The organism is Citrobacter sedlakii NBRC 105722 (assembly GCF_000759835.1).
Taxonomy (GTDB): Bacteria; Pseudomonadota; Gammaproteobacteria; order Enterobacterales; family Enterobacteriaceae; genus Citrobacter_A; species Citrobacter_A sedlakii.
In genome coordinates this window covers 1-114,489 of the sequence record NZ_BBNB01000015.1, presented here as the reverse complement: position 1 = coordinate 114,489, position 114,489 = coordinate 1, and the positions used below count along the sequence as shown (strand labels likewise).

Sequence of the window (114,489 nt, the reverse complement as noted above, 5' to 3'; positions counted from 1 at the left end):
AAGGCGCGCGTCTGACCACCGACATCACCCTGCCTTCCCGTTATCTGGTCTTTATGCCCGGCGCGTCACACGTTGGGGTGTCTCAGCGTATTGAAAGCGAAGCCGAACGCGAAAGACTGAAAAAGGTGGTGGCGGAATATTGCGACGAGCAGGGTGGATTTATCATTCGCACCGCGGCAGAAGGCGTATGTGAAGACGATCTGGCTTCCGATGCCGCCTACCTCAAGCGTGTCTGGACGAAAGTCATGGAGCGCAAAAAGCGCCCGCAGACGCGGTATCAGATGTACGGCGAACTGGCGCTGGCGCAGCGCGTATTGCGTGATTTTGCCGATGCGCAGTTGGATCGCATTCGCGTGGATTCCCGTCTGACCTACGAGGCGCTGCTGGAGTTTACCGCCGAGTACATTCCGGAAATGACCAGCAAGCTGGAGCATTACAGCGGGCGTCAGCCGATTTTTGATCTCTTTGATGTGGAAAATGAGATCCAGCGGGCGCTGGAGCGCAAGGTTGAGCTGAAGTCCGGCGGCTATCTGATTATCGATCAGACCGAAGCGATGACGACCGTTGATATCAATACCGGCGCTTTTGTCGGCCATCGCAATCTCGACGACACCATTTTTAACACCAATATCGAAGCCACGCAGGCCATTGCCCGCCAGCTTCGCCTGCGCAATCTGGGCGGCATTATTATCATCGACTTTATCGATATGAATAATGACGATCACCGCCGTCGGGTTCTGCATTCTCTGGAGCAGGCGCTGAGCAAAGACCGTGTGAAAACCAGCATCAATGGCTTTTCACAGTTGGGACTGGTGGAAATGACGCGCAAACGCACGCGGGAAAGCGTGGAACATGTGCTCTGCAACGAGTGTCCAACCTGTCACGGTCGCGGTACGGTGAAAACGGTGGAAACCGTGTGTTATGAAATTATGCGTGAGATCGTACGCGTGCATCATGCATACGATTCCGACCGTTTCCTGGTTTATGCTTCTCCGGCGGTCGCGGAGGCCCTGAAAGGGGAGGAGTCGCACGCGCTGGCGGAAGTGGAAATTTTTGTTGGCAAACAGGTTAAAGTGCAAATCGAACCGCTCTATAACCAGGAGCAGTTCGACGTCGTAATGATGTAATCATTTACGTAGGCCAGATCACGCGTTCACGCCGCCATCTGGCACCCTTTGCTTGCAGTTTGCGAGCCACTTTCAGGCAGACAAGGAGAGACGCGTGAGGCGATTGCCGGGGATATTACTGCTCACTGGAGCCGCGCTCGTCGTCATCGTAGCGCTGCTGGTCAGTGGCCTGCGCCTGGCCCTGCCGCATCTCAACAGCTGGCGTCCTGCCATCCTCGCCAAGATCGAATCCGAGACCGGTTTGCCGACGGAGGCCAGCCAGCTTACCGCCAGTTGGCAAAATTTTGGTCCGACGCTGGAAGCGCGGGACATCCGCGTGCAGCTAACTGACGGCGGCGAGTTTGCGGTGAAGCGCGTCACCCTGGCGCTGGATGTCTGGCAAAGTTTGCTGCATATGCGCTGGCAGTTTCGCGATCTGACGTTCTGGCAACTGAACCTACGCACCAATACCCCCATTCAGCGCAGCGGAGACGCGGATACCCCTGAAGCGGGACGCATCAGCGATCTTTTTCTGCGTCAGTTCGATCACTTCGATCTCCGCGACAGCCAGATTAGCTTTCTGACCCTTTCAGGCCAGCGCGCCCAGTTGGCTATCCCCCAGTTGACCTGGCTTAACAGCCGAAACCGTCACCGCGCGGAGGGGCAGGTCAGCCTGTCGAGCCTGACCGGTCAACATGGCGTAATGCAGGTCCGTATGGACCTGCGCGACGATGATGGACTGCTGAATAACGGCCGCGTCTGGTTGCAGGCGGACGACATTGACGTCAAGCCGTGGTTGGGGCGATGGATGCAGGACAACGTGGCGCTGGAAACCGCGCGCTTTAGTCTTGAGGGCTGGATGAACATCAGCAAGGGAGAGATCGCTGGCGGCGACGTCTGGCTGAAAAAGGGCGGCGCGAGCTGGAAAGGCGAAAACACGACCCACACGCTTGCAGTCGATAACCTGACGGCGCATATCAGTCGCGAACAGCCCGGTTGGCAGTTCGCCATTCCAGATACCCGCATCACCATGGACGGCAAGCGCTGGCCGAGCGGCGCACTGCAGCTTGCCTGGATCCCTGAGCAGGACGTGGGCGGCGCGGACGGTAAACGTAGCGACGAGCTACGCATTCGCGCCAGCCATCTTGATTTAGCCGGCCTTGATGGGCTGCGCCCCGTCGCGGCGAAGCTCTCGCCTGCGCTTGGTGAAGTCTGGCAGGCGACGCAGCCGAGCGGAACGATTGACACGCTGGCGCTGGATATCCCCCTTGATGCGACCGAAAAGACCCGTTTTCAGGCTGCATGGCGCGATCTGGCGTGGAAGCAGTGGAAGCTGTTGCCGGGAGCAGAGCATTTTTCCGGGACCCTTTCAGGAAGCGTTGAGGATGGTCGGCTAACCGCCGCCATGAAGCAGGCGAAAATGCCGTATGAAACGGTTTTCCGCGCGCCGTTAGAAATTGAAGATGGCGTAGCGACCCTGAACTGGCTGAAGAATGAGAAAGGTTTTCAACTGGATGGGCGCGATATTGACGTTAAAGCCAAAGCGGTACATGCCCGCGGCGGTTTCCGCTATCTGCAACCCGCAGGCGACGAGCCGTGGCTGGGCATTCTGGCGGGTATCAGCACCGACGACGGCTCCCAGGCCTGGCGGTATTTTCCGGAAAACCTGATGGGCAAAGCGCTGGTGGACTATCTCAGCGGGGCGATTCAGGGCGGTGAAGCGAATAACGCGACGCTGGTCTATGGCGGAAACCCCCATCTGTTCCCTTATAAACATAACGAAGGCCAGTTTGAAGTGCTGGTGCCGCTGCGTAACGCCAAATTCGCTTTCCAGCCGGACTGGCCTGCGCTGACCAATCTGGATATCGAGCTGGATTTCCTTAACGACGGCTTGTGGATGAAAACCGACGGTGTCGATTTGGGTGGTGTAAAAGCCTCCAATCTGACAGCGGTCATCCCCGACTATTCGAAAGAAAAACTGTTGATTGATGCCGATATCACTGGGCCTGGCGACGCAGTGGGGCCGTATTTTGACGGTACGCCGCTTAAAGAGTCGCTCGGCGCCGCTCTTGAGCAGTTGCAAATTGGCGGCGATGTGAATGCTCGCTTACATCTGGATATTCCCCTCGACGGCGAGCTGGTAACGGCGAAAGGCGACGTCACGTTGCGCGACAACAGTCTGTTGATAAAACCGATCGACAGCACCCTGAAAAACCTTAGCGGTAAATTCAGCTTTACCAATGGCGATCTCAACAGTGGGCCGATGACGGCGAACTGGTTTAATCAACCGTTAAACGTCGATTTCTCCACGACCCAGGGAGCAAAAGCGTATCAGGTCGCGGTGAACCTCAACGGTAACTGGCAGCCCACCCGTACTGGTGTATTGCCTGCTCAGGTGAATGACGCGCTCGGTGGCAGCGTGGCGTGGAAGGGAAAGGTGGGGATTGACCTGCCGTATCGTTCAGGCGCGCATTACCACGTTGAGTTGAACGGCGATCTTAAAAATGTAAGTAGTCGCTTACCAGCGCCGCTGAATAAAAAAGCCGGTGAACCGTTACCCGTTAACATTACCGCTAACGGCGACCTGCGTAGCTTTGCCCTCACCGGCAACGCAGACAAAGAGAACCATTTCAACAGCCGCTGGCTGCTGGGTCAGAAGCTTACCCTGGACCGCGCCATCTGGACGGCGGAAAGTCGAACCACACCGCCACTGCCCGAACAGGAAGGTATCGAACTTAATCTGCCCGCGTTGGATGGCGCCGAATGGCTGGCGTTATTCCAGAAAGGTGCGGCGGATAACGTGACCAGCAGCGCGAAGTTTCCTCAGCGCATTACCCTGCGTACGCCAGCGCTGACGCTGGGCGGTCAACAGTGGAACAACATGAGCATTGTTTCGCAGCCAGCGCTGAACGGAACGACCGTTGAAGCGCAGGGGCGAGAGATCAATGCGACGCTGGCGATGCGCAATAACGCGCCGTGGCTGGCGAATATCAAATACCTTTATTACAACCCGTCCACAGCGAAACCTGCAGAAAAAAACGACGCTCCCGCGACGCCGTTTGCCACTGTAGATCGCGTCAGTTTCCGCGGCTGGCCTGACATGCAGCTGCGCTGTAGCGAATGCTGGTTATGGGGGCAGAAGTATGGGCGCATCGATGCCGATCTGGCGATCAACGGCGATACGCTGAACCTGAGCAACGGGTTGCTGGACACCGGCTTTGCCCGGCTCACCGCGGACGGCCAGTGGGTCAACGCGCCTGGCCGCGAACGCACTTCGATTAAAGGTAAACTGCGCGGCAACAAGATTGATGCGGCGGCAGGCTTCTTTGGCGTGACCACGCCGATGCGCAACGCGTCGTTTAATGTCGATTACGATCTGCACTGGCGCAATCCGCCGTGGCAACCAGATGAAGCCTCACTCAACGGGATTATTCGTACCCGTCTGGGCAAAGGGGAAATCACCGACTTAAGCACCGGCCACGCCGGGCAGCTCCTGCGCTTGCTCAGCGTAGACGCGCTGCTGCGTAAACTGCGTTTTGATTTTAGCGACACCTTTAGCGAAGGGTTCTACTTTGATTCGATCCGCAGTACCGCGTGGATTAAAGACGGCGTGTTGCATACCGATGATACGCTGGTGGACGGCCTGGAAGCGGATATCGCTATGAAAGGGTCGGTTAATCTGGTGCGACGCGAACTGGACATTGAAGCGGTCGTGGCGCCGGAAATCTCTGCCACGGTGGGCGTGGCTGCCGCGTTTGCGGTCAACCCGATCGTCGGCGCGGCGGTATTTGCCGCCAGTAAGGTGCTTGGGCCGCTGTGGAACAAAGTGTCGATTCTGCGCTATCGCATCACCGGTCCGGTCGATCAACCGCAGATCAACGAAGTTCTGCGCCAGCCGCGGAAAGAAAAAACGCAATGATTTGACGGCGACGCGGAATTACCCCACTCTCAGTACATAGTCTTGCCGGAGGGTAACGTAGCGACCTACATTATGACGTTTCCGTAGGCCGCATAAACGCAGCGCCATCCGGCGTAAATTTTTTAGCATAGCGCTCTCCTACGCAGCAACTAACGAGTAGCAAAACGATGAGTCTGAACCTGGTAAGTGAACAATTGCTGGCAGCAAACGGCCTGAAACATCAGGATCTGTTTGCCATTTTGGGCCAACTGGCCGAACGCCGTCTCGATTACGGCGATCTCTATTTTCAGTCGAGCTATCACGAATCCTGGGTTTTAGAAGATCGCATCATTAAGGATGGTTCTTACAATATTGACCAGGGCGTGGGCGTACGGGCGATCAGCGGCGAAAAAACCGGGTTTGCGTATGCAGACCAGATCAGCCTGCAGGCGCTGAGCCAGAGCGCACAGGCTGCGCGCACCATTGTCAGAGACAGCGGCGACGGAAAAGTGAAAACGCTGGGCGCTGTGGAACACTCCGCGCTTTATACCTCAGTGGACCCGCTCCAGAGCATGACCCGTGAGGAGAAGCTCGATATCCTGCGTCGTGTCGATAGCGTGGCGCGAGACGCTGATACGCGCGTGCAGGAAGTCACCGCGAGCCTGACCGGCGTCTATGAACTGATCCTTGTGGCGGCAACGGACGGAACGCTGGCGGCGGATGTGCGTCCGCTGGTGCGTCTTTCCGTTAGCGTACAGGTGGAAGAAGACGGTAAACGCGAGCGCGGCGCCAGCGGCGGCGGCGGTCGTTTCGGCTATGACTGGTTCCTTGCGGATCTGGACGGGGAGGTTCGCGCAGACGCATGGGCGAAAGAAGCGGTACGTATGGCGCTGGTTAATCTCTCCGCCGTCGCCGCGCCGGCAGGCACGTTGCCGGTGGTGCTTGGCGCGGGCTGGCCGGGCGTGCTGCTCCATGAAGCGGTAGGCCACGGACTGGAAGGCGACTTTAACCGTCGTGGTACGTCGGTGTTCAGTGGACAGGTCGGCGAGCTGGTCGCTTCTGAACTCTGTACGGTGGTGGATGACGGCACGATGGTCGATCGTCGTGGTTCTGTCGCGATTGACGACGAAGGCACGCCGGGCCAGTACAACGTGCTCATCGAAAACGGCATTCTGAAAGGTTACATGCAGGATAAGCTGAATGCGCGCTTAATGGGCGTTGCGCCAACCGGAAACGGTCGTCGTGAGTCTTACGCACATCTGCCGATGCCGCGCATGACCAACACCTATATGTTGCCGGGAAAATCCACCCCGCAGGAGATCATTGAATCCGTCGAATATGGCATCTACGCGCCAAACTTTGGCGGCGGTCAGGTGGATATCACTTCTGGTAAGTTCGTCTTCTCGACTTCGGAAGCCTATCTCATTGAAAACGGTAAAGTGACCAAACCGGTAAAAGGCGCAACGCTGATTGGTTCCGGGATCGAAGCGATGCAGCAGATCTCTATGGTGGGTAATGACCTGAAGCTGGACAACGGCGTCGGCGTCTGCGGCAAAGAAGGACAGAGCCTGCCGGTGGGCGTCGGTCAGCCGACGTTGAAGGTGGATAACCTGACCGTGGGCGGCACCGCGTAAGTTGCGGGTCTGCCGTGCCGGATGGCCGCACGTTGCGAGTTATCCGGCCTGGCGTGTTGTGTTCCTGCGTGCCCGATAAGCGACTGCGCCATCGGGCAATTTAGCCTTTCTCTTTTCCCCGACCGTACATTCCCTGAAATAGCTGCGATACATCGACAAAATAATCGGTCAGGTAGTTAATCACGACCTGCACTTTCAGCGGCAGCTTATCTTTTTCGGTATACAAGGCATAAACCGGACGCGGATCGGACTGATAACGCGGTAATAAGATCTCCAGCTCTCCGCGGTTAATCTCGTTGATCACCCACATCAACGGGACGTAGGCGACGCCCGCGCCGGCGGTCAGCCAGCGGCTCAGGGTCATCGGATCGTTGGTGATAAAGCGTCCCTGCGGGATCAGACGGGTTGAAATCCCTTCTGGCGCGATCAGCTCAAACTCATTGTCCGGACGGACGCTGTACTCCAGCCATGAGTGGTTTGCGAGGTCGGCTGGCTTCTCCGGTATGCCATACTGCGCGAGATAGCGTTTGGCGGCGCAAACCACCATTGGCATCGCCCCCAGGCGGCGGGAAAACAGACTGGAATCCTGTAACGCGCCCACGCGGATCACCACGTCCAGGCCGTCAGCAATCAGGTCGGGTGCGGGAATACCGGTGACCAGATTCACCGTCAGGCCGGGGTACTCTTTCAGCATTTTTGCGGTCAGTCCGGCGAGGACATTTTGTGCCATCGTTGAAGAACAGCCGATCCGCAACGTGCCGATAGGGGTATTGTTAAACGCGTAAAGCTGCTCGTGAACATCCTGCACTTCATGGAGCATTCGACGGCAGCCCTGGTAGTAAATTTTACCGGCTTCAGTCAGCCCAATGCTGCGCGTACTGCGGTTGAGCAGTTTAACCTGCAGTTCATCTTCCAGTTTTGCAACCGTCTGGCTGATGGATGAAACGCTCATTTGTAGCTGTCTGGCCGCGGCGGTGAAGGAGCCAAATTCCACGACTTTGGCAAACACCGACATCCGTTTTAATCGTTCCATTATTCACTCTGGCTTAAAAGTGATTTAGATCACATATTATAGATAACAGCATAACAGTTACGTTAATATATTATTATTCAAATAACGGCTGCGTCGCTCTCGCCTGGCTTTCCTTGCCCTTCTCCGCGGCGACACGGCTAAAAACTGTATCGCCTGCACTCTCTAAAAAATCAAGGTCAACATGAGTCTGTTTCCCGTTATCGTGGTGTTTGGTCTGTCCTTCCCACCGATATTTTTCGAATTGCTTCTGTCACTGGCGATTTTCTGGCTGGTGCGCCGGGTGCTTGTGCCCACGGGCATCTATGATTTTGTCTGGCATCCGGCTCTGTTCAATACCGCGCTGTATTGCTGTCTCTTTTACTTAATATCGCGCCTGTTCGTTTGAGGTTGAAGTGAAAACACTAACAAGAAAACTCTCCCGTACGGCCATTACCCTCGTTCTGGTCATCCTGGCGTTCATCGCTATTTTTCGCGCCTGGGTCTATTACACCGAATCACCGTGGACGCGTGACGCGCGCTTCAGCGCCGACGTGGTCGCCATTGCGCCCGATGTTTCCGGGCTGATCACTAACGTGAATGTGCATGATAACCAGCTGGTAAAGAAAGATCAGGTGCTGTTTACCATTGACCAGCCGCGCTACAAGAAAGCGCTTGAAGAAGCAGAAGCCGACGTCGCCTATTACCGGGTGCTGTCGCAGGAAAAACGTCAGGAGGCCAGCCGCCGTAACCGTCTTGGCGTACAGGCGATGTCACGAGAGGAAATCGACCAGGCCAATAACGTTCTGCAAACCGTCTTACATCAGCTTGCGAAAGCGCAGGCGACCCGCGACCTGGCAAAATTAGATCTTGAGCGTACCGTGATCCGCGCTCCGGCCGACGGCTGGGTCACTAACCTTAACGTTTATACTGGCGAATTTATTACCCGGGGCTCCACCGCTGTGGCGCTGGTGAAGCAAAACTCGTTCTACGTGCTGGCCTATATGGAAGAGACCAAACTGGAAGGCGTGCGTCCGGGTTACCGCGCCGAGATCACCCCGCTGGGCAGCAACACGGTGCTGAAAGGTACGGTGGACAGCGTGGCGGCGGGGGTGACCAACGCCAGCAGCACGCGTGACGACAAAGGTATGGCCACTATCGATTCTAACCTTGAATGGGTCCGTCTGGCGCAGCGCGTGCCGGTGCGTATTCGTCTTGACGATCAGCAGGAGAACCTGTGGCCTGCCGGGACGACCGCCACCGTGGTTGTCACCGGTACGCAGGATCGCGACGCCAACAACGACTCGTTCTTCCGTAAAATGGCGCACCGTCTGCGCGAGTTTGGTTAATCGCGATGGGTATTTTTTCCATTGCCAACCAGCACATCCGCTTTGCGGTTAAACTGGCATGCGCCATCGTACTGGCGCTGTTTGTTGGCTTTCATTTTCAGCTTGAGACGCCGCGCTGGGCCGTTCTGACCGCGGCTATCGTCGCGGCGGGACCGGCTTTCGCCGCTGGCGGCGAACCCTATTCCGGCGCTATCCGCTATCGCGGGATGCTGCGTATTATTGGGACTTTCATCGGTTGTATTGCCGCCCTGGTGATCATCACGACGATGATCCGCGCGCCGCTGCTGATGATTATGGTGTGCTGTATCTGGGCGGGGTTTTGTACCTGGGTATCGTCGCTGGTGCGTATCGAAAACTCCTATGCCTGGGGATTGTCGGGCTATACCGCCCTGATTATCGTTATCACCATTCAGCCGGAACCGCTGTTGACGCCGCAGTTCGCCGTTGAACGATGTAGCGAAATCGTCATCGGGATTGTCTGCGCCATCATGGCGGATCTTCTGTTTTCTCCGCGATCCATCAAACAGGAAGTGGATCGCGAACTGGACAGCCTGCTGGTCGCGCAGTACCAATTGATGCAGCTGTGTATCAAACATGGCGACAGCGAAGAAGTGGATCAGGCCTGGGGCGATCTGGTGCGGCGAACCGCCGCGCTGGAGGGAATGCGCAGTAACCTGAACATGGAATCATCGCGTTGGGCGCTTGCCAACCGCCGTCTGAAGGCGATTAACACGCTTTCGCTGACCATGGTGACTCAGTCCTGCGAAACCTATTTGATTCAGAATACGCGACCGGAAGCGATCACCGATACGTTCCGGGAGTTCTTCGATATGCCCGTTGAAACGGCGCAGGACGTGCATAAACAGCTTAAACGCCTGCGTCGGGTGATTGCGTGGACCGGCGAGCGCGAAACGCCGGTGACCTTGTACACCTGGGCCGGGGCGGCGACGCGCTATCTTCTGCTTAAACGGGGAGTAATCGGTAATACCAAAATTAGCGGTACCGAGGAGGAGATCCTGGAGGGCGAGCCGGTGGTGAAAGTGGAATCCGCCGAGCGTCATCATGCGATGGTCAACTTCTGGCGTACCACGATTTCCTGCGTACTGGGCAGCCTGTTCTGGCTGTGGACCGGCTGGACCTCCGGCAACGGGGCAATGGTCATGATCGCGGTGGTGACCTCGCTCGCCATGCGGTTGCCGAATCCGCGGATGGTGGGGATCGATTTTATCTACGGGACGCTCGCGGCGCTGCCGTTGGGGGCGTTTTACTTTCTGGTGATCCTGCCTAATACCCAGCAAAGCATGTTGCTGCTGTGTCTGAGTCTTGCGGTGTTGGGGTTCTTTCTCGGGATCGAAGTACAGAAGCGGCGGCTGGGATCGATGGGGGCGCTTGCCAGTACCATTAACATTATCGTACTGGACAACCCGATGACCTTCCATTTCAGCCAGTTTCTCGACAGCGCGTTAGGACAAATTGTCGGCTGCGTGCTGGCGTTCCTGGTTATCCTGTTGGTGCGTGATAACTCCCGCGCCCGTACCGGGCGTGTGCTGCTGAACCAGTTTGTCTCTGCGGCGGTCTCGGCGATGACCACCAACGTGGTGCGTCGTAAAGAGAATCATCTTCCGGCGCTTTATCAGCAGTTGTTTTTGTTGATGAACAAATTTCCTGGCGACCTGCCGAAATTCCGTCTTGCCCTGACGATGATCATTGCGCATCAGCGCCTGCGCGACGCGCCTGTTCCAGTCAACGAGGATCTGTCAGCGTTTCACCGCCAGCTGCGCCGTACAGCGGATCACGTAATATCGGCCAGCAATGACGATAAGCGTCGACGCTACTTCGCGCAATTGCTGGAGGAGCTGAACGTCTATCAGGAAAAACTGCGAGTCTGGGAAGCGCCGCCGCAGGTGACCGAGCCGGTAAAACGTCTGACCGGCATGCTACACAAGTATCAACATGCGCTCACCGATAGCTGACCTGAAACCGACGCCAAAAGCGTCGGTTTTTTTATGGCTATACTTATTCGATGTGCGCAAAACCATGACATCGAAAGGAGAAACACCATGCAAACGCTCCAGGAGAACGAACTTTTCCAGACGGGATATCTGGTTGATGGATTGTGGAAAACGCTGGATACCACCTTTGATGTCCTGAACCCGGCCACCGGCGAGATAATCGCGAAGGTCGCCAAAGCGGGTAAACAGCAGACCGAGGAGGCGATTGCCGCCGCCAGCAAAGCGTTTCCCGCCTGGCGAGCGAAAACGGCGAAAGCGCGCTCGGCTATTTTGTACCGTTGGTACGAATTGATTATTGAGAATAAACGTTGGCTGGCCCAGTTAATGACCACCGAACAGGGGAAACCGCTGAAAGAAGCGGAAGGCGAAGTGGAGTACGCCGCCAGCTTTATCCAGTGGTTTGCGGAGCAGGCTAAACGCGCTAACGGTGAAATTATTCCGCCGGTCAAACCCGGATCGCGCATTCTGGCGACCCGTGAACCGGTGGGGGTGGTGGCGGCCATAACCCCGTGGAACTTCCCGATGGCGATGCTGACGCGAAAACTTGGCCCGGCGCTGGCCGCTGGCTGCACCGGCGTGATTAAACCCGCCAATAACACACCGCTAAGCGCCTTTGCGCTGCTTACCCTGGCGAAGAAAGCGGGCGTACCGGATGGCGTCCTCAACGCCGTGGCGGGCAATACGCAGGAGATCAGCGACGCGATTATGGCCAGCCATGAAGTGCGCAAAATCTCCTTTACCGGTTCCACTGCCGTCGGGAAAACGCTGGTGCGAAACGCGGCGGAAACGATGAAAAAGGTCTCGATGGAGCTGGGCGGCAACGCGCCTTATATCGTATTTGACGATGCCGATATCAATGCCGCCGTGCAGGGTGCGATCGCCAATAAATTCCGTAATGCCGGTCAGGTATGCGTGAGCGTCAACCGTTTCTATATTCAGGAGAACGTCTATGACGAATTTACCCGCAGGCTGGCGGACGCAGTACAGGCGCTGAAGGTCGGCAACGGACTGGACGAAGGCGTAGTGGTCGGGCCGCTCATAGAGCCGTCTGCGGTCGACAAAGTGCGTGAGCACGTCGACGATGCAGTGGCGAAAGGCGCGAAGGTGTTGGCGGGCGGCAAGGCGCATCCGTCTGGCGGTAACTTCTGGCTACCGACGGTGCTGGGGGAGTGCAGTGATGGCATGAAGCTGGCCAGCGAGGAGACTTTTGGGCCGGTTGCCGCCTGCTTCCGTTTTACCAGCGAAGACGAAGTCATTCAGCGAGCGAATAACACGCCGTTTGGTCTCGCCGCCTACTTCTATACGCAAAACCTGCAGCGGGTTTTCCGCGTCTCGCAGGCCATTGAAAGCGGCATGATCGGCATTAACGAATGTGCGGTTTCCACCGAGCTGGGGCCGTTTGGCGGCGTGAAAGAGTCAGGGTTGGGACGTGAAGGATCGGTGCTGGGGCTGGACGAATTCCTGGAAGTGAAAACCCTGCACATTGGCGGCCTGTAAGTGAGGTGGCGTCGGGAAGGTGGCGATAAATGAACATCTATACATTTGATTTTGATGAAATTGAGGATCAGAACGATTTTTATCGTGAATTTACCCGGATGTTTGGCCTCGCCAGCGAAAACGTGAACGATCTCGATGCGCTGTGGGATATCGTTATGAGCGAAAAGCTGCCGCTGCCGCTGGAGATCGAGTTTGTGCATCTCCCCGACAAGCTGCGCAGACGCTATGGCGCGCTGATTCTGCTGTTTGATGAAGCGGAAGAAGAGCTGGAAGGGCAGTTGCGCTTCAACGTCCGTCATTAAGGCATAAAAAAGCCCCCGACAGTCGGGGGCAAGGTCGTCGGACTAGACGACGAGGGTTTATTTGTACAGTTCGGCAGTGGCATGCCAGTTGTCACCGCTGCGGGCTTCAGTGATCTGATACGCTGATGCGCCTTTTTCTTCGGCTTTTTTGTTCAGCATTTCATGCATGTCCATCGGGTTTGAGCCGATCGCGCTTACGGAGATAGAACCCATTGCTTCGCGATTTTGTGCTTGTTCTGCGGTAATCGAATCTGCGGCGAAAGCGCCGAAAGAAAGAACAGAGAGAACGCTTAATGCTGCAACAGTCGTTTTGATTTTCATGATAAGTACCTCGTCGAATTTTATTATTGGGGGTCTTCGTTTCGTGACCCTCATCACAGAACTGAGTATACACTAATAACGCGATAAATTAATACCACGCTAACTGTTTCGCTGCTTTGTCAGTGATTAAAAACGACATTTTTATAACAATGCGTCATTAAAAATGCAGGCATTTAGTGTCTTTTTCAATAAAATCAAAATGTTATACAATTTAGCGATTTGTGCGTTTTAGAGAAGATGTATTCACTATGTGAATGTCTTTAGGCAGTAAAAGGCACTAACTGTTAAATCAGATGCAGCAGAAAAGCGGGTGAATTGAGGTGCGGGCCGGGTTTTCCCCGCCGCGGAACGCAGCGGGGTGAAGGGGATTAAAGCTCTTGCTCGAACAGCTCCAGAATGGCTTCGTACAGATCTTTCACCGTAAAGCCGTTCGCCGGCGTGGTGAAGATAGTGTCATCACCGGCGATGGTGCCAAGGATACCTTCGGCTTTACCGAGCGAGTCCAGCAGGCGCGCGATCAGCTGCGCGGCGCCAGGGCTGGTGTGGATCACCACCACCGCATCGTTATAGTCGATGTCCAGCACCAGATTCTTCAGCGGACTGGAGGTCGTGGGGACGCCGAGTTCAGCCGGCAGGCAGTAAACCATCTCCATTTTCGCGTTGCGGGTGCGTACCGCGCCGAACTTGGTCAACATGCGGGATACTTTGGACTGGTTGATATTATCAAAGCCCTGATCCTGCAACGCGAGGACGATTTCGCCCTGGGAACTGAATTTTTCTTCTTTGAGCAGCGCTTTAAACGCTTTAACTAACTCTTCTTGCTTAGCGGAGCTTCGCATAAGTCACCCGTAGTATGAGGATGGAAACAACATTATTATGCATACAGATGAATTTTTATGCAAACAGTCTGCCTTAGTGAAGGCTGAAATAATGTTATGAAAGAGCGGAATTTTATCAAATTTCGTTATCAAGAAACATGCCTGTGTCACGCCTCGCAAATAAGCTTAAAAGTAAATTAATTGTTATCAAAATGATGTTGTTTTGGTCGGGCAGTAGGGTATATTGTCACCACCTGTTGGAAAGTTGCTCGACTGCGCTGGCGTCCTCGTATTACGTAAATTAAATGCATAAAAGCTAAATTCGCGTGACTACACATAATTGAGTATGAGTGATTGTATTCATCGTATTTGTGGATTATGGTCGCCGCCGCGGAGCAACAAACACTTAGTTTATCAATATAATAAGGAGTTTAGGATGAAAGTCGCAGTCCTCGGCGCAGCTGGCGGCATCGGCCAGGCGCTTGCACTACTGTTAAAAACCCAACTGCCTTCAGGTTCAGAACTCTCCCTGTACGACATCGCTCCAGTGACTCCCGGTGTGGCCGTTGATCTGAGCCATATCCCAACTGCTGTGAAAATCAAAGGCTTCTCCGGTGAAGACGCGACCCCGGCGCTCGAAGGCGCTGACGTGGTGCTGATCTCCGCAGGCGTTGCACGTAAGCCGGGCATGGACCGTTCCGACCTGTTTAACGTTAACGCAGGTATCGTTAAGAACCTGGTTCAGCAGATCGCGACCACCTGTCCGAAAGCCTGCATCGGTATCATCACCAACCCGGTGAACACCACCGTGGCTATCGCCGCTGAAGTGCTGAAAAAAGCGGGCGTTTACGATAAGAACAAACTGTTTGGCGTCACCACGCTGGACATCATCCGCTCCAACACCTTTGTCGCGGAATTGAAAGGTAAGCTGCCAACCGACGTTGAAGTTCCGGTAATTGGCGGACACTCTGGCGTGACGATTCTGCCGCTGCTGTCGCAGATCCCGGGCGTGAGCTTTACCGAGCAGGAAGTGGCTGACCTGACCAAACGTATCCAGAACGCGGGTACTGAAGTGGTTGAAGCAAAAGCCGGTGGCGGTTCCGCAACCCTGTCGATGGGCCAGGCGGCGGCACGTTTTGGCCTGTCTCTGGTTCGCGCGTTGCAGGGCGAAAAAGGCGTGGTGGAATGTGCCTACGTTGAAGGTGACGGCCAGTATGCGCGTTTCTTCTCTCAGCCGCTGCTGCTGGGTAAAAACGGCGTGGAAGAACGTCAGTCTATCGGCAAACTGAGCGCATTCGAACAGAATGCGCTGGAAGGCATGCTGGACACGCTGAAGAAAGACATTCAGCTTGGCGAAGAGTTCGTTAACAAGTAAGCGAACCGTAGCCAGAAAAGACAAAACCGGAGCGCAGACTCCGGTTTTTTTGTGATTGGGTTTGGCGGATATTCTCTGTACCCCGAATCATTTACGTAGCGTCGGGGCAGCAAGTCAGTGAAACCCCAGAAGCGTACGAACAGTACGAGACTGGGGAGAATGACCATAGCCAACAAAGCGGCAGCGTGACGGATGCAGCGTATTAATTGGTCGCCGGGTATTCCTGAATGGTGACCTGCAACGTCAGTTGCTTGTCATCACGCATGACCACCACAGGGATCACCGACCCCGGTCGGATCTCCGCCACCTGATCCATCGTTTCCAGCGCGGACACTGCCGGCTTATTGTTCACCGAGATAATCAGATCGTTAACCTGAATTCCCGCCTGCGCCGCCGGGCCATCCGGGGCGACTTCATTTACGACGATCCCCTGGATCTGATCCATCCCGCTGCCTTGTGCGTGCAGTGGCGCAATCTCGCGACCGCCAATGCCAATGTAGCCGCGGATCACGCGCCCGTCGCGGATCAGCTTATCCATAATTTTGGTCGCCAGCTGGAACGGGATGGCAAAGCCGATCCCCTCCGGGGTTTCACCATCGTTGCTCTTGTCAAACGACAGCGTGTTGATTCCCATCAGTTCGCCCAACGAATTCACCAGCGCGCCGCCGGAGTTTCCGTGGTTGATCGAGGCGTCCGTTTGCAGGAAGTTCTGCCGTCCCGTCGGGTTCAGGCCGATGCGCCCCGTCGCGCTGATAATCCCCTGGGTAATGGTCTGCCCGAGGTTGTACGGGTTACCAATAGCCAGCACGACGTCGCCAATGTGTGGCGTGCGACGGGTGTTGATCGGAATGGTTGGCAGGCCGCCGGTGGCGTTGATTTTCAGGACCGCCAGATCAGTCAGCGTGTCGGAGCCGACCAGCAGCGCTTCGAACACCCGACCATCCTGAAGGGCGACGATGATTTGGTCGGCATCGTTGATCACGTGCTTGTTGGTAATGATATAGCCGCGTTGATCCATAATGACGCCCGAACCGAGCGTACGGATCTCCAGCTGGTTATGCGCGGTGCTGTTCATGCTGCGGTTATAGACGTTGACCACCGCAGGCGCCGCGCGACGTACCGCAGAGTTGTAGCTCGCCGGCGTCTCGTCGGCGCTGTCGTATTGCGGTACGGAAAGGGTGTTGATTTTGCGTAGCGAAGGCATGGCGGCCAGAAGAATGGCGCCGACAATCAAACCAATTGCGACCGAACGTAAGAGCTTCACAAACATGATGGAGGCGTCATTAATAAAGGAAACGGCAGCAGCATACCACGAGTTAACCGGACATCACACGCGGGGCTGATGTCCGGTTAAGTCGCATTAGCGCAGGAGCAGGTAAATACTCTCGTTACCGCGAACCACCTGTAGCGCGATGATTGACGGTTTCGCTTCCAGCACTTTGCGCATTTCGGCGATGGAATGGACGCGATCGCGGTTGACCCCGATAATCACATCATCTTTCTGCAAACCAGCCTGGGCGGCCGGGCTGCTTTTTTCCACGCTGTCAATTTTGATGCCTTTGCTGCCGTCTTTCAGCTGACCGTCGCTCAGCGTCGCGCCCTGAAGCGCCGGGGCGATCATTTCCGCACTCGCAGAGGCGGAAGTACTGGTGTCGAGCGTGACTTCCACGTCCAACGGCTTACCATTACGCAGCAGGCCCAGTTTCACTTTTGTGCCCGGTTCAGTGGTGGCGATACGCGATCGCAGTTCGGCAAAGCTATTGAGCGGCTTACCGTTGAGGCTGGTGATGACGTCGCCGGATTTCACGCCTGCCTTCGCGGAACCGGAGTTCGGCAGCACTTCGCTGACAAACGCGCCGCGCTGAACGTCAAGTTTGAACGCTTTGGCGATGTCAGCGGTCATTTCGGTGCCCTTGATACCGAGCAGGCCGCGTTTGATTTCGCCAAACTGAATCAACTGCTGCGCCAGAATGCGCGCCATATTACTGGGGATGGCAAAGCCAATGCCCACGCTGCCGCCCCCGGGCGCGAGGATGGCGGTGTTGATGCCAATAAGCTCGCCGTTCAGGTTAAGCAGCGCGCCGCCGGAATTCCCGCGGTTAATCGAGGCGTCGGTCTGAATAAAGTTTTCCAGTCCTTCCAGATTCAACCCGCTGCGTCCCAGCGCGGAGACGATACCCGAGGTGGCGGTCTGTCCCAGACCGAACGGGTTGCCTACGGCCACCGCAAAATCGCCGACGCGCAGTTTGTCGGAGTCGGCGATAGCGATTTGCGTCAGCTTGCTGGCGTTCTGAATTTGCAGCAGGGCGATGTCGCTCTGGTCGTCGCTGCCAATCAGCTTCGCGTCAAACTCGCGACCGTCGTTAAGCTGTACGCTGATTTTTTGCGCCTGGTTAATGACGTGATTGTTGGTCAGCACATAACCTTTCGCGGCGTCGATGATCACCCCGGAGCCAAGACCTTCGAACGGCTGTGAGGGCTGATCCGGCAGTTCGTCACCGAAGAACTTTTTGAACTCTTCCGGTACTTTCTGGCTTTGGGTGGCGGTGCCTTCAACCTTCACGCTCACCACGGCAGGCAGCACCTTTTCGAGCATCGGCGCCAGGCTCGGCAACGCGGGCTGGCCCGGAACCTGACCGGGAATCGAGGCGACGGCCTGAAACGGTGCCGAGAGAGTTAACCCGACACTTAACGCTAAAGCACTCAACAGCTGGGTGTGTTTTTTCATGGATCCTGCTCTCGTACCTTGAGTGAAAGGAAAGTCGATTCAAAACAGGTTGATGTTATTGAATTTTCAGTCAGCTAACAATGCGGATAATGATTAAATGATAGTCGGGACGGGAGAGAAGAGGCGGGCGCAATGAGCGCGCCCGGAAAATTTCGTGCCGATGTGCGATCAGTCGCGCTTTGCGCCGCTACGCAGCAGGCCGGATGCGCCTTCAGAGTAGTCACGCGGCATTTGCACCGGCGCTTGATCGTTGCTGGCTTCAGACTCCGCCAGGCGGTTACGGAACGGATTCGACTCTGCAGACAGTTCCGGCAGCAGGCTGCTGGAGCTTTTCGCCATGTGCTGATACAGCTGGCGGTAATCGTGGGCCATGGTGTCCAGCAGTTCGGCGCTGCGGGCAAAGTGGCTCACCAGCTCTTCACGGTACTCTTCCAGCTCAGCTTTGTTCTTTTCCAGTTCGTACTGCAACGCCTGTTGCTGACGTAATTTGCGATTACCAAAACGCATGGCTACGGCGCCGATGATGATGCCGACGACTAAACCAATTAGCGCATATTCCCAGGTCATGAACATCTCCCGTTGTCTTTTGTTTCCGTAGGGTGTTGGCTTTAGGCTCCATGCCCGCGCCTGATATAGCCACTATAACCGCTAATCCCGCAGAAGTGGAATCCCACGTGTATATCGCGTAGTGTAGAACGGCCTTTTTTTCGACAACCGTGAACGACGGCACACCGATTTTCAAGGAATAACAATAACATCATGCAAAGCATTTCCCCCACATCGCGTTATCTGAAAGCCATTAACGACGGCACCCACCAACCCGACGACGTACAAAAAGAGGCGGTTAACCGCCTGGAGGCGATCTATCAGGCGCTAACGGTGAAGACGCCGCCAGCCGCCCCGGTGAAAGGCTTTATGGCCCGCGTCGGCCAGCTGTTGGGAAAACGAGAAGTGACGCAGCGCGTCCCGGTGCGCGGCTTATATATGTGGGGCGGCGTCGGGCGTGGGAAAACCTGGCTGATGGATCTTTTCTACCATAGTCTGCCGGGCGAACGTAAACAGCGTCTGCACTTTCATCGTTTTATGCTGCGCGTCCATGAAGAACTGACGGCGCTCCAGGGGCAGAGCGATCCGCTGGAAACGATCGCTGACCGTTTTCAGGCCGAAACGGACGTGCTGTGCTTTGACGAATTTTTTGTTTCCGACATTACCGACGCGATGCTGCTCGGCGGGCTGATGAAAGCGCTGTTTGCCCGCGGTATCACGCTGGTGGCGACCTCGAATATTCCGCCTGACGAGCTGTACCGTAATGGCCTGCAGCGCGCACGCTTTCTTCCCGCCATTGATGCCATTAAGCAACATTGCGACGTCATGAACGTGGACGCGGGCGTTGATTATCGCCTGCGAACCCTGACCCAGGCGCACCTGTGGCTTTCACCGCTTAACGATGAAACGCGGCAACAGATGGATACGCTGTGGCTGGCGCTGGCAGGGGTGAAGCGCGAGCAGGGGCCGACGCTGGAAATCAATCACCGTCCGCTGCCGACGCTGGGCGCCGAAAACCAAACGCTGGCGGTGTCGTTCGACACGCTGTGCGTCGACGCCCGCAGCCAGCATGACTACATTGCCCTGTCGCGCCTTTACCATACGGTAATGCTGTTCGATGTGCCGGTGATGACGCCGCTGATGGAGAGCGAAGCGCGGCGCTTTATCGCGCTGGTGGATGAGTTTTACGAACGCCATGTCAAGCTGGTGATCAGCGCGGCGGTGCCTTTATATGATATTTATCAGGGGGAGCGGCTGAAGTTCGAGTTCCAGCGCTGCTTGTCGCGGTTGCAGGAGATGCAGAGCGAGGAGTACCTCAAGCGGGAGCATATGCCCTGAACGCTCGCCCTCCGGCGCGGATGACCGTTACACAAATCACAAAAAGGGGTCGATCTTTGACCCCGACTTCTCTATAATCCTGCGACCCCACGTTACAAGAAAGTTTTTTTCCCGAAACTTTTTGTGTGCTGGCATTGGCTATTCGAAGGGGTAGGTTTGCCGGACTTTGTCGTGTGAACCTCAACTGACTAAACGTTTGGGTGTTCACCAACGTGTAACTTATTTATTGGGTAAGCTTTTAATGAAAACTTTTACAGCTAAACCAGAAACCGTAAAACGCGACTGGTACGTTGTTGACGCGACCGGTAAAACTCTGGGCCGTCTGGCTACTGAACTGGCTCTTCGCCTGCGCGGTAAGCACAAAGCGGAATACACTCCGCACGTAGATACCGGTGATTACATCATCGTTCTGAACGCTGACAAAGTTGCTGTAACCGGCAACAAGCGTACTGACAAAGTGTACTATCATCACACCGGCCACATCGGTGGTATCAAACAAGCGACCTTTGAAGAGATGATTGCTCGCCGTCCTGAGCGTGTGATTGAAATCGCGGTTAAAGGCATGCTGCCAAAAGGCCCGCTGGGTCGTGCGATGTTCCGTAAACTGAAAGTTTACGCTGGCAACGAGCACAACCACGCGGCACAGCAACCGCAAGTTCTTGACATCTAATCGGGATTATAGGCAATGGCTGAAAATCAATACTACGGCACTGGTCGCCGCAAAAGTTCCGCAGCTCGTGTGTTCATCAAACCGGGCAATGGCAAAATCGTAATCAACCAACGTTCTCTGGAACAGTACTTCGGTCGTGAAACTGCTCGCATGGTAGTTCGTCAGCCGCTGGAACTGGTCGACATGGTTGAGAAACTGGATCTGTACATCACTGTTAAAGGTGGTGGTATCTCTGGTCAGGCTGGTGCGATCCGTCACGGTATCACCCGCGCTCTGATGGAGTACGACGAGTCTCTGCGTTCTGAACTGCGTAAAGCTGGCTTCGTTACTCGTGACGCTCGTCAGGTTGAACGTAAGAAAGTCGGTCTGCGTAAAGCACGTCGTCGTCCGCAGTTCTCCAAACGTTAATGGTTCTCTGCCTCAGGCAGAAGACTCTTGGCGAAAAAACCCGCTTCGGCGGGTTTTTTTATGGATAAATCGGGCGTAATCCCCTGACAACTCCCTCTTTTTCCCCATTTCCGGAATCGACTCACCACAAAGGTCACAAAATCTGGTAAACTATCATCCAATTTTCTGCCCAAATATCGGGTATTGCTCATTTTTTGTTTGCTTTTTGAACGATGATGACCTTTCCGATGTGGGTGACATCACTTCTGGCTGGCCACGCGGTGGCTGGTAGCAGTAAAAATTCTGAATATACCTGGAGGTTTTCATGGCTGTCGCTGCCAACAAACGTTCGGTAATGACGCTGTTTTCTGGTCCTACTGACATCTATAGCCATCAGGTCCGCATTGTGCTGGCTGAGAAAGGTGTGAGTTTTGAGATCGAGCACGTGGAGAAGGACAATCCACCTCAGGATCTGATTGACCTCAACCCGAATCAGAGCGTCCCGACACTGGTGGATCGTGAGCTGACCCTGTGGGAATCTCGCATCATTATGGAATACCTGGATGAGCGTTTCCCTCATCCGCCGCTGATGCCGGTTTACCCGGTCGCACGTGGCGAAAGCCGCCTGTACATGCACCGTATCGAAAAAGACTGGTACACCCTGATGAACGTCATCGTCAACGGGTCTGCCTCGGAAGCGGACGTCGCGCGTAAGCAACTGCGTGAAGAACTGCAGGCGATTGCGCCGGTCTTCGGTCAGAAGCCGTACTTCCTGAGCGATGAATTCAGTCTGGTCGATTGCTACCTGGCGCCGCTGCTGTGGCGTTTACCGATCCTGGGCATTGAGTTCAGCGGTGCGGGCGCGAAAGAGCTGAAAGGCTATATGACCCGCGTCTTTGAACGTGACTCTTTCCTGGCTTCTTTAACCGAAGCTGAACGTGAAATGCGCCTCGGCCGGGGTTAATGCCTATGGATTTGTCACAGCTGACACCACGTCGTCCTTATCTGCTGCGTGCTTTCTATGAGTGGTTGCTCGACAACCAGCTCACGCCGCATCTGGTGGTGGATGTGACGTTGCCTGGCGTGCATGTTCCAATGGAGTATGCGCGCGACGGTCAGATCGTCCTGAATATCGCCCCGCGCGCGGTGGGGAATCTGGAACTGGCCAACGACGAAGTGCGTTTTAATGCGCGTTTTGGCGGCGTACCGCGCCAGGTTTCCGTCCCGCTGGCGGCAGTGCTGGCGATTTATGCGCGTGAAAACGGCGCCGGAACGATGTTTGAACCGGAAGCGGCGTACGACGAAGACGTTGCCAGCCTGAATGATGATGACGCGGCGTCTGGCGCTGAGAGCGAAACCGTCATGTCGGTTATCGACGGCGATAAGCCGGATCGTGATGACGACGACAATCCGGATAACGATCCGCCGCCGCGCGGTGGACGACCAGCGCTTCGCGTGGTGAAGTGATGTCAAACAGGCTCGTCAGAGCCTGTTTTTTTATGCCTGCCGCCCTGTTTCCCCCTTATTTCGATCCTGTGTTAGGATGAAGCTGCTATACATTCCCGTAACGTGCTGATCAGGTCTTATGAAAACATTTGATTCACAAGCTGAAAATTCGTCTGCCCTTATCGGTCGTAGTCTGCGAAAACGTCCGCTGGCGCGGAAAAAGCTCTCTGAGATGGTGGAAGAAGAACTGGAACAAATGATTCGTCGTCGGGAATTTGGCGAGGGCGAACAGCTTCCGTCTGAGCGTGAGCTGATGGCATTCTTCAACGTGGGACGCCCCTCGGTGCGTGAAGCGCTGGCGGCGCTCAAGCGTAAAGGGCTGGTGCAGATCAATAATGGTGAACGCGCCCGTGTCTCCCGTCCTTCCGCCGACACGATCATCAGCGAATTGTCCGGCATGGCGAAAGATTTCCTCGCCCATCCCGGAGGCATTGCCCACTTCGAACAACTGCGGCTGTTTTTTGAATCGAGTCTGGTGCGCTACGCCGCGGAGCACGCCACTGACGCGCAGATCGATCTACTGGCGAAAGCGCTGGAACTCAACAGCCAGTCGCTGGATGACAACGCGCTGTTTATCCGGTCCGACGTGGATTTTCACCGCGTGCTGGCGGAGATCCCCGGTAATCCGATTTTCATGGCGATCCATGTCGCTTTGCTCGACTGGCTGATCGCCGCGCGTCCAACGGTACCTGATCGCGAGCTTCATGAGCATAATAGCGTTAGCTATCAGCAGCATATCGCGATCGTCGAAGCGATTCGTCAGCGCGATCCTGACGAAGCCGATCGTGCGTTACAAACCCATCTCAATAGCGTCTCCGCCACCTGGCACGCCCTCGGACAACAGTCTCGATCTAAAAAATAACGATCCTTTAGTGAAGCAGATCGCAATATAAGCACGCTGTATTGCACTGCTGCTTATTTGATCTGGTATAACAGGTATAAAGGTATGCAATCAGATAACACTAACAGTGACAGAGGTCGGTATGGCAAAAGAGTTACGAGGCGTAATGCCAGCGTTATTAACCCCTTTCGATTCGCAACAGCAGCTGGATATCGACAGTCTGCGCCGTCTGGTGCGCTTTACTGTCTCGCAGGGCATCGATGGGCTTTATGTGGGTGGGTCGACCGGGGAAGCCTTCGTTCAGAGCGTCGCGGAGAGAGAGCGGGTACTGGAAGTTGTCGCGGAAGAAGCGAAGGGCGACGTCACGCTGATTGCCCATGTGGGAACGGTGAGTACCGCGGAAAGCCAACAGCTCGCCCGGGCGGCGCATCGCTATGGTTTTGACGCTGTCTCCGCGGTGACGCCGTTTTACTATCCGTTTAGTTTTGAGGAGCATTGCGACCACTATCGGGCAATCATTGATTCGGCAGAGGGATTACCCATGGTGGTTTATAACATCCCGGCGCTCAGCGGCGTGAAGCTCAGCCTGGATCAGATCAACACGTTGGTGACGCTACCGGGCGTCGGCGCGCTGAAGCAAACTTCTGGCGATCTGTATCAGATGGAGCAAATCCGTCGCGCGCATCCGGATCTGGTGCTGTACAACGGCTACGATGAGATTTTTGCTTCCGGCCTGCTGGCGGGGGCGGATGGTGGGATCGGCAGCACCTATAACATTATGGGCTGGCGCTACCAGGGCATTGTAAAGGCGCTTAAGGCCGGTGACATTCAGGCTGCGCAACAACTGCAAACCGAGTGTAATCAGGTTATCGATCTGCTGATAAAAACCGGGGTATTCCGTGGGCTGAAAACGGTACTGCACTACATGGACGTGCTGTCCGTCCCGCTGTGCCGTAAGCCGTTTGCCCCGGTAGACGAACGCTATCTACCGGAACTGAAGGCGCTGGCTCAGCAATTGTTGGCAGAGAAGGCGTAACCGTGAAAAGCCGGGGGCGCTTCGCTTGCCCGGCCTGCAAAACATACTCTGTAGGCCGGATAAGGCAACGCCGCCATCCGGCATAACAGCAAAAATTATCGGGAGAGTGTTATGAGTAAGTGTACCCAAAGCATCCCGTGGTATCGCCATCTCAATCGCGCCCAATGGCGGGCGTTTTCTGCCGCATGGCTGGGATATTTGTTGGATGGTTTTGACTTTGTGTTAATTGCCCTTGTCCTGACCGAAGTACAGAGCGAATTTGGGCTGACGACGGTACAGGCGGCAAGCCTGATTTCGGCGGCCTTTATTTCCCGCTGGTTTGGCGGGCTGATGCTGGGGGCGATGGGCGATCGCTACGGGCGTCGTCTGGCGATGGTCACCAGCATCATTATGTTCTCTGTGGGAACCCTGGCCTGCGGTTTTGCGCCGGGATACACCACCATGTTTATCGCCCGACTGGTGATCGGCATGGGCATGGCGGGGGAATACGGCTCCAGCGCCACGTACGTCATTGAAAGCTGGCCGAAACATCTGCGTAACAAAGCCAGCGGCTTTCTGATTTCCGGTTTCTCCGTCGGTGCGGTGGTTGCCGCACAGGTTTATAGCCTTGTCGTTCCTGTCTGGGGATGGCGTGCACTGTTTTTTATCGGCATTTTGCCAATCGTCTTTGCCCTTTGGCTGCGTAAAAACATTCCGGAAGCCGAAGACTGGAAAGAGAAGCATGAAGGTAAAGCGCCGGTGCGCACGATGGTCGATATTCTCTATCGGGGCGAGCATCGTGTCGTCAACGTATTGATGACGATCGCGGCGGCAACAGCGCTGTGGTTCTGCTTTGCCGGCAACCTGCAAAATGCGGCGATCGTTGCCGTGCTTGGCCTGCTGTGCGCGGTTATCTTTATCAGCTTCATGGTGCAAAGCAGCGGCAAGCGCTGGCCGACAGGGGTGATGCTGATGGTCGTCGTGCTGTTTGCGTTCCTCTATTCATGGCCTATCCAGGCGCTGTTGCCAACGTATCTGAAAACCGAACTGGCGTACGATCCGTCAACCGTTGCGCGCGTGCTGTTCTTTAGCGGTTTTGGCGCGGCGGTCGGCTGCTGCGTGGGCGGTTTCCTCGGCGACTGGCTTGGCACGCGCAAAGCCTACGTTTGCAGTCTGCTGGCCTCGCAAGTATTGATCATTCCGGTGTTTGCGATTGGCGGCACAAACGTCTGGGTGCTCGGTTTGCTACTGTTTTTCCAGCAGATGTTAGGGCAGGGGATCTCCGGGATCTTACCGAAGCTGATCGGCGGTTATTTTGACACCGATCAGCGTGCGGCGGGCCTGGGCTTCACCTATAACGTGGGGGCATTGGGCGGCGCGTTGGCCCCCATCCTCGGCGCGCTTATCGCCCAGCGTCTGGATCTGGGTACCGCGCTGGGATCGCTCTCGTTTAGCCTGACCTTTGTGGTGATCCTGCTGATTGGCCTGGATATGCCGTCCCGCGTGCAGCGTTGGCTGCGCCCGGAAGCATTACGTACGCACGACGCCATTGATGGTAAACCGTTCAGCGGCGCCGTACCGCTCGGCGGCGATAAAAGCGCGTTAGCGAAAGGTAAAAGTTAAGCCATTTACCCGGTCTCGTACCGGGTAACACTCGGAAGGGAAGAAGTATGTCGTTACTTGCTCAACTGGATAAAAGTATCGCCGCAAACGGCGGCCTGATTGTCTCCTGTCAGCCGGTTCCCGGCAGTCCGCTGGATAAGCCGGACATCGTTGCGGCGATGGCGCTGGCGGCGGAGCAGGCGGGGGCGGTCGCCCTGCGTATTGAAGGCATCGACAATGTACGGGCAACGCGCGCTGTGGTGAACGTGCCGATTATCGGCATCCTCAAGCGCGATCTGGACGACTCTCCTGTGCGCATCACCGCGTTTCTGGACGATGTCGATGCGCTGGCGCAGGCCGGGGCGGATATTATTGCGTTTGATGGTACCGATCGCGTGCGACCGGTTCCTGTGGACGCGCTGCTGGCGAGGATCCATCATCATCAGCGTCTGGCGATGGCGGACTGCGCGTCGCGTGAGGACGGACTGGCCTGCCATCAGCGGGGCGCGGATATGATTGGCACCACGCTTTCCGGTTACACGACGCCGGAAACGCCAGAAGAGCCCGATCTGGCGCTGGTCAAAACCCTGAGCGACGCCGGGTGTCGGGTGATTGCCGAAGGGCGCTACAACACGCCAGCACAGGCCGCGGAGGCGATGCGTCACGGCGCCTGGGCGGTGACGGTGGGGTCTGCGATTACGCGTCTGGAACACATCTGCGGGTGGTACAACGCGGCGCTGAAAAAGGCGGTGCTATGACGACGCTGGCGATTGATATTGGCGGCACCAAACTCGCCGCCGCCCGGGTGGATGAGGATTTACAGATCCGCGAACGAATTGAACGTCCAACGCCCGCCAGTAAAACGCCAGATGCCCTGCGCGAAGCGCTCGCGGAACTGATTGCGCCGCTGCAGGCGCAGGCGCAGCGGGTTGCTGTTGCGTCAACCGGGATAATTCGCGACGGTAGCCTGCTGGCGATTAACCCGCAAAATCTCGGCGGGTTGCTACACTTTCCGCTAGTTGAAACAGTAAAAGCGATCACCGGGTTACCGACCCTGGCGGTCAACGATGCGCAGGCAGCGGCCTGGGCGGAATACCAGGCGCTGGCCGATGCGACCCGCGATATGGTGTTTATCACCGTGTCGACCGGTGTGGGCGGCGGGGTGGTGAGCGGCGGCAAACTGCTGACCGGTAGCGGGGGGCTGGCCGGGCATCTCGGACACACCCTGGCGGATCCGAACGGCCCACGGTGCGGCTGCGGTCGGATTGGCTGCGTGGAGGCGATTGCCTCGGGACGCGGCATTGCCGCCGCCGCGCAAGGCGATCTTGCTGGTTGCGACGCCAGAACCCTTTTTGCACGCGCGGCGGAAGGGGATGCGCAGGCGGCACAGCTGGTTACGCGCTCGGCGAAAGTACTGGCGCGGCTGATCGCCGATGTCAAAGCGATCACCGACTGCCAGCGGGTAGTGGTGGGCGGCAGCGTCGGACTGGCGGAAGGTTATCTGACGCAGGTCGGCGATTTTCTGGCCCAACAACCGCCGGTCTATCACGTTGCATTATCCGCCGCGCACTACCGACACGATGCAGGGTTACTGGGCGCAGCGCTGCTGGCTCAAGGAGAACGTCTATGATATTGGGTGAAGTTCGTTCGTTACCGTCCGCAGGTTTGCATCCTGTGCTTCTGGATGCGCTGACGCTTGCGCTGGCGGCAAGGCCGCAGGAAAAAGCGCCTGGTCGCTATGCGCTGCAGAGCGACAATATTTTTATGAATGTGATGGAATTTTTCACGCAGTTGCCGACGGAAAAGAAAGCGGAGCTGCACGAGCAGTATATCGATATCCAATTGCTGTTAGCGGGGAAAGAGCGCATTCACTTTGGCGTGAACGGCGCGGCGCGACGTTGCGAAGAGATGCATGAAGAAGAGGATTACCAGTTGTGTAGTGAGATCGCAGACGAACAGTCTGTCACCCTGCAACCGGGGATGTTCGCCGTGTTTATGCCGGGAGAGCCGCATAAGCCAGGATGCGTATTTCGGGAGCCAGGCGAAATTAAGAAAGTGGTGGTGAAGGTACGAGCCAGTTTGCTGGCCGTTTAGACCAGATGCATTTACAGGCCGGACAGGGATGACTCCGCTATCCGGCTATATTCTTCAGCACATTACCGCTTAAACGTGACCGCTTCTGGCTGCGTCAGATGCAGCGTTGTCTGGCTGGGAACCGTCTCGGCAATGATCTTTCCGTGGCGGATGGAATAGCGCGCAGGCGTCTGGCGACGAACCGCATCAAAACCATTCTCAGCCGGTAAAATCACCAGGTTCGCCGAATTTCCTACCTTCACGCCGTAATCCTGGAGGTGGAGCGTTTTCGCACTGTGGCTGGTGATCAGATTTAGCCCATCGTTAATCTGTCCGTACCCCATCAGTTGGCAGACGTGTAATCCCATATGCAGCACCTGCAACATGTTTGCGGTGCCCAGCGGATACCACGGATCGAAAACGTCATCATGACCAAAGCAAACGTTGATTTCCGCTTCCAGCATTTCTTTCACCCGCGTCACGCCGCGACGCTTAGGATAGGTGTCGAAACGGCCCTGCAGGTGAATGTTCACCAGCGGATTAGCGACGAAGTTAATGCCCGACATTTTCAGTAAACGGAACAGGCGGGACGCGTACGCGCCGTTATAAGAGTGCATCGCCGTGGTATGACTGGCCGTGACGCGTGGGCCCATCCCGTCACGATGCGCCAGCGCGGCGACGGTTTCAACGAAGCGCGACTGCTCATCATCGATTTCGTCACAGTGCACGTCGATCAGCCTGTCGTACTTCTGCGCCAGCGCGAACGTTTTATGCAACGACTCAACGCCATACTCGCGGGTAAATTCAAAGTGGGGGATCGCGCCAATTACGTCCGCGCCCATCCTCACCGCTTCTTCCAGCAATGCCTCGCCGTTGGGGTAAGAAAGAATGCCCTCCTGCGGGAACGCCACGATTTGCAGATCGACCCATGGGGCAACATCCTGCTTCACTTCCAGCATCGCTTTAAGCGCCGTCAGCGTGGGATCGGAGACGTCAACGTGAGTACGGACATGCTGGATACCGTTGGCCATTTGCCACTTCAGCGTCTGCATTGCGCGAGTCTTAACGTCTTCGTGGGTGAGGAGCGCCTTACGCTCTGCCCAGCGTTCAATACCTTCGAATAACGTACCCGACTGGTTCCAGCTTGGTTCACCTGCTGTTTGCGTTGTATCCAGGTGAATATGCGGCTCGACGAAAGGCGGAATCACCAACCCGCCTTCGGCGTCAAGTTGTTGACCTGCAGGCGCTGAGGCGGTTTCCTGCTGTTCAATACGGCTGAATCGTCCGTTTTCAATCGCGATCTGCCATAGCCCTTCTTGCCCCTGCAAGCGGGCCTGACGAATCGTGAGCGTATTATTCTGCATGGGTGGCCTCCGGGGCGTTAGCAAAGGTTCGTCTGGCGAATGGGGTTAACAGGATGTAGCTGAATACGCCGCCGAGGACCGCATTCACCGGCACAATACCGGGGAGATAGTGCCCGGCTGCCACGCCGAGCGCGACTGACAAGATGGCGACCCAGTTGACCGTCACAAAAGTTGCGTTGTGGAAGTTGGCGTAGCGGCGGCGGTTGATCAGATAATCGGCGATAATCACCCCGCCAACGGGGGGAATCGCTGCCGACAGAAAGGTCAGCCAGCCGACAAAGTTATTGTACAGCCACAGCGCGCAGAGCGTACCGATAATCCCATTTACTACTGACAGCGTGCGGCTGGAGAGCCCGGTAATGTTGGCAAAGCCCAGACCCGATGCGTAGAGCGCGTTGTCATTGGTCGTCCAGATGTTCAGGCCAAGAACGATAATGGCGGGCAGTAGCAGGCCCTGAGCAATCATAACGTCAGAGATATCAGCCTGGCCCACCGCGGCGGCGCCTGCGGCACCGAAAATAAACATCAGCGAGTTGCCAAGGAAAAACGCCACCATCGCGACCAGTACGGCGCCTTTCGCGTTGCGGCCAAAGCGGACGAAATCGGCGGTGAGCGTCCCGGCGCTGATGAACGAGCCGACGACCAGCGCCAGCGCGCCTGAAAAATTGAGCGGTGTCTGCGGCACGATCGCTTTTAAGTGATCCAGACCGCCCACGCCGTCCACTGCCAGCCACACGGAGTAGCTGCCGAGGATGACAATCGCCGGAACGGCGATGATCGATAACACCGTCAGCGCCGAGATGCCAAAGAAAATGGTCATGGTCATCAGCAGGCCGGAAACCGCGATGAGGATATTGACGTCAATTCCCGTTGCTTTACTTACCGGGATTGCGAACATGGCCACGCCAACCCCAAACCAGCCTACCTGCGTCCCGCCTAATAGCAGGGAGGGAAGCCATGAGCCTTTCACACCAAATGAGTAGCGGGCTAGGAGGTGGGTCGAAAGGCCAGTTTTGGCGCCAATGTAACCGAGAAAAGCGGTGTAAATACCGAGGAGAAGATTACCGAAGAGAACTGCCAGGAAGAAATCATGATAGGAAAGACCGGTGCCGAGCGTGCCGCCGGTCCACATACTGGCGGAAAAAAACGTCAATCCCAACATTACAAACGTTAATGGAATGACACCTTTCCGCGCCGTCAGTGGGACGGGTCCCTGGCTATAATTGTTATCTTGCGACACAACGCCTCCTTGAATTTTGGCCAAAAAATCCGCCGCATGATATACATTTTTCTGGTGAATGCAAACGTTTCCGTAGGGCTGGATTCAGCATTGAAAAGAAGAAGGCATCGTCAGGTCAGGGGTGGGGCATTTTAAAGTTCTGCGGATGTTGTTTGCGGGATTTCCAAATGCTGCAAAACAGGTCTGGCGCAAATTTTTCGTTGGAAATGGACTCCCCGGCTATCAGCGCTGGTGCGATAGCCGGGAAGCCTGAACGGTTTATACTTCGAGGTAGTTCATGATCCCGTCAGCCGCTTTACGGCCTTCGGCAATGGCGGTGACCACCAGATCAGAACCGCGTACGATGTCGCCACCGGCGAAGATTTTCGGATTGCTGGTCTGGAACGCGTTATCGCTGCTTTCCGGAGCGATAATACGGCCCTGTGAGTCCAGCTCGACGCTGTGCGCTTTCAACCATTCCATGCTGTGCGGACGGAAACCAAACGCCATCACGATGGCGTCAGCCGGGACCACGTGTTCTGAACCGGCGACGATCTCCGCGCGACGACGGCCTTTCGCATCCGGCGCGCCCATTTCGGTGCGCGCCATTTTCACGCCGCACACCTTGCCGTTGGCGTTGACTTCAATACCCAGCGGCTGCACGTTGAACTGAAACTCGACGCCTTCTTCACGCGCGTTTTTCACTTCGCGTTTTGAACCCGGCATGTTTTCTTCGTCGCGGCGATAGGCGCAGGTGACGTGCGTCGCGCCCTGACGAACAGAGGTACGCACACAGTCCATCGCCGTATCGCCACCGCCCAGCACGACCACGCGCTTGCCTTCCATACTGATGAACGGCGCGTCGGTGGTTTCGCCAAAGCCCATGACCTGCCTGGTGTTGGCGATCAGGAACGGCAGCGCGTCAAACACGCCATCGGCGTCTTCGTTTTCCAGCCCGCCGCGCATGGACTGATAAGTGCCGACGCCGAGGAATACCGCATCGTAATCCTTCAGCAGGTCGTCGAGCTGTATGTCACGACCCACTTCCACGTTGAGTTTGAACTCAATGCCCATGCCGGTGAAGATTTCGCGGCGACGGGTCATCACCTCTTTTTCCAGCTTAAACGCCGGGATGCCGAAGGTCAGCAGGCCGCCGATTTCCGGATGACGATCAAAGACCACCGCCTTTACGCCGTTGCGGGTCAGCACGTCGGCGCAGGCCAGCCCGGCAGGACCGGCGCCGATAATCGCCACGCGTTTGTCGGTCTGACGTACCCCGGTCATATCCGGACGCCAGCCCATCTCGAACGCTTTGTCGTTGATATAGCGCTCGATATTGCCGATAGTCACCGCGCCAAACTCGTCGTTCAGCGTACAGGATCCTTCGCACAGGCGATCCTGAGGGCAGACGCGACCGCACACTTCCGGCAGGGTGTTGGTCTGGTGAGACAGCTCGGCGGCCTCGAAAATACGCCCTTCGTTGGCCAGTTTCAGCCAGTTCGGGATGTAGTTATGTACCGGACACTTCCACTCGCAGTACGGGTTGCCGCAGGACAGGCAGCGGTCTGCCTGTGCTTTGGCCTGACCTTCAGAAAACGGCTCGTAGATTTCGACGAACTCGATTTTGCGAATTTTCAGCGGCTTCTTCGGCGGATCAACGCGCTGCAGGTCGATAAATTGATATACGTTTTGACTCATGACCAGACCCTCTTACTGCGCCTGCACGCGCAGCTCGGCTGCGCTACGACTACGGTGACCCAACAGGGCTTTCACATCACTGGATTTCGGCTTCACCAGCGCGAACTTCGTGGCAAAAGCTGACCAGTTCGCCAGAATTTCTTCGCCACGCTGCGATCCGGTATGCTGCACATGTTCGGTAATCAATCCACGCAAATGCTCCTCGTGAATCGCCAAATCGTCAACGCTCAGCACTTCCACTAATTCCGGATTCACGCGTTTGCGGAACTCGCCGTCTTCATCCAGCACGTAAGCAAAACCGCCCGTCATGCCTGCACCGAAGTTCACGCCGGTTTTGCCGAGAATGCAGACAATACCGCCGGTCATGTATTCACAGCCGTTGTCGCCAATGCCTTCCACGACGGTGATTGCCCCGGAGTTACGCACCGCAAAACGTTCACCTGCGCGGCCTGCGGCGTACAGGCGACCGCCGGTCGCGCCGTACAGGCAGGTGTTACCAATAATGCTCGCCTCATGACTGCGGAAAGCTGAACCGACCGGTGGACGTACCGCCAGCAGCCCCCCCGCCATGCCTTTACCGACATAGTCGTTAGCATCGCCGGTCAGGTATAACTCAACGCCGCCGGCGTTCCAGACGCCGAAGCTCTGGCCCGCGGTGCCGTTAAAGTGCGCTTTGATCGGGTCAGACGCCAGCCCCTGATCGCCATGCGTCTGGGCGATATAGCCCGACAGCGACGCGCCAACGGAACGATCGGTATTGCGAATGTCAAACCAGAAGGTTTTGCTCTGACGTTCGTCAACGTACGGTTTCGCCTGTTGTAACAATTGCGCGTTCAGCACGCCGTTATCGAACGGCGGGTTGTTTTCCGTGCAGTACAGCGCTTTGCCTGGATGAGGCTCGGCGGTTTCCAGCAGACGGGACAGGGCCAGTTTCTGCTGTTTGGCGGTAAAGCCTTCCAGCTCTTTCAGCAGGTCGGTACGGCCAATCAGATCCACCAGGCGGGTGACGCCCAACTGCGCCATCAGCTCGCGGGTTTCACGGGCGATAAACTCAAAGTAGTTGGTCACTTTGAACGGCAGCCCGTGATAGTGATTCTTACGCAGTTTGTCATCCTGCGTTGCGACGCCCGTCGCGCAGTTATTCAGGTGACAAATACGCAGGTATTTACAGCCCAGCGCCACCATCGGGCCGGTACCGAAACCGAAGCTTTCCGCGCCCAGAATCGCGGCTTTGATAATATCAACGCCGGTTTTCAGGCCACCGTCCACCTGCAAGCGGATCTTATGACGCAAACCGTTTGCCACCAGCGCCTGCTGGGTTTCCACCAGACCCAGCTCCCACGGACAGCCCGCGTATTTCACCGAGGAGAGCGGGCTGGCGCCAGTACCACCGTCGTAGCCAGCGATGGTGATCAGATCGGCATAGGCTTTCGCCACGCCGGTCGCAATGGTGCCGACGCCCGGCTCGGAAACCAGCTTCACGGAGATCATCGCTTTCGGGTTCACCTGCTTCAGGTCGAAAATCAGCTGCGCTAAATCCTCGATAGAGTAAATATCGTGGTGCGGCGGCGGGGAGATCAGCGTCACGCCCGGTACCGAGTAGCGCAGTTTGGCGATGTATGGGGTGACTTTATCACCCGGCAACTGGCCACCTTCGCCCGGCTTCGCGCCCTGCGCGACCTTGATCTGGATAACATCGGCATTGACCAGATACGCTGGCGTTACGCCAAAGCGACCGGATGCCACCTGCTTGATACGCGACACTTTATTGGTGCCGTAGCGTGCCGGGTCTTCACCGCCTTCGCCGGAGTTGGAGTTCCCGCCGAGGCTGTTCATGGCTTCCGCCAGCGCTTCGTGGGCTTCGGGGCTCAGCGCGCCGATGGACATTGCCGCCGTGTCGAAACGCTTGAACAGTTCGCTGGCCGGTTCAACGTCGTCAATACTCACGGCGTCGTCACCCGGTGTGATAGCCAGCAGATCGCGCAGCGTCGTGGCGGGACGTTCGTTGACCAGCTTCGCGTATTCCTGATAGTCGCTGTACTCGCCGCTTTGTACCGCCTGTTGCAGGGTACGCACCACGTCCGGGTTATAGGCGTGGTATTCGCCGCCGTGCACGTACTTCAGCAGGCCGCCCTGGGCGATTGGCTTGCGCGCCAGCCAGGCGCGTTTGGAGAGATTCAGCAGATCCTGCTGGAAGTCGGCGAAGCCTGCCCCGCCGATGCGACTCACCACGCCCTGGAAGCACAGGTTCACCACGTCGTCATGCAGGCCGACCGCTTCAAACAGCTTCGAGCAGCGGTAAGAGGCGATGGTTGATATGCCCATTTTGGACATGATCTTGTACAGCCCTTTGTTGATGCCGTTACGGTAGTTCAGCATCACGGTGCGGTAGTCTTTGGCAATCGCCTGGGTGTCGATCAGACGGCCCAGCGTTTCGTAAGCCAGATAGGGATAGATGGCGGTCGCGCCGAAGCCGAGCAGCACCGCAAAATGATGCGGGTCACGGGCGCTGGCGGTTTCGACGATAATGTTCGCGTCGCAGCGCAGGCTTTGTTCCACCAGACGCGTCTGTACCGCGCCCACGGCCATCGGCGCGGGCACCGGCAGACGGTTCTTGCCAATGTTGCGGTCGGAAAGCACCAGCAGGACGGTACCATTACGCACCATCTGTTCGGCGGTGTCGCAGAGCGTTTTCACGGTCTCTTCCAGCGTGGTCTGCGTGGCGTCGAAGGTGATATCAAGCCAGTCGGCGCGATAATGCTCCTCTTTCATCGTCGTCAACTGTTTAAAGTCAGAGTACAACAGGATCGGCGATTTAAAGCTCAGACGATGCGCCTGGCCTTCCGCTTCGCAGAAGACGTTCATTTCGCGACCAATGCTGGTGGCCAGCGACATGACGTGAGCTTCGCGCAGCGGATCGATTGGCGGGTTGGTTACCTGCGCAAACTGTTGGCGGAAGTAGTCGTAAATAATGCGCGGCTGGCTGGAGAGCACGGCAAACGGGGTGTCATCCCCCATAGAGCCGACCGCTTCCTGGCCGTTTTCGCCCAGCACTCGGATGACGGAGTCCAGCTCTTCCGCGCTGTAGTTAAATTGTTTCTGGTAGCTGGCGAGCGCGTCGTCGTCCAGTTCGCGGCTTCCCACCTGATCGTCAGCCAGCTCTTCAAACGGTACCAGGCGGCGAACGTTTTTCTCCATCCACTCTTTATACGGGTGGCGGCTTTTCAGATCGTCGTCGGTTTCGGCGGAATGCAGAATACGGCCGCCGCGGGTGTCGATCACCATCAGTTCGCCAGGCCCAACGCGGCCTTTTTCCACCACTTCGTCAGGCTGGTAATCCCAGATGCCGACTTCCGAGGCGCAGGTGATCAGTTTGTCTTTGGTGATGACGTAGCGCGCCGGACGCAGACCATTACGATCGAGGTTACAGGCAGCGAAGCGACCGTCGGACATGACGATCCCCGCCGGACCGTCCCACGGCTCCATGTGCATGGAGTTAAAGTCGAAGAACGCGCGCAGCTCCGGATCCATGTCGGGGTTGTTCTGCCAGGCTGGCGGCACCAGCAGGCGCATCGCGCGCACGATGTCCATCCCGCCTGCCAGCAGCAGCTCCAGCATGTTATCCATGGAGCTGGAGTCGGAGCCGGTTTCGTTAACAAACGGCGCGGCGTCGTGCAGGTCCGGGATCAGCGGCGTCTGGAATTTATAGGTACGGGCGCGCGCCCACTGACGGTTACCGGTGATGGTGTTGATCTCGCCGTTATGCGCCAGATAGCGGAACGGCTGCGCCAGCGGCCAGCGCGGTACGGTGTTGGTGGAGAAACGCTGATGGAACAGGCAGATGGCCGATTCCAGACGCAGGTCCGCCAGGTCCAGGTAAAAGCGCGGCAGATCCGCCGGCATACACAGGCCTTTATAGATGTTGACCAGGTTCGACAGGCTACAGACGTAGAAGTCTTTGTCGTCCTGGAGGCGCTTTTCAATGCGGCGGCGGGCGATGAACAGGCGGCGTTCCATATCGCGCGGACGCCAGCCTGCAGGGGCGTTGACAAAAATTTGCTCAATGCGCGGCAGAGAGGAGAGGGCAATTTCACCGAGAACGCCTTCGTTGGTTGGCACATCACGCCAGCCGACAATCGACAGGGTTTCCTGCTGCAGCTCTTCTTCAACAATACGGCGAGAGGCGGCGGCCAGATCCGGATCTTTATTTAAAAAGATCATCCCGACGGCGTAGTTTTTGGCTAAGCGCCAGCCGCGCTCTTCGGCAACGATACGAAAAAAGCGGTCCGGTTTTTGTAACAGCAAGCCGCAACCGTCGCCGGTTTTACCATCGGCGAGGATCGCGCCACGGTGCTGCATTCGGGCCAGTGCGTGGATTGCGGTACGCACTACCTTGTGGCTAGGTTCGCCTTCTATGTGGGCGATCAGGCCAAAACCACAGTTATCCTTCTCAAGGGATTTATCGTACAACATATCAGTGAACCTCCCCAGGCTCTGCGGGATCCCCTTCCGACACCGTTTGCGCGCGGGCACACCAAGAGCATGGCGACGGGGTTTGCGCATCTTACGCTTACCTCGCATTCGCCCTCTTTATCCTTATCGCGTAGGTCAAACAAGTTTGAGGACTTGCTGTCAGAGGGAATCTCAATTACTGCATAAATATGATGAGCGCAGCGCTCATCCAGAAAGCTTCCAGCGGATTTCCAACTTATCGGGAATCCACACACAGGTCAAATGGCAAGCTTATTTATGCCAAAATGTGCTACGCAGCATGTATCATAATGAAATTACTGGAATTATTGACATTTTTACATTGCTTTAACGTGGGAGAGACGGGATGCGGAGTGTGATCTGTCTCACTGTCATATCCCTCTGTGAACCCTTATCTCAGCTTGATTCCCCGTGAGATGCAGTGTTTTGTGCTGGTTGTCGCTGTGAAGGCAATTCATTATACTGTTTTTGCGCAATCGGCGTCAGAAGATAAAAAAAATGGAAGGAGATAAGGAAAAATAATTGAACAGCTTATGAATGAAATAGCGTTTATTTTGACTGGATATGCAATTGATAAAAGCCCGCCGTGGCGATTGATCCAGGTCATCGCCGAACGGGGCTAAAAATGGCAGGCTTTGGCCTCTTTTTAAGAGGCGGTCTATCAGATTATGCAGTTACAGAAATTAGTCAATATGTTTGGTGGGGATCTTTCGCGTCGTTATGGACAAAAGGTTCATAAACTGACGCTGCACGGCGGGTTTAGCTGCCCTAACCGTGACGGCACCATCGGTCGTGGCGGCTGCACTTTCTGTAACGTCGCCTCTTTTGCCGATGAAGCCCAGCAGCATCGATCAATCGCCGAACAGCTTGCCCATCAGGCGCATCGGGTCAATCGCGCCAAACGCTATCTGGCTTATTTCCAGGCTTATACCAGCACCTTCGCCGAAGTGCAGGTGCTGCGCGCGATGTATCAGCAGGCGATAAGCCAGGCCAACATGGTCGGCCTGTGCGTCGGCACGCGTCCCGACTGCGTGCCGGATGCGGTGCTCGATCTGCTCTGTGAGTATAAAGACCAGGGCTACGAAGTGTGGCTGGAGCTTGGGTTACAGACCGCGCATGATAAAACCCTGCATCGTATTAATCGGGGTCACGATTTCGCCTGCTACCAGCGCACCACCCGGCTGGCGCGCGAGCGCGGACTGAAGGTGTGCGCGCATCTTATCGTCGGCTTGCCGGGCGAAGGCCAGCGTGAGTGTCTGCAAACGCTGGCGCGGGTGGTGGAGACGGGGGTGGATGGCATTAAGCTGCACCCGCTGCATATTGTCACGGGTAGCATTATGGCGAAGGCCTGGGAAGCGGGGCGGCTGACCGGCATTGCGCTGGACGATTATACCTTGACGGCAGGAGAGATGATCCGCCATACGCCGCCGGAAGTGATTTACCATCGTATCTCCGCCAGCGCCCGCCGTCCGACGCTGTTGGCGCCACTGTGGTGTGAAAATCGCTGGACCGGAATGGTCGAGTTGGATCGCTATCTTAACGAACACGGCGTTCAGGGGGCGGCGCTTGGACGCCCCTGGATTTCGCCCGACGCCTGATCTATGACGGGCGCTCGCATTTCTTGCACATTCTTCAACGTCACGCCCAGAATTGAGTATTATTGTGCCAGGTTGTCGTAAAGGAAATTCCTGATGAAGCAAATTCGTATGCTGGCGCAGTACTATGTTGATCTAATGATGAAATTGGGTCTGGTGCGCTTTTCGCTGCTTTTGGCGTTAGCGCTCGTTGTGCTGGCAATTGTCGTGCAGATGGCGGTCACTATGGTGCTGCATGGCCGGGTCGAACAGATCGACGTCATCCGCTCCATCTTCTTTGGTTTATTAATCACTCCCTGGGCCGTCTATTTTCTGTCGGTGGTGGTCGAGCAACTGGAGGAGTCACGCCAGCGGCTTTCCCGGCTGGTGCAAAAGCTGGAGGAGATGCGCGAGCGCGACCTGAAGCTCAACGTTCAGTTAAAAGATAATATCGCGCAGTTGAATCAGGAGATCGCCGATCGCGAAAAGGCGGAAGCTGAACGTCAGTCGACCTTTGAACAGCTGAAAGTGGAGATCAAAGAGCGCGAGGAAGCGCAAATTCAGCTTGAGCAACAGTCTTCTTTTCTGCGGTCATTCCTTGATGCATCTCCGGACCTGGTTTTTTATCGCAACGAAGATAAAGAATTTTCCGGCTGTAACCGGGCGATGGAGTTGCTGACCGGCAAAAGTGAAAAGCAATTGGTGCACTTAAAGCCTGCTGATGTTTATTCGCCGGAAGCGGCAGAAAAAGTCATTGAAACCGATGAAAAAGTGTTCCGCCATAACGTGTCGTTGACCTACGAACAGTGGCTGGACTACCCGGACGGACGGAAAGCCTGTTTTGAAATCCGCAAAGTGCCGTACTACGACCGCGTGGGTAAACGCCACGGTCTGATGGGCTTTGGCCGTGATATTACCGAGCGGAAGCGTTACCAGGATGCCCTTGAGCGCGCCAGCCGCGACAAAACCACCTTTATCTCCACTATTAGCCATGAGCTTCGTACGCCGCTGAACGGCATCGTCGGCCTGAGCCGCATTCTGCTCGACACCGACCTGACCGCCGAGCAGGAAAAATACCTGAAAACGATCCATGTTTCCGCCGTGACGCTTGGGAATATTTTCAACGATATCATTGACATGGATAAGATGGAGCGGCGAAAAGTCCAGCTCGATAATCAGCCGGTGGATTTCACCAGCTTTATGGCCGACCTGGAAAACCTCTCCGGTCTGCAGGCGCAGCAGAAAGGGCTGCGTTTTGTGCTGGAGCCGACGCTGCCGCTGCCGCATAAGGTGGTGACCGACGGTACGCGTCTGCGCCAGATTCTGTGGAATCTGATCAGCAACGCGGTGAAATTTACCCAGCAGGGTCAGGTGACGGTGCGGGTTCGCTATGACGAAGGCGATATCTTGCATTTTGAGGTGCAGGACTCCGGCATCGGTATTCCGCAGGATGAGCAGGATAAAATCTTCGCCATGTATTATCAGGTGAAAGACAGCCACGGCGGTAAACCGGCCACCGGCACCGGGATTGGTCTGGCGGTTTCCCGTCGTCTGGCGAAGAACATGGGCGGCGATATCACCGTGTCCAGCCAGCCGGGGAAAGGTTCCACCTTTACGCTGACCGTGCATGCGCCCGCCGTCGCGGAAGAAGTGGAAGACGCGTTTGAAGAGGACGATCTGCCGCTGCCGGCGCTGCATGTGCTGCTGGTGGAAGATATCGAACTCAATGTCATTGTGGCGCGTTCGGTGCTGGAAAAACTCGGTAATAGCGTAGACGTGGCAATGACGGGCAAAGCGGCGCTGGAGATGTTCACGCCGGGCGAGTATGACCTGGTGCTGCTTGACATCCAACTGCCGGACATGACCGGTCTTGATATCTCCCGTGAGCTGACCAAACGCTATTCGCGTGAAGATCTGCCGCCGCTGGTGGCGCTGACCGCGAACGTTCTGAAAGATAAACAAGAGTATCTGGATGCCGGAATGGATGACGTGTTGAGCAAGCCGCTGTCGGTTCCGGCATTAACCGCGATGATCAAGAAGTACTGGGACACGCAAAACGAGGAGGAGAGCACGGTGACACCTGAAGAAAGCAGTAAATCACAAGCGCTGTTAGATATTCCGATGCTGGAACAGTATATCGAGCTGGTGGGGCCGAAGCTGATTACCGATGGCCTCGCCGTGTTTGAAAAGATGATGCCGGGCTATTTGAGCGTGCTGGAGTCCAATCTGACGGCGCGCGACAAAAAAGGCGTGGTGGAAGAAGGACATAAAATCAAAGGCGCCGCTGGCTCTGTCGGTTTGCGTCATTTGCAACAGTTGGGGCAGCAGATCCAGTCTCCGGATCTCCCGGCCTGGGAGGATAACGTCGGCGAATGGATAGAAGAGATGAAGCAGGAGTGGCAGCACGACGTGGCGGTGCTGAAAGCCTGGGTGGCGGCGAACGGCGGAAAAAAATGACCCCGGCTTGACCGGGGTGCGCGAATACTGCGCCAACACCAGGGAAATCGTGGCTGCGCCGTAAGTTATACTCATTATCTCAAAAGGCGCAGCGCTCATTTTCAGGCCGCACGCAGATAAGATAGCAAATCTTAAATGTTTTGTTACATGAATCAGTTAAATGTGTGAAGCGCGGCAGTGTAATCACAATTATTAATGCGCTTCATACGAAGGGAAAAGGACATTTTGCATGAAGAAAATTGGCGTAGTGCTCAGCGGATGCGGCGTCTATGACGGCGCGGAAATTCATGAAGCGGTGCTGACTTTGCTGGCGATTGCCCGTAGCGGCGCGCAGGCCGTTTGCTTTGCGCCGGATAAGCCCCAGGCCGATGTGGTTAACCATGTGACGGGAGAGTCGATGGCGGAAACCCGCAATGTGCTGATCGAGGCGGCCCGCATTACGCGTGGTGAGATACGCCCGCTTTCGCAAGCCGTTTCTGCTGAACTGGATGCGCTGATCGTTCCTGGCGGCTTTGGCGCGGCTAAAAATTTGAGCACCTTCGCCAGCCAGGGCCGTGAATGTCAGGTTGACGCAGATCTTGCGGCGCTGGCTGTCGCCATGCATCAGTCGGGGAAACCGCTCGGCTTTATGTGTATCGCCCCGGCGATGCTGCCGAAAATCTTCGGCTTCCCGCTGCGGTTGACCATTGGTACCGACATTGATACCGCAGAAGTACTGGAAGATATGGGCGCAGAGCATGTGCCATGCCCGGTTGATGATATTGTCGTCGATGAAGACCATAAAATTGTCACTACACCGGCGTATATGCTGGCGCAGAATATTGCCGAGGCAGCGTCTGGCATTGAAAAACTGGTGTCGCGCGTGCTGGTTCTGACGGAATGAAAAAAGGCATCACCGCGTTTCTGCGGCGTCTGGTTCTGCGCATTATTCTGGTGCTCGCGGTGTTCTGGGGCGGCGGCATTGCGCTGTTCAGCGTGGCGCCGGTGCCGTTTTCCGCGGTTATGGCGGAGCGCCAGATTAGCGCGTGGCTACAGGGGGATTTCGGCTATGTCGCCCATTCCGACTGGGTGAATATGAATGAAATCTCCCCCTGGATGGGACTGGCGGTGATTGCCGCTGAAGATCAGCACTTCCCGGCGCACTGGGGGTTTGACGTCGCCGCGATTGAAAAAGCGCTGTCGCACAATGAGCGCAACGAGAACCGCATACGCGGCGCCTCTACGCTGTCACAGCAAACGGTCAAGAATCTCTTTTTATGGGACGGGCGAAGCTGGCTGCGTAAAGGTCTGGAGGCGGGTCTGACGCTGGGTGTCGAGACCGTCTGGAGCAAGAAGCGGATCCTGACGGTGTATCTGAATATCGCCGAATTCGGCGAGGGAATTTTTGGCGTGGAGGCCGCGGCACAGCGCTATTTCGGCAAGCCCGCCAGCCGGTTGACGCAGTCGGAAGCGGCGCTGCTCGCGGCTGTGTTGCCTAATCCGCTGCGCTATAATGCCGCCGCGCCGTCCGGGTATGTCCGTAGCCGTCAGGCATGGATACTGCGTCAGATGCGGCAGTTGGGTGGCGAGTCGTTTATGACCCGCAACGCGTTGTATTAAACGTTTTAAGCCTCGCGGGAAGAGAGCGCCAGACCTGCGGACTCTTTTGGCGCCGCGCTTCTTTCCAGCGCCAGTGCCAATGCCGGTTGGGCAATAAACCGCTGCCACAAACGTTCCTGCTTGCGCTGGCAAAACCATTTCGACCAGCTGGCCAGCGGGATCAGCGTTCCTTCACCAATGTTATCGCACACGACGGGCACCACTTCGGATTCACTGATGCGATGGCAGAGGATATTCTGCGGCTTCAGCGTCATGGTCACGATATGGTTGTCACGCAGATAGCGCTTCAGCTTCTTCAGTAATTGACGCAAAACGGCAACGTCATCCTCGTAACGACACTGTTTAGCAAATTCAGTGAGCGTCACAGACGGTTTGCCATCGTAATCGGCAATCACATCGTATACATATCCTGTACCGCAGTCGGTCTCCACCGTGCCGTAATAGCGCGGGATCCCGCTCCAGTCCTGCAAATAGCGAGAGAGACGCGCGTAGTATTTCAGTTCGCGCTGTGTCTCTTTATCGCCGCCGTGGCCGCCGTTATAGACAATCTTGATACAGCGCCGGGCATCATCCGGATGCGCATAACATTTACGATGTCGTCCGGTGCCCAGGGGTGTCTGATCGGATAGACGAATCATGAGGGTATCCTGGAAATATTTACTGACAATAATCCAGTATGGACAACCAAAGTAAATGAAACCTAAACGAGCGGCCTTAAGGTTTTCTTAAGGTTATTCTTAGAGAAAAAAGCGCACAAAATGTACAAACGGAGAGCGTGAGAATAAAAAAACGCCGGGCGGCGTTTTCTGTGAAGATCTTAATTGCGGTCAACCGGAGACTTAGTCTTCGTCGAATCCTGAATTGAACAAGGCGATCACCGCAGCCAGCGCCTCGACTTCCTGCGGGCCTGAGGCTTCAATTTCAATCTGGCGGCCTTTCGCCGAGTCCAGCATCAGCAGCGCAATGACGCTGTTGGCTTCGGCTTCGGTGCCTTCATCGTTACGTAACAGAACTTCGGCGTCAAACCCCTGCATTAATTCGAAAAGCTTCATCGCAGGCCGGGCATGCATGCCCAGCTTGTTGGTGACTTCCACAGTTTGCTTCACGGTCATGTTTTGCGTTTTTCCAGCGTACGATGGCGCGACTGAACGTTTTTACCGCGCGAGCGGAAGTAGTCTGCCAGCTGTTCTGCAATATACACCGAACGGTGCTTCCCGCCGGTACAGCCGATGGCTACGGTCAGATAGCTACGGTTGTTGGTTTCCAGCATCGGTAACCATAGCTCAAGATAGCTGCGCGTCTGGTAAATAAAATTGTGTACTTCTGTGTGCCTGTCGAGAAAAGCGGCAACGGGTTTGTCGAGACCGGTCATGGGCCGTAGCTTCGGGTCCCAGTGCGGGTTTGGCAGAAAGCGCACGTCGAAAACATAGTCGGCATCAATCGGGATGCCGTGCTTAAAGCCAAAGGACTCAAACACCATCGTCAGTTCGCGCTCGCGTTTCCCCAGTAATCGGGTGCGTAGCATTTCCGCCAGCTCATGTACCGACATTTCTGAAGTATCGACAATCAGGTCGGCGCGGGAGCGTAGCGGCTCCAGCAGGTCGCTTTCCTGATCGATCGCGCTTTCCAGGGAGAGGTTTTTACTGGAAAGAGGATGCAGACGACGTGTATCGCTGTAACGGCGAATCAGAGTGTTGCGATCGGCGTCAAGGAACAGCAACTGCGGTGAGAACGCATCGGGCAGGTTGTTCATCGCCTGCTCGAAGATCTCCGGGGATTCAGGCATGTTGCGCACGTCAATACTGACGGCTGCCGAGATCTGGCGTTCGGCAAGCGTGCGAGCCAGATCGGGCAACAGCACCACGGGAAGGTTATCCACGCAGTAAAAACCCATATCTTCCAGCGCCCGCAGGGCGACAGATTTACCTGACCCTGAACGACCGCTGACGATCATCAGTACCATGTACTGTTTCTCCTCACCACGTCAAAAGGGGAGTGTTTTACGCGCTTACTCATCATCCTGGCGACCTTCTGTGTCAGTGATGATTTGATACAGCTCTTCATCGCTTTGCGCAGCGCGAAGCCGGCGACAAATGGTTTTATCCGCCAGACGCTTGGCGACTAAAGACAGCGTGTGCAGATGCGTTTTGGTTTGATCCGCGGGCACCAGCAGGGCAAAGAGCAGATCCACCGGTTGATTATCGATCGCGTCGAAAGCAATCGGCGTTTCCAGTTGCACAAACACGCCTACGGCCCGCAAGGTATCTTCTTCCACTTTACCGTGTGGGATGGCGATGCCGTTGCCGATGCCAGTACTGCCCATCTTTTCCCGCGTCAGGATCGCTTCAAAAACGATCTGTGGAGGCAAACTTAGCTGCTTTGCCGCCAGTTCACTGATAATCTCCAGCGCGCGTTTTTTGCTCTGGCAATGCACGCCGCTGCGTGTACATTCCTGGTTAAGTACACTGCTCAGTTGTAGAGTTGTATCGTTATTTATCATAATTTCACCTAAGAACCTGCCCCTTCAAGTGAGAAAACAGGTTCGGAGCGCTAACTGTACAAATGGCCCGTTGTTGTACACAACAGGCCGTCCTGCACCCGCTAACTGCCCGGACAATTAGTGTTGTTTCAGTTTATCTTTATGTTTGGTCAGCTGTCTTGCCAGCTTATCGATTAAGCCGTCAATGGCGGCATACATGTCCTGACCTTCCGCACTGGCGTGAATTTCGCCACCGTTGACGTGCAGGGTTGCATCCGAGATGTGGGTGACCTTCTCCACTTTCAACACAATGTAGACCTGATTGATTCTGTCGAAATACTGTTCGAGCTTCGCGAACTTGGTATTGACGAAGTCGCGCAGGGCTTCAGTGATCTCGACGTTGTTTCCAGTGATGTTGAGCTGCATAGTGTCTTCCTTATCGGTTGGGTCAAACCAGCTGTTTACGCTGATTCGACGGCGGAATGGATAAAGACTCTCGGTACTTCGCAACGGTGCGGCGCGCCACCATGATACCCTGTTCCGACAGCAAAGATGTTAACTTGCTGTCGCTCAGCGGTTTCGCGGGGTTTTCGGCCGCAATCAGCTTTTTCACCAGCGCGCGGATAGCCGTGGAGGACGCTTCGCCACCGCCTTCGGTGTTCACATGGCTGGAGAAAAAATACTTCAGTTCAAAAATGCCGCGCGGACTGTGCAGGTATTTCTGCGTGGTCACACGGGAAATGGTTGATTCGTGCATTTCGACGGCCTGGGCGATATCCGCCAGCACCATCGGTTTCATAAATTCTTCGCCCTGCTCAAAGAAGGCCTGCTGTTGCTCGACGATACAGCGGCTGACGCGCAGGAGCGTATCGTTACGGCTCTCCAGGCTTTTAATCAGCCATTTCGCGTCCTGCAAATTGCTGCGAATGTACTGACTGTCGGCATCGTTACGCCCGCCGCTACACATTGCCGCATAGTGCTGATTGATCTGCAGCCGGGGGATGCTGTCGCCGTTCAGTTCGACCGTCCAGCGGCCATTGTGCTTACGCACCAGTACATCCGGAATGACGTATTCAGGTTCACTGGTCTGGATCGACTGGCCGGGCCTGGGATCGAGCGACTGGATAAAATTGACCGCCTCTTTCAGCACGTCTTCTTTCAGGCGCGTCACGCGCATCAGGGTGCGGAAGTCATGATTCGCCAGCAGATCAAGGTGATCGCTGACGATCAGCCGGGCTTCGTCGAGAAACGGGGTGGCCTTATCAAACTGGGACAGTTGGATCAGCAGACAGTCGCGCAGATCTTTCGCCGCCACGCCAACCGGATCAAAGCGCTGGATGCGTTTCAGGACCGCTTCGACCTCATCAATGTCCACCTCCTCGTCGCCCATGCTGTCGAGAATGTCTTCCAGAGAGACGGTGAGATATCCGGTGTCATCCACGGCATCAACGATGGAAGTGGCTATCGCGCGGTCTGTATCGGAGAAGGGCGTCAGCTCCACCTGCCACATCAGGTAATCCTGAAGGGACTGGGTGGTCTCGCCCTGATAAACGGGAAGCTCGTCGTCGATGTAATCTCCGCTGGTGCCGGATGGCGTACCGGCGGTATAGATCTCATCCCAACTGGCGTCGAGCGGCAGCTCTTCCGGCATCTCTTTTTGCTCGAGCGCGTCGGCGGCGTCCAGCGTTTCGCTGTCCTGCGTTTCGCGGGTTTCCACTTCATCATGAACGTCGGTTTGCTCAAGCAGCGGATTGCTTTCCAGCGCCTGTTGCAGCTCCTGCTGAAGTTCCAGCGTGGACAGCTGCAGCAGACGGATAGCCTGCTGAAGTTGCGGCGTCATCGCCAATTGTTGGCTGAGCCTGAGTTGCAAACCTTGCTTCATGTTCAGAGTCGTTTTCCCCCGCTATAACGTCGCGAACTTCTACCCTATCAGAGTCTGAAGTCTTCCCCAAGGTATACGCGCTTAACGTGTTCATCCTGGAGAATTTCCGTTGGCGTGCCGTGGGCGATCAGATGTCCCTGGCTGACGATATAGGCGCGTTCACATACTGCCAGCGTTTCACGGACGTTATGGTCGGTGATCAGAACGCCCAGGCCGCTGTCGCGCAGGTGCTCAATGATACGTTTGATGTCGATGACGGAGATCGGGTCAACGCCCGCAAACGGTTCATCAAGCAGGATAAATTTCGGGTTTGCGGCCAGCGCGCGGGCGATCTCGACACGGCGGCGTTCGCCCCCGGAAAGCGACTGTCCCATGCTGTCGCGCAGGTGCTCAATGTGAAATTCTTCCATCAGCTCGTTGGCGCGATCTTCGCGTTGCTCGCTGGTAAGATCGTCGCGAATTTGCAGTACCGCCATCAGGTTATCGAACACGCTCAGGCGGCGGAAGATCGATGCTTCCTGCGGCAGATAGCCAATACCGCGGCGCGCGCGGGCGTGCAGCGGCAGCAAACTGATGTCTTCATCATCAATGATGATGTTACCGGCGTCGCGCGGCACAATGCCGACCACCATATAGAACGTGGTGGTTTTACCCGCGCCGTTAGGCCCGAGCAGACCGACAATTTCGCCTGAGTTAACGGTCAGACTGACATCTTCCACGACGCGGCGGCCTTTGTAGGCCTTCGCCAGATTCTTTGCAGTTAATGTTGCCATAACGAATTAGTTACTCTTTTTCTGAGCCGGAGCCTGGTCTTTATTTTTGTCCTGCAACTGGGACGGTACCAGAACGGTGGTCACGCGCTTGCCTTTCTCGCTGAACGCCTGCATTTTTTGCTCTTTCACCAGATAGGTAATCTTATCGCCGGTGATGTTGCTGTCGAGCTGTTCCAGGTAAGCATTGCCGGTAAGCACGACGAAGTCTTTCGCCAGCTCGTAGTGCATCTTCGAGGCGTGGCCTTTGACCGGCTTCCCGTTGTCCTGCATTTGATAGAAAGTGGCCGGGTTGCCGAAGCCGTCAATGACCTCTTTGCCTTCTTCGCCGCCCGGGCGGGTCACGACAACTTTATCGGCGTTGATTTTAATGGTGCCCTGGGTCACGACGACATTGCCGGTGAAGGTGACGACGTTACCTTGCATATCCAGAGACTGCTGGTCCGACTCGATATGGATCGGCTGCTCGGTATCGCCGGTGACGGCGAACGCTGGAATGCTGGCGGCCAGAAGGGCGCTGGCAAGCACAAGATTAAGGCTGAGTTTGTTTGTTTTGAATTTCATAGGAGGTTCTAACCTTTTCAATCAGCTCGGCGTTCTTGCTGCGTAAGTTGCCGCGCATTTTCAGTCCGCTGGAGTTAAATGTTGTTCCGTATAACGTGACAAGATCCTCAGACGTGACATCCTGCGTCACGAGGTTGATCTGCGCGTTATCGGTGGTAATTTTGCGAAGTTGAGCGTCAGGCACCAGCGCGTTGACTTCAACGTGACCATACAGATACAGCATCCGATCGTCGGTCAGCTTGGCTTTATCCGCCTTGATTGACCACGTAGGGACCTTGTCCTTATCAAAGGTGGTTAATACCGGTTGAGTAAACCACGAAATGGCTTCATCCGAGAAATACTCAACGTTCTGCGCAATTAAACGATAGCTCAGCGCGCCTTCCGGGCTGTACACGACGGTATCGGTATGCTCGCTCTTATAAGTGGGATCGCTCGTGTTCACCACCACCTGCGCGGTATCGTCTTTATCGGCCAGATTAATACCAATCAGCACCAGCACGGCCAACGACAGTAGAATGATAACCCAACGTCTGGCTTTACTCATATCGATTGCCCTTTGGCCTCATCAAGCTTACCCTGCGCCAGCAGGAGTAAATCGCACACTTCCCGTACCGCACCGCGTCCGCCAGCGATTTTCGTGACGTAATCCGCGCGCGGAATCAGTAACGGATGCGCATCCGCGACCGCGACGCTCAGGCCGATTTTTTCCATCACTGGCCAGTCGATCAGGTCATCGCCGACGTACGCCACGTTTTCCGGAGCAATCGCCAGCTTATCCAGCAGATCGTGAAACGCCAGCAGCTTGTCAGACTGGCCCTGATACAGATGGGTGATCCCCAGGGTGGCGCAGCGATCTTCTACCAGTTTAGCCTTTCGCCCGGTAATAATGGCAACGTCGATATCAGACGTCAGCGCACAGCGGATGCCGTAACCGTCGCGTACGTTAAAGGCTTTTAGCTCTTCACCGTTGTTACCCATGTAAATCAGTCCATCCGACAGCACGCCGTCGACGTCAAGAATCAGCAGCCGAATGTTCTCTGCTTTGGCGATGACTTCAGCGCTAACGGGGCCATAACAGGTCGCAAGCGACGCACCTGCTTTACTCATTTCTTTTATCCTTGAATTGCTACACAACGCCTGCACGCAGGAGATCATGCATATGTAACACACCGAGTAACTGGTCGCCATCGGCAACCATTACTGAGGTGATATGGCGGGACTGCATTAAGTTCAGCGCATCGACCGCCAGAATCCCGGGACGCACGCGGATACCGCCCGGCGTCATCACGTCGGCGATACCTAACTGGCGTACGTCAACGCCCATATCAAAGACGCGACGTAAATCGCCGTCGGTGAAGATACCGTCGATCTTCATCGCATCGTCGCAAATCACGGTCATACCGAGATTTTTACGGGTGATTTCCAGCAACGCCTCGCGCAGGCTGGCGTCTTTGCGTACATGGGGGATTTCATCCCCGGTATGCATAATATCGTTAACGCGCAGTAAAAGTTTACGCCCCAGCGCGCCGCCCGGATGAGACAACGCGAAATCCTCGGCGGTAAACCCGCGCGCTTTTAACAATGCCACCGCCAGCGCATCGCCCATGACTAATGTGGCCGTGGTGCTGCTGGTCGGCGCCAGCCCCAACGGGCAGGCCTCTTTCGGTACTTTAACACACAGATGCACATCCGCGGCACGCGCCATGCTGCTTTCTGGCCGGCCAGTGATACAGATAAGCTGCACCTGGAGGCGTTTGAGTACAGGAATTAACGCGGCAATCTCGCTGGATTCGCCGGAGTTGGAGATGGCAATCACCACATCCTGCGAGGTTACCATGCCGAGATCGCCATGGGCGGCTTCACCCGGATGCACAAAAAAGGAGGACGTGCCGGTGCTGGCGAACGTCGCGGCCATTTTGCGTCCGATATGCCCCGATTTTCCCATGCCCATGACTACCACTTTGCCAGTGCAGTTGAACATCTTCTCACAGGCGAGGGTGAAGTCCTGATTGATGTACTGATCAAGCTCCGCCAGGCCTTCACGTTCAATCGCCAGGACCTCTTTACCGGCCTGCTGAAAGTCAAAACCCGGTTGTAACGCTAAGTGCGACATAATCTGTTTCCAGTTATCCAACAAGGAGCGGCGACAGCCAATACAACATCGCCAGCCATATGATAAAACCGCCGGTCAGCAGTACGCCCGCGCCGCGACCGGACTGGCGGGGGCGCCGCCAGCAGAGTAATGCAAAAATGACGCTTACCAGTAGCATCACGCTGTAATCGCGGCTAAACGCCAGCGGGTTGACCTCGCCGGGCGTCAGCAGCGCGGGCAGGCCAAGGACCAGAGCGAGATTAAAAATGTTCGCCCCAATAATATTGCCTACCGCGATATCGTTCTCACCTTTACGCACGCCGGCAATCGCGGTCGCCAACTCCGGCAGGCTGGTGCCGATAGCGATAACCGTCAGGCCGATGGTCAGTTCGCTCATCGCAAAGTAATTGGCAATAACGGTGGCGTTATCAACCACCATGCGGGTGGCCATCGGCATTATGATAAGCGCGATGCCCAGCCATAAAAACGCCACCGGCAGCCCGCCTTCGCGCGGTAGCTCCGCCAGTTGTTCGCGGGTGAGGCTGTCATTGCCCTGGCGTTCGGCCAGACGGGCGATTTTAACAATGAACAGCAGCCATAACACCGCTAACAACAGCAAAAATATGCCATCGCTACGGCTTAGCTGGCCGTCGTAAAGTACGGAACCGGCCACTACGCTGACCAGCAACATTAACGGTAATTCGCGACGCAGAATATCGGAATGCACGGTAAAGGGGTGGATCAGCGCGGCAAGCCCCAGGATCAACAGGATATTGGTGATATTGGATCCGATCGCGGTGCCAACGGCGAGATCCAGTTGCCCGTGCAGGGAGGCGGCGAGCGAAACGATGATCTCTGGCAACGACGTGCCGATACTGACCACCGTCATGCCGATGATCAGCGGCGGGACCCCCAACGTTCGGCATAAAATAGACGCGGCGAACACCAGACGGTCGGCGCCGTAGACGACCAGAAGTAAACCAATAATTAACAGCGCCGTTGCTAAAAGCATCTAAAGTCCTTTCTTCAGGTATACTCGCCGGTCACCGGGATCCTCTGGAAACCGTAACGAAGTCTTAATTTTGACTTTATGCGGCTAAAAAGTAAAACAAATGCCAGCTTTAGCTAACCAGGGCAGGTAATATTCTGTAAATATGTTGGGTTCATGGCGCCATTCAACGCCATGCTTTGATCAACACGTAATACAAAGGATGAATGAATGGGTGAGTCTGCGGCGAATTTAGTCGATATGCGCGACGTCAGCTTTACGCGTGGCGACCGCTGCATCTTCGATAATATCTCCCTGACGGTGCCGCGTGGAAAGATCACCGCGATCATGGGACCATCGGGCATCGGTAAAACGACGCTCCTGCGCCTGATCGGCGGTCAAATTTCCCCAGACAAGGGCGAAATCCTGTTTGATGGCGAGAATATTCCCGCCATGTCGCGTTCGCGGCTCTACACGGTGCGTAAACGGATGAGTATGCTGTTTCAGTCGGGCGCGCTCTTTACCGACATGAACGTTTTCGATAACGTCGCCTATCCGCTGCGCGAACATACCACGCTGCCCGCGCCGTTACTGAAAAGTACAGTCATGATGAAGCTCGAAGCGGTCGGTCTGCGCGGGGCGGCCAGACTGATGCCGTCCGAACTCTCCGGCGGAATGGCCCGGCGCGCCGCGCTGGCGCGCGCTATCGCGCTGGAACCGGACCTTATCATGTTCGATGAACCGTTCGTGGGGCAGGACCCCATCACGATGGGCGTACTGGTTAAATTGATCTCTGAATTAAACAGCGCGCTGGGCGTCACCTGCGTGGTGGTTTCTCACGATGTGCCTGAAGTCCTGAGCATTGCCGATCACGCCTGGATCATGGCGGACAAGAAAATTGTCGCCCACGGTAGCGCGCAAGGACTGCAGGAGAACGCCGATCCGCGCGTCCGTCAATTCCTGGACGGTATTGCCGACGGGCCGGTCCCGTTCCGCTATCCGGCGGGCGATTATCATTCTGATCTACTCGGAACAGGGAGTTAAGCCACACATGCTGTTAAATGCACTGGCGACGCTGGGACACAAAGGTATCAAAACCGTCAGCTCGTTTGGGCGCGCCGGGTTAATGTTATTCAATGCGCTGGTCGGCAAACCGGAATTTCGTAAACATGCGCCGCTGTTGGTGCGCCAACTCTATAATGTCGGCGTCCTGTCGATGCTTATCATTCTGGTGTCGGGCGTGTTTATCGGCATGGTGCTGGGGCTACAGGGGTATCTGGTGCTCACCACCTACAGCGCGGAAACCAGCCTTGGCATGCTGGTGGCGCTGTCGCTGCTGCGTGAGCTTGGCCCGGTTGTCGCGGCGCTGTTGTTTGCCGGACGCGCGGGTTCCGCGTTAACCGCGGAAATCGGTCTGATGCGCGCCACCGAGCAACTGTCCAGTATGGAAATGATGGCCGTTGATCCGCTACGCCGGGTGATTTCGCCGCGCTTCTGGGCTGGCGTGATTTCGCTGCCGCTGCTAACCATTCTGTTTGTCGCGGTCGGTATCTGGGGCGGCTCCCTGGTCGGCGTAAGCTGGAAAGGGATCGACCCGGGATTCTTCTGGTCGGCGATGCAAAACGCCGTCGACTGGCGTCTCGACCTGGTGAACTGTTTGATTAAAAGCGTGGTGTTCGCCATCACCGTAACATGGATTGCATTATTCAATGGATATGATGCGATCCCGACCTCGGCAGGGATCAGCCGGGCTACCACACGCACCGTTGTGCACTCGTCGCTGGCCGTTCTGGGCCTGGATTTTGTGCTGACCGCTTTGATGTTTGGGAATTGAGTTCATGCAAACGAAAAAAAATGAAATTTGGGTGGGGATTTTCTTATTAGCGGCGCTGCTGGCGGCGCTGTTTGTCTGCCTGAAAGCGGCAAACGTAACGTCGATGCGCACAGAGCCGACCTACACGATTTATGCGACCTTCGATAATATCGGCGGCCTGAAAGTGCGCTCGCCGGTGCGCATTGGCGGGGTGGTCGTGGGACGCGTCGCGGATATTTCGTTAGATCCGAAAACTTATTTACCGCGCGTCACGCTGGATATCGAAGAACGTTATAACCACATTCCTGACACCAGCTCGTTGAGCATCCGGACCTCCGGTTTGCTGGGCGAACAATATCTGGCGCTGAACGTCGGTTTTGAGGACCCGGAGCTGGGAACGTCTATCCTCAAAGATGGCGGCACGATTCAGGACACTAAATCCGCGATGGTGCTGGAAGATATGATTGGTCAGTTCCTTTACAACAGTAAGGGGGATGACAATAAGAATTCTGGCGATGCGCCAGCGCCGGCCGAAGGCAATAATGACGCTAACGGGCCTGCGGGCACAACGAATTAATCTCAGGAGATTCGACATATGTTTAAACGATTGATGATGGTGGCTCTGCTGGTGATTGCACCACTGACCGCCGCCACTGCAGCCGATCAAACTAACCCGTACAAGCTGATGAACGAAGCGGCGCAGAAAACGTTCGACAGACTGAAAAATGAACAGCCGAAAATCCGTTCGAATCCGGACTACCTGCGCGACGTCGTCGATCAGGAACTGCTGCCGTATGTGCAGGTGAAATATGCGGGCGCGCTGGTGCTGGGCCGTTACTACAAAGAAGCGACCCCCGCGCAGCGCGAAGCCTATTTCGCCGCGTTCCGTGAATACCTGAAGCAGGCTTACGGACAGGCGCTGGCGATGTACCACGGTCAGACTTACCAGATTGCGCCTGAACAACCGCTGGGCGATGCGACGATCGTGCCGATCCGCGTCACCATTATCGATCCTAACGGTCGCCCGCCGGTGCGCCTCGACTTTCAGTGGCGTAAAAACACCCAGACGGGCAACTGGCAGGCCTATGACATGATCGCCGAAGGCGTCAGCATGATCACCACTAAACAAAACGAGTGGAGCGACCTGCTGCGAACCAAAGGGATCGACGGCCTGACCGCGCAACTGAAATCTATCGCACAGCAGAAAATCACGCTGGATGAGAAGAAGTAATGACGCAGTCACTCAGTTGGACGCGTAAAGGCGATACGCTGGCGCTGATGGGAGAGCTGGATCAGGACGTGGTAAATCCGCTATGGGATGCGCGCGTTGAGGCAATGCAAGGCGTCACCTGTATCGACCTGAGCCAGATTTCCCGCGTCGATACCGGTGGGCTGGCGCTGCTGCTCCATCTTATCGATCAGGCAAAAAAGCAGGGCACCCGTGTTTCGTTGCAGGGGGTGAACGATAAAGTTTACACCCTGGCGCAGCTGTATAATCTGCCTGAGGACGTTCTTCCTCGCCTGTAATTTGCGCCGGGTAGCTTACTGGCTATCCGGTCTTTTCCTGTCGTTCTGATCAACGCGTTAGCGTCACCATCAGGCAACTTTACGTTGATCGCCCTTTTGCTTATTTATGACAGCGCAACTTTGCTCTAAGATGTTGGGCTGTTTTCACTATCTGACGAATATAGAGCCCATGGAAAATAATGAAATCCAGAGCGTGCTGATGAACGCACTCTCCCTCCAGGAAGTCCACGTCTCCGGCGATGGCAGTCACTTTCAGGTTATTGCCGTGGGTGAGATGTTTGACGGTATGAGCCGGGTGAAGAAACAGCAGACCATCTATGCCCCGCTGATGGAGTATATTGCGGACAACCGCATTCATGCTCTGTCCATCAAAGCGTATACCCCCGCAGAGTGGGCGCGCGATCGCAAACTTAACGGTTTTTGAGCTACGGGAGAAATACCGGTAGCGACGATGAATTTTAACTGAGAACAACATCATGGATAAATTTCGTGTACAGGGGCCAACGAAGCTCCAGGGCGAAGTCACCATTTCAGGTGCAAAAAACGCCGCACTGCCGATCCTCTTTGCGGCGCTGCTGGCGGAAGAACCGGTCGAGATCCAGAACGTCCCGAAACTGAAAGATGTGGATACGTCCATGAAGCTGCTGAGCCAGCTTGGTGCCAAAGTGACGCGTAACGGCTCTGTGCACATTGATGCGCGCGACGTCAACGTATTCTGCGCGCCGTATGATTTGGTGAAAACCATGCGCGCGTCGATCTGGGCGCTGGGTCCGCTGGTCGCCCGTTTTGGTCAGGGCCAGGTTTCACTGCCGGGCGGCTGTACTATCGGCGCACGTCCGGTTGACCTGCATATCACCGGTCTTGAGCAACTGGGTGCGACCATTAAGCTGGAAGAAGGTTATGTGAAGGCCTCTGTCGACGGACGACTGAAAGGCGCGCATATCGTGATGGATAAAGTCAGCGTTGGCGCGACGGTCACCATCATGTGCGCAGCGACCCTTGCGGAAGGCACCACCATTATTGAAAACGCCGCGCGTGAGCCGGAAATTGTCGATACGGCGAATTTCCTGGTGACGCTGGGGGCGAAGATCTCCGGTCAGGGGACCGATCGGATTACGATCGAAGGCGTTGAACGTCTGGGCGGCGGCGTGTACCGTGTACTGCCGGACCGTATCGAAACCGGCACCTTCCTGGTCGCGGCGGCTATCTCCCGCGGTAAGATCATCTGCCGTAACGCGCAGCCGGATACGCTGGACGCCGTGTTGGCGAAGCTGCGCGACGCCGGTGCGGATATCGAAGTGGGCGAAGACTGGATCAGCCTCGACATGCATGGCAAACGCCCGAAAGCGGTAAACGTGCGTACGGCGCCGCATCCGGCGTTCCCGACCGATATGCAGGCGCAGTTTACGCTGCTGAACCTGGTGGCGGAAGGCACGGGCTTCATTACTGAAACCGTGTTTGAAAACCGTTTTATGCATGTGCCGGAGCTGAGTCGCATGGGCGCGCATGCGGAAATCGAAAGCAATACCGTGATTTGCCACGGCGTCGATAAACTTTCCGGCGCCCAGGTGATGGCAACCGACCTGCGTGCTTCTGCAAGCCTCGTGCTGGCAGGATGTATTGCAGAAGGAACCACAGTGGTCGATCGTATTTATCATATCGATCGCGGTTACGAGCGCATTGAAGATAAACTGCGTGCGCTGGGCGCGAACATCGAGCGCGTAAAAGGCGAGTAATTCGGACGCATTCGTCACGAATAAACAGGTAGCCCCATCGCGAAAGGGGCTACCGTTCTGCCGTGTCACTCGGTGCCTGGCTTCTCCCGACGCGACGCTCTCATCAGGCGCGTTCTGTCGATGAATTCATGCGTTTTGGCGTCGTGATAGCGCGACGGCCAGATCACCCACGGTTCCGTTCCCAGCGCTTTGGCAATAATCAGTTCGCCTTTCGGCCACGGTCGGGTTAAGGCATTGGCCAGCGTCGAAGAACTTAATCCGTTTCTGCGCGATTCAGCCGCCATTGATGTCCCTCTTTTGCGTAATCCCGCGATGATATCAGCGGGATGCCAGTCGATCAGTTTGCTCTCCATTTTTCCCTCGCTCCTTAACTTGTTCATGGGAATTTTGAACAATAAACCTGAGAAACACACTATACGCCGCAAGAACAAATGTTCTAAAAAGTTCATGTAAAGAGAGCGAATATTCAGAATATGCCAGGAGTTATTACAGCTATTGCAAGGGGTTTATGGATGAGCAAAATAATTAAAGAAATTTACTGGAATTTATATGAATCCATCCCGCGCGATACGGGATGGAGAGGATGTGTTTAACGGTCGCGCTGGACGGCGATATGCGCGAGGCCAATCAGCGCGTCGCGCCACGGCGTGTCCGGTAGGATCTGCAGGGCGGCGATGGCCTTATCCGCTTCTTCTTCCGCGCGCTGGCGTGTCCATTCCAGCGAGCCGCAGGCGTTCATCGCATCCAGAACCGGTTCCAGAAGATGTCGGCCGTTTCCTTGTTCAATGGCGGTGCGAATCATTTGCGCTTGTTCAGGCGTACCGTGACGCATCGCATGCAGCAGGGGAAGGGTTGGCTTGCCTTCGTTCAGATCATCACCCACGTTTTTACCAAGTTGCTCGCCGTCGGCGCTGTAATCCAGCAAATCGTCAATCAACTGGAAAGCGGTGCCGAGGTAACGGCCATAGTCCTGTAACCCTTTTTCCTGCGCGCCAGTACAGCCCGCAAGGATACCGGAGCATTGCGCCGCCGCTTCAAACAGGCGCGCGGTCTTGCTGTAGATGACGCGCATGTAGTTTTCTTCGGTGATGTCCGGGTCGTTAACGTTCATCAACTGCAGCACTTCGCCTTCTGCGATGACGTTAACGGCTTCGGACATCACTTCCAGTACCTTCAGCGAGCCAAGGCTGGTCATCATCTGAAACGCGCGGGTATAGATAAAGTCGCCGACCAGAACGCTGGCGGCGTTACCAAACGCGGCGTTGGCGGTGGCTTTGCCACGACGCATGTCGGATTCGTCCACCACATCGTCGTGAAGCAGGGTGGCGGTGTGGATAAACTCGATCAGCGCCGCGATAGTGACATGGGCATTTCCCTGATAACCCACGGCGCGCGCCGCGAGTACCGCAATCATCGGACGGATACGTTTTCCGCCGCCGCTCACAATGTAATAGCCCAACTGGTTGATCAACTGGACGTCGGAATTAAGCTGTTCAAGGATTGTCGCATTGACACCCGCCATATCTTGCGCGGTTAACTCGTTGATTTTTTCTAAATTCATCGCAAAAGCCGGGCTTTTCGCCCTGTTTACCTGACGGTACATCAAGGTAACTTAGGGTTTAGGGTTAGAAATAAATGCTGATTGTACTGAAAAAACGCCGCAGATAAACGTTACCATACACGTTGTGTTTTTTTTCTTCATGTATTGACTGTAGCACTTGTCAAAGGCTCACGTTTTGCGTAATATTCGCGCCCTATTGTGAATATTTATAGCGCACTCTGAATCATTCAAAAGGTGTGCGCGGAAGCGGAGTTTTTTATGTACGCGGTTTTCCAAAGTGGTGGTAAACAACACCGAGTAAGCGAAGGTCAGACCGTTCGCCTGGAAAAGCTGGACATCGCAACTGGCGAAACTGTTGAGTTCGCTGAAGTTCTGATGATCGCAAACGGTGAAGAAGTCAAAATCGGCGTTCCTTTCGTTGATGGCGGCGTAATCAAAGCTGAAGTTGTTGCTCACGGTCGTGGCGAGAAAGTTAAAATCGTTAAGTTTCGTCGTCGTAAACACTATCGTAAGCAGCAGGGCCATCGTCAGTGGTTCACTGATGTGAAAATTACTGGCATCAGCGCCTAAGACCTGAGGAGAGATTTAAATGGCACATAAAAAGGCTGGCGGCTCCACTCGTAACGGTCGCGATTCAGAAGCTAAACGCCTGGGCGTTAAGCGTTTCGGTGGCGAAACCGTTCTGGCGGGTAGCATCATCGTTCGTCAACGTGGTACCAAATTCCACGCTGGTGCTAACGTAGGTTGCGGTCGTGACCACACTCTGTTTGCTAAAGCAGACGGTAAAGTGAAATTTGAGGTTAAAGGCCCGAACAACCGTAAATACATCAGCATCGTTGCTGAGTAAGTTTTTCGTGGTCCGGTAACGGATTAAAGCCCCGCACCTGTTGCGGGGCTTTTTACATTCGACGACCGGTAAATATGCTCGTGAAACCGTTCCTTTTCGGCTCACGAGCCCTTGCAGGGAAACGGGCATGAAGCAGCAGGCTGGCATTGGCATTCTTTTGGCGCTCACCACCGCGATGTGTTGGGGGGCTTTGCCAATTGCGATGAAGCAGGTGCTGGAGGTGATGGAACCTCCTACCGTCGTGTTTTACCGTTTTTTAATGGCCAGCGTTGGTCTGGGGGCGATCCTGGCGGTGAAGCGCAGGCTGCCGCCGCTGCGAATTTTCCGTAAGCCGCGCTGGTTGGTGCTGTTGGCGATTGCCACCGGCGGGCTTTTTGGTAATTTCATTCTGTTCAGCTCTTCCCTGCAATATCTTAGCCCGACAGCCTCGCAGGTTATTGGGCAACTGTCGCCGGTTGGTATGATGGTTGCCAGCGTATTTATTCTCAAAGAGAAAATGCGCGGCACGCAGATCATCGGCGCAATGATGCTGCTGAGTGGGCTGGTGATGTTCTTCAACACCAGCCTGGTCGAAATCTTTACCAAACTGACCGATTACACCTGGGGCGTCATTTTTGGCGTTGGAGCGGCGATGGTCTGGGTGAGTTATGGCGTTGCGCAAAAAGTATTATTGCGGCGTCTGGCGTCACCGCAGATCCTGTTTTTACTGTACACTTTATGTACGATAGCGCTATTGCCGCTGGCGAAGCCAGGGGTGATCGCGCAGCTCAGCGACTGGCAGCTTGCCTGTTTGATTTTCTGCGGGCTGAATACGCTGGTAGGATATGGCGCCCTGGCGGAAGCGATGGCGCGCTGGCAAGCGGCGCAGGTGAGCGCGTTAATCACGCTTACCCCGCTGTTTACCTTGTTATTTTCAGATCTTTTATCTGTGGCCTGGCCCGATTTCTTCGCCAGACCGATGTTAAACCTTTTAGGTTATCTCGGTGCGTTTGTCGTGGTTGCGGGCGCGATGTACTCCGCCATTGGTCATCGAATTTGGGGCGGATTACGCAAGCATGAACCGGTGGTATCGCAACCCCGCTCAGGCGAATGATTTACGGAGAGTAAAATGAAGTTTGTTGATGAAGCAACGATTCTGGTCGTTGCAGGCGATGGTGGTAACGGTTGTGTCAGCTTCCGTCGCGAAAAATACATCCCGAAAGGCGGCCCGGACGGCGGCGATGGCGGTGACGGCGGTGACGTCTGGCTGGAAGCGGACGAAAACCTTAACACCCTGATCGACTACCGTTTTGAGAAATCCTTCCGCGCGGAGCGTGGTCAGAATGGCGCCAGCCGTGACTGCACCGGTAAACGCGGTAAAGATGTCACCATTAAAGTGCCGGTCGGCACACGCGTGATCGATCAGGGCACTGGCGAAACCATGGGCGATATGACCAAACACGGTCAGCGTCTGATGGTGGCGAAAGGCGGCTGGCACGGTCTGGGGAATACCCGTTTTAAATCTTCCGTAAACCGTACCCCGCGTCAGAAGACCATGGGGACGCCGGGTGATAAGCGCGATCTGTTACTGGAGCTGATGCTGCTGGCTGACGTCGGTATGCTCGGTATGCCAAACGCCGGTAAATCGACCTTTATTCGCGCAGTGTCGGCGGCGAAACCAAAAGTGGCGGATTATCCGTTTACCACGCTGGTGCCGAGCCTTGGCGTGGTGCGTATGGATAATGAGAAGAGCTTTGTGGTCGCGGATATCCCGGGGCTGATTGAAGGCGCTTCTGAAGGCGCAGGGTTGGGGATTCGCTTCCTGAAGCATCTTGAGCGCTGCCGTGTTCTGCTGCATCTCATCGACATCGATCCGATCGACGGTTCCGATCCGGTGGAAAACGCCCGTATCATCATTGGCGAACTGGAGAAGTACAGCCAGGATCTGGCGTCCAAGCCGCGCTGGTTAGTGTTCAACAAGATCGATCTGCTGGATAAAGCCGAAGCGGAAGAGAAAGCGAAAGCGATCGCCGATGCGTTGGGCTGGGAAGGTAAATATTATCTCATCTCTGCCGCCAGCCAACTGGGCGTGAAAGATCTCTGTTGGGATGTGATGACCTTTATCATCGAGAACCCAATCGTTCAGGCTGAAGAAGCGAAGCAGCCGGAAAAAGTCGAATTCATGTGGGATGACTACCACCGCCAGCAGCTCGCGGAAGTCGAAGACGAAGCGGAAGATGACTGGGATGACGACTGGGACGAAGACGACGAAGAAGGCGTTGAGTTCATTTATAAGCGTTAACCTGTGTAATGCGAAGCGCCGGATGGCGCTTCGCTTCTCCGGCATTACCGCCCGCCTAGTTGTTCTGATAAATATCCTTGTACAACCGGCTTTCGAAACGCACCAGCGGAATTCGGCGGTTACGCTGCTCGGCTGGCGCAACCGCATAGCCTGACAGATACTGTACGAATGCCATACGCTGCCCGCTTGCGGTAGTGATGAACCCTGCCAGGTTATAAACGCCCTGAAGCGAACCGGTTTTCGCCGACACCTTACCATCCACTCCCGCCTGATGCAGACCCGCCCGGTATTGCAGAGATCCGTCATAACCCGCCAGCGGAAGCATAGAGATGAAGTTCAGCTCGTTGTCGTGCTGTGCGATATATTGCAGCACCTGCATCATGGTCGCAGGGGCTATCAGGTTGTGGCGAGAAAGACCGGAACCATCGGCGATAATGGTATTGCCAATATCTACGCCCGCCTGCTGACGAAGGATCTGGCGTACCGCATCGGATCCGGCGCGCCAGGTGCCCGGCACGTTGAAACGGGCATGGCCAATCATGCGAAAGACGGTATCGGCAATCATGTTGTCCGACTTTTTCAGCATAATCTTAAGCAGATCGTGCAACGGGGCGGACTGTTTGCTGGCAACAATGGTTCCCGGTTCATTGACCTGCGTCTGGCGTAATAACGTTCCGCCATAACTGATACCGGCTTGTTTTAACTCGGCTTTTAAAATTGCCCCGGCATAGCTGGCGCCATCCTGGATGGCGAAGGCTAATGGCAGCGGTTCGGCACGCTGCGGCAGGCAGCCGGTTAATGTGAAGCGGTTTAAATCTCCAGGCACCACGTCCAGTTCACAGTATTGCGCCTCAGCGGAGCCGCGAGCGAGCGTACGCACCTGGCTAAAGAAGGTGACAGGATAGTAAGACGCTACGCGAATATACGCCAAATCGTTGGGTTTCTGGGCGCTATAAAGCGAAATGGAGAAGCAGTTTCGGTCCACAATCGCAGCCGCAGGCGGGGCGCTAAAGCATTGAGTCATGTCATTCCACGGCCATCCCGGCGCTTTGTCATGACTGGCAAAAATCGAGGTATCAATGAGGATATTTCCGGTAATCTGCGTGACACCTGATTTTTTCAGGTTCGCGACCATATTCCGAATATCCTGACGTTTTAACGTCGGATCGGCACCGAATCGCGCCACTAAGTCACCCTTCAAAACGCCGCCATCGACCTGGCCTTTGGTCTCCAGCGTTGTCGTAAAACGGAAGTCCGGGCCAAGCTGTATCAGCGCCGCCAGCGCGGTGATGACTTTCTGCGTGCTGGCAGGTAGGGCCATTTGCTGACTATGATAATCAATCGCGGGGGCCGGCGCGCCAACCTTCTGCACCATGAGGGCAAGATTGGCTCCGGCAGGAAGCTGGTTGATGTACTCATCAACGTTCGCGGCCTGGACGCTGAACGCTATACTGGTGGTCAATCCGATGATAAATCTGGAAAATCGCATAATCTCGCGCTAACAACCTGGAAACAAGCCGTCATACTACGGCGCAATGCCCTGGAAAGTAAACGATGACCCATAGGGAACTCCAGGGTAAAATGAGTATCAAATTGAGAATTGTAGCTGACCTGGGTTTTTGCCCGGGTCGGTATTTTTTTGCTTCTGGCTCGGGTATGACGCCATACCGGGGCAGGCTTAACAGCCGGGGTGGACCATTGCCCCCTACAGGAATGTTTAAGAGGTATAACAAATGCAAGCTATTCCGATGACCTTACGCGGCGCAGAAAAACTGCGCGAAGAGCTGGATTTTCTGAAATCTGTACGCCGCCCTGAAATTATCGCCGCTATCGCTGAAGCGCGTGAACACGGCGATCTCAAAGAGAATGCGGAATATCACGCCGCGCGTGAGCAGCAAGGGTTTTGCGAAGGCCGCATCAAAGATATCGAAGCGAAACTGTCGAATGCGCAGGTGATCGACGTTACAAAAATGCCTAACAACGGTCGCGTTGTTTTCGGTGCGACGGTCACCGTGCTGAATCTTGATAACGATGAAGAGCAGACCTGGCGCATCGTGGGCGATGATGAGGCCGACTTTAAACAAAACCTGATTTCGGTGAATTCGCCGATTGCCCGCGGTCTGATTGGCAAAGAGCAGGATGACGTTGTGGTCATCAAAACGCCGGGCGGCGAAGTGGAGTATGAGATCACCAGGGTCGAATACCTGTAAGAATTTCCCAATACTCAAGATGTTGATGTATTGTAAAGAAAGGAAAAAGGCCGCATAGCGGCCTTTTATCAACGAACAGAGCGTGGCATTTTGCTCTCCTGCCAGCGGAAAATCCCTCGTTTTACACAGAATTTGTGTTCAACGTCAGGATATTCTTAGCGCGGCAGCGAGATTTTACGTTCTTTACTTGGGCGATAAAGCACCAGCATTTTACCGATGACCTGTACGTTACAGGCGCCGGTTTCGCGCACGATAGCGTCCACGATCAAGGTTTTGGTTTCGCGATCTTCTGATGCGATTTTCACCTTGATAAGTTCATGGTGCTCTAACGCTTGTTCAATCTCGGCCAGTACCCCTTCGGTCAAACCATTATTGCCAAGCATAACGACCGGCTTGAGCGGATGTGCCAGACCTTTCAGGTGCTGTTTTTGTTTAGTACTCAGATTCATCGTATATTTTTGCTTACGTTGGGATTGAAAACGGGTCATTCTACCGCCATCTCCCATATATCACCAAATAGTGCGTTGAAATTTACGCCGTATGGCAACGATGTTCTGCCCGGATGGGAAAGTTAAATGACAGGTAAAAAGCGTTCTGCCAGCTCGAGTCGCTGGCTTCAGGAACACTTTAGCGATAAATATGTTCAAGAGGCACAGAAAAAGGGGTTACGTTCCCGTGCCTGGTTTAAACTTGATGAAATACAGCAAAGTGACAAACTCTTTAAGCCGGGAATGACGGTTGTCGATCTCGGTGCCGCGCCAGGAGGCTGGTCACAGTATGTGGTCTCGCAAATTGGCGGCAAAGGCCGCATCATCGCTTGCGATCTTTTACCTATGGATCCTATTGTTGGTGTGGACTTTCTTCAGGGCGACTTTCGTGATGAACTAGTGATGAAAGCGCTGCTGGAACGCGTGGGTGACAGTAAAGTACAAGTTGTCATGTCAGATATGGCACCAAACATGAGCGGAACACCGGCGGTGGACATCCCCCGCGCCATGTACCTGGTGGAACTGGCGTTAGAAATGTGTCGTGATGTGCTAGCGCCGGGTGGAAGTTTTGTAGTGAAGGTGTTCCAGGGCGAAGGTTTCGATGAGTACCTAAGGGAAATTCGCTCCCTGTTTACGAAGGTGAAAGTTCGTAAGCCGGACTCTTCTCGCGCACGTTCGCGTGAAGTGTATATTGTAGCGACCGGGCGTAAACCATAACTGGTCGATTTCAGACGAAAGTTTGAAAGACGCTGGATATAGAGTATCCTGACGCTGTTTTTAACACAGTTGTAATAAGAGGTTAATCCCTTGAGTGACATGGCGAAAAACCTAATACTCTGGCTGGTCATTGCCGTTGTGCTGATGTCAGTATTCCAGAGCTTTGGGCCCAGCGAGTCTAATGGCCGTAAGGTGGATTACTCTACCTTCCTGCAAGAGGTCAACAACGACCAGGTTCGTGAAGCACGTATTAACGGACGTGAGATCAACGTTACCAAGAAAGATAGTAACCGTTACACGACCTACATTCCGGTTAACGATCCGAAGCTGCTTGATAACCTGCTGACGAAAAACGTCAAGGTTGTGGGTGAACCACCGGAAGAGCCGAGCCTGCTGGCTTCCATCTTTATTTCCTGGTTCCCGATGCTGCTGTTGATCGGTGTCTGGATCTTCTTCATGCGTCAGATGCAGGGCGGCGGTGGCAAAGGCGCCATGTCGTTTGGTAAGAGCAAAGCGCGCATGCTGACGGAAGATCAGATCAAAACCACCTTTGCCGACGTAGCAGGTTGTGACGAAGCGAAAGAAGAAGTCGGTGAACTGGTTGAATACCTGCGCGAGCCGAGCCGTTTCCAGAAACTGGGCGGTAAAATCCCGAAAGGCGTTCTGATGGTAGGGCCGCCGGGTACCGGTAAAACCCTGCTGGCGAAAGCCATCGCCGGTGAAGCGAAGGTACCGTTCTTTACCATTTCCGGTTCTGACTTCGTGGAAATGTTTGTTGGTGTCGGTGCGTCTCGCGTACGTGACATGTTCGAACAGGCCAAGAAGGCGGCGCCGTGCATTATCTTCATCGATGAAATCGACGCCGTAGGCCGCCAGCGTGGCGCAGGTCTGGGTGGCGGTCACGATGAACGTGAACAGACGCTGAACCAGATGCTGGTTGAGATGGACGGCTTCGAAGGTAACGAAGGTATTATCGTTATCGCGGCGACAAACCGTCCGGACGTTCTTGACCCGGCGCTGCTGCGTCCAGGCCGTTTTGACCGTCAGGTCGTGGTGGGGCTGCCGGATGTGCGCGGTCGTGAACAGATCCTGAAAGTCCATATGCGTCGCGTGCCGTTGGCGCCGGATATCGATGCGGCCATCATTGCCCGCGGTACGCCTGGCTTCTCCGGTGCGGACCTGGCGAACCTGGTGAACGAAGCGGCCCTGTTTGCTGCGCGTGGCAACAAGCGCGTGGTCTCCATGGTTGAATTCGAAAAAGCGAAAGACAAAATCATGATGGGTGCGGAACGTCGCTCCATGGTGATGACGGAAGCGCAGAAAGAATCGACCGCTTACCACGAAGCTGGCCATGCGATCATTGGTCGTCTGGTGCCGGAGCACGATCCGGTGCATAAAGTGACGATTATTCCGCGCGGTCGTGCGCTGGGGGTGACCTTCTTCCTGCCTGAGGGCGACGCGATTAGCGCCAGCCGCCAGAAACTGGAAAGCCAGATTTCGACGCTTTACGGTGGTCGTCTGGCAGAAGAGATCATCTACGGTGTGGAACACGTTTCTACCGGCGCGTCAAACGACATCAAAGTGGCGACCAACCTGGCGCGTAACATGGTGACCCAATGGGGCTTCTCGGAAAAACTCGGTCCGTTGCTGTATGCGGAAGAAGAGGGTGAAGTGTTCCTTGGTCGAAGCGTCGCGAAAGCCAAACACATGTCCGATGAAACCGCGCGTATCATCGACCAGGAAGTGAAAGCGCTGATTGAACGTAACTACAATCGTGCGCGTCAGCTTCTGAACGATAACATGGACATCCTGCACGCAATGAAAGATGCGCTCATGAAATACGAGACCATCGATGCGCCGCAGATTGATGACCTGATGGCACGCCGTGACGTTCGCCCGCCAGCTGGCTGGGAAGAACCCGGCTCTAACAATTCTGACAACAATGGCACCCCGCGTGCGCCGCGTCCGGTTGATGAACCCCGTACGCCGAACCCGGGCAATACCATGTCAGAGCAGTTAGGCGACAAATAAGTCATACCATTGTTGATGACTGCGCGTTAATGAAAACCCTGGGGCTTGCTCCGGGGTTTTTTATGATTTCATACCAGGGATAACATTATGCAACTCTTCGCCCAGGGCACTTCACTTGATCTTCGCCATCCGCATGTGATGGGCATTCTCAATGTCACCCCAGACTCCTTCTCTGACGGTGGAACGCATAACACGCTGATCGAGGCCGTGAAGCATGCGAATCTGATGATTAACGCCGGTGCAACTATCATTGATGTTGGTGGCGAATCAACGCGTCCTGGCGCGGCTGATGTCAGTGTGGAAGAGGAATTGCAGCGGGTGATTCCGGTTGTTGAGGCGATTGCGCAGCGTTTTGAAGTCTGGATTTCCGTGGATACATCAAAGCCGGAGGTGATCCGCGAATCAGCCAGAGTGGGCGCTCACATCATTAACGATATCCGCTCGCTTTCTGAACCCGGCGCGCTGGAAGCCGCAGCGGAAACCGGTTTGCCCGTTTGCTTAATGCACATGCAGGGGCAACCGAAAACCATGCAGCAGGCGCCGAAATATGACGACGTGTTCGCTGAAGTTAATCGCTACTTTATTGAGCAGATAGCACGTTGTGAAAGGGCGGGTATCGCAAAAGAGAAATTGTTACTCGACCCGGGATTCGGTTTCGGTAAAAATCTCTCCCACAACTATACATTACTGGCGCGTTTATCTGAGTTTCATCATTTTAATCTGCCGCTGTTGGTGGGAATGTCGCGCAAATCGATGGTGGGCCAGTTGCTCAACGTCGGGCCTTCAGAGCGACTGAGCGGCAGCCTGGCCTGCGCGGTAATTGCGGCCATGCAGGGAGCGCAGATCATTCGTGTCCATGACGTCAAAGAAACCGTAGAAGCGATGCGTGTGGTCGAAGCCACATTGTCCGCAAAGGAAAACAAACGCTATGAGTAACCGTAAATATTTTGGTACCGATGGAATCCGTGGTCGCGTTGGCGACGCCCCGATCACCCCTGATTTCGTGCTTAAACTGGGATGGGCGGCCGGTAAAGTGCTCGCGCGCCACGGCTCCCGTAAAATCATCATCGGTAAAGATACGCGTATTTCCGGTTACATGCTGGAGTCGGCCCTGGAAGCGGGACTGGCGGCGGCGGGCTTATCCGCCTCATTTACCGGCCCGATGCCGACACCCGCCGTGGCATACCTGACGCGCACTTTCCGCGCAGAGGCTGGCATTGTGATATCAGCGTCGCACAATCCGTTCTATGACAACGGTATTAAGTTCTTTTCTATTGATGGCACCAAACTGCCGGATGCGGTGGAAGAAGCCATTGAAGCAGAAATGGAAAAGGAGATCACCTGCGTGGACTCCGCTGAACTGGGTAAAGCCAGCCGTATTGTGGACGCCGCAGGACGCTATATTGAGTTCTGCAAAGGCACATTTCCAAATGAACTGAGCCTGAATGAGTTAAAAATTGTTGTCGATTGCGCGAACGGCGCGACCTACCACATCGCGCCCAACGTGTTGCGCGAGCTGGGCGCGAAGGTCATTGCGATTGGCTGTGAACCGAACGGCGTCAATATTAACGAAGAAGTGGGCGCGACGGATGTGCGTGCTCTGCAGGCGCGCGTTGTCGCGGAAAAAGCCGACCTGGGGATTGCTCTGGACGGTGACGGTGACCGCGTGATCATGGTTGACCATGAAGGCAACAAAGTCGATGGCGATCAGATCATGTATATCATCGCCCGTGAAGCGTTGCGTCAGGGACAATTACGCGGCGGCGCCGTCGGTACGCTGATGAGCAACATGGGGCTGGAGCTGGCGCTCAAGCAACTGGGCATTCCGTTTACCCGTGCCAAAGTAGGCGACCGCTACGTGCTGGAAAAAATGCAGGAAAAAGGCTGGCGTATCGGTGCGGAAAACTCCGGGCACGTCATTCTGTTGGATAAGACCACCACGGGCGACGGCATTGTGGCGGGACTGCAGGTATTAGCGGCAATGGTGCGTAACCATATGAGTCTTCACGATCTCTGCAGCGGCATGAAAATGTTCCCGCAGATTCTGGTTAACGTGCGCTATACCGCCGGCAGCGGCGATCCGCTGGAAAACGAAACCGTGAAGGCGATAACGGCGGATGTGGAAGCGGCGTTGGGCAACCGCGGTCGCGTGCTGTTACGTAAGTCAGGCACCGAGCCGTTAATCCGCGTGATGGTGGAAGGCGAGGACGAAGCCCAGGTCACTGAATTCGCTCACCGTATCGCAGAGGCTGTAAAGGCGGTGTAAAGGTCCTTTTTACTGCATAAAAAGGCGGCAAATGCCGCCTGTTGCAGGTAGAAATGGCATGCTTTTGCTGTTTTTTTCCGCAGTTGATACAATGGCCTAAAATTGCCCTTGCGAAGGACATTCGCTTTGGTTAGTATTCACACCCGCTTCAGTGGGAAACAGTAGCTTATCCCGCTTTATTGGTTTGAAGCATTGGTATGCGGCAACTCCGCAAGGAACAGGTTGATTATGTACGAAGCTCTTTTGGTAGTTTTCCTTATTGTGGCAATTGGCCTTGTCGGTCTGATCATGCTGCAGCAAGGTAAAGGCGCTGATATGGGAGCCTCCTTCGGAGCAGGCGCTTCCGCTACGCTGTTTGGTTCAAGTGGTTCTGGTAACTTCATGACCCGAATGACGGCTGTGCTGGCGACGTTGTTCTTCATCATCAGTCTGGTGCTGGGCAATATCAACAGCAATAAGACCAATAAAGGAAGTGAGTGGGAAAATCTGAGCGCGCCGGCGAAAACCGAGCAAACTCAGCCTGCGGCTCCGGCTAAGCCGACCAGCGATATCCCACAATAAGATTTTCGTGCCGAGGTGGTGGAATTGGTAGACACGCTACCTTGAGGTGGTAGTGCCCAATAGGGCTTACGGGTTCAAGTCCCGTCCTCGGTACCAATATTCCGAAAGAAAGACGCTGAAAAGCGTCTTTTTTTTCGTCTTTTATTTATGACCCTTGCCGTCTGTGGTCATTTGCCTGCCGAATAGTGGTTGCGCCGATATTCAACATTATTCACGAAGCCTGATGGCGCCACGCTTATCCGGTATACAGGGTGACGCCACGTATAAAAAAGGCCGCAAACGCGGCCTGGTGAAAAGCATCTATTCCGATCACTTCGCTTTATTTTCCAGATTCTCTACCTGCGGCAGACCGGTCGCGGAAGAGGCGGTGAGCAAGCCAGACTGCGCATAGCCAAACAGCTTCTCACGGGTGTCGGTGATATCCAGATTACGCATAGTCAACTGACCGATACGATCGTCCGGTGAGAATACAGAGTCACCTTTTTCCATCGTCAGGCGTTCCGGTTTGTAGGTCAGATTCTCTGAAACGGTATTGAGGATGGAATAATCATTACCGCGGCGCAGTTCCAGCGTGACTTCACCGGTGATCTGGCTGGCGACCCAGCGTTGCAGACCGTCACGCAGCATCAGCGCCTGTGAGTCAAACCAGCGGCCCTGATACAGCAGGCGGCCCAACTGACGCCCGTGCGCATGATATTGCTCAATAGTGTCTTCATTATGAATGCCAGTCAGCAAACGTTCGTAGGCGATATGCAGCAGCGCCATCCCCGGGGCTTCATAAATACCGCGACTTTTCGCTTCAATGATACGGTTTTCAATCTGATCGCTCATGCCCAGACCATGACGGCCGCCGATACGGTTCGCTTCCAGCATCATCTCCACATCGTCGCTAAACGTTTTGCCGTTCAGCGCCACCGGATGCCCCTGTTCGAAACGTACGGTGACTTCTTCCGCCGGGATTTTCACGTTTTCGTCCCAGAACTTCACGCCCATGATCGGATTAACGATCTTCACGCTGGAGTTCAGAAACTCGAGGTCTTTGGCTTCGTGCGTCGCGCCGAGCATATTAGAGTCCGTGGAATACGCCTTTTCGACAGACATTTTGTAGTCGAAGCCGCAGGCGATCATAAATTCAGACATCTCGTGACGACCACCCAGCTCATCAATAAAGTCGGTATCCAGCCACGGTTTGTAAATCTGTAGCTCAGCGTTGGTCAGCAGACCGTAGCGGTAAAAACGCTCAATATCGTTTCCTTTATAGGTGCTGCCGTCACCCCAGATGTTCACGCCGTCTTCTTTCATCGCGGCAACCAGCATGGTGCCGGTTACTGCGCGGCCCAGTGGCGTGGTATTAAAATAGGTCAGGCCGCCAGTGGTGTTATGAAATGCGCCACACTGAATCGCCGCGATACCTTCGGCAACCAGCTGTTTACGGCAGTCAATCAGGCGAGCGTTCTCTGCACCGTATTCCATTGCGCGACGAGGAATCGCATCGTAATCGTCCTCATCTGGCTGACCCAGATTCGCAGTATATGCATATGGGACAGCCCCTTTTTGTCGCATCCACAGCAGTGCTGCGCTGGTGTCCAGTCCGCCGGAAAAAGCGATACCAATACGTTGACCTGCCGGAAGATGCTTGAGAATCGTCGTCATAAAATAAAACCCTGCTTGATAGACTGATGGTGAGATCGGCTTTCTGCTCTTATTGCATTTTTATGCAAAATAAATGAGTTTTCATTTAAACATCTTTTTCGCAAGACAGGAAGTGTTTCATGCGTTTTTCCACCATTCGCGGCGATGGCGTGTCGCGAGAGGATGCTGTTAACAAGGTTGACACAATGGGGGAGTAATCAATATAATAGCCGCAGATTTTACGTCCCGTCCTCGGTACCAAGTCCCAGCAGTATTTGCATCTTTTACCCAAAACGAGTAAAATTTGCCACGTTTCAGGCGCGGGGTGGAGCAGCCTGGTAGCTCGTCGGGCTCATAACCCGAAGGTCGTCGGTTCAAATCCGGCCCCCGCAACCACTTTCCCTTAGAGTTCTTTTTCAAATATACTGTGAAGACTTAGGCCTTCGTAGCTGGATTTGAAAAAAATTCTTTCGGAAGGTTCTCCAGACCGCAGTTGCGGTTATAGGGTTCAGTTATCTAAAGCCCCGATTTATCGGGGTTTTTTGTTATCTGACTACAGAATAACTGGGCTTTAGGCCCTTTTTTTATGTCTTGGGGGTGGGCTTGTCCACATTAGAGCAAAAATTAACAGAGATGATTACAGCGCCAGTTGAAGCCTTAGGTTACGAGCTGGTCGGCATCGAATTTATTCGCGGTCGCACATCCACACTGCGCATCTATATTGATAGTGAAGATGGCATCAATGTTGATGATTGTGCTGATGTGAGCCATCAGGTGAGCGCTGTACTGGACGTAGAAGATCCGATCACGGTGGCGTATAACCTGGAAGTCTCCTCACCGGGGCTCGACCGTCCGATGTTCACTGCTGAACACTACGCGCGTTTCCTGGGTGAAGACGTTTCGCTGGTACTCCGCATGGCGGTACAGAACCGCCGTAAATGGCAGGGCGTGATTAAAGCGGTGGATGGTGAAATGATTACCGTCACAGTCGAAGGAAAAGATGAAGTGTTCGCGCTGAGTAATATCCAGAAGGCGAACCTGGTTCCCCACTTTTAACAGTCTGGATTGAGGTGAAAAGCCCGCGATGAACAAAGAAATTTTGGCTGTTGTTGAAGCCGTATCCAACGAAAAGGCGCTGCCACGCGAGAAGATTTTTGAAGCGCTGGAAAGTGCGCTGGCTACAGCAACTAAGAAAAAATATGAACAAGAGATCGACGTTCGCGTAGAAATCGATCGTAAAAGCGGTGATTTCGATACCTTCCGTCGCTGGCTGATTGTTGAAGAAGTAACCCAGCCGACGAAAGAGATTACGCTCGAAGCGGCGCGTTTTGAAGACGAAAGCCTGAACCTGGGCGACTACGTTGAAGATCAGATCGAATCTGTCACCTTTGACCGTATCACCACCCAGACGGCAAAACAGGTTATCGTACAGAAAGTACGTGAAGCCGAACGCGCGATGGTTGTCGATCAGTTCCGTGAACACGAAGGTGAAATCATCACCGGCGTAGTGAAGAAAGTGAACCGCGACAACATCTCACTGGATCTCGGAAATAATGCTGAAGCCGTGATCCTGCGTGAAGATATGCTGCCGCGTGAAAACTTCCGTCCGGGCGACCGTATCCGCGGCGTACTGTATGCAGTCCGTCCGGAAGCGCGCGGTGCGCAACTGTTCGTTACCCGCTCCAAACCGGAAATGCTGGTCGAATTGTTCCGCATTGAAGTGCCGGAAATTGGCGAAGAAGTGATCGAAATTAAAGCGGCGGCTCGCGATCCGGGTTCCCGTGCGAAAATCGCGGTGAAAACCAACGACAAGCGTATCGACCCGGTCGGCGCCTGCGTAGGTATGCGTGGCGCGCGCGTTCAGGCGGTGTCGACCGAACTGGGCGGCGAGCGTATTGATATCGTTCTGTGGGACGATAATCCGGCGCAGTTCGTCATTAACGCAATGGCGCCTGCTGACGTCGCGTCTATCGTGGTGGATGAAGACAAACACACCATGGATATCGCCGTCGAAGCGGGTAATCTGGCGCAAGCGATTGGACGTAACGGTCAGAACGTCCGTCTGGCTTCGCAACTGAGCGGCTGGGAACTCAACGTAATGACCGTTGATGACCTGCAGGCAAAACATCAGGCTGAAGCCCACGCCGCCATCGATACCTTCACCAAATATCTCGATATTGATGAAGAGTTCGCAACAGTTCTGGTTGAAGAAGGTTTCGCAACCCTGGAAGAGCTGGCCTACGTGCCAATGAAAGAACTGCTGGAAATCGACGGCCTTGACGAGCCGACCGTTGAAGCGCTGCGCGAGCGCGCTAAAAACGCACTGACCACTCTGGCACTGGCCCAGGAAGAAAGCCTCGGTGATAACAAACCGACTGACGATCTGCTGAATCTCGACGGTATGGATCGTGAACTGGCCTTCAAACTGGCTGCCCGTGGTGTTTGTACGCTGGAAGATCTCGCCGAACAGGGCATTGATGATCTGGCTGATATCGAAGGGTTGACCGACGAAAAAGCCGGAGAGCTGATTATGGCTGCCCGTAATATTTGCTGGTTCGGTGACGAAGCGTAATAAACTGTAGCAGGAAGGAACAGCATGACAGATGTAACCGTAAAAACGTTGGCCGCAGAGATACAGACCTCCGTGGAACGCCTGGTACAGCAATTTGCTGATGCCGGTATCCCGAAGTCTGCTGATGACTCTGTGTCCGCACAAGAAAAACAGACCTTACTGGCGCACCTGAACCGTGAAAACGGTTCAGGTCCGGATAAGCTGACGCTGCAACGTAAAACGCGTAGCACCCTGAACATTCCTGGTACCGGTGGAAAAAGCAAATCGGTACAAATCGAAGTCCGCAAGAAGCGCACATTTGTGAAACGCGACCCGCAAGAGGCTGAACGTCTCGCCGCGGAGGAGCAAGCGCAGCGTGAAGCGGAAGAGCAAGCCCGTCGTGAGGCAGAAGAAGCAGCCAAACGCGAGGCGCAACAAAAAGCTGAACGTGAGGCCGCAGAACAAGCTAAGCGTGACGCCGCTGAAAAAGCGAAACGTGAAGCTGCGGAAAAAGACAAAGTGAGCAATCAACAGACTGACGATATGACCAAAACCGCCCAGGCCGAAAAAGCCCGCCGTGAAAATGAAGCTGCTGAGCTGAAGCGTAAAGCGGAAGAAGAAGCGCGCCGCAAGCTTGAAGAAGAAGCGCGTCGCGTAGCGGAAGAAGCTCGCCGTATGGCGGAAGAAAATAAATGGACGGATAACACTGAGCCAACTGAAGACACCAGTGATTATCACGTCACCACTTCTCAGCATGCCCGCCAGGCTGAAGACGAGAACGATCGTGAAGTTGAAGGCGGCCGTGGCCGCGGTCGCAACACGAAAGCGGCCCGTCCGGCGAAGAAAGGCAACAAGCACGCTGAGTCTAAAGCCGATCGCGAAGAAGCGCGCGCAGCGGTTCGTGGCGGTAAAGGCGGCAAGCGTAAAGGTTCCGCGCTGCAGCAGAGCTTCCAGAAGCCAGCGCAAGCCGTTAACCGTGACGTTGTGATTGGCGAAACCATCACCGTTGGCGAACTGGCGAACAAGATGGCGGTGAAAGGCTCTCAGGTCATCAAAGCGATGATGAAACTGGGCGCAATGGCCACCATTAACCAGGTCATCGACCAGGAAACCGCGCAGCTGGTTGCCGAAGAGATGGGCCACAAAGTGATCCTGCGTCGTGAAAACGAGCTGGAAGAAGCGGTAATGAGCGACCGTGACACCGGCGCAGCGGCTGAACCGCGCGCACCGGTAGTGACCATCATGGGTCACGTTGACCACGGTAAAACCTCTCTGCTGGACTACATCCGTTCCACGAAAGTGGCCTCTGGCGAAGCGGGCGGCATTACCCAGCACATCGGTGCGTACCACGTTGAAACCGACAACGGCATGATCACCTTCCTGGATACCCCGGGTCACGCCGCGTTTACCTCCATGCGTGCGCGTGGCGCCCAGGCAACGGATATCGTGGTTCTGGTTGTTGCCGCAGACGACGGCGTGATGCCGCAGACCATTGAAGCTATCCAGCACGCGAAAGCGGCGGGTGTGCCGGTGGTGGTTGCAGTGAACAAAATCGATAAGCCGGAAGCGGATCCGGATCGCGTGAAGAATGAACTGTCCCAGTACGGCATTCTGCCGGAAGAGTGGGGCGGTGAAAGCCAGTTCGTCCACGTATCGGCAAAAGCCGGTACGGGCATCGACGAGCTGCTGGATGCGATTCTGCTGCAAGCCGAAGTACTTGAGCTGAAAGCGGTACGTAAAGGCATGGCGAGCGGCGCGGTCATCGAATCCTTCCTGGATAAAGGACGTGGCCCGGTTGCTACCGTTCTGGTTCGCGAAGGTACCCTGCATAAAGGCGATATTGTGCTGTGTGGCTTCGAATATGGCCGCGTTCGTGCGATGCGTAACGAACTGGGTCAGGAAGTGCTGGAAGCGGGTCCGTCGATTCCGGTGGAAATCCTCGGTCTGTCCGGCGTACCGGCTGCGGGTGATGAAGTGACCGTGGTGCGTGACGAGAAGAAAGCGCGTGAAGTTGCACTGTACCGTCAGGGCAAATTCCGTGAAGTCAAACTGGCGCGTCAGCAGAAATCGAAACTCGAGAACATGTTCGCCAACATGACCGAAGGCGAAGTTCACGAAGTGAATATCGTGCTGAAGGCCGACGTACAGGGCTCTGTGGAAGCGATCTCCGACTCCTTGCTGAAACTGTCTACGGACGAAGTGAAAGTGAAGATCATCGGTTCCGGCGTGGGCGGTATCACCGAAACCGACGCGACCCTGGCGGCAGCATCCAACGCAATTCTGGTTGGCTTCAACGTACGTGCCGATGCGTCTGCGCGCAAAGTGATTGAAGCGGAAAACCTGGATCTGCGTTACTACTCCGTCATCTATAACCTGATCGACGAAGTGAAAGCGGCGATGAGCGGTATGCTGTCTCCGGAACTGAAACAGCAGATTATTGGTCTGGCTGAAGTGCGTGATGTGTTCAAATCACCGAAATTCGGTGCGATCGCGGGTTGTATGGTTACCGAAGGGACCATCAAACGTCACAACCCGATCCGCGTTCTGCGCGACAACGTGGTTATCTACGAAGGCGAGCTGGAATCCCTGCGCCGCTTCAAAGATGACGTCAACGAAGTCCGTAACGGTATGGAATGTGGCATCGGCGTGAAGAACTACAATGACGTTCGCGTCGGCGATATGATCGAAGTGTTCGAGATTATCGAGATCCAACGTACCATCGCATAATCTTCGTCGTCTTTCGGGCCGCAACTGCGTTGGCTACGAGTGTTCACCCCGGTCACATAGTTATCTATGCTCCCGGGGATTCACACTCTTGCCGCCTTGTTGCAACCCAAAATACTTAGAAGATAATTTTGCGTAGGCCGGGTAAGCGAAGCGCCACCCGGCATGAATTTCAAAAGGGGGCTGATTGCTCCCTTTTTTGTCTGGAGAATTGATTATGGCGAAAGAATTTGGTCGCCCGCAGCGCGTGGCGCAGGAAATGCAAAAAGAGATCGCAATTATCCTGCAACGCGAAATTAAAGATCCGCGCCTGGGCATGATGACGACCGTTTCCGGTGTCGAAATGTCCCGCGATCTGGCGTATGCCAAAGTGTACGTCACTTTCCTGAACGACAAAGATGAAGACGCAGTGAAAGCGGGCATCAAAGCGTTGCAGGAAGCCTCCGGTTTTATCCGTTCCCTGCTGGGTAAGGCAATGCGCCTGCGGATCGTGCCGGAACTGACCTTCTTCTACGACAACTCGCTGGTCGAAGGGATGCGCATGTCTAACCTGGTGACCAACGTGGTAAAACATGACGAAGAGCGTCGTGTGAACCCGGACGACAGCAAGGAGGACTAATGAGTCGTCCTCGTCGTCGTGGTCGCGACATTCACGGTGTCCTGCTGCTGGACAAGCCGCAGGGCATGTCCAGCAATGATGTCCTGCAGAAAGTAAAGCGCATTTATAACGCCAACCGCGCCGGACACACCGGTGCGCTGGATCCGCTGGCGACCGGTATGCTGCCGATTTGCCTCGGAGAAGCGACAAAGTTTTCGCAATATCTGCTGGATTCTGACAAGCGCTATCGTGTGATTGCCCGTCTCGGGCAGCGAACGGACACCTCCGATGCCGACGGGCAAATCGTGCAGGAGCGTCCGGTAACGTTTACCCCTGAGCAGCTTGCCGCCGCGCTGGATACCTTTCGTGGCGACATTGAACAGATCCCATCGATGTACTCGGCGCTCAAGTATCAGGGCAAAAAGCTCTACGAATACGCGCGTCAGGGGATAGAAGTACCGCGGGAAGCCCGACCGATAACGGTTTACGAACTGCTGTTTATTCGCCAGGAAGGCAATGAACTGGAGCTGGAAGTGCACTGCTCGAAAGGCACCTACATCCGCACCATCATCGACGATCTTGGCGAAGCGCTGGGCTGCGGGGCGCATGTCACCTATCTGCGCCGCCTGACGGTAAGCAACTATCCGGTTGATCGGATGGTGACGCTGGAACAACTGCGTGAGCGAGTGGCGCAAGCCGAGCAGCAGGGCATTCCGGCGGCGCAACTGCTGGATCCGCTGCTGATGCCAATGGACAGTCCGGCCTCGGACTACCCGGTCGTTAATCTGCCGTTAACCTCCTCGGTTTACTTTAAAAATGGTAATCCGGTACGCACCGCGGGCGCGCCGCTGGACGGGCTGGTCCGCGTGACGGAAGGGGATGACGGTAAGTTTATTGGCATGGGCGAGATCGACGACGAAGGCCGCGTGGCGCCTCGTCGGTTAGTGGTGGAATACCCAGCCTGATGCGGGTTCGTCTTGCGATAAGCAGGCGCTACGAGTAGAATACTGGCGCTTAACGTCGCGTAAATTTTTTAACAGTTTACGCGATGTACACTGGGACTGCTGAATTAGAGATCGGCGTCCTTTCATTCTTAATACTTTGGAGTTTTAAAATGTCTCTAAGTACTGAAGCTACAGCTAAAATCGTTTCTGAGTTCGGTCGTGACGCAAACGACACCGGTTCTACCGATGTTCAGGTTGCTCTGTTGACTGCACAGATTAACCACCTGCAGGGTCACTTTGCAGAGCACAAAAAAGATCACCACAGCCGTCGTGGTCTGCTGCGCATGGTTTCTCAGCGTCGTAAACTGCTCGACTACCTGAAACGTAAAGATGTTGCACGCTACACCGCGCTGATCGAGCGTCTGGGTCTGCGTCGCTAATTCTTGCGAGTTTCAAAAAAGGGGGCCTTCATGGCCCCTTTTTTCAAGCAGATGGCAGCAATTCACGGGAAACTATTGTATTGTTGCTATGAATGATCTTCCGTTGCAGAGGTTCGCGCGGCTAATGAGAGGCTTTACCCAATATCATGCGGGTTAGGGTTGTCATTAGTCGCGAGGATGCGCAGAAGATCGGGTCTTAACGGCGACTCAGCATAGGGTCGCCAGAATCAGGAAAGGATATTATTTTGCTTAATCCGATCGTTCGTAAATTCCAGTACGGTCAACATACCGTTACGCTGGAAACTGGCATGATGGCGCGTCAGGCCACTGCCGCTGTTATGGTTAGCATGGATGACACTGCGGTATTCGTTACCGTTGTGGGCCAGAAAAAAGCCAAACCAGGTCAGGACTTCTTCCCGCTGACCGTCAACTATCAGGAGCGTACCTACGCTGCTGGTCGTATTCCGGGTAGCTTCTTCCGTCGTGAAGGCCGCCCGAGCGAAGGTGAAACCCTGATCGCGCGTCTGATTGACCGCCCGGTTCGCCCGCTGTTCCCGGAAGGCTTTGTCAACGAAGTCCAGGTTATCGCGACCGTGGTTTCCGTTAACCCGCAGGTTAACCCGGATATCGTTGCGATGATCGGCGCCTCTGCCGCGCTGTCCCTGTCCGGCATTCCGTTCAACGGCCCGATTGGCGCCGCGCGTGTAGGCTACATTAATGACCAGTACGTACTGAACCCGACGCAGGACGAACTGAAAGAGAGCAAGCTGGATCTGGTTGTTGCCGGTACTGAAGCGGCTGTGCTGATGGTTGAATCCGAAGCGGAACTGCTGAGCGAAGACCAGATGCTGGGCGCGGTGGTGTTCGGTCACGAACAGCAGCAGGTGGTTATCCAGGCGATCAACGATCTGGTGAAAGAAGCCGGTAAACCGCGCTGGGACTGGCAGCCGGAAGCCGTAAACGAAGCGCTGAACGCGCGCGTTGCTGCTCTGGCCGAGTCTCGTCTGAGCGACGCTTACCGCATCACCGACAAGCAGGAGCGTTACGCTCAGGTAGACGTGATCAAATCTGAAACCATCGATGCGTTGCTGGCGGAAGACGACACTCTGGACGCTAACGAGCTGGGTGAAATTCTGCACGCCATCGAGAAAAACGTTGTCCGTAGCCGCGTGCTGGCAGGCGAACCGCGTATCGATGGTCGTGAAAAAGATATGATTCGTGGTCTGGACGTGCGCACTGGCGTACTGCCGCGTACTCACGGTTCCGCACTGTTCACCCGTGGTGAAACTCAGGCGCTGGTTACCGCGACGCTGGGGACTGCCCGCGACGCGCAGGTGCTTGATGAACTGATGGGCGAGCGCACCGACAGCTTCCTGTTCCACTACAACTTCCCTCCGTACTCCGTCGGCGAAACCGGCATGGTCGGTTCTCCGAAACGTCGTGAAATCGGCCACGGTCGTCTGGCGAAGCGCGGCGTGCTGGCGGTTATGCCGGACATGGATAAATTCCCGTACACCGTGCGTGTGGTATCGGAAATCACGGAGTCCAACGGTTCTTCCTCCATGGCTTCCGTGTGTGGCGCGTCTCTGGCGCTGATGGACGCAGGCGTGCCGATCAAAGCCGCCGTAGCGGGTATCGCGATGGGTCTGGTGAAAGAAGGCGACAACTTTGTTGTCCTGTCTGACATTTTGGGCGACGAAGATCACCTGGGCGATATGGACTTCAAAGTAGCGGGTTCCCGCGACGGTATCTCTGCGCTGCAGATGGATATCAAAATTGAAGGTATCACCAAAGAGATCATGCAGGTTGCGCTGAACCAGGCTAAGGGTGCGCGTCTGCACATCCTCGGCGTGATGGAACAGGCGATCAACGCGCCGCGCGGCGACATCTCAGAATTCGCTCCGCGTATCCACACCATCAAGATCAACCCGGACAAGATCAAAGATGTGATCGGTAAGGGCGGTTCTGTGATCCGTGCGCTGACCGAAGAGACCGGCACCACCATCGAAATCGAAGACGACGGTACAGTGAAGATCGCCGCGACTGACGGTGACAAAGCGAAACACGCGATTCGCCGCATCGAAGAGATCACCGCTGAAATCGAAGTGGGTCGTATCTACAATGGTAAAGTGACCCGTATCGTTGACTTTGGCGCGTTTGTTGCCATCGGCGGCGGTAAAGAAGGTCTGGTCCACATCTCTCAGATCGCTGATAAGCGCGTTGAGAAAGTGACCGATTACCTGCAGATGGGACAGGAAGTACCGGTTAAAGTTCTGGAAGTTGACCGCCAGGGCCGCGTACGTCTGAGCATCAAAGAAGCCACTGAGCAGTCCCAGCCAGCTGCTGCGCCGGAAGCGCCAGCCAGCGAACAGGGCGAGTAAGGTTGTTTTTGCCCTCCGCTTTGCGGAGGGCGTTTAACCTGGCAGGACGCCTTGTTGAGCCGCCGGTGGACAGGACGTTCAGTTAATCGTTGTCTTCGGGAGTGGGAAATGAAGCCTTTTTTGCGCTGGTGTTTCGTAGCGACAGCACTCACGCTGGCAGGATGCAGTAACTCCGCCTGGCGTAAGAGTGAAGTCCTCGCAGTACCATTGCAACCGACTTTGCAGCAGGAAGTGATTCTGGCACGCATGGAACAAATCCTTGCCAGTCGGGCTTTAACCGATGACGAACGCGCGCAGCTTTTATATGAGCGCGGAGTGTTGTATGATAGTCTCGGTCTGAGGGCATTAGCGCGAAATGATTTTTCACAAGCGCTGGCAATCCGACCGGATATGCCTGAAGTATTCAATTACTTAGGTATATATTTAACGCAGGCAGGCAATTTTGATGCTGCCTATGAAGCGTTTGATTCTGTACTTGAGCTTGATCCAACTTACAACTACGCGCACTTAAATCGCGGTATCGCATTGTATTACGGCGGTCGCGACAAGTTAGCGCAAGATGATCTGCTGGCGTTTTATCAAGACGATCCCAATGATCCTTTCCGCAGCCTGTGGCTTTATCTCGCTGAGCAGAAGCTCGATGAGAAGCAGGCGAAAGAAGCGTTAAAACAGCGCTTCGAGAAATCGGATAAAGAACAATGGGGATGGAACATTGTCGAGTTCTACCTGGGCGACATTAGCGAATCCACGCTAATGGAAAAGCTTAAGGCAGACGCAACGGATAACACCTCGCTCGCTGAGCATCTCAGTGAAACCAACTTCTATTTAGGTAAGTACTACCTAAGTCTGGGGGATTTGGACAGCGCTACGGCTCTGTTCAAACTGGCGGTGGCTAACAACGTTCATAACTTTGTTGAGCACCGATATGCATTGTTGGAATTATCGCTCCTGGGCCAGGACCAAGATGACCTGGCAGAATCGGACCAGCAATAGCTGACGTACACATCAGCCCGTAATCTTATTGATTGCCATCACCTTCACGGGTGAGGGCGTTGTTGTTCGTTAATACACCTACTTTGAGCCGGTTCACACTTTTCAATGAAAATTGCAGATCAATTTCATGATGAGTTATGTAGACTGGCCGCCATTAATTTTGAGGCACACGTACTACATGGCTGAATTCGAAACCACTTTTGCAGATCTGGGCCTGAAGGCTCCTATCCTTGAAGCCCTTAACGATCTGGGTTACGAAAAACCATCTCCAATCCAGGCAGAGTGCATTCCGCATCTGCTGGGTGGTCGCGATGTTCTGGGTATGGCCCAGACCGGTAGCGGCAAAACCGCAGCGTTCTCTTTACCGCTGCTCAACAATCTTGATCCTGAGCTGAAGGCACCTCAGATTCTGGTGCTGGCACCGACCCGCGAACTGGCGGTTCAGGTTGCTGAAGCCATGACAGATTTCTCTAAACATATGCGCGGCGTAAACGTGGTAGCCCTGTACGGCGGCCAGCGTTATGACGTGCAGTTACGCGCCCTGCGTCAGGGGCCGCAGATCGTCGTCGGTACGCCGGGTCGTCTGCTTGATCACTTAAAACGCGGTACCCTTGACCTGTCTCGCCTGAGCGGTCTGGTACTGGACGAAGCCGATGAGATGCTGCGTATGGGCTTCATCGAGGACGTCGAAACTATCATGGCGCAGATCCCGGAAGGTCATCAGACCGCGCTGTTCTCGGCCACCATGCCGGAAGCGATTCGTCGCATTACCCGCCGCTTTATGAAAGAGCCGCAGGAAGTGCGCATTCAATCCAGCGTGACAACCCGTCCTGACATCAGCCAGAGTTACTGGACCGTCTGGGGCATGCGTAAAAACGAAGCGCTGGTGCGTTTCCTGGAAGCAGAAGATTTTGATGCGGCGATTATCTTCGTTCGTACCAAAAACGCGACCCTGGAAGTGGCGGAAGCGCTGGAGCGTAACGGCTATAACAGTGCCGCGCTGAACGGTGACATGAACCAGGCGCTGCGTGAGCAGACGCTGGAACGCCTGAAAGATGGTCGTCTGGACATCCTGATCGCGACCGACGTTGCCGCCCGTGGCCTGGACGTTGAGCGTATCAGCCTGGTCGTCAACTACGACATCCCGATGGATTCCGAGTCTTACGTTCACCGTATCGGCCGTACGGGCCGCGCCGGTCGTGCGGGTCGCGCGCTGCTGTTCGTTGAGAACCGCGAGCGTCGTCTGCTGCGTAACATCGAACGCACCATGAAGCTGACCATTCCGGAAGTGGAACTGCCGAACGCAGAGCTGCTGGGCAAACGCCGTCTGGAAAAATTCGCCGCGAAAGTACAGCAACAGCTGGAAAGCAGCGACCTGGATCAGTACCGTGCGCTGCTGGCGAAAATCCAGCCGACCGAAGAAGGCGAAGAGCTGGATCTCGAAACGCTGGCCGCTGCGCTGCTGAAAATGGCGCAGGGTGAACGTACCCTGATCGTTCCGCCGGATGCGCCAATGCGTCCTAAGCGTGAGTTCCGCGACCGCGATGACCGTGGTCCGCGTGACCGCAACGATCGTGGTCCGCGTGGCGACCGAGAAGATCGTCCGCGTCGTGAACGTCGCGACGTAGGTGATATGCAGCTGTACCGCATTGAAGTGGGCCGTGATGATGGCGTGGAAGTGCGTCATATCGTGGGTGCGATTGCCAACGAAGGTGATATCAGCAGCCGTTACATTGGTAACATCAAGCTGTTCGCTTCTCACTCCACCATTGAACTGCCGAAAGGCATGCCGGGAGAAGTGCTGCAGCACTTTACGCGTACCCGCATCCTGAACAAGCCGATGAACATGCAGCTGCTGGGCGATGCACAGCCGCACACTGAACGTCGTGGCGGTGGTCGTGGCTTCGGTGGCGAACGCCGTGAAGGCGGTCGTGGCGAAGGTCGCGGTTTCGGCGGCGAGCGTCGCGAAGGCGGTCGCGGTGATGGACGTCGCTTCAGCGGCGAGCGTCGCGAAGGTCGTGCTCCACGTCGTGAAGAGGGTTCAAGCCGTCGCCGTTTTGGTGACGCGTAAATCCCGCGCTGACTAACGTAAAGTAAAAGATACAGGCCCCGATAAAATTATCGGGGCTTTTTTTATTCCCTTTGTACTATTGTACTGGTACAGTGCAGCGTATTAAAATTCAGTCGCAAAAGAATTCACTGGAGATCGGGCTGTATGGCAACACTAACCACCACCCAAACGTCACCGTCGCTGCTTGGCGGCGTGGTGATCATCGGCGGCACTATTATTGGCGCAGGGATGTTCTCTCTGCCGGTGGTTATGGCAGGTAGCTGGTTTTTCTGGTCCATGGCAGCGCTGGTCTTTACCTGGTTTTGCATGCTGCATTCCGGGCTGATGATCCTTGAAGCCAACCTGAACTACCGTATTGGCGCCAGCTTTGACACCATCACCAAAGACCTGCTGGGTAAAGGCTGGAACGTGGTCAACGGCATTTCGATAGCCTTTGTGCTTTATATTCTGACCTATGCCTACATTTCGGCGAGCGGCTCGATTCTGCATCACACCTTCGCTGAAATGTCGCTGAATGTGCCAGCTCGGGCGGCAGGCTTCGGCTTTGCGCTGTTGGTGGCGTTTGTGGTGTGGATGAGTACAAAAGCAGTAAGCCGGATGACGGCAATTGTACTGGGCGCGAAGGTGATCACCTTCTTCCTGACTTTCGGCAGCCTGCTTGGGCACGTCAACCCAACCACGCTGTTTAACGTCGCGGAAAGCAACGCCACCTATACGCCGTACCTGCTGATGACGCTGCCGTTTTGTCTGGCGTCATTTGGCTACCACGGTAACGTGCCGAGCCTGATGAAGTACTACGGCAAAGATCCGCGCACGATTGTGAAGTGTCTGGTCTACGGTACGCTGCTGGCGTTGGTGCTGTACAGCGTCTGGCTGCTGGGGACGATGGGCAATATCCCACGTCCGGAATTTATCGGCATTGCGCAGAAGGGCGGCAATATTGATGTGCTGGTGCAGGCGCTGAGCGGCGTACTGAACAGCCGCAGTCTGGATCTGCTGCTGGTAGTCTTCTCCAACTTCGCGGTGGCGAGTTCGTTCCTCGGCGTCACGCTTGGTCTGTTTGATTATCTTGCGGATCTGTTTGGCTTTGACGACTCAGCGATGGGGCGTTTCAAAACCGCGCTGCTGACCTTTGTTCCGCCGGTGGTGGGCGGCCTGCTGTGGCCGAACGGATTCCTGTACGCGATTGGCTACGCAGGTCTGGCGGCGACGATCTGGGCGGCGATTGTCCCGGCGCTGCTGGCGCGTAAATCACGTGAACGCTTCGGTAGCCCAACATTCCGCGTCTGGGGCGGCAAACCGATGATTGCGCTGATCCTGGTGTTCGGCGTGGGCAACGCGCTGGTGCATATCCTGTCGAGCTTTAATTTATTGCCGGTGTATCAATAGCGATAATGCCCGGCAGGCGTAGCGCCACCGGGCAAACCCCTGTTTACCCCACCAGTTCTTCTTTCACCTGCATGGCAAGATCGAAGGAGTGCAGACGCGCCTGATGATCGAAAATCTGGCCATTAACCATAATCTCATCGGCCTGCGTTTCCCGCAGAATGGATTCCAGACCGTGGCGGACTTTCGCTTTATCCCCCACCAGCGACATGCTCAGCGCCTGTTGTACGCCGTACTGTTCTGACGGCGACCAGAACTGATCCATATTCTGAATGGGCGGCGGAAGCTGGCCCGTTTCGCCACGGCGAAGTTTCACAAACGCCTGCTGCATTGAGGTAAACAGATATTCCGCATCACGGGTGCTGTCGGCGGCGATGATATTAATGCACACCATCGCGTACGGTTTTTCCAGTCGCGCGGAGGGTTTGAACTGAGTACGGTACAGATGTAGCGCCTGGAATAGCATATCCGGCGCGAAGTGCGAGGCGAACGCAAACGGCAGACCAAGCTGCGCCGCCAGCTGCGCGCTGTACAGGCTGGAACCCAACAGCCACACCGGGATCTGTTCGCCGTAGCCGGGCACCGGACGTACTTGCGGGTTGGGGTGGCAGGCGTCAAACCACTCCACCAGCTCCGCCACGTCGCGCGGGAAGTTATCGATATCGCCGCCCATATGACGACGCAGCGCGCGCATCGTGGGCTGATCGCTACCCGGTGCGCGGCCGAGACCCAAATCAATGCGCCCCGGATACAGGGTGTTGAGCGTGCCGAACTGCTCGGCAATCACCAGCGGTGAATGGTTGGGTAGCATCACGCCGCCGGACCCCAGATGCAACGTGCTGGTATTCGCCGCCAGGTAACCAATCAGCACCGAGGTTGCCGCACTGGCGATGCCGGTCATGTTGTGGTGTTCCGCCAGCCAGTAGCGATGATAGCCGCGCTTTTCCGCCAGACGCGCGAGGTCCAGCGAGTGTGAGAATGCCTCTTTGGCCGAGGCCCCTTCAGGGATCGGCGCCAGATCCAGCACCGAGAATGGAATGGTTTTGTCAGTCATAACGGCTCACTTTGTTCCGGTTAATCTTGTCATACTGCATTAAAGATTAGCGAATGTTGTTAACAAAGTGAGCTGTTTTATCAGGCTTCCAGCGTCAGCCCGGCGAGCCGCTTCCAGTAGCCGTTGCAATCGCTGTGCGCAGCGAGCGGCAGCGGCGACGCGCCGTTTTCGTTGGCGCGGAAGGCGTCCAGCATGGCGAACGTCCCGGTGTCGAGCGGCGACAAACGAACGATATCCACCAGTCCCTGCATCGACGTCAGTTCGTTACCAAGGTTATAGACATAGCCGCTCATGGTCTGAATGCCATTCAGTACAAACACCTGCTGATTCTCCTGGGAGAGCACGTCGCGGCCATTCGGATAGTTGATGCAGCAGGTTTCACACTCATCTTTCGGGCGATCTTCCGAACGGGCGGTAAAGCAGCGAGCGGAATAAGCCAGCGGCAAATGGCCGTAGCTCAGCACCTCGACTTCAAACTGGTTGCGAATGCCCAGCTCATCGCACTGTTCCAGCAGGTTAGCTAGCCAGTCGCGGGAAAGCTCCACCGGCATACACCAGCGTACCATTCCCTGTTTGAGCAGCAGACGCAGCGTTACCGCGTTATAGCAGTTCAGCGCATGTCCGGCGACAAACGGCAGCTTGCGCTCGGCGCACATGTTTACCACGCCGAGATCGCTCGCTTCCAGCAAAAACTCGCCGTTTTCCACGTAGCGTTTCAGTTCGTTCAGCTCAGACGAGGCCTGCACCAGCGCCAGCGTCGAAAGCACCACCTGCTTGCCGCTGCCGGCGAGCGATTTCGCCATCTCCAGCCAGTCGCCCACTTTAGTGGCGCGGCGTTTGCTGCACACCGCTTCACCCAGATAAATCACGTCAGCGCTGCTTTGCGCCGCCTGTTGATAAAAATCTTCCAGTGTTTCTTTCGGCCAGTAATAAAGCACCGGCCCCAGGGAATATTTCATTGCTTCTCTCACTGCCATTTCCGGTGATACGCGCCAAGCGTGGTCTGGGTGCCTTCGGACATCGCGCCGAGCGTCTCCATCCATGCGCTTTGCGGCACAAAGTTTTGCGGGTCGGCCAGACAGCGGTCGATCGCCTGACGCCACACTTTCGCCACCTGGCTTACGTATGCCGGGCTGCGCTGGCGTCCTTCGATTTTCACCGACGCAATGTTCGCCGCCAGCAGTTCCGGCAGCAGTTCCAGCGTATTCAGGCTGGTGGGTTCTTCCAGCGCGTGATAGCGCTCGCCGCCGACGAGATAGCGGCCTTTACACAGTGTCGGATACCCGGCGTTTTCGCCGTCCTGGTAGCGGTCTATCAGCACATCGTTCAGGCGGGATTCCAGTCCCTGCCCGGTTTGCTGCCAGCGAACAAAACGGGCGGGGGAGCAGGCTCCTACCGTATTCGGCGATTCGCCGGTTAAATACGACGACAGGTAGCAGCGACCCTCCGCCATAATGCACAGGCTACCGAACGCAAAGACCTCGAGTGGTACTGGCGTGGCGCGGGCAAGTTGCTTCACCTGGTGAATGGACAGCACGCGGGGCAGCACCACACGTGCGACGTCGAAGTTGCGATGGTAGAAATTCACCGCTTCTTCGTTGGTCGCCGATGCCTGAACGGAGACATGGCGCTCAATATGCGGATAACGTTCTGCGGCATACTCAAGCATGGCCAGGTCGGCGAGGATCAGCGCGTCGGCGCCCAGTTGCGCCGCCATATCGACAGCGCGCTGCCAGCGGGCATAGCCGTCCGGATGCGCAAAGGTGTTGATGGCGATATGCAGCTTGCGGCGATGTTGATGGACAAAACTCACCGCTTCCTGCAGTTTCTTCTCGGTAAAGTTAAGGCCGGCGAAGTGACGGGCATTGGTATCATCTTTCATCCCGATATAGACGGCGTCAGCGCCGTTTTCGATGGCCGCCTTAAGCGCCGGGAGATTTCCGGCAGGGCAGAGCAGCTCCATAATTTATCCTGAAGATAGCGCCGCCTGGGACGCATAATTGTTAACGAACTGGGATTTTAGTTAACCTTGCTGCGACAATTTTTGATTTAAGGCAGTTAAAGTCGTATTGATATCAGCAATAAAGAGGTACGGTTAACGCATACAATTGTTGATTTACGCCGCTATGTCGTTTATCTGATATGGCAAAATGGCAGGACTACGGAAACAGGGAGTAAAGCTCGTGTTAGATAAACTGCGTTCACGCTTAGTGCATTTTGGTCCGTCTCTGATGAGCGTGCCGGTTAAACTGACGCCCTTTGCGCTGAAGCGCCAGGTTCTGGAACAGGTCCTGAGCTGGCAGTTTCGCCAGGCGCTGGCAGACGGGGAGCTGGCGTTCCTCGAAGGCCGTTGGTTAAGCATTACGGTTAGCGATATTGGCCTTCAATGGTATACCTCTGTTGAAAATGACAAGCTGATCGTCAGTCAGCACGCGCAGGCCGACGTCAGTTTTCGCGCCGAAGCCAGCGATCTGCTGATGATCGCCGCGCGTAAGCAGGATCCGGATACGCTCTTTTTCCAGCGTCGGCTGGTCATTGAAGGGGATACGGAGTTAGGGTTGTATGTGAAAAACCTGATGGACGCCATTGAGCTGGAGCAGATGCCAAAAGCCTTACGCGTGCTGCTGCTACAGGTGGCGGATTTTGTTGAGGCGGGACTGAAGCACTCGCCGGAAACCAAACAGACATCGGTAGGTGAACCATGCTGATTCGAGTAGAAATTCCAATTGACGCGCCGGGGATTGATGCCCTGTTGCGTCGTTCATTCGAAAGCGATGCGGAAGCAAAACTGGTTCACGATCTGCGTGAAGATGGTTTTCTGACGCTCGGTCTGGTCGCCACGGACGACGAAGGTCAGGTGGTGGGTTACGTCGCGTTTAGCCCGGTCGATGTACAGGGCGAAGACCTGCAATGGGTGGGGATGGCGCCGCTGGCGGTGGATGAACACTACCGTGGGCAAGGGCTGGCTCGTCAACTGGTCTACGAAGGACTCGATTCCCTCAACGAATTTGGCTATGCCGCCGTCGTCACGCTGGGCGATCCGGCACTGTATAGCCGTTTTGGTTTTGAACTGGCCGCCCATTACGATCTACACTGCCGCTGGCCGGGCACGGAGAGCGCGTTCCAGGTGCATCGTTTAGCTGAAGATGCGCTGAAGGGCGTGACGGGGCGGGTTGAGTATCACGAACACTTTAATCGCTTTTAAGCGCCGTGGTTTGCAGGTCGTTGAGTAACGCTGCAAAACCGTCGCCATTCGCCACCAGGCGCTCTTTTTGACGCTTGGTGAGCTGTTTAATGCGGTATTCCATGCGCAGCGCCAGCGAGCGATCGCCCACCTGCGCGGAAAACGCCAGCGTCAGCTCACCCTTTCCCCGCAGCGCCTTCGCGCCTTTTCCACTCTGATGCTGTTGATAGCGGCGCGCCACATCGGTGGTGATACCGGTATACAGCGCATTATCCGCAGTACGGATCAAATAGAGAAACCAGGGTGTCATCGTGGCCTTCTGCGTGTTACGTTTCTGGCTCCCAGTATAAAAGAGAACAGCAATGGAAACACTCACTGCGATTAGCCGCTGGCTGGCAAAACAACACGTTGTGACCTGGTGCGTCCAGCATGAAGGGGAACTCTGGTGCGCCAACGCGTTTTACCTTTATGATGCGCAGAAGGTGGTTTTTTACTTGCTGACAGAAGACAAAACCCGCCACGCGCAGATGTCGGGGCCGCGAGCGAAGGTCGCCGGGACGGTAAACGGTCAGCCCAAATCAGTAGCGCTTATTCGCGGCGTGCAATTTACAGGTGAAATTCGCCGGCTGGACGGTGATGAAAGCGACGCGGCGCGTAACGCCTATCATCGCCGCTTTCCGGTTGCCAGAATGCTGTCAGCGCCAGTCTGGGAGATCCGACTGGATGAACTCAAGTTCACCGACAACACGCTGGGCTTTGGCAAAAAACTTCACTGGTTAAGGCAGTCAGGCGCCGAGGATACGTAACGCCTCGCGGTTAAACGCCGGCAGATCGTCAGGGGTTCGGCTGGTGACCAGTTGGTCTTTATCCACCACCACTTCCTGATCGAAGAATTCCGCCCCGGCGTTCTTCACGTCAATCACAATGGGTTTAACGGCGGTGAGCTTGCGCCCGCGAATGACGTCCGCGCTGATCAGTAACTGTGGGCCGTGGCAAATGGCAAAAACCGGCTTTCCGGTGTTCACAAAGTCGCGTGTGAAGGTGACGAAGCGATCGTCGCCGCGCAGGTAATCCGGTGAATGGCCGCCGGGCAGCAGCAGGGCGTCAAAGTCGGCAGGGCTGACATCATCAATGGCTTTATCGATGGTGACGCTGGCGTCGCCTTTTTTCCCTTTTACCGTTTTCCCCGCCTGCTTCTCAATGGTGATGACCTCGTGTCCGGCCTGACGAAATTCTGCTGCAGGTGAAGTAAATTCGGAATCTTCAAACTCGTCAGTGATTAAAACGGCTATCTTCTTGCTCATGCTTCCTCCGCGGTGTTGGCATTGGATAAGGCAAATTTTCCATGATGAGGGATAATTACCTTGTGAATGAATAAGTCTGGTCGATGAGACTGAGAGTGCAAGTTGGACAATTCTGTAAAGGGGTGAGGATGAGTCAGGTATTGATTACAGGCGCGACGGGGCTGGTAGGCGGTCATCTGCTGAGAATGCTGCTTAATGAACCGAGAATCCATTCGATTGCCGCACCCACGCGTCGTCCGCTGGCTGACATGCCTGGCGTGTACAATCCTCACGATCCGCAACTGACCGATGCGCTGGCGCAGGTGACGGATCCGGTGGATATTGTTTTCTGCTGCCTGGGGACCACCCGGCGCGAGGCGGGAAGCAAAGAGGCGTTTGTCCATGCAGATTATACGCTGGTGGTGGATACCGCGTTGACCGGAAGGCGGCTTGGCGCACAGCACATGCTGGTAGTCAGCTCAATGGGCGCTAACGCCCGCTCGCCCTTTTTCTACAATCGGGTAAAAGGGGAGATGGAAGAGGCGCTCATCGCCCAGGACTGGCCGCGGCTGACCATTGTCCGCCCGTCTATGCTGCTGGGGGACCGGGCGAAACATCGAATGAACGAAACCCTTTTTGCGCCGCTGTTCCGGCTGCTTCCGGGTAACTGGAAGTCGATAGAGGCGAGGGATGTGGCGCGGGCGATGCTGGCAGAGGCGCTGGCGCCCGAAAAAGAGGGGGTAACAATTCTTAGTTCTGCGCAGTTGCGGGAAAAAGCGGCGCAATAGGCTTTCGCATCGTGCCGGAAGCCAACGCGTTGCGTCTTATCCGGCATTCGGCATCAGGCAAAAAAACGACATTTCCAAACATTTCCCAAAGGCGTAGTATTCACCGGCAAAATATTCTAACACTCCCTGGGGAATGCTATGACTGGTCAGTCTTCATCTCAGGCGGCAACGCCAATGCAATGGTGGAAACCCGCTCTTTTCTTTCTCGTTGTTATCGTCGGTCTCTGGTATGTGAAATGGCAACCGTATTACGGTAAAGCTTTTACTGCCGCCGAAACTCACAGTATCGGCCAATCCATTCTGGCGCAGGCGGATGCGAATCCGTGGCAGGCAGCCTGGGATTACGCCATGGTCTATTTCCTCGCCGTCTGGAAAGCGGCGGCGCTGGGGGTGATTCTCGGCTCATTAATCCAGGTGTTGATCCCGCGAGACTGGCTGCTGCGCACGCTGGGGCAATCGCGCTTTCGCGGTACGCTGTTTGGCACGCTGTTTTCTTTGCCCGGAATGATGTGTACCTGCTGCGCCGCGCCAGTGGCGGCAGGAATGCGCCGTCAGCAAGTATCAATGGGCGGCGCGCTGGCCTTCTGGCTGGGAAACCCACTGCTTAACCCGGCGACGTTGGTCTTTATGGGCTTTGTGCTTGGCTGGCATTTCGCGGCGATTCGCCTGGTTGCCGGGCTGGCAATGGTGCTGGTGGTGGCGACGCTGGTACAAAAATGGGTGAAAGAGCCTGCGCAAACCGATCTGCCGATCGAGATCGCCGCGCCGCAAGCGCAGGGTGGGTTCTTTGCGCGTTGGGGTAAAGCGCTGTGGACGCTGTTCTGGAACACTATTCCGGTCTATATTCTGGCGGTGCTGGTTCTCGGCGCGGCGCGCGTCTGGTTGTTTCCGCACGCCGATGGCGCCATTGATAACAGCCTGATGTGGATCATCGCGTTGGCGGTAGCCGGATGCCTGTTCGTGATCCCGACGGCGGCGGAAATTCCGATTGTGCAAACGATGATGCTGGCCGGTATGGGCACCGCGCCCGCGCTGGCGCTGTTGATGACGCTTCCGGCGGTGAGCTTGCCGTCGCTGATCATGCTGCGCAAAACATTCCCGGCAAAAGCGCTGTGGCTGACGGGGGTGCTGGTGGCGATATCGGGGGTGATTGTCGGCTGTCTTGCGCGAGTGTGACGTGGGATTGCTACCCTGCCTACGTGAGCCATCACGTAGGCAGGGTGATGTGTTATTTAATAAAGGTAAACGCGGTGGTGACACGCTTCACGCCGCTCACCCGGCTGGCGATGTCGGCTGCGGCTTTGGCTTCACGTTCGGTCACCAGACCCAGCAGGAACACTTCGCCGTTTTCGGTGGTCACTTTCACGTTAGAGGATTTCACCTGGTCGCTGGTGAGTAACTGAGAGCGTACTTTGGTGGTGATCCAGGTGTCGTTGGAAGCGGTTCCGAGGCCAATTGGCTGGCCCTGACGGATCTCGTTAAAGACTTCGGTTGTGCCTTCCACGCCCATTGCGATCTGTTTGGCGCGCGATGACAGTTCGCTGTTAGGCGACTGACCCACCAGCAGCACCTTGCCCTGATAAGCCGTCACGTTAATCCGCGCTTCTTTCTTAATTTGTTCGTCTTTCGACAGCGCGCTGTTCACGCGCAGTTCCAGGGTTCCATCATCCACCTGGGTGCCGACGCTACGCGGGTCGGTTGCTGCTTTGGTTCCCACCGCGGCGGTACCGACTACGGCGGCAGCGACACAGCCTTGCAACAGCAGCGCAGAAATAAGGACTGCGATTGGCGATAAAGCCTTCATGTAAACTCCTTAATCATCCTGGTGAGGGAAAAGCGTGTTATCGATCAGATCGCACAAACAATTTACCGTCAGCATATGCATCTCCTGAATGCGCGCGCTATGGTGAGACGGTATGCGGATTTCAACGTCCTGCGGCCCTAACAGCCCGGCCAGCTCTCCTCCGTCATACCCGGTCAGCGCCACAATCGTCATATCACGCGTGACGGCGGCTTCTACGGCTTTTACGATATCGCGACTGTTGCCGCGCGTCGAAATAGCCAATAAAACATCGCCCGCATGTCCCAGCGCCCGGACCTGTTTTGCATAGATTTCATCATGCAGGCGATCGTTGGCAATCGCAGTTAAGACCACGTTATCGGTATTTAGTGCGATAGCGGGTAAACTGGGACGCTCTGTCTCAAAACGGTTGATCATGCTGGCAGCAAAATGCTGTGCATTGGCAGCGGATGTCCCATTACCACAACAGAGGATTTTGTTGCCATTCAGCAGCGAGTGTACCAGCGTCATGGCGGCGCGGGAGATCGCATCCGGGAGCGCTTCAGCCGCAGCTATCTGAGTTTGAATGCTTTCTGTAAAGCAGACTTTAATTCTGTCTAACACGCGAATCCTTAAGTCCCTGCTATAAGGCTATTTTATTTGCCATTTGTTCCTGGCAAGCGCTTACCCTCCGCACGTACGACACGTACGTCCCGGGTGTTCCGCGCTGTCCGCCCGGACTGGCGGCAACAATGACGCCTTATAAGCAGGAACTGGTTTAAGTATCATGAGCAGTCGTTAAAGGCATCCCTTAACCACTCAACATCATTTCCGGTGAAGGCTAACACATCGAACCGGCAATCCACAGTATCAAAACTCCCATTGTGGCGCGCGAGCCACAAGCGGGCAGTGTGTAATAATTTGCGTTGTTTGCTCCGGGTCACACTGGCCGCCGCGCCGCCGAAGGCTGCTGAGCGGCGGTAGCGGACCTCAACAAAGACGGTCGTTTTACCTTCACGCATAATCAGATCAATTTCGCCGCCACGTTCGTTGACGTTGGCGGCGATAAACTGCAGTCCCTTGCGCTCGAGCCAGCGTCGCGCGGTGACTTCCCACGCGCCGCCGGTCTGTTTGCTCGTTAACTGGCCGGGACGATCTGCCCTTGCTGGTATTTGAGCCATGATAACTTCCTGTTAATCACACAGTCCTGATTAGCGGTCAGCGCGCCGGTGTTGCCGTTGATTTCAAAGCCCTGAACCTGACGCATCTGCGAGAAATGGTTCGCCAGCGTCCAGGCGTCAACGCCCATCGCGTACATGCGCGCCAGAGAGTAGTCGTTGCGTACCGCGCCGAGCGCCTGTTGCATCAGCGAGGGATTGCCGCCAGCCAGCATTGGGATTTCGCTGTACTGTAAGCCTTCCATTTCCAGACGGAAGTCCGGTCCGGCATTTCCCTGTGCGCTACGGGAGCTGGCGTAAAGCGTTGCGCCGCTCTGGCTGCCGTTGCGCATGGCGATCATCGGCTTAATAAACGCGATCTCGTTCGGCGTCGCCAGTATATAGACCGCGTCGACACGACCGCCGCTACCGGTAATTTGGGCCTCGGTTGGCGGCGCCGGAATGGTCAGATCGCCAATGGTCACCCCAGGCTGCGATGGCGCGCTGGCGGCGACCGGGCTACCGGTTAACGCGATGCCGGCGCCGCCGTTGACACCCATCCGTAACTCTGCGGTAGAACCGAATTTTTGCTGTAGCACGGTACCGCCGCCCAGCTTCAGCCATTCTTCAGCAAAAGCGTTGGCCACGCGATCGCCCAGCGCGCTGCGTGGGATCAGCAGCAGCGGCGACTGTTTACCCTCGTCACGAATGTGACGGGCGGCGTCGCGCGCTTCATCTTCCGGCGAGAGGGCGAAATAGCAGATATTGACGCGGTTCTGCACCGCTTCCGGCTGGTTTAGCGCCAGCACGTTCAGCGGGGTATTGCTCTTGATCAGCTCATCGACATTGCTTTTCAGCAACGGGCCTACCACGATGCTCGCGCCATCCTGCTGAACCTGATTCAGGATCTGCGTCAGCGGCTGTGAGCTGGTGTCATAAATTTTGAGTTCCGCGGAGGGATTCGCCGCCGCGCTTGCCGTTACAGGCTGTGCAGGCGCTGTTTGCGGGGCGCTGGTCGGCGTGGGTTGCTGTGCTGGCTGCTCGTTGGTCAGGTCTTTCACCGACGCCTGAGACGGGCTGGCGACGCCATCGGTTACCTGCGGCTGTTGTTCGGCTGGCGCAGGCGCCTCTACCGGCGCGGGCTGGGCGGCTGGCTGCGCGTCTACGGGCTGCGTGCCCTGGTTTTTCGCCGCTTCAAACCCTTGCTGGATGGTGCGGCCAAAAACGGCGGCCTGACCGTTCAGCGGCAGCAGCAGGGCGATTTTACTGGTGGACGCTGGCTTAAAGCTCTGCACATTCACCAATTGCGTCGGCAGCATTTTCGCTCCCGGGTTCTGTGGATAGCGTTTTTGCCAGTCTGTAATGCCCGCTTTCATCATGTCCGGATCGCTGCGGTTATCAAACCAGACCCGCTGCAGATCCAGCCAACCCTGCAGTACGTTTTCATCCGCATTGATAACCAGCGCTTTCGCCTGATCCTGACTCATGGAAGTCAGCGCCTGCCAGGTGGCATCGATGTTCGCCTGTTTTTCTTTTGCGCCGAGCAGTGGTTCCTGGGCGATCAGCGCACGCAGGAGCGTCAGGGAAGGCTGTCCCTGTTCCGCGGCGATGCCGATTTGCCAGAAACGCAATTGTTGATTTTTATCCAGCGCGGAAAGATCGATCTCGCCTAACTGTTTTTTCGCGCCGGCAACGTCCTGCTGCACGACCTTCACTTCTGCCCCCAGCAGCGCCTGCTCACGGCGCTGGGCGTCGTTCAGGTTCTGCGGCAGTTGATTAAACAGTTCGATAGCCTGCTGGTTTTTGCCCTCTTTCAGCAGGGCACGAATGGCGAGTAATTGCCAGTTGGTCTTGCTATCATCTGCGCTCTGCTGCATTTGCTGTAAATAAAAGCCAGAGTCAGCTTGCGCGCTGCCCTGCATGTGCGCAGTGCTTTGATCGGGCGCCTGGGTGCCACAGCCGGCGAAAATCAGTGCTGCCAGAATGACGGGCAGACAGCGCGCGGCTTTTAAACGAGAAAATGTTAAGGGTACCATACTGTATCCAGTGATATTTTTTATACGCAATGCTCAATATTAAATCGGCAATACGGACGACACAATGAAACAACACGAATCGGCGGATAAATCTCCCGGCCAACTCTTTATTGTACCTACTCCCATCGGGAATTTGTCCGATATTACCCAACGTGCGCTCGAAGTTTTGCAAGCCGTTGATTTAATTGCCGCTGAAGACACCCGTCATACCGGTTTGCTGTTGCAGCATTTCGCGATTACCGCCCGCCTGTTCGCCCTGCACGACCATAACGAGCAACAAAAAGCCGATACGCTGGTGGCAAAGCTGAAAGAAGGGCAGAACATTGCGCTGGTATCAGATGCCGGAACGCCGCTGATTAACGATCCGGGTTATCACCTGGTGCGTACCTGCCGTGAGCAGGGGATCCGCGTGGTGCCGCTGCCGGGGCCCTGCGCGGCCATTGCGGCATTAAGCGCGGCGGGCTTGCCTTCTGATCGCTTCTGCTATGAAGGCTTTTTACCTGCAAAATCAAAGGGCCGACGTGATGCACTCAAAGCTCTCGAAGCGGAAGCGCGGACGCTGATTTTTTATGAATCGACTCACCGCCTGCTCGACAGTCTGGAAGATATGGTGGCGGTATGGGGAGGAGCCCGTTACGTCGTGCTGGCGCGAGAGCTGACCAAAACCTGGGAAACGATTCACGGTGCGCCGGTCGGCGAGCTGTTGGCGTGGGTGAAAGAGGACGAAAACCGCCGCAAGGGCGAGATGGTATTAATTGTCGAAGGGCATAAAGCGCAAGAAGACGAATTGCCCGCCGACGCCCTGCGCACGCTGGCGTTACTCCAGGCGGAGCTGCCGCTGAAGAAAGCCGCCGCGCTGGCGGCTGAAATTCACGGCGTGAAGAAAAACGCGTTGTATAAGTATGCGCTGGAGCAGCAGGACTAACGCTGCTACTTCACCACCACGGTAATGGTGGCGGTCCCCTTAAAACGCCCTCCGGCAAGCGTGCCCCCGGTGAGATTGACCGGGTAAGCCTGTAAATGCGCGGTCCCGCTGCCGGAACTGTCCATCAGAAGTGCGCCGGGGTTAAAAGGAATATCTATGTTTGTGGTGGTGATATCCACCAGGCGGATTCCCACATCCGGCTCGTTGTCAGACTCTCTGCGTCTTGCGACGAGCACATATTGGCTGGCCAAATCGCTGCCCTCGATATACATATACAGGCTGTTCTTTATTTCAGACATATCCCCGCAGTCATAGGTAATGTCGAAGTTAATGGGTGTGTAATGCTCAGGCATTTGGTCCTTAATTGTAAAATGCGCAGCACTGATTGTTCCAAGATTCACCTGGATGACGTCTCCTTGATTAATCTTACAGTGTTGTGGAACCGTAATTCGCCCCTGGATATGCAGTTCAGCAATATTATTGAAGGTTTTTGGATAGGACGACGAGCTGCTCCATGCCGCCTGGATGTAGGCGACAAGGGTGTCAGGAATAATCATTTCGCCTAAAAACGGTTTGCGGACATACAGCGTAAATGTGGTATCCATACCAAATGAAATCGCTGACGATCTTTGCTCGGCAGGATCGTCATTACAGACGCTGTTACTGGTTTTTGTACTGTAAGAACCGCTGGTATCCTTGATGGGCGAACCAATTTTCGTGGGAACAAGTACGGTACCTGCGTTGGGGATATCGTTGATCTCGGTTTTAATGTCCAGGCTGTCGTTTAAACGATAAAAACCACTTAAATGTCCGGTGGTGGTTATTGCGCTGACGGTTGAATAATAAAGGTTGACCTTGGTGTTAGCACTGCAGTCGCATCCTAATTGATAGGCGCTGCCCCTGGCTGCCGAAGGGATCTGCCAGACTGAAGCTGTCACATTCTGTTCTTTTGTCCAGTCGGTTGCGATATCTGTCATAAAATTTCCATTCGCTTCGCAGATACCTGTCGCTGACTGAGCCGGTGAGGCAGAAGCCAGGGCGATAAGCGCGGTAATCACAGATAAAATATAAATTCTCATCGAATACACCCTTAACGACATACCGTTGTGTCTTTTAGAACAGATGATGCGCTCTGCCGGTTATCTGACAGGCTATAAGTAAACTGACATTGCTGGCTGGCTTCTTTACCCCAGCGAATCGTCCAGGTTTGCGGCAACTCGTTAACCCCAGTGAGATAAAGCACGCCGCCCTCGTCCACGATGCTTTGCGTTCCCGCACTCTGGTTATTCGCCATAGCACCGAAAGGTAAAGGGGTGTTCTGCGCATCGGTCACGGTGAGTAAAACTCTGCGCCCCGTCTGCGCACTAAAATAGGCACTCACGGCAGCGCCCTGACCTGGCACGACGATTTTTGCTGTTTCCGTTACGTCAACGTCATCCGGCATGGTGGTCGTGTCCAGCGTAATTCGGTTTTCCTGATACGGCGTGAGAAAAGGGATAACGGCATTGCCAAAATAGTCGGTTGCGATTCCCGGGTAGTTCTTAATCCGTATATTGGCGGCGCCATTGGCGTCAATAAGCGCAAAGGCATTACCAAGCGGCTGGGACAGCGTTACGCCATGAGAATGCGCAACGACGCCGCCAGAAAGGCCATAGCTGAGCTGGCGATTATCTGGACTGTAGTCGTAGCTACTGCTGACGGTACCGTATGCGGAGCGGTAATTTGCGGAAAAACTGCTACTGGTGTTTTCATTATCTTCGCTTTGCCGTTGCTTAAGGCTATAGCTCAGACGATAGTCATCCAACAGCGAACCATTAATTCCTACCTCATGCTGCGTCGCTTTATTTTTATCTTCCGTAACACGCCATGTCGCCTGCGCATGGGGAAGCCATCGATCCAGCGGTACGCTAATACTGAGTGAAACGGAGCGCTCGCTCTCGCGGTCCGTTGAATCGGTGAATTGTCCGTTAAGGTTATAGCTGACGCCGTAGAGGCTGCCATTCAGTCCTGCGGAGAAGTTGTTATCTTTTTGGCTGTCGTTCCAGTAGGTACGTTGAGAACCGGAAACATAAAAATTGATGCTGTTGAGTAGCGTCTGGCTGATGCTGAATTGTGCTTCACTTTTTTGACGGTAACTATTATTTATATTCTTTGCATTGGCATCAGAAAACGTAAAATAGCCATTGCTGGTATAGCGATAATATCCCAGCGATAAATTCGTGCCAGTTTCTGGCAAATCTTTAATATATTGGGTACGGCAGGTATAGCCTTCAAAGGTATTGCCATCATCAAATTGCGTCTCTGCCCTGCCAATATCCACTGAAACGGCGCCGAATTCTCCCAGAGTGCCGCCAACGCCGACGGTTTGCGACCGATAATTTTCAGCGGTTAGCATTCCGCCATACACCGTCAGGGCGTTGCTCAGACCATAGATGCCGGTACTTTCAATAAATTGGGGTTCTTTACTCTCTGCTGATTGGGCGGCGCGAAAGCGACCCGCAGTAAGGCTGTATTTCAGATGCCCCAGCCTTTGCATAACGGGAAGCGACGAGAAAGGTTGAACGAAATGGCGAACTGTCCCGTCGGCTTCTTCGATACTGACGTCCAAATCGCCCCCGAAGGAGGAGGGATAGAGATCGTTAATCTCAAATGCGCCTGCAGGGACGTTGCTTTGGTAAATGGTATAACCGTTCTGGCGAACCGTGACGATAGCGCTGGAATTGGCGATGCCACGAATGGTTGGCGCAAAGCCTTTTTGACTGTTTGGCAGCATGTTGTCGTCGGAGTAAAGGCGAGCGCCGGTAAACTGGTAGCCCGGAAAAATGGCGCCGTCTGTTGAGCTTTCGCCAATCACCAACTGTGACCTGAGGGACTTTATGTCCCGTTGCAACCAGCTGTTGATGCTGTCCCAACGAGCGTCATCCTCATTGTGCGTCCAGGTGGAGTAGTTACGTAATCGCCACTCGCCGAAGTTCGCGCCACTTTGCAGGTTCATGTACTGGCGTTCACTTTGTTCGTTATTGTCGTAGCGGCTTCTGGAACCGGTGAAACTGTAGTTGGTGAAAACGACCGGAACACCGTTATCCCAGCGCGAAGGATCAACATAGCCTCTGGCATCGCGATAAAGGGCAATTTGCGGAACGCTTAACTTGAGTTTGCTGTGGTTAAAATCAAATATCGCAACGCTACCGGGAACGGCTTTAGCGAGATCGGGAATGCGCGTACCGTCATCAGCATTGGCAAATGCCGGATTCTCATCGACTTTAAAGCCTAATTCGCGTAGTTGCCCTACTGTAAATTGTGGTTGAAGCTGGTGATTATTTGCGATGACAAAAGGCAGCGTTCGTTGCATCAACTTTTTATTATTGATGTAAATCTCGACAGAATATTCACCGGGTTGCTGTGCATTCTTATGAGAAAAAAGTGACAGATCGACGGGGCGTTGACCACTTTTGGCGGTTTCCAGTAGAGCGGGGTCGAAAAAATAGTCATCGGCAAAAGCAGTACCTGAAACCAGGTAACCGCTGGTGATGGTAAACGGCAAAAGGTACCTGATGCAGTGGCGCAAATATTTCTTTGCGTACAGTACATCGATTTTCTCCGTTAAATCCTTTTTCCGCTTATAGCTCATATTTCCCTTATCACTGAAGCGTAGCCTGTTTTATGGAATCAGGCGTGTTTCTGGCGCTGTACTGCCACCAAAATCATTTATTGCCGCCCATTTCACCGTTCTTCCAGTCGTAGCATTGATGGCAATTATTTTTCTTTCCTGCGGCGCGATGTATTCAATTTTGTCTGTGAGGTTGACATTGTCTAAACTTAATCCCGCAAAAACGACATGATATGCCGATGGGTTATAAATAGTCAGTTGGTTCGCTGAGATGCCAAACTCGAGCGCTTTGAAAGCATCTCTGGCTTTACCGTTGAGTCCTTTTGGTCGGTAAAAAAGTTTGATTCGGGTTTTAAACACTAACGTTAATGTATTGGTATTGGCGAGATCGGCTTTGTTCTGTGCAGGAATGGCTCGCACATTGATAAAATACATCGACTCTCTGTCATTAGGCACCTGTCCATCAGCCTTAATAATACGTAGCGTAGAGTCTTCTCCGGCATCAAGTCGAAACAGTGGGGGCGTGACAATAAACGGGCCGCGCGAGCTGTTGTTGCTGTTTTCTACCCATGATTGCAGCAGATAAGGCATTTTTTCGCTGTGGTTAGCGAGCGGCAGAGCGGCCTCTTTTTTACTGGCGTCATAAATAACGCGCGTCCTTTCCAGTACGATACCCCCTGCGAAAGCCGTGCTTGCCAGAGTGGTAAGCAAGATAAAAAATGCCAGTGTCGCCAGTCTCTTCATTATTTACTCCCTGAAATGTTAATATCTCTTTATCCCTGTAAAAAGGGATAAAGAGATATGATGAAGGGATTAACGGTAATCAAGAGTGACATCAACCGAAGCGTTTGCTTCACCTGGCGTAATGTCTTTAGACTCTACGGTTGAAACGTAATAAGCCAGTAAATTGATATCCATCGTCGCCCCGGTAATAGGGAAAGACACTTTAGGATCGTTGAGTTTGTTAATGGCCATTTGTGTCCCCTGGTCGTTATCGATACGAATACCGACACCCGTCGCAGGTTCGTCCATACCCGTCACCGCAACCAGTTCGTCATTTGTTCCGGTCGTTCCGCCATTTCGTGTTTCTAACCATAGCTGGAAAGACGCATCTTCAACACCATCAACATGCTCCCACGGGTCAGTTGGACAATTTTTTAATGGGATAGTGACTGGAATACTTGGCGTTTTATCGCCAACGGTTTTGAACTGAGAAGCGGCTTAATGACCAAGTTCAACATCAACCGTGTCGCCATTAGCAAATTCACAGGTGCTGGTTAATATTTGCCCGGTAAATTCAATCGTTCCATCTGTCGCCCACGCGTGGCTTGCGGAAAGCGTGAGTAAACCCGCAATAACGGATTTCGTATAGCGTTTCATTACTAATTCCTTATCCTTGCTTAAAATACAATGAAATATTTCATTAGGCAATATATCTGCATGCTTTAAGGATTATACAGTTCCTGACGGCTTAGAATGGCGTAATGTTATGTTTTCGGAATATATTTATATTAATAAAGTCTATTTGGCTGGTGGTTAATTGATCTGTCAACAGGGGGTTTTAAAAATTCATACTTAATGCTGTTGCTCATAACTGGTTGATTTTAAGTCATAATGAAAGTGTAAGGTTAAATAAAAGTGAGCAGTCTATTTAAGATAAGTCAAATAAAAATATTCATATTATTGATATGAGGGGGCGATTCATCTCAAAAAAGACTTTTTAATATTATTTTTGTGCAATATCTTTATATAAATTTCTTTCGGGATAAGATACCATCAAGCTAAAGATATAATCTTAAACTAAACAGTATTTTTAATCTGTATAACCGGATAAAAAGTAGACTCGCTGCAGGCAGGCGCAGGCCTGCCTTTATTAAGTGAAGCTCTAAACAATAATAAGCTCAACGCCGGTTTTGAGTACCGCCGCTTTATCCTGCTTACTGATGCCATCGTCAGTGATCACGCAGTTGATCTTCTCCATGGGGAGAACCTGGTTGAATCCGCGGCGGTTGAACTTGGTGGCGTCCAGAACGGCGACAACTTTGTGTGCCGCAGCGGCCATCACTCCGCTTATCGAATACCCTTCATTAAAGGTGGTGATCCCGTTGGTGGCGTCGATACCGTCCGCACCGACAAACATCAAGTCTGCGCTGATGCCCTGTAACGAACGTTCGGCGATAGTGCCATGCATGGAATGTGTTTTATGCCTTACCGTGCCGCCGCAAACCACCAGCGTCAGGTCTTTGTTGTCGGACAGGGTAAATGCCGCCGGTAAGCTGTTGGTAATCACGGTAATGTTGCTCTTACGGTTCAACGCTTCGGCGATCAATAACGTGGTGCTGCCGCTATCCAGAATCACGGTCATCCCTTCTTCCACCATCGCCGCCGCTGACTGAGCAATGCGCTTTTTCGGATCGCTGGCAAGCTGGTAACGGTCCTCGAGTATAACTTCCTGATTATCGCCTTCCGCCAGATGACTTCCGGGTTTAGCCGCGCCGCCGTGAAACCGCGTAACCAGACCCTTTTCCTCCAGCAAACGCAGATCGGCACGGATAGTGACTTCAGAAATACCAAAGGTATTCGAAAGATCAAGAACCAACACGCTGCCCTGCGAATTAATCAGGTCGACAATTTTGTTCCTTCGCTCAAATGAGTTCATATTGATTTGCCTGATAATTAACTGTGACTAGTTTAATCGAAGGATTGCGAAAGGTGAACGCTAAATTTCGAAAGTAAATGTGAGCCAGCGCAGGTTGCTGGCTCGTACGATCAGGAGAAGTCCAGGAGAATTTTTCCCTGCATAGGTGCGCCGTTTAGCGCTTTCACGGCTTCTGCGAAACGCTCTGGGTTACCCCGATGGGCAACCAGCGGGGTGAGCTGCAGGCGTTTCTCGGTCAACAAGCGTGCGGCCGTTTCCCACTCTTCTCCTGGCCACGGGCTGGAGTAGTTCATCCAACTGCCCAGCACCGTGAGCTCTTTGCGCAGGATCAGCCCAAAAACGTGACTGGTGAGCGTCAGATCATGGTGCAGCGTGCCGACCAGCGCTACCTGCGCACGCGGTCCGGCAATTTCAATTGAGAGTGAGACGGTCTGCGGCGTGCCTGCCGTTTCCAGCACCAACTGGTCGAACTGCGCGTCGTTCTGCGCTGCCTGAATCTCTGCTGCGCTCATCTCCCGGCTGTTATACACCCGCGTGGCTCCCAGCGCTGTTGCCAGCGCCAGTTTCTGTGGATTAATGTCGATGGCGGCGACGCTTTTCGCACCGAGCTCTTTTGCGCACTGAAGCGCGAGCAGGCCGATGGTGCCCGCGCCAACGATGATAACGTTTTTCCCTTCACATCCCCGCGCCAGATGAAACGCATGCAGACCAACGGTGAGCGGCTCAATGAACGCGCCGTCTTCGACAGGCATATCGGAAGGTAAGCGGAACAGATTGGCGCGCTTTACGACAACGAACTCCGCATTGCCGCCTTCACTGCGCGAACCGACAAACTGGTACTGTTTACACAACGAGTAAAAACCACGCTCGCACTGGGGACAGTGAAAGCAGGGCAGAAGCGGCACGCAGGCAACCGCGTCGCCCGGCTGCATGTCCTTCACGCCCTTGCCATACGATTCAACGTAGCCGCTAAATTCATGGCCGAGGGTGATAGGGTAATAATGCGCGCCTTTAGCAAAAATTCGCGGAATATCAGAACCACACAGACCAGAACTGATGACTTTCACCAGCACGTCGTCGTCGTTTTGCAACTGGGGCATGGGGCGTTCTTCAACGCGCACGTCTCCCTCAGCGTGAATCACCACTGATTTCATAACATTCTCCAGAAAGATAACGGGGAGCGAACGCTCCCCTGAAATTACACGGTGGGCTGACTTTCCGTCAGCGTTGCGTTTTGCTCCGCGGCTGCAAAATGACGCGCCCGACGCCAGGTCAGCAGTACGCCGGTGAAATAGAGGGCGGCAATTACCACGAACCCTACAACGTTCTGCCAGGTAAAGAGTTGGATCAGAAGCCAGGTTACCGGCGATCCCCCCTGGTCCATGGAGGCCACCATGCCACCGGCTTTCAGCGCCCCGGCATTGGCGGCAAGCTGGGTATGCAGACCGATGGTTTGCGTGGCGATCCACAGCGTGATGCCCATAATGATGACGCCGGATATCAGCGTGCGGAACAGGTTGCCCTGATGTACCGCCACCGCCATCGCGACAAAGAAACCGATAGTCGCAAGGTCGCCGAACGGCAGCACCTGGTTACCCGGGACCAGCACCGCAATCAGGATCGTCAGCGGGATAAAAATCAGGCTGGCGGAAACCACAGAGGTATGGCCGAGGAGCAGCGCCGGATCCAGTCCAATCAGAAATGACTGGCCGCCAAATCGGGCCTGCAGACGTTTACGCGCCTGTTTGGCTATCGGCGTTAAGCCATCCATGATCGGCTTGATCACGCGCGGCATCAGTAGCATCACTGCCGCTGTTTTGACTGCCAGTTGCAGGACGGCTTTCACGTCGTAGCCTGCCAACATGCCAATCACCAGCCCCATCACAAAACCGACGGTCACCGGCTCGCCAAACGGACCGAAGCGTTTTTGCACATCGTCCGCGCTGAAATGAATGCGGTTAAGGCCCGGTATTTTGTCGATAACCGTATCGACCAGTACCGCGACAGGACCGAGGTAGGCTGAGGTGCCATGCGGGATAGCTATTCCTTCCAGACCGAAGAAGTTGCGGGTATCTTTTGCGAACCAGTCGCCAAGTTTGTAAACAAAGGCAGCATGGACAATCACGCCGAGGATCCCCAGCCAGTACGATCCGGTCGCCAGATGCAGCATCGCACCGGTAAAGGTCATGTGCCAGATATTCCAGATGTCGACGTTCACAACGCGGGTCATACGCGTCACCAGCATCAGAATATTGACGCCAATCGCGACCGGGATGGCGATCAGCGCAATTTGCGAGGCCCAGGTCATGGGTGACGATCCGGGCCAACCAACATCAATGACGTGAAGATTGATTTGAAATTGCTCGGCCATCGCTTTCGCCGCAGGGCCAATAGAGTCAAGCATCAGACCGATCACCAGACCGATTCCGACAAAGCCAATGCCAATATGCAGACCCGATTTAAAACAGTCCCCGAGCTTCATCCCCAGCAGTTTTGAGAAGATGATGATCACCAGCGGCAGCATTACCGTTGGGCCTAAGTCGAGGATATAACGCATAATTTCGCTAAACATGGCGTCACCCCACGAGGATCGTCAGTATTTTTTGCTGCAACGCTTCGATACCCACCCCGGAAACAAAAGGCATACCGTGAACGACAGGAATATCGCCAAAGGTGCGGTCGACGCGGGCGGTGGTGCAAATGAGATCGGCGCCGTCCATATAGGTTTCGATTTCCGTGACCCGACATTGCACCAGGTCGAGTGTGATATCGTTGGCTTCACATAGCTCTTTAATTTCTTCCGCGGCCAGCGTAGAGGTCGCGACAGCACCGCCACAGGCCACAATCACTTTACGTTTCATAGGGTATTCCTTTTATTATCAGTATATTATCAGGCCTGTTCGCAAGGCTCAGGCATCAGGATAGTTTCCTGAAAACGGGCTGCCAGCGCTGTTTCAGGGGCACTCAGTAACGCTTCAAGGGTGTCCGGGTTTTGCAGTTCGCTAAACAGACGACGCAGGAGTTTCAGCTGCGCCGTCGGGTTTTCAACGATCAGCGCGATGATCAGCGAAACGGCAATTTCGCCGTCGTCATCGGCCTGCTGAAACGCCACCGGAGTATCGGGACGGATGAGGTAGATCGCCGGCGATTTGGCGTGAACCGCTTCGCAGTGTGGAATCGCAACGGCATGGCGTTCCAGCGCGATGCCGGTTGGAAAGTTTGCTTCACGTTCGAGAAGCGCCTGCGGATACGTGTCATGCACCACGCCTTTGGCCAGCATCTCCTCGGCAATGTGCGCGAGCGCCTGCTGGCGCGAGGTAAAATGAATTCCAGTACGGACAAAAAGTTGGCTCATAGCGTCTCCGGTTTTCAGGCTGTTTCTGACGCGCAACCGAACCGGTATGCACGTAAAACATCCTGAATTTTGTCAATAATCAGGCTGCGCGGCGTGGCGGTTAGCGCGCCTTCCGACAGCCGTTCAAACTGTACAGGCATAAACTGGCTGATTAATCCCAGCGGTAATGAGACGCCACTCAGATTGGCGATCAGTTTTTCCACACTTTGCCGAATACGCGGGTGCGGCCAGTAGTAACGGATACGGTCTGACAGGCTGAAATGGATATCGACCATCGCCTGGCTCCAGGTCGGCCGGTAATACTTCTTCCAGTATCCAGGCTCGTTAAGCATCACTTCATCGATCACCTCCAGCACCCGGCTGCGTTGTTCCGGCGAAATCAGGGCGTCTTCCATCTGCGCCAGCGCAAAAACGGCTTCACGCAGAGCGAAAGTCAGGGCCGGGCCGACCTTGAGAATGGCGTAGTGATCACGAACCAGCGCGCGGTAGGCTTGTCGGGTCTGGTAGTCTGTGGAGTGCGCTTCGTAAACCATTGGCGTGGCCTTGATCCAGGTAGTGAGCGCTTCGGCAGCCTGAGGCTGGTAGTGGATAATTTGGGTGTGATCGAATTCCACGCCGGGCTGCACGACGATGGCGATAACGCGGGTTAAGGCCTCATCAAGCCCCCGAGCGCGAAAGGCAACCTGATGCGTTTCCAGCGTGCGGGCGGCATCGTCGGCGCGGGTGACGTGAACCGTCCCAATGCTGCTGGCTTCCCCGCCCGGTACCGGAACTTCAGTGCCGATTACATAGGTCAGTCGGCGTTTTTGTTCTTCCGTTGCCGTCGCTTCAGCCGCCTGGCAAAGTACCGCTGCGCGTTCGGCGACCACCATCGGGTCGAGCGGCGTGGGGTCATCGGCGCAGGACATAGAGGCGTCCAAGTGGATTTTACTGAATCCTGCGGCGACGTAGGCCTGAATCAACACCACCGATTTTTCCATCGCATCCGCTGCGGGTTCATCCTGCCAACAGTTCGGGCCCAAATGATCCCCGCCAAGGATTAAACGCTCACGCGGGAAGCCAACCTCCTGGGCAATGCCATAGACAAAATCGCGGAAATCAGCGGGTTTCATGCCGGTATACCCGCCGAACTGATTAACCTGGTTAGAGGTCGCTTCAATCAGCACTTTGTTGTCGCTGTGCAGATCAAAGCGCAGGGCCGCTTCAATGACCAGCGGATGGGCTGAACAGACAGAACAGATCCCGACATGTTCACCGGCTTTATGACGCGAGATAATTTCTTTCACTTCTGACTCCGATATCTTTCGTTTGTATTGAATGCGAATGCGCTATCTGTCAAAGCTTGCCTTCGCAGCCGCAGTCGGCGATGACTTTGCGCACGACGGCTTTCATGGCGGCTTTGGCTGGCACCATGTAATGTCGGGGATCATTGGCCTTGGGATGCTCACTAAGATAGGTTTTCAGGGCATCGGAAAAGGCAATTTTAAGTTCGGTGGCAACGTTAACCTTGCAGATGCCGAGTGAGATTGCGCGTTGGATATCCCCGGTGGGCAGGCCCGAGGCGCCGTGCAGTACCAGTGGAATATCCACGTGTTGCCGAATCTCCGCCAGGCGCTGAAAATCCAGTCGCGGTTCGGCGGTGTAGAGGCCGTGAGCCGTTCCAATTGCTATGGCCAGAGAATCAATGCCGGTTCCGGCGACAAACTCCCGGGCCTGCTGCGGATGGGTGTAAAGCGCGTCTTTTTCGTCAACGCTCAAATCGTCTTCCTGTCCACCCAAACGGCCCAGCTCGGCTTCGACGCTAACGTCGTAACGATGGCAGTAATCGACAACATTTTTCACCAGGGCAATATTGTCGGCAAACGGAAGGTGCGAGCCGTCGATCATGACGGAACGCACGCCAGCAGCGACTTTCTGTTCTATATCTTCACGTTTTTCATGATGATCAAGATGGATCGCGAGAGGATGGTTCCATGACTTCGCCAGTTCCCCGGCGATGGCGACGATATTGCTCACGCCTGCATAGCAAAACGTGCCTGGCGTCCCCGCAACGATCAACGGTGAACGTAATTCTGCTGCGGTTTCCACGACCACCTGCAGGGTTTCAAGATTGTGGATGTTGAAAGCCGGTACGGCGTAACCCTCGCGCTGGGCCTTCCTGAGCATGGTCTTGCTGGAAATAATAAACATCCTTCCTCCGAAATCTTTCGTTTGTCTTCTTCGAAAGAATTTATAGGCTTTCGTAATGTTTTTATGTGATTTCGATCGGATAAATGAAAGTTACGAAAGCAAAAGAAGGTTTGCGAAAGATTACGGGCGAAAAAAAAGCACGCCCGCCGGGCATGCTTTATGAGAAGAGAAGGGAGGCGTCACGTCACCGGCGCCGGGTTAAACACTGCCAGTTGGTTATGAAGGCCCCATTGATCCGAGAAGGTTTTCTTCCGTCCGCTGGCTACCTCCAGGATAAACGCAAACAGCTTCTGACCGACCTCTTCAATGGTCTCTTCCCCGGTGGCGATGGTCCCGGCGTTAATATCCATTAAGTCATACCAGCGGTTTGCCAGCTCGGTGCGGGTAGCCATTTTGATCACCGGTACCGCCATCAGCCCATACGGGGTACCGCGTCCGGTAGTAAAGACCTGGACAGTGATCCCCGACGCCACCTGCTGGGTGCCGCAGACAAAGTCGCTGGCGGGGGTTGCCGCGTATATCAGGCCGCGCTTCGTTGGCCGCTGGCCCGGCGACAGCACTTCAACAATCGCGCTCTTACCTGACTTGGCAATGGAGCCGAGCGCTTTTTCGACCACGTTCGCCAGCCCGCCTTTTTTGTTCCCCGGTGACGGGTTGGCGCTGCGGTCGGTTTTCCCCATGTCGAGGTAGTTATCGTACCAGGCCATCTCTTCGAGCAGGCGCTTGCCCACCTCTTCGTTGACCGTGCGCGGGGTCAGCAGATGGATGGCGTCACGCACTTCGGTCACTTCGGAGAACATCACCGTGGCGCCGCAGCGAACCAGCAGGTCCGAGGCATACCCTACCGCCGGGTTCGCCGTGACGCCGGAAAACGCATCGCTGCCGCCGCACTGCATCCCGACGACCAGTTCAGAGGCCGGGCAGGTTTCGCGCTGGCGCTGATTGAGTTTCGCGAGATGGCGCTCAGCCACCTGCAAAATGTCATCCACCATCGAGCGGAAACCGACGTGTTTTTCATCCTGCAAGCTCACGATGCTGGCGCTGTCCACCGGGATACTCTGCACATCGTCGGTACCTTCCAGCAGGCGCTCAGGTTGCAGTTTTTCACAGCCGAGGCCGATGACCATCACTTCGCCGCCAAAGTTCGGGTTCAGCGAAATGTTGTGAATTGTGCGAATCGGCACTACCGCTGCCGGGGCGTTGATCGCCACACCGCAGCCGTACAGATGGTTCAGGCCGACGACGCCGTCGACGTTCGGGTAGTCAGGCAGCAGATCGCGCTCAATGATCTTCACCACATAATCGACCACACCCGCCACGCAGTGGACGCTGGTGGTAATGCCGAGCAGATTTTTGGTGCCCACGCTGCCATCGGCATTGCGATAGCCCTCAAAGGTATAACCTTCCAGCGGCGGCAGCGGCTCCGGCACTTTGGTCGCCAGCGGCAACGTGTGCAGTGGCGGCGCCTTCGGCAGTTCCACCATGGACTCATCGATCCAGCTTCCGCGCGCGATATTGCGAACGGCATAACCAATCACCTCGCCATAGCGAACGATTTCACCATGCGCGGGAATATCCACCAGCGCCACTTTGTGCCCCTGCGGAATATGTTCGATCAGTTCAAGCCCGTCCGGGAAACGCGTTCCGGCTTTTAAACCATTGTCGTTAACGATGATTGCCACATTATCGATGTCGTGAACTTTAATATAAAACGCCGTCGGCGATTCCTGTCGGATGTCGATGTTAGCCATTGCTCAGTATTCTCCAGCTAAAAATAATTCGTTCAGTGAACCTGAAAAAAGAGAATGTCATTTTGATAAAATAAGCATGTCAGGCGCGCTGGAATAAGAATGTGATCGCGATCACCCGTTGTGGCGAACGCCACGCCCGCAGGGTGAGCAAAGCGTAAATCTGTGCATCAGCGCCCAGGCTTATGTGCATATGCTCAAAATAATATTTAATGCTCGTTTCTTTAATGAGCGTTTGCACAATGCCTAATACACCGCGGCTGATTATACTGAACCACGAACTTATTACACCCGTCGGTTATTTTAATTAGCATCGGTAAATGTCAAACAATAATAAAATACCGGCTTAAATGTCTGGGTAAATAAATAGTGACCCGTCCGTCGGTTTATAAAACTCTCTATATAACGGTTAAGTGACAAGGTAAACGTGATGAATAACGACATCTTCCCCAACAAATTCAAGGCAGCGCTGGCTGCGCATCAGGTGCAGATCGGCTGCTGGTCGGCGCTGGCAAGCCCCATCAGCACCGAAGTGCTCGGTCTGGCGGGCTTTGACTGGCTGGTGCTGGACGGCGAACATGCGCCGAACGATGTCTCAACCTTTATCCCGCAACTGATGGCATTAAAAGGTAGCGCCAGCGCGCCGGTTGTGCGCGTGCCGACCAACGAGCCGGTGATTATCAAGCGTCTGCTGGATATCGGCTTTTACAATTTCCTCATCCCGTTTGTGGAAACAGAACAAGAAGCCGTAAACGCCGTGGCGGCGACCCGCTATCCGCCAGAGGGGATTCGCGGCGTATCCGTATCACACCGCGCCAATATGTTTGGCACCGTAGCGGATTACTTTGCGCAGTCGAATAAGAACATCACCATCATTGTGCAGATCGAAAGCCAGCAGGGCGTCGATAACGTGGACGCGATTGCGGCAACCGCAGGCGTTGACGGTATTTTTGTCGGGCCAAGCGATCTGGCTGCCGCGTTAGGCCACCTTGGCAACGCGTCGCATCCTGACGTTCAGAAAGCCATTCAGCACATTTTTGCCCGTGCGAAAGCGAACGGTAAACCCTGCGGCATTCTGGCGCCGGTTGAAGCCGATGCGCGCCGTTATCTGGAGTGGGGAGCGACGTTTGTGGCCGTGGGCAGCGATCTGGGCGTATTCCGTTCCGCCACGCAGAAGCTGGCAGATTCCTTTAAGAAATAACCACCACCGCAACAAGAGAGAATAGTGATATGACGATGAAAGTTGGTTTTATTGGCCTGGGTATCATGGGTAAACCAATGAGTAAAAACCTCCTGAAAGCAGGTTACTCGCTGGTGGTTTCTGACCGTAACCCTGAAGCGATTGCTGAAGTTATTGCTGCCGGGGCAGAAACCGCCTCTACCGCAAAAGCGATCGCTGAGCAGTGTGATGTGATCATCACCATGCTGCCGAACTCCCCGCACGTGAAAGACGTTGCGCTGGGTGAAGGCGGCATTATTGAAGGCGCGAAGCCGGGCACCGTTTTGATCGACATGAGTTCGATCGCGCCGCTGGCAAGCCGTGAAATCAGCGACGCGCTGAAGGCCAAAGGGATTGATATGCTCGACGCGCCGGTCAGCGGCGGCGAACCGAAAGCCATCGACGGCACGTTGTCCGTCATGGTGGGCGGCGACAAAGCGATCTTCGACAAATATTACGATCTGCTGAAGGCGATGGCGGGATCCGTGGTGCATACCGGTGAAATCGGCGCGGGTAACGTCACCAAGCTGGCTAACCAGGTGATTGTGGCGCTGAATATTGCCGCGATGTCAGAAGCGCTGACGCTGGCGACCAAAGCGGGGGTAAACCCGGACCTGGTTTATCAGGCGATTCGCGGCGGTCTGGCGGGCAGTACCGTGCTGGATGCGAAAGCGCCGATGGTTATGGATCGCAACTTCAAACCGGGCTTCCGTATCGATCTGCATATTAAAGATCTGGCGAACGCGCTGGATACGTCGCACGGTGTCGGCGCGCAGCTGCCGCTGACCGCTGCGGTGATGGAGATGATGCAGGCGCTGCGCGCGGACGGGCTGGGGACGGCCGATCACAGCGCGCTGGCATGCTATTACGAAAAACTGGCGAAAGTGGAAGTCACTCGCTAATCACGTCGTGCCTCGTGGCACGCAGCAATCTGGCCTGCCTGGCGCAGGCCGGAACAGTGAAACGCTAATTGGCGTTATGCAGTAACAGGCTACCCCTATGAAAATCGTCATTGCCCCAGACTCTTATAAAGAAAGCCTTTCTGCCAGTGAGGTAGCTCAGGCAATAGAAAAAGGATTCCGGGAAATTTTTCCGGATGCGCAATATGTTTCTGTTCCCGTCGCCGACGGTGGTGAAGGAACAGTTGAAGCCATGATTGCCGCCACGCAGGGAACTGAACATTCCGCTTGGGTTACCGGCCCGTTGGGGGAAAAGGTCAATGCCAACTGGGGCATGTCAGGAGACGGAAAAACCGCGTTTATCGAAATGGCGGCAGCCAGCGGACTGGCGTTGGTTCCCCCGGAAAAACGCAATCCGCTGATCACCACCTCTCGCGGCACGGGCGAGCTGATTTTGCAGGCGCTGGAAAGCGGGGCGCGAAACATCATCATCGGTATTGGCGGCAGCGCCACCAATGACGGCGGCGCGGGTATGATACAGGCGCTGGGCGCGAAACTGTGCGACGCCAATGGCACCGAGATCGGTTATGGCGGAGGCAGCCTGAACAGCCTCAACGCAATTGATATTTCGGGTCTTGATCCGCGATTACGCGCCTGCACGATTCGCGTTGCCTGCGACGTCACCAATCCGCTGGTGGGGGAGAAGGGCGCATCGCGGATTTTTGGACCGCAGAAAGGCGCGACCGAGGCGTTAATTGTCGAACTGGACGCTAATCTTGCCCATTACGCCGATATCATCAAAAAATCGCTACGGGTGGATGTCAGAGAGGTTCCTGGCGCAGGCGCGGCGGGCGGTATGGGCGCGGCGCTGATGGCCTTTCTCGGCGCGGAGCTGAAAAGCGGTATCGAGATTGTGACCCAGGCGCTGAATCTGGAAGAGCATATCCACGACTGTACGCTGGTGGTGACTGGCGAAGGACGAATTGACAGTCAGAGCATTCACGGAAAAGTACCGGTCGGCGTGGCGAGCGTGGCGAAGAAATACCACAAGCCGGTGATAGGTATTGCCGGCAGCCTGACGCGTGACGTCGCGGTTGTGCACCAGCACGGTATTGATGCTGTGTTTAGCGTATTAAGCAGCATCGGCACGCTGGAAGAAGCCTTCCGGGGCGCATTTGACAATATTTACCGCGCTTCGCGAAATATTGCGGCCACGCTGGCGATGGGAATGCGCAGCGCGGGGTGACAAGGGCGCGTAAACCCTCTATACTTCGCGCCGAAGCTGACCAGACAGTCGCCGCTTCGTCGTCGTCCCTTTCGGGGGAGACAGGCGGAGGGGAGGAAAGTCCGGGCTCCATAGGGCAGGGTGCCAGGTAACGCCTGGGGGGGAAACCCACGACCAGTGCAACAGAGAGCAAACCGCCGATGGCCCACGCACGTGGGATCAGGTAAGGGTGAAAGGGTGCGGTAAGAGCGCACCGCGCGGCTGGTAACAGTCCGTGGCACGGTAAACTCCACCCGGAGCAAGGCCAAATAGGGGTTCATAAGGTACGGCCCGTACTGAACCCGGGTAGGCTGCTTGAGCCAGTGAGCGATTGCTGGCCTAGATGAATGACTGTCCACGACAGAACCCGGCTTAT

At 55.1% G+C, this 114,489-nt stretch carries 108 protein-coding genes, 2 tRNA genes, 1 other RNA gene and 1 pseudogene (1 of these 112 only partly in view); 64 read left to right on the top strand and 48 right to left on the bottom strand.

The annotated features are described in order from the left end of the window. The 3 genes from rng to tldD form a co-directional block, all read left to right on the top strand. A protein-coding gene (gene rng / locus CSE01S_RS19335) for a ribonuclease G (protein WP_042291983.1) crosses the window boundary here: on the top strand, positions 1-1,127 show its 3' portion. It extends 343 nt beyond the left edge of the window; 1,127 of the gene's 1,470 nt are visible here — the last part of the coding sequence; its start codon lies beyond the left edge, outside the window; its stop codon occupies positions 1,125-1,127. A gap of 94 nt (positions 1,128-1,221) precedes the next feature. After that, positions 1,222-5,025, top strand: coding sequence for an AsmA2 domain-containing protein YhdP (gene yhdP / locus CSE01S_RS19330; RefSeq protein ID WP_042291979.1), 3,804 nt, complete (start codon positions 1,222-1,224; stop codon positions 5,023-5,025). A 167-nt stretch (positions 5,026-5,192) separates the two neighbouring features. Further along, positions 5,193-6,638 carry a metalloprotease TldD gene (tldD, locus tag CSE01S_RS19325; protein WP_042291977.1) on the top strand — a complete coding sequence of 482 codons (1,446 nt, stop codon included), beginning with the start codon at positions 5,193-5,195 and terminating at the stop codon, positions 6,636-6,638. 100 nt (positions 6,639-6,738) lie between these two features. Here tldD and aaeR read toward each other — a convergent pair whose 3' ends face one another. Then, positions 6,739-7,671 (bottom strand): HTH-type transcriptional activator AaeR, encoded by a 933-nt coding sequence (gene aaeR, locus CSE01S_RS19320; protein ID WP_042291974.1) that lies wholly within the window; start codon positions 7,669-7,671, stop codon positions 6,739-6,741. A gap of 181 nt (positions 7,672-7,852) precedes the next feature. Between aaeR and aaeX the strand changes: the two genes are divergently transcribed. The 5 genes from aaeX to CSE01S_RS19295 all read left to right on the top strand — a co-directional run bounded on the left by aaeX (position 7,853) and on the right by CSE01S_RS19295 (position 12,807). Then, entirely contained in the window at positions 7,853-8,056 is a 204-nt protein-coding gene (gene aaeX, locus CSE01S_RS19315; protein WP_000051841.1) for a p-hydroxybenzoic acid efflux pump operon protein AaeX, read from the top strand. A gap of 7 nt (positions 8,057-8,063) precedes the next feature. Continuing rightward, a complete protein-coding gene (aaeA, locus tag CSE01S_RS19310) occupies positions 8,064-8,996 on the top strand; it encodes a p-hydroxybenzoic acid efflux pump subunit AaeA (protein ID WP_042291971.1) in 933 nt (310 codons plus the stop codon). 5 nt (positions 8,997-9,001) lie between these two features. Further along, positions 9,002-10,969 (top strand): p-hydroxybenzoic acid efflux pump subunit AaeB, encoded by a 1,968-nt coding sequence (aaeB, locus tag CSE01S_RS19305; protein ID WP_042291969.1) that lies wholly within the window; start codon positions 9,002-9,004, stop codon positions 10,967-10,969. Between the two features lie 87 nt (positions 10,970-11,056). Next, positions 11,057-12,505, top strand: a complete 1,449-nt coding sequence (locus CSE01S_RS19300; RefSeq protein WP_042291967.1) for an NAD-dependent succinate-semialdehyde dehydrogenase — start codon at positions 11,057-11,059, stop codon at positions 12,503-12,505. A gap of 29 nt (positions 12,506-12,534) precedes the next feature. After that, a complete protein-coding gene (locus CSE01S_RS19295) occupies positions 12,535-12,807 on the top strand; it encodes a barstar family protein (RefSeq protein ID WP_042291964.1) in 273 nt (90 codons plus the stop codon). 57 nt (positions 12,808-12,864) lie between these two features. On the opposite strand, the gene yhcN is transcribed toward CSE01S_RS19295, so the two are convergent. Both yhcN and argR read right to left on the bottom strand, forming a co-directional pair. Further along, positions 12,865-13,128 carry a peroxide/acid stress response protein YhcN gene (gene yhcN / locus CSE01S_RS19290; RefSeq protein WP_042291961.1) on the bottom strand — a complete coding sequence of 88 codons (264 nt, stop codon included), beginning with the start codon at positions 13,126-13,128 and terminating at the stop codon, positions 12,865-12,867. Between the two features lie 368 nt (positions 13,129-13,496). After that, a complete protein-coding gene (gene argR / locus CSE01S_RS19285; protein ID WP_012135369.1) occupies positions 13,497-13,967 on the bottom strand; it encodes a transcriptional regulator ArgR in 471 nt (156 codons plus the stop codon). 415 nt (positions 13,968-14,382) lie between these two features. On the opposite strand from argR, the gene mdh reads away from it, so the two are divergent. Next, positions 14,383-15,321, top strand: a complete 939-nt coding sequence (mdh, locus tag CSE01S_RS19280) for a malate dehydrogenase (RefSeq protein ID WP_042291960.1) — start codon at positions 14,383-14,385, stop codon at positions 15,319-15,321. A 202-nt stretch (positions 15,322-15,523) separates the two neighbouring features. Here the strand turns inward: mdh and degS are convergent, their stop codons facing one another. The 3 genes from degS to zapG all read right to left on the bottom strand — a co-directional run bounded on the left by degS (position 15,524) and on the right by zapG (position 18,616). Next, positions 15,524-16,591 (bottom strand): outer membrane-stress sensor serine endopeptidase DegS, encoded by a 1,068-nt coding sequence (degS, locus tag CSE01S_RS19275; protein WP_042291957.1) that lies wholly within the window; start codon positions 16,589-16,591, stop codon positions 15,524-15,526. Between the two features lie 90 nt (positions 16,592-16,681). Further along, a complete protein-coding gene (gene degQ, locus CSE01S_RS19270; protein WP_042291955.1) occupies positions 16,682-18,049 on the bottom strand; it encodes a serine endoprotease DegQ in 1,368 nt (455 codons plus the stop codon). Positions 18,050-18,217: 168 nt separating this feature from the next. Next, positions 18,218-18,616, bottom strand: coding sequence for a Z-ring associated protein ZapG (gene zapG / locus CSE01S_RS19265; RefSeq protein ID WP_042292056.1), 399 nt, complete (start codon positions 18,614-18,616; stop codon positions 18,218-18,220). Positions 18,617-18,808: 192 nt separating this feature from the next. On the opposite strand from zapG, the gene zapE reads away from it, so the two are divergent. The 11 genes from zapE to nanQ all read left to right on the top strand — a co-directional run bounded on the left by zapE (position 18,809) and on the right by nanQ (position 28,048). Then, positions 18,809-19,933, top strand: a complete 1,125-nt coding sequence (gene zapE, locus CSE01S_RS19260; protein WP_042291953.1) for a cell division protein ZapE — start codon at positions 18,809-18,811, stop codon at positions 19,931-19,933. Between the two features lie 241 nt (positions 19,934-20,174). Next, positions 20,175-20,603: a 50S ribosomal protein L13 gene (rplM, locus tag CSE01S_RS19255; protein WP_000847556.1), complete on the top strand. Its 429-nt coding sequence runs from the start codon at positions 20,175-20,177 to the stop codon at positions 20,601-20,603. Positions 20,604-20,618: 15 nt separating this feature from the next. Next, positions 20,619-21,011 (top strand): 30S ribosomal protein S9, encoded by a 393-nt coding sequence (rpsI, locus tag CSE01S_RS19250; RefSeq protein ID WP_000829818.1) that lies wholly within the window; start codon positions 20,619-20,621, stop codon positions 21,009-21,011. Between the two features lie 304 nt (positions 21,012-21,315). Next, positions 21,316-21,954 carry a stringent starvation protein SspA gene (gene sspA / locus CSE01S_RS19245; protein WP_042291949.1) on the top strand — a complete coding sequence of 213 codons (639 nt, stop codon included), beginning with the start codon at positions 21,316-21,318 and terminating at the stop codon, positions 21,952-21,954. A 5-nt stretch (positions 21,955-21,959) separates the two neighbouring features. Then, positions 21,960-22,457, top strand: a complete 498-nt coding sequence (gene sspB / locus CSE01S_RS19240; protein ID WP_042291947.1) for a ClpXP protease specificity-enhancing factor — start codon at positions 21,960-21,962, stop codon at positions 22,455-22,457. A gap of 118 nt (positions 22,458-22,575) precedes the next feature. Then, on the top strand, positions 22,576-23,358 hold the full coding sequence (gene nanR / locus CSE01S_RS19235; protein ID WP_042291946.1) for a transcriptional regulator NanR: 783 nt from the start codon (positions 22,576-22,578) through the stop codon (positions 23,356-23,358). Positions 23,359-23,479: 121 nt separating this feature from the next. Continuing rightward, positions 23,480-24,373, top strand: a complete 894-nt coding sequence (nanA, locus tag CSE01S_RS19230; RefSeq protein WP_042291944.1) for an N-acetylneuraminate lyase — start codon at positions 23,480-23,482, stop codon at positions 24,371-24,373. A gap of 111 nt (positions 24,374-24,484) precedes the next feature. Next, positions 24,485-25,975: an MFS transporter gene (locus CSE01S_RS19225; RefSeq protein WP_042291941.1), complete on the top strand. Its 1,491-nt coding sequence runs from the start codon at positions 24,485-24,487 to the stop codon at positions 25,973-25,975. A gap of 47 nt (positions 25,976-26,022) precedes the next feature. Beyond that, complete coding sequence (locus CSE01S_RS19220) at positions 26,023-26,712, top strand: N-acetylmannosamine-6-phosphate 2-epimerase (protein ID WP_042291938.1); 690 nt, start codon at positions 26,023-26,025, stop codon at positions 26,710-26,712. Then, the gene (gene nanK, locus CSE01S_RS19215) at positions 26,709-27,584 is read left to right on the top strand and encodes an N-acetylmannosamine kinase (RefSeq protein ID WP_042291936.1); all 876 of its coding nucleotides are present in this window, start codon (positions 26,709-26,711) and stop codon (positions 27,582-27,584) included. Before CSE01S_RS19220 ends, nanK begins: the two co-directional genes overlap by 4 nt. Then, the gene (gene nanQ, locus CSE01S_RS19210; RefSeq protein ID WP_042291934.1) at positions 27,581-28,048 is read left to right on the top strand and encodes an N-acetylneuraminate anomerase; all 468 of its coding nucleotides are present in this window, start codon (positions 27,581-27,583) and stop codon (positions 28,046-28,048) included. The genes nanK and nanQ overlap by 4 nt, the downstream gene beginning before the upstream one ends. Positions 28,049-28,110: 62 nt before the next feature. Here the strand turns inward: nanQ and CSE01S_RS19205 are convergent, their stop codons facing one another. The 4 genes from CSE01S_RS19205 to gltB form a co-directional block, all read right to left on the bottom strand. After that, the gene (locus CSE01S_RS19205; protein WP_042291932.1) at positions 28,111-29,391 is read right to left on the bottom strand and encodes a cytosine deaminase; all 1,281 of its coding nucleotides are present in this window, start codon (positions 29,389-29,391) and stop codon (positions 28,111-28,113) included. Further along, positions 29,381-30,631 (bottom strand): cytosine permease, encoded by a 1,251-nt coding sequence (gene codB, locus CSE01S_RS19200; protein WP_042291930.1) that lies wholly within the window; start codon positions 30,629-30,631, stop codon positions 29,381-29,383. The genes CSE01S_RS19205 and codB overlap by 11 nt, the downstream gene beginning before the upstream one ends. 258 nt (positions 30,632-30,889) lie before the next feature. After that, entirely contained in the window at positions 30,890-32,308 is a 1,419-nt protein-coding gene (locus tag CSE01S_RS19195; RefSeq protein ID WP_042291928.1) for a glutamate synthase small subunit, read from the bottom strand. A 12-nt stretch (positions 32,309-32,320) separates the two neighbouring features. Beyond that, positions 32,321-36,781, bottom strand: coding sequence for a glutamate synthase large subunit (gltB, locus tag CSE01S_RS19190; RefSeq protein WP_042291926.1), 4,461 nt, complete (start codon positions 36,779-36,781; stop codon positions 32,321-32,323). A gap of 686 nt (positions 36,782-37,467) precedes the next feature. Between gltB and mnmL the strand changes: the two genes are divergently transcribed. The 4 genes from mnmL (at position 37,468) to mtgA (ending at position 42,429) form a co-directional block, all read left to right on the top strand. Continuing rightward, complete coding sequence (gene mnmL / locus CSE01S_RS19185; protein ID WP_042291923.1) at positions 37,468-38,397, top strand: tRNA modification radical SAM protein MnmL/YtqA; 930 nt, start codon at positions 37,468-37,470, stop codon at positions 38,395-38,397. 93 nt (positions 38,398-38,490) lie between these two features. Further along, complete coding sequence (arcB, locus tag CSE01S_RS19180; protein WP_042291921.1) at positions 38,491-40,830, top strand: aerobic respiration two-component sensor histidine kinase ArcB; 2,340 nt, start codon at positions 38,491-38,493, stop codon at positions 40,828-40,830. 229 nt (positions 40,831-41,059) lie between these two features. Continuing rightward, positions 41,060-41,713 carry an isoprenoid biosynthesis glyoxalase ElbB gene (gene elbB / locus CSE01S_RS19175; RefSeq protein WP_042291918.1) on the top strand — a complete coding sequence of 218 codons (654 nt, stop codon included), beginning with the start codon at positions 41,060-41,062 and terminating at the stop codon, positions 41,711-41,713. Next, positions 41,710-42,429 carry a monofunctional biosynthetic peptidoglycan transglycosylase gene (gene mtgA, locus CSE01S_RS19170; RefSeq protein WP_042291915.1) on the top strand — a complete coding sequence of 240 codons (720 nt, stop codon included), beginning with the start codon at positions 41,710-41,712 and terminating at the stop codon, positions 42,427-42,429. The genes elbB and mtgA overlap by 4 nt, the downstream gene beginning before the upstream one ends. Before the next feature lie 5 nt (positions 42,430-42,434). Here the strand turns inward: mtgA and yrbL are convergent, their stop codons facing one another. The 12 genes from yrbL to CSE01S_RS19110 form a co-directional block, all read right to left on the bottom strand. Next, positions 42,435-43,067: a PhoP regulatory network protein YrbL gene (yrbL, locus tag CSE01S_RS19165; protein WP_042291913.1), complete on the bottom strand. Its 633-nt coding sequence runs from the start codon at positions 43,065-43,067 to the stop codon at positions 42,435-42,437. A 201-nt stretch (positions 43,068-43,268) separates the two neighbouring features. Then, positions 43,269-43,541, bottom strand: coding sequence for a PTS phosphocarrier protein NPr (gene npr / locus CSE01S_RS19160; protein WP_042291909.1), 273 nt, complete (start codon positions 43,539-43,541; stop codon positions 43,269-43,271). Next, positions 43,538-44,392 (bottom strand): RNase adapter RapZ, encoded by an 855-nt coding sequence (rapZ, locus tag CSE01S_RS19155; RefSeq protein ID WP_042291907.1) that lies wholly within the window; start codon positions 44,390-44,392, stop codon positions 43,538-43,540. Before rapZ ends, npr begins: the two co-directional genes overlap by 4 nt. Before the next feature lie 45 nt (positions 44,393-44,437). After that, positions 44,438-44,929, bottom strand: coding sequence for a PTS IIA-like nitrogen regulatory protein PtsN (ptsN, locus tag CSE01S_RS19150; protein ID WP_042291903.1), 492 nt, complete (start codon positions 44,927-44,929; stop codon positions 44,438-44,440). 117 nt (positions 44,930-45,046) lie between these two features. Then, a complete protein-coding gene (gene hpf / locus CSE01S_RS19145) occupies positions 45,047-45,334 on the bottom strand; it encodes a ribosome hibernation promoting factor (RefSeq protein WP_003025078.1) in 288 nt (95 codons plus the stop codon). 22 nt (positions 45,335-45,356) lie between these two features. Continuing rightward, entirely contained in the window at positions 45,357-46,790 is a 1,434-nt protein-coding gene (gene rpoN, locus CSE01S_RS19140) for an RNA polymerase factor sigma-54 (protein ID WP_042291899.1), read from the bottom strand. A 47-nt stretch (positions 46,791-46,837) separates the two neighbouring features. Then, a complete protein-coding gene (gene lptB, locus CSE01S_RS19135; RefSeq protein WP_003025073.1) occupies positions 46,838-47,563 on the bottom strand; it encodes an LPS export ABC transporter ATP-binding protein in 726 nt (241 codons plus the stop codon). 6 nt (positions 47,564-47,569) lie between these two features. Next, positions 47,570-48,124 (bottom strand): lipopolysaccharide ABC transporter substrate-binding protein LptA, encoded by a 555-nt coding sequence (lptA, locus tag CSE01S_RS19130; protein ID WP_042291895.1) that lies wholly within the window; start codon positions 48,122-48,124, stop codon positions 47,570-47,572. Continuing rightward, positions 48,093-48,668 (bottom strand): LPS export ABC transporter periplasmic protein LptC, encoded by a 576-nt coding sequence (gene lptC, locus CSE01S_RS19125; protein ID WP_042291892.1) that lies wholly within the window; start codon positions 48,666-48,668, stop codon positions 48,093-48,095. The genes lptA and lptC overlap by 32 nt, the downstream gene beginning before the upstream one ends. Continuing rightward, the gene (gene kdsC, locus CSE01S_RS19120) at positions 48,665-49,231 is read right to left on the bottom strand and encodes a 3-deoxy-manno-octulosonate-8-phosphatase KdsC (RefSeq protein WP_042291889.1); all 567 of its coding nucleotides are present in this window, start codon (positions 49,229-49,231) and stop codon (positions 48,665-48,667) included. Before kdsC ends, lptC begins: the two co-directional genes overlap by 4 nt. Before the next feature lie 19 nt (positions 49,232-49,250). Next, positions 49,251-50,237, bottom strand: coding sequence for an arabinose-5-phosphate isomerase KdsD (gene kdsD, locus CSE01S_RS19115; RefSeq protein WP_042291887.1), 987 nt, complete (start codon positions 50,235-50,237; stop codon positions 49,251-49,253). Between the two features lie 13 nt (positions 50,238-50,250). After that, positions 50,251-51,228 (bottom strand): calcium/sodium antiporter, encoded by a 978-nt coding sequence (locus CSE01S_RS19110; RefSeq protein ID WP_042291885.1) that lies wholly within the window; start codon positions 51,226-51,228, stop codon positions 50,251-50,253. Between the two features lie 207 nt (positions 51,229-51,435). Between CSE01S_RS19110 and mlaF the strand changes: the two genes are divergently transcribed. The 7 genes from mlaF (at position 51,436) to murA (ending at position 56,280) form a co-directional block, all read left to right on the top strand. After that, on the top strand, positions 51,436-52,248 hold the full coding sequence (gene mlaF / locus CSE01S_RS19105) for a phospholipid ABC transporter ATP-binding protein MlaF (RefSeq protein ID WP_042291883.1): 813 nt from the start codon (positions 51,436-51,438) through the stop codon (positions 52,246-52,248). A gap of 7 nt (positions 52,249-52,255) precedes the next feature. Continuing rightward, positions 52,256-53,038 (top strand): lipid asymmetry maintenance ABC transporter permease subunit MlaE, encoded by a 783-nt coding sequence (mlaE, locus tag CSE01S_RS19100; RefSeq protein WP_042291881.1) that lies wholly within the window; start codon positions 52,256-52,258, stop codon positions 53,036-53,038. A gap of 4 nt (positions 53,039-53,042) precedes the next feature. Further along, a complete protein-coding gene (gene mlaD / locus CSE01S_RS19095) occupies positions 53,043-53,594 on the top strand; it encodes an outer membrane lipid asymmetry maintenance protein MlaD (protein WP_042292053.1) in 552 nt (183 codons plus the stop codon). 18 nt (positions 53,595-53,612) lie between these two features. Beyond that, entirely contained in the window at positions 53,613-54,248 is a 636-nt protein-coding gene (gene mlaC / locus CSE01S_RS19090; protein ID WP_042291878.1) for a phospholipid-binding protein MlaC, read from the top strand. After that, positions 54,248-54,544 carry a lipid asymmetry maintenance protein MlaB gene (gene mlaB / locus CSE01S_RS19085; RefSeq protein WP_042291875.1) on the top strand — a complete coding sequence of 99 codons (297 nt, stop codon included), beginning with the start codon at positions 54,248-54,250 and terminating at the stop codon, positions 54,542-54,544. The genes mlaC and mlaB overlap by 1 nt, the downstream gene beginning before the upstream one ends. 169 nt (positions 54,545-54,713) lie before the next feature. After that, complete coding sequence (ibaG, locus tag CSE01S_RS19080) at positions 54,714-54,968, top strand: BolA family iron metabolism protein IbaG (protein WP_042291873.1); 255 nt, start codon at positions 54,714-54,716, stop codon at positions 54,966-54,968. A gap of 52 nt (positions 54,969-55,020) precedes the next feature. After that, a complete protein-coding gene (gene murA, locus CSE01S_RS19075; RefSeq protein WP_042291871.1) occupies positions 55,021-56,280 on the top strand; it encodes a UDP-N-acetylglucosamine 1-carboxyvinyltransferase in 1,260 nt (419 codons plus the stop codon). Between the two features lie 65 nt (positions 56,281-56,345). Here the strand turns inward: murA and sfsB are convergent, their stop codons facing one another. After that, positions 56,346-56,633 (bottom strand): DNA-binding transcriptional regulator SfsB, encoded by a 288-nt coding sequence (gene sfsB / locus CSE01S_RS19070; protein ID WP_042291869.1) that lies wholly within the window; start codon positions 56,631-56,633, stop codon positions 56,346-56,348. Between the two features lie 236 nt (positions 56,634-56,869). Further along, complete coding sequence (ispB, locus tag CSE01S_RS19065; protein WP_042292051.1) at positions 56,870-57,841, bottom strand: octaprenyl diphosphate synthase; 972 nt, start codon at positions 57,839-57,841, stop codon at positions 56,870-56,872. A gap of 258 nt (positions 57,842-58,099) precedes the next feature. On the opposite strand from ispB, the gene rplU reads away from it, so the two are divergent. From rplU to cgtA, 4 genes are all read left to right on the top strand, one after another. Further along, positions 58,100-58,411 (top strand): 50S ribosomal protein L21, encoded by a 312-nt coding sequence (gene rplU, locus CSE01S_RS19060; protein ID WP_000271401.1) that lies wholly within the window; start codon positions 58,100-58,102, stop codon positions 58,409-58,411. A 19-nt stretch (positions 58,412-58,430) separates the two neighbouring features. Further along, the gene (rpmA, locus tag CSE01S_RS19055) at positions 58,431-58,688 is read left to right on the top strand and encodes a 50S ribosomal protein L27 (RefSeq protein WP_042291867.1); all 258 of its coding nucleotides are present in this window, start codon (positions 58,431-58,433) and stop codon (positions 58,686-58,688) included. Between the two features lie 127 nt (positions 58,689-58,815). After that, on the top strand, positions 58,816-59,781 hold the full coding sequence (locus CSE01S_RS19050; RefSeq protein WP_042291865.1) for a DMT family transporter: 966 nt from the start codon (positions 58,816-58,818) through the stop codon (positions 59,779-59,781). A gap of 15 nt (positions 59,782-59,796) precedes the next feature. After that, complete coding sequence (gene cgtA / locus CSE01S_RS19045; protein ID WP_042291862.1) at positions 59,797-60,969, top strand: Obg family GTPase CgtA; 1,173 nt, start codon at positions 59,797-59,799, stop codon at positions 60,967-60,969. 55 nt (positions 60,970-61,024) lie between these two features. Here the strand turns inward: cgtA and dacB are convergent, their stop codons facing one another. Further along, a complete protein-coding gene (gene dacB / locus CSE01S_RS19040) occupies positions 61,025-62,458 on the bottom strand; it encodes a serine-type D-Ala-D-Ala carboxypeptidase (protein WP_042291861.1) in 1,434 nt (477 codons plus the stop codon). Positions 62,459-62,702: 244 nt separating this feature from the next. Here dacB and greA point away from each other — a divergent pair, with 244 nt between their 5' ends. Next, positions 62,703-63,179, top strand: a complete 477-nt coding sequence (gene greA, locus CSE01S_RS19030; RefSeq protein ID WP_042291859.1) for a transcription elongation factor GreA — start codon at positions 62,703-62,705, stop codon at positions 63,177-63,179. Between the two features lie 155 nt (positions 63,180-63,334). Here the strand turns inward: greA and yhbY are convergent, their stop codons facing one another. Next, positions 63,335-63,628, bottom strand: a complete 294-nt coding sequence (gene yhbY / locus CSE01S_RS19025) for a ribosome assembly RNA-binding protein YhbY (RefSeq protein WP_042292049.1) — start codon at positions 63,626-63,628, stop codon at positions 63,335-63,337. Between the two features lie 126 nt (positions 63,629-63,754). On the opposite strand from yhbY, the gene rlmE reads away from it, so the two are divergent. The 6 genes from rlmE to CSE01S_RS18995 all read left to right on the top strand — a co-directional run bounded on the left by rlmE (position 63,755) and on the right by CSE01S_RS18995 (position 69,338). Beyond that, the gene (rlmE, locus tag CSE01S_RS19020; protein WP_042291855.1) at positions 63,755-64,384 is read left to right on the top strand and encodes a 23S rRNA (uridine(2552)-2'-O)-methyltransferase RlmE; all 630 of its coding nucleotides are present in this window, start codon (positions 63,755-63,757) and stop codon (positions 64,382-64,384) included. 99 nt (positions 64,385-64,483) lie between these two features. Continuing rightward, positions 64,484-66,415, top strand: a complete 1,932-nt coding sequence (ftsH, locus tag CSE01S_RS19015; RefSeq protein WP_042291851.1) for an ATP-dependent zinc metalloprotease FtsH — start codon at positions 64,484-64,486, stop codon at positions 66,413-66,415. Positions 66,416-66,502: 87 nt separating this feature from the next. Further along, positions 66,503-67,351, top strand: a complete 849-nt coding sequence (folP, locus tag CSE01S_RS19010; RefSeq protein ID WP_042291847.1) for a dihydropteroate synthase — start codon at positions 66,503-66,505, stop codon at positions 67,349-67,351. After that, positions 67,344-68,681 carry a phosphoglucosamine mutase gene (gene glmM, locus CSE01S_RS19005; protein ID WP_042291845.1) on the top strand — a complete coding sequence of 446 codons (1,338 nt, stop codon included), beginning with the start codon at positions 67,344-67,346 and terminating at the stop codon, positions 68,679-68,681. The genes folP and glmM overlap by 8 nt, the downstream gene beginning before the upstream one ends. A gap of 228 nt (positions 68,682-68,909) precedes the next feature. Beyond that, positions 68,910-69,242 carry a preprotein translocase subunit SecG gene (gene secG / locus CSE01S_RS19000; RefSeq protein ID WP_042291843.1) on the top strand — a complete coding sequence of 111 codons (333 nt, stop codon included), beginning with the start codon at positions 68,910-68,912 and terminating at the stop codon, positions 69,240-69,242. A 9-nt stretch (positions 69,243-69,251) separates the two neighbouring features. Then, positions 69,252-69,338: transfer RNA gene (locus CSE01S_RS18995), tRNA-Leu, on the top strand. A gap of 213 nt (positions 69,339-69,551) precedes the next feature. Here the strand turns inward: CSE01S_RS18995 and argG are convergent. Next, positions 69,552-70,895 (bottom strand): argininosuccinate synthase, encoded by a 1,344-nt coding sequence (argG, locus tag CSE01S_RS18990; RefSeq protein WP_042291839.1) that lies wholly within the window; start codon positions 70,893-70,895, stop codon positions 69,552-69,554. Between the two features lie 298 nt (positions 70,896-71,193). On the opposite strand from argG, the gene CSE01S_RS18985 reads away from it, so the two are divergent. The 12 genes from CSE01S_RS18985 (at position 71,194) to mtr (ending at position 84,965) form a co-directional block, all read left to right on the top strand. Then, positions 71,194-71,270 (top strand) — tRNA-Met (locus CSE01S_RS18985). A 207-nt stretch (positions 71,271-71,477) separates the two neighbouring features. Then, a complete protein-coding gene (rimP, locus tag CSE01S_RS18980; RefSeq protein WP_042292047.1) occupies positions 71,478-71,930 on the top strand; it encodes a ribosome maturation factor RimP in 453 nt (150 codons plus the stop codon). Between the two features lie 28 nt (positions 71,931-71,958). Next, the gene (gene nusA / locus CSE01S_RS18975) at positions 71,959-73,446 is read left to right on the top strand and encodes a transcription termination factor NusA (RefSeq protein WP_042291836.1); all 1,488 of its coding nucleotides are present in this window, start codon (positions 71,959-71,961) and stop codon (positions 73,444-73,446) included. 24 nt (positions 73,447-73,470) lie between these two features. Next, positions 73,471-76,152, top strand: a complete 2,682-nt coding sequence (infB, locus tag CSE01S_RS18970) for a translation initiation factor IF-2 (protein ID WP_042291835.1) — start codon at positions 73,471-73,473, stop codon at positions 76,150-76,152. Positions 76,153-76,366: 214 nt separating this feature from the next. Next, the gene (gene rbfA, locus CSE01S_RS18965; RefSeq protein WP_001040201.1) at positions 76,367-76,768 is read left to right on the top strand and encodes a 30S ribosome-binding factor RbfA; all 402 of its coding nucleotides are present in this window, start codon (positions 76,367-76,369) and stop codon (positions 76,766-76,768) included. Next, positions 76,768-77,712: a tRNA pseudouridine(55) synthase TruB gene (truB, locus tag CSE01S_RS18960; protein ID WP_042291832.1), complete on the top strand. Its 945-nt coding sequence runs from the start codon at positions 76,768-76,770 to the stop codon at positions 77,710-77,712. The genes rbfA and truB overlap by 1 nt, the downstream gene beginning before the upstream one ends. Positions 77,713-77,861: 149 nt before the next feature. Next, positions 77,862-78,131, top strand: a complete 270-nt coding sequence (gene rpsO / locus CSE01S_RS18955; protein ID WP_000059465.1) for a 30S ribosomal protein S15 — start codon at positions 77,862-77,864, stop codon at positions 78,129-78,131. A gap of 245 nt (positions 78,132-78,376) precedes the next feature. After that, positions 78,377-80,512: a polyribonucleotide nucleotidyltransferase gene (pnp, locus tag CSE01S_RS18950; protein ID WP_042291830.1), complete on the top strand. Its 2,136-nt coding sequence runs from the start codon at positions 78,377-78,379 to the stop codon at positions 80,510-80,512. A 108-nt stretch (positions 80,513-80,620) separates the two neighbouring features. Beyond that, positions 80,621-81,505 (top strand): lipoprotein NlpI, encoded by an 885-nt coding sequence (gene nlpI, locus CSE01S_RS18945; RefSeq protein ID WP_042291827.1) that lies wholly within the window; start codon positions 80,621-80,623, stop codon positions 81,503-81,505. Between the two features lie 105 nt (positions 81,506-81,610). Continuing rightward, a complete protein-coding gene (gene yrbN, locus CSE01S_RS23190) occupies positions 81,611-81,691 on the top strand; it encodes a protein YrbN (protein ID WP_010723222.1) in 81 nt (26 codons plus the stop codon). Further along, positions 81,684-83,576 carry an ATP-dependent RNA helicase DeaD gene (gene deaD, locus CSE01S_RS18940; RefSeq protein WP_042291824.1) on the top strand — a complete coding sequence of 631 codons (1,893 nt, stop codon included), beginning with the start codon at positions 81,684-81,686 and terminating at the stop codon, positions 83,574-83,576. The genes yrbN and deaD overlap by 8 nt, the downstream gene beginning before the upstream one ends. 144 nt (positions 83,577-83,720) lie before the next feature. Next, entirely contained in the window at positions 83,721-84,965 is a 1,245-nt protein-coding gene (gene mtr, locus CSE01S_RS18935) for a tryptophan permease (RefSeq protein WP_042291821.1), read from the top strand. 43 nt (positions 84,966-85,008) lie between these two features. On the opposite strand, the gene CSE01S_RS18930 is transcribed toward mtr, so the two are convergent. The 3 genes from CSE01S_RS18930 to ubiU form a co-directional block, all read right to left on the bottom strand. Further along, positions 85,009-86,016 carry a luciferase-like monooxygenase gene (locus CSE01S_RS18930; RefSeq protein WP_042291820.1) on the bottom strand — a complete coding sequence of 336 codons (1,008 nt, stop codon included), beginning with the start codon at positions 86,014-86,016 and terminating at the stop codon, positions 85,009-85,011. 80 nt (positions 86,017-86,096) lie between these two features. Then, the gene (locus CSE01S_RS18925; protein ID WP_042291817.1) at positions 86,097-86,975 is read right to left on the bottom strand and encodes a U32 family peptidase; all 879 of its coding nucleotides are present in this window, start codon (positions 86,973-86,975) and stop codon (positions 86,097-86,099) included. Positions 86,976-86,983: 8 nt separating this feature from the next. Beyond that, positions 86,984-87,979, bottom strand: coding sequence for a ubiquinone anaerobic biosynthesis protein UbiU (gene ubiU / locus CSE01S_RS18920; RefSeq protein ID WP_042291813.1), 996 nt, complete (start codon positions 87,977-87,979; stop codon positions 86,984-86,986). Between the two features lie 220 nt (positions 87,980-88,199). Between ubiU and ubiT the strand changes: the two genes are divergently transcribed. Both ubiT and CSE01S_RS18910 read left to right on the top strand, forming a co-directional pair. Continuing rightward, positions 88,200-88,724 carry a ubiquinone anaerobic biosynthesis accessory factor UbiT gene (ubiT, locus tag CSE01S_RS18915; RefSeq protein WP_042291811.1) on the top strand — a complete coding sequence of 175 codons (525 nt, stop codon included), beginning with the start codon at positions 88,200-88,202 and terminating at the stop codon, positions 88,722-88,724. Then, positions 88,718-89,221, top strand: coding sequence for a GNAT family N-acetyltransferase (locus tag CSE01S_RS18910; protein ID WP_042291809.1), 504 nt, complete (start codon positions 88,718-88,720; stop codon positions 89,219-89,221). The genes ubiT and CSE01S_RS18910 overlap by 7 nt, the downstream gene beginning before the upstream one ends. Here CSE01S_RS18910 and CSE01S_RS18905 read toward each other — a convergent pair. Further along, complete coding sequence (locus CSE01S_RS18905; protein WP_042291807.1) at positions 89,208-89,510, bottom strand: GIY-YIG nuclease family protein; 303 nt, start codon at positions 89,508-89,510, stop codon at positions 89,208-89,210. The genes CSE01S_RS18910 and CSE01S_RS18905 overlap by 14 nt on opposite strands. A 52-nt stretch (positions 89,511-89,562) precedes the next feature. On the opposite strand from CSE01S_RS18905, the gene CSE01S_RS18900 reads away from it, so the two are divergent. Continuing rightward, positions 89,563-90,006 carry a YhbP family protein gene (locus CSE01S_RS18900; RefSeq protein ID WP_042291805.1) on the top strand — a complete coding sequence of 148 codons (444 nt, stop codon included), beginning with the start codon at positions 89,563-89,565 and terminating at the stop codon, positions 90,004-90,006. Here CSE01S_RS18900 and CSE01S_RS18895 read toward each other — a convergent pair. After that, positions 89,986-90,504, bottom strand: a complete 519-nt coding sequence (locus CSE01S_RS18895) for a type 1 glutamine amidotransferase domain-containing protein (RefSeq protein WP_042291802.1) — start codon at positions 90,502-90,504, stop codon at positions 89,986-89,988. The genes CSE01S_RS18900 and CSE01S_RS18895 overlap by 21 nt on opposite strands. Before the next feature lie 128 nt (positions 90,505-90,632). On the opposite strand from CSE01S_RS18895, the gene CSE01S_RS18890 reads away from it, so the two are divergent. Together CSE01S_RS18890 and CSE01S_RS18885 are read left to right on the top strand one after the other, a co-directional pair. After that, entirely contained in the window at positions 90,633-91,271 is a 639-nt protein-coding gene (locus tag CSE01S_RS18890; RefSeq protein WP_042291801.1) for an NAD(P)H-binding protein, read from the top strand. 138 nt (positions 91,272-91,409) lie between these two features. Continuing rightward, on the top strand, positions 91,410-92,447 hold the full coding sequence (locus CSE01S_RS18885) for a permease (RefSeq protein ID WP_042291800.1): 1,038 nt from the start codon (positions 91,410-91,412) through the stop codon (positions 92,445-92,447). Positions 92,448-92,499: 52 nt separating this feature from the next. Here CSE01S_RS18885 and dolP read toward each other — a convergent pair whose 3' ends face one another. The 4 genes from dolP to CSE01S_RS18865 form a co-directional block, all read right to left on the bottom strand. Continuing rightward, a complete protein-coding gene (gene dolP / locus CSE01S_RS18880) occupies positions 92,500-93,075 on the bottom strand; it encodes a division/outer membrane stress-associated lipid-binding lipoprotein (RefSeq protein ID WP_042291799.1) in 576 nt (191 codons plus the stop codon). A gap of 9 nt (positions 93,076-93,084) precedes the next feature. Continuing rightward, positions 93,085-93,675 (bottom strand): DnaA initiator-associating protein DiaA, encoded by a 591-nt coding sequence (diaA, locus tag CSE01S_RS18875; protein WP_012135279.1) that lies wholly within the window; start codon positions 93,673-93,675, stop codon positions 93,085-93,087. Between the two features lie 161 nt (positions 93,676-93,836). Then, positions 93,837-94,232, bottom strand: coding sequence for a YraN family protein (locus CSE01S_RS18870; protein WP_042291797.1), 396 nt, complete (start codon positions 94,230-94,232; stop codon positions 93,837-93,839). Beyond that, complete coding sequence (locus CSE01S_RS18865; protein ID WP_042291794.1) at positions 94,190-96,244, bottom strand: penicillin-binding protein activator; 2,055 nt, start codon at positions 96,242-96,244, stop codon at positions 94,190-94,192. The genes CSE01S_RS18870 and CSE01S_RS18865 overlap by 43 nt, the downstream gene beginning before the upstream one ends. A gap of 64 nt (positions 96,245-96,308) precedes the next feature. Between CSE01S_RS18865 and rsmI the strand changes: the two genes are divergently transcribed. Then, positions 96,309-97,169: a 16S rRNA (cytidine(1402)-2'-O)-methyltransferase gene (rsmI, locus tag CSE01S_RS18860; protein ID WP_042291793.1), complete on the top strand. Its 861-nt coding sequence runs from the start codon at positions 96,309-96,311 to the stop codon at positions 97,167-97,169. 5 nt (positions 97,170-97,174) lie between these two features. Here the strand turns inward: rsmI and CSE01S_RS18855 are convergent, their stop codons facing one another. The 12 genes and pseudogenes from CSE01S_RS18855 to garD all read right to left on the bottom strand — a co-directional run bounded on the left by CSE01S_RS18855 (position 97,175) and on the right by garD (position 110,734). After that, entirely contained in the window at positions 97,175-98,248 is a 1,074-nt protein-coding gene (locus CSE01S_RS18855; RefSeq protein ID WP_229264085.1) for a fimbrial protein, read from the bottom strand. 11 nt (positions 98,249-98,259) lie between these two features. Further along, entirely contained in the window at positions 98,260-100,800 is a 2,541-nt protein-coding gene (locus CSE01S_RS18850; protein WP_084589042.1) for a fimbria/pilus outer membrane usher protein, read from the bottom strand. Positions 100,801-100,830: 30 nt separating this feature from the next. Then, positions 100,831-101,514: a fimbrial biogenesis chaperone gene (locus CSE01S_RS18845; RefSeq protein ID WP_392397389.1), complete on the bottom strand. Its 684-nt coding sequence runs from the start codon at positions 101,512-101,514 to the stop codon at positions 100,831-100,833. A gap of 78 nt (positions 101,515-101,592) precedes the next feature. After that, positions 101,593-102,159, bottom strand: a pseudogene (locus CSE01S_RS23430) (fimbrial protein). A 505-nt stretch (positions 102,160-102,664) separates the two neighbouring features. Then, the gene (locus tag CSE01S_RS18835; protein ID WP_042291789.1) at positions 102,665-103,438 is read right to left on the bottom strand and encodes a DeoR/GlpR family DNA-binding transcription regulator; all 774 of its coding nucleotides are present in this window, start codon (positions 103,436-103,438) and stop codon (positions 102,665-102,667) included. 110 nt (positions 103,439-103,548) lie between these two features. Beyond that, a complete protein-coding gene (gene gatD / locus CSE01S_RS18830; RefSeq protein WP_042291787.1) occupies positions 103,549-104,592 on the bottom strand; it encodes a galactitol-1-phosphate 5-dehydrogenase in 1,044 nt (347 codons plus the stop codon). Between the two features lie 44 nt (positions 104,593-104,636). Next, positions 104,637-106,010, bottom strand: coding sequence for a galactitol-specific PTS transporter subunit IIC (locus tag CSE01S_RS18825; RefSeq protein WP_042291786.1), 1,374 nt, complete (start codon positions 106,008-106,010; stop codon positions 104,637-104,639). A gap of 4 nt (positions 106,011-106,014) precedes the next feature. Beyond that, complete coding sequence (gene gatB / locus CSE01S_RS18820) at positions 106,015-106,299, bottom strand: PTS galactitol transporter subunit IIB (protein ID WP_042291785.1); 285 nt, start codon at positions 106,297-106,299, stop codon at positions 106,015-106,017. Positions 106,300-106,328: 29 nt separating this feature from the next. Continuing rightward, positions 106,329-106,793: a PTS galactitol transporter subunit IIA gene (gene gatA / locus CSE01S_RS18815; protein WP_042291783.1), complete on the bottom strand. Its 465-nt coding sequence runs from the start codon at positions 106,791-106,793 to the stop codon at positions 106,329-106,331. A 14-nt stretch (positions 106,794-106,807) separates the two neighbouring features. Beyond that, positions 106,808-108,079, bottom strand: coding sequence for a tagatose-bisphosphate aldolase subunit GatZ (gene gatZ / locus CSE01S_RS18810; protein WP_042291781.1), 1,272 nt, complete (start codon positions 108,077-108,079; stop codon positions 106,808-106,810). 49 nt (positions 108,080-108,128) lie between these two features. Then, the gene (locus CSE01S_RS18805; RefSeq protein WP_042291780.1) at positions 108,129-108,983 is read right to left on the bottom strand and encodes a tagatose bisphosphate family class II aldolase; all 855 of its coding nucleotides are present in this window, start codon (positions 108,981-108,983) and stop codon (positions 108,129-108,131) included. Positions 108,984-109,162: 179 nt separating this feature from the next. Next, positions 109,163-110,734, bottom strand: a complete 1,572-nt coding sequence (gene garD, locus CSE01S_RS18800) for a galactarate dehydratase (RefSeq protein ID WP_042291778.1) — start codon at positions 110,732-110,734, stop codon at positions 109,163-109,165. A gap of 427 nt (positions 110,735-111,161) precedes the next feature. Between garD and garL the strand changes: the two genes are divergently transcribed. The 4 genes from garL to rnpB all read left to right on the top strand — a co-directional run. Continuing rightward, the gene (garL, locus tag CSE01S_RS18795) at positions 111,162-111,932 is read left to right on the top strand and encodes a 2-dehydro-3-deoxyglucarate aldolase (protein ID WP_042291775.1); all 771 of its coding nucleotides are present in this window, start codon (positions 111,162-111,164) and stop codon (positions 111,930-111,932) included. A gap of 29 nt (positions 111,933-111,961) precedes the next feature. Then, the gene (gene garR / locus CSE01S_RS18790; protein WP_042291774.1) at positions 111,962-112,852 is read left to right on the top strand and encodes a 2-hydroxy-3-oxopropionate reductase; all 891 of its coding nucleotides are present in this window, start codon (positions 111,962-111,964) and stop codon (positions 112,850-112,852) included. Positions 112,853-112,949: 97 nt separating this feature from the next. Next, positions 112,950-114,095 carry a glycerate 2-kinase gene (gene garK, locus CSE01S_RS18785; RefSeq protein WP_042291772.1) on the top strand — a complete coding sequence of 382 codons (1,146 nt, stop codon included), beginning with the start codon at positions 112,950-112,952 and terminating at the stop codon, positions 114,093-114,095. Positions 114,096-114,127: 32 nt separating this feature from the next. Then, positions 114,128-114,489: RNase P RNA component class A (gene rnpB / locus CSE01S_RS21970), an RNA gene on the top strand; the annotation flags it as partial.

What these genes read in the sequence shown, in the direction of transcription:
- rsmI (WP_042291793.1), top strand. Translation starts at nt 96,309, where the DNA reads ATGAAACAACACGAATCGGCGGATAAATCTCCCGGCCAACTCTTTATT.
- yrbN (WP_010723222.1), top strand. Translation starts at nt 81,611, where the DNA reads ATGAAAATTGCAGATCAATTTCATGATGAGTTATGTAGACTGGCCGCC.
- CSE01S_RS19225 (WP_042291941.1), top strand. Translation starts at nt 24,485, where the DNA reads ATGAGTAAGTGTACCCAAAGCATCCCGTGGTATCGCCATCTCAATCGC.
- nanR (WP_042291946.1), top strand. Translation starts at nt 22,576, where the DNA reads ATGAAAACATTTGATTCACAAGCTGAAAATTCGTCTGCCCTTATCGGT.
- folP (WP_042291847.1), top strand. Translation starts at nt 66,503, where the DNA reads ATGCAACTCTTCGCCCAGGGCACTTCACTTGATCTTCGCCATCCGCAT.
- nanA (WP_042291944.1), top strand. Translation starts at nt 23,480, where the DNA reads ATGGCAAAAGAGTTACGAGGCGTAATGCCAGCGTTATTAACCCCTTTC.
- yhbY (WP_042292049.1), bottom strand. Translation starts at nt 63,628, where the DNA reads ATGAATCTGAGTACTAAACAAAAACAGCACCTGAAAGGTCTGGCACAT.
- yrbL (WP_042291913.1), bottom strand. Translation starts at nt 43,067, where the DNA reads ATGATTCGTCTATCCGATCAGACACCCCTGGGCACCGGACGACATCGT.
- kdsC (WP_042291889.1), bottom strand. Translation starts at nt 49,231, where the DNA reads ATGAGTAAAGCAGGTGCGTCGCTTGCGACCTGTTATGGCCCCGTTAGC.
- sfsB (WP_042291869.1), bottom strand. Translation starts at nt 56,633, where the DNA reads ATGGAGAGCAAACTGATCGACTGGCATCCCGCTGATATCATCGCGGGA.
- mnmL (WP_042291923.1), top strand. Translation starts at nt 37,468, where the DNA reads ATGCAGTTACAGAAATTAGTCAATATGTTTGGTGGGGATCTTTCGCGT.
- garL (WP_042291775.1), top strand. Translation starts at nt 111,162, where the DNA reads ATGAATAACGACATCTTCCCCAACAAATTCAAGGCAGCGCTGGCTGCG.
- lptB (WP_003025073.1), bottom strand. Translation starts at nt 47,563, where the DNA reads ATGGCAACATTAACTGCAAAGAATCTGGCGAAGGCCTACAAAGGCCGC.
- lptA (WP_042291895.1), bottom strand. Translation starts at nt 48,124, where the DNA reads ATGAAATTCAAAACAAACAAACTCAGCCTTAATCTTGTGCTTGCCAGC.
- mdh (WP_042291960.1), top strand. Translation starts at nt 14,383, where the DNA reads ATGAAAGTCGCAGTCCTCGGCGCAGCTGGCGGCATCGGCCAGGCGCTT.
- lptC (WP_042291892.1), bottom strand. Translation starts at nt 48,668, where the DNA reads ATGAGTAAAGCCAGACGTTGGGTTATCATTCTACTGTCGTTGGCCGTG.
- aaeB (WP_042291969.1), top strand. Translation starts at nt 9,002, where the DNA reads ATGGGTATTTTTTCCATTGCCAACCAGCACATCCGCTTTGCGGTTAAA.
- CSE01S_RS19205 (WP_042291932.1), bottom strand. Translation starts at nt 29,391, where the DNA reads ATGCAGAATAATACGCTCACGATTCGTCAGGCCCGCTTGCAGGGGCAA.
- CSE01S_RS19220 (WP_042291938.1), top strand. Translation starts at nt 26,023, where the DNA reads ATGTCGTTACTTGCTCAACTGGATAAAAGTATCGCCGCAAACGGCGGC.
- zapG (WP_042292056.1), bottom strand. Translation starts at nt 18,616, where the DNA reads ATGACCTGGGAATATGCGCTAATTGGTTTAGTCGTCGGCATCATCATC.
- aaeX (WP_000051841.1), top strand. Translation starts at nt 7,853, where the DNA reads ATGAGTCTGTTTCCCGTTATCGTGGTGTTTGGTCTGTCCTTCCCACCG.
- mtr (WP_042291821.1), top strand. Translation starts at nt 83,721, where the DNA reads ATGGCAACACTAACCACCACCCAAACGTCACCGTCGCTGCTTGGCGGC.
- CSE01S_RS18865 (WP_042291794.1), bottom strand. Translation starts at nt 96,244, where the DNA reads ATGGTACCCTTAACATTTTCTCGTTTAAAAGCCGCGCGCTGTCTGCCC.
- mlaF (WP_042291883.1), top strand. Translation starts at nt 51,436, where the DNA reads ATGGGTGAGTCTGCGGCGAATTTAGTCGATATGCGCGACGTCAGCTTT.
- CSE01S_RS18890 (WP_042291801.1), top strand. Translation starts at nt 90,633, where the DNA reads ATGAGTCAGGTATTGATTACAGGCGCGACGGGGCTGGTAGGCGGTCAT.
- mlaD (WP_042292053.1), top strand. Translation starts at nt 53,043, where the DNA reads ATGCAAACGAAAAAAAATGAAATTTGGGTGGGGATTTTCTTATTAGCG.
- nanQ (WP_042291934.1), top strand. Translation starts at nt 27,581, where the DNA reads ATGATATTGGGTGAAGTTCGTTCGTTACCGTCCGCAGGTTTGCATCCT.
- rplM (WP_000847556.1), top strand. Translation starts at nt 20,175, where the DNA reads ATGAAAACTTTTACAGCTAAACCAGAAACCGTAAAACGCGACTGGTAC.
- CSE01S_RS18850 (WP_084589042.1), bottom strand. Translation starts at nt 100,800, where the DNA reads ATGAGCTATAAGCGGAAAAAGGATTTAACGGAGAAAATCGATGTACTG.
- gatB (WP_042291785.1), bottom strand. Translation starts at nt 106,299, where the DNA reads ATGAAACGTAAAGTGATTGTGGCCTGTGGCGGTGCTGTCGCGACCTCT.
- truB (WP_042291832.1), top strand. Translation starts at nt 76,768, where the DNA reads ATGAGTCGTCCTCGTCGTCGTGGTCGCGACATTCACGGTGTCCTGCTG.
- rpmA (WP_042291867.1), top strand. Translation starts at nt 58,431, where the DNA reads ATGGCACATAAAAAGGCTGGCGGCTCCACTCGTAACGGTCGCGATTCA.
- CSE01S_RS19110 (WP_042291885.1), bottom strand. Translation starts at nt 51,228, where the DNA reads ATGCTTTTAGCAACGGCGCTGTTAATTATTGGTTTACTTCTGGTCGTC.
- mlaB (WP_042291875.1), top strand. Translation starts at nt 54,248, where the DNA reads ATGACGCAGTCACTCAGTTGGACGCGTAAAGGCGATACGCTGGCGCTG.
- rbfA (WP_001040201.1), top strand. Translation starts at nt 76,367, where the DNA reads ATGGCGAAAGAATTTGGTCGCCCGCAGCGCGTGGCGCAGGAAATGCAA.
- ftsH (WP_042291851.1), top strand. Translation starts at nt 64,484, where the DNA reads ATGGCGAAAAACCTAATACTCTGGCTGGTCATTGCCGTTGTGCTGATG.
- rplU (WP_000271401.1), top strand. Translation starts at nt 58,100, where the DNA reads ATGTACGCGGTTTTCCAAAGTGGTGGTAAACAACACCGAGTAAGCGAA.
- CSE01S_RS18835 (WP_042291789.1), bottom strand. Translation starts at nt 103,438, where the DNA reads ATGAACTCATTTGAGCGAAGGAACAAAATTGTCGACCTGATTAATTCG.
- dacB (WP_042291861.1), bottom strand. Translation starts at nt 62,458, where the DNA reads ATGCGATTTTCCAGATTTATCATCGGATTGACCACCAGTATAGCGTTC.
- garK (WP_042291772.1), top strand. Translation starts at nt 112,950, where the DNA reads ATGAAAATCGTCATTGCCCCAGACTCTTATAAAGAAAGCCTTTCTGCC.
- cgtA (WP_042291862.1), top strand. Translation starts at nt 59,797, where the DNA reads ATGAAGTTTGTTGATGAAGCAACGATTCTGGTCGTTGCAGGCGATGGT.
- nanK (WP_042291936.1), top strand. Translation starts at nt 26,709, where the DNA reads ATGACGACGCTGGCGATTGATATTGGCGGCACCAAACTCGCCGCCGCC.
- murA (WP_042291871.1), top strand. Translation starts at nt 55,021, where the DNA reads ATGGATAAATTTCGTGTACAGGGGCCAACGAAGCTCCAGGGCGAAGTC.
- dolP (WP_042291799.1), bottom strand. Translation starts at nt 93,075, where the DNA reads ATGAAGGCTTTATCGCCAATCGCAGTCCTTATTTCTGCGCTGCTGTTG.
- gltB (WP_042291926.1), bottom strand. Translation starts at nt 36,781, where the DNA reads ATGTTGTACGATAAATCCCTTGAGAAGGATAACTGTGGTTTTGGCCTG.
- degQ (WP_042291955.1), bottom strand. Translation starts at nt 18,049, where the DNA reads ATGAAAAAACACACCCAGCTGTTGAGTGCTTTAGCGTTAAGTGTCGGG.
- CSE01S_RS18895 (WP_042291802.1), bottom strand. Translation starts at nt 90,504, where the DNA reads ATGAGCAAGAAGATAGCCGTTTTAATCACTGACGAGTTTGAAGATTCC.
- CSE01S_RS18870 (WP_042291797.1), bottom strand. Translation starts at nt 94,232, where the DNA reads ATGGCTCAAATACCAGCAAGGGCAGATCGTCCCGGCCAGTTAACGAGC.
- CSE01S_RS19300 (WP_042291967.1), top strand. Translation starts at nt 11,057, where the DNA reads ATGCAAACGCTCCAGGAGAACGAACTTTTCCAGACGGGATATCTGGTT.
- npr (WP_042291909.1), bottom strand. Translation starts at nt 43,541, where the DNA reads ATGACCGTGAAGCAAACTGTGGAAGTCACCAACAAGCTGGGCATGCAT.
- kdsD (WP_042291887.1), bottom strand. Translation starts at nt 50,237, where the DNA reads ATGTCGCACTTAGCGTTACAACCGGGTTTTGACTTTCAGCAGGCCGGT.
- greA (WP_042291859.1), top strand. Translation starts at nt 62,703, where the DNA reads ATGCAAGCTATTCCGATGACCTTACGCGGCGCAGAAAAACTGCGCGAA.
- gatA (WP_042291783.1), bottom strand. Translation starts at nt 106,793, where the DNA reads ATGAGCCAACTTTTTGTCCGTACTGGAATTCATTTTACCTCGCGCCAG.
- CSE01S_RS18930 (WP_042291820.1), bottom strand. Translation starts at nt 86,016, where the DNA reads ATGACTGACAAAACCATTCCATTCTCGGTGCTGGATCTGGCGCCGATC.
- sspB (WP_042291947.1), top strand. Translation starts at nt 21,960, where the DNA reads ATGGATTTGTCACAGCTGACACCACGTCGTCCTTATCTGCTGCGTGCT.
- hpf (WP_003025078.1), bottom strand. Translation starts at nt 45,334, where the DNA reads ATGCAGCTCAACATCACTGGAAACAACGTCGAGATCACTGAAGCCCTG.
- ptsN (WP_042291903.1), bottom strand. Translation starts at nt 44,929, where the DNA reads ATGATAAATAACGATACAACTCTACAACTGAGCAGTGTACTTAACCAG.
- CSE01S_RS18825 (WP_042291786.1), bottom strand. Translation starts at nt 106,010, where the DNA reads ATGTTTAGCGAAATTATGCGTTATATCCTCGACTTAGGCCCAACGGTA.
- rlmE (WP_042291855.1), top strand. Translation starts at nt 63,755, where the DNA reads ATGACAGGTAAAAAGCGTTCTGCCAGCTCGAGTCGCTGGCTTCAGGAA.
- mlaC (WP_042291878.1), top strand. Translation starts at nt 53,613, where the DNA reads ATGTTTAAACGATTGATGATGGTGGCTCTGCTGGTGATTGCACCACTG.
- mtgA (WP_042291915.1), top strand. Translation starts at nt 41,710, where the DNA reads ATGAAAAAAGGCATCACCGCGTTTCTGCGGCGTCTGGTTCTGCGCATT.
- aaeR (WP_042291974.1), bottom strand. Translation starts at nt 7,671, where the DNA reads ATGGAACGATTAAAACGGATGTCGGTGTTTGCCAAAGTCGTGGAATTT.
- CSE01S_RS19295 (WP_042291964.1), top strand. Translation starts at nt 12,535, where the DNA reads ATGAACATCTATACATTTGATTTTGATGAAATTGAGGATCAGAACGAT.
- tldD (WP_042291977.1), top strand. Translation starts at nt 5,193, where the DNA reads ATGAGTCTGAACCTGGTAAGTGAACAATTGCTGGCAGCAAACGGCCTG.
- gatD (WP_042291787.1), bottom strand. Translation starts at nt 104,592, where the DNA reads ATGAAATCAGTGGTGATTCACGCTGAGGGAGACGTGCGCGTTGAAGAA.
- argG (WP_042291839.1), bottom strand. Translation starts at nt 70,895, where the DNA reads ATGACGACGATTCTCAAGCATCTTCCGGCAGGTCAACGTATTGGTATC.
- CSE01S_RS18905 (WP_042291807.1), bottom strand. Translation starts at nt 89,510, where the DNA reads ATGACACCCTGGTTTCTCTATTTGATCCGTACTGCGGATAATGCGCTG.
- rpsI (WP_000829818.1), top strand. Translation starts at nt 20,619, where the DNA reads ATGGCTGAAAATCAATACTACGGCACTGGTCGCCGCAAAAGTTCCGCA.
- nlpI (WP_042291827.1), top strand. Translation starts at nt 80,621, where the DNA reads ATGAAGCCTTTTTTGCGCTGGTGTTTCGTAGCGACAGCACTCACGCTG.
- CSE01S_RS18925 (WP_042291817.1), bottom strand. Translation starts at nt 86,975, where the DNA reads ATGAAATATTCCCTGGGGCCGGTGCTTTATTACTGGCCGAAAGAAACA.
- CSE01S_RS18805 (WP_042291780.1), bottom strand. Translation starts at nt 108,983, where the DNA reads ATGTTTATTATTTCCAGCAAGACCATGCTCAGGAAGGCCCAGCGCGAG.
- arcB (WP_042291921.1), top strand. Translation starts at nt 38,491, where the DNA reads ATGAAGCAAATTCGTATGCTGGCGCAGTACTATGTTGATCTAATGATG.
- zapE (WP_042291953.1), top strand. Translation starts at nt 18,809, where the DNA reads ATGCAAAGCATTTCCCCCACATCGCGTTATCTGAAAGCCATTAACGAC.
- ubiU (WP_042291813.1), bottom strand. Translation starts at nt 87,979, where the DNA reads ATGGAGCTGCTCTGCCCTGCCGGAAATCTCCCGGCGCTTAAGGCGGCC.
- rpoN (WP_042291899.1), bottom strand. Translation starts at nt 46,790, where the DNA reads ATGAAGCAAGGTTTGCAACTCAGGCTCAGCCAACAATTGGCGATGACG.
- degS (WP_042291957.1), bottom strand. Translation starts at nt 16,591, where the DNA reads ATGTTTGTGAAGCTCTTACGTTCGGTCGCAATTGGTTTGATTGTCGGC.
- secG (WP_042291843.1), top strand. Translation starts at nt 68,910, where the DNA reads ATGTACGAAGCTCTTTTGGTAGTTTTCCTTATTGTGGCAATTGGCCTT.
- rapZ (WP_042291907.1), bottom strand. Translation starts at nt 44,392, where the DNA reads ATGGTACTGATGATCGTCAGCGGTCGTTCAGGGTCAGGTAAATCTGTC.
- nusA (WP_042291836.1), top strand. Translation starts at nt 71,959, where the DNA reads ATGAACAAAGAAATTTTGGCTGTTGTTGAAGCCGTATCCAACGAAAAG.
- glmM (WP_042291845.1), top strand. Translation starts at nt 67,344, where the DNA reads ATGAGTAACCGTAAATATTTTGGTACCGATGGAATCCGTGGTCGCGTT.
- CSE01S_RS18910 (WP_042291809.1), top strand. Translation starts at nt 88,718, where the DNA reads ATGCTGATTCGAGTAGAAATTCCAATTGACGCGCCGGGGATTGATGCC.
- ibaG (WP_042291873.1), top strand. Translation starts at nt 54,714, where the DNA reads ATGGAAAATAATGAAATCCAGAGCGTGCTGATGAACGCACTCTCCCTC.
- garD (WP_042291778.1), bottom strand. Translation starts at nt 110,734, where the DNA reads ATGGCTAACATCGACATCCGACAGGAATCGCCGACGGCGTTTTATATT.
- deaD (WP_042291824.1), top strand. Translation starts at nt 81,684, where the DNA reads ATGGCTGAATTCGAAACCACTTTTGCAGATCTGGGCCTGAAGGCTCCT.
- argR (WP_012135369.1), bottom strand. Translation starts at nt 13,967, where the DNA reads ATGCGAAGCTCCGCTAAGCAAGAAGAGTTAGTTAAAGCGTTTAAAGCG.
- CSE01S_RS18900 (WP_042291805.1), top strand. Translation starts at nt 89,563, where the DNA reads ATGGAAACACTCACTGCGATTAGCCGCTGGCTGGCAAAACAACACGTT.
- CSE01S_RS19050 (WP_042291865.1), top strand. Translation starts at nt 58,816, where the DNA reads ATGAAGCAGCAGGCTGGCATTGGCATTCTTTTGGCGCTCACCACCGCG.
- CSE01S_RS19195 (WP_042291928.1), bottom strand. Translation starts at nt 32,308, where the DNA reads ATGAGTCAAAACGTATATCAATTTATCGACCTGCAGCGCGTTGATCCG.
- mlaE (WP_042291881.1), top strand. Translation starts at nt 52,256, where the DNA reads ATGCTGTTAAATGCACTGGCGACGCTGGGACACAAAGGTATCAAAACC.
- rpsO (WP_000059465.1), top strand. Translation starts at nt 77,862, where the DNA reads ATGTCTCTAAGTACTGAAGCTACAGCTAAAATCGTTTCTGAGTTCGGT.
- elbB (WP_042291918.1), top strand. Translation starts at nt 41,060, where the DNA reads ATGAAGAAAATTGGCGTAGTGCTCAGCGGATGCGGCGTCTATGACGGC.
- garR (WP_042291774.1), top strand. Translation starts at nt 111,962, where the DNA reads ATGACGATGAAAGTTGGTTTTATTGGCCTGGGTATCATGGGTAAACCA.
- sspA (WP_042291949.1), top strand. Translation starts at nt 21,316, where the DNA reads ATGGCTGTCGCTGCCAACAAACGTTCGGTAATGACGCTGTTTTCTGGT.
- ispB (WP_042292051.1), bottom strand. Translation starts at nt 57,841, where the DNA reads ATGAATTTAGAAAAAATCAACGAGTTAACCGCGCAAGATATGGCGGGT.
- yhcN (WP_042291961.1), bottom strand. Translation starts at nt 13,128, where the DNA reads ATGAAAATCAAAACGACTGTTGCAGCATTAAGCGTTCTCTCTGTTCTT.
- CSE01S_RS18855 (WP_229264085.1), bottom strand. Translation starts at nt 98,248, where the DNA reads ATGAGAATTTATATTTTATCTGTGATTACCGCGCTTATCGCCCTGGCT.
- CSE01S_RS18885 (WP_042291800.1), top strand. Translation starts at nt 91,410, where the DNA reads ATGACTGGTCAGTCTTCATCTCAGGCGGCAACGCCAATGCAATGGTGG.
- infB (WP_042291835.1), top strand. Translation starts at nt 73,471, where the DNA reads ATGACAGATGTAACCGTAAAAACGTTGGCCGCAGAGATACAGACCTCC.